General features: G+C 67.3%; 102 protein-coding genes and 3 pseudogenes (1 of these 105 running past the window's edge). 69 read left to right on the top strand and 36 right to left on the bottom strand.

All coding sequences use genetic code 11. The annotated features are described in order from the left end of the window. Positions 1 to 445 carry the 3' portion of a MarR family winged helix-turn-helix transcriptional regulator gene (locus MELE44368_RS06950; protein WP_128107827.1) on the top strand. 68 nt of this gene lie to the left of the window's left edge, so the window shows 445 of its 513 coding nt (coding positions 69–513); its start codon lies off the left edge, out of view; its stop codon occupies positions 443 to 445. A 68-nt stretch (positions 446 to 513) separates the two neighbouring features. On the opposite strand, the gene MELE44368_RS06945 is transcribed toward MELE44368_RS06950, so the two are convergent. Further along, on the bottom strand, positions 514 to 1758 hold the full coding sequence (locus tag MELE44368_RS06945; protein ID WP_128107826.1) for a GAF domain-containing sensor histidine kinase: 1245 nt from the start codon (positions 1756 to 1758) through the stop codon (positions 514 to 516). Next, positions 1755 to 2420: a response regulator gene (locus MELE44368_RS06940; RefSeq protein ID WP_046750986.1), complete on the bottom strand. Its 666-nt coding sequence runs from the start codon at positions 2418 to 2420 to the stop codon at positions 1755 to 1757. The genes MELE44368_RS06945 and MELE44368_RS06940 overlap by 4 nt, the downstream gene beginning before the upstream one ends. A 104-nt stretch (positions 2421 to 2524) precedes the next feature. On the opposite strand from MELE44368_RS06940, the gene MELE44368_RS06935 reads away from it, so the two are divergent. Together MELE44368_RS06935 and MELE44368_RS06930 are read left to right on the top strand one after the other, a co-directional pair. After that, positions 2525 to 3328 carry an HAD-IA family hydrolase gene (locus tag MELE44368_RS06935; RefSeq protein WP_064890858.1) on the top strand — a complete coding sequence of 268 codons (804 nt, stop codon included), beginning with the start codon at positions 2525 to 2527 and terminating at the stop codon, positions 3326 to 3328. A 48-nt stretch (positions 3329 to 3376) separates the two neighbouring features. After that, complete coding sequence (locus MELE44368_RS06930) at positions 3377 to 4078, top strand: nitroreductase family protein (RefSeq protein ID WP_128107825.1); 702 nt, start codon at positions 3377 to 3379, stop codon at positions 4076 to 4078. A 2-nt stretch (positions 4079 to 4080) separates the two neighbouring features. Here MELE44368_RS06930 and mmsB read toward each other — a convergent pair whose 3' ends face one another. From mmsB to MELE44368_RS06895, 8 genes and pseudogenes are all read right to left on the bottom strand, one after another. Continuing rightward, entirely contained in the window at positions 4081 to 5055 is a 975-nt protein-coding gene (gene mmsB / locus MELE44368_RS06925) for a 3-hydroxyisobutyrate dehydrogenase (RefSeq protein ID WP_241566509.1), read from the bottom strand. After that, on the bottom strand, positions 4973 to 6139 hold the full coding sequence (locus tag MELE44368_RS06920) for an acyl-CoA dehydrogenase family protein (RefSeq protein ID WP_128107823.1): 1167 nt from the start codon (positions 6137 to 6139) through the stop codon (positions 4973 to 4975). Before MELE44368_RS06920 ends, mmsB begins: the two co-directional genes overlap by 83 nt. Before the next feature lie 7 nt (positions 6140 to 6146). After that, the gene (locus MELE44368_RS06915; RefSeq protein WP_128107822.1) at positions 6147 to 7667 is read right to left on the bottom strand and encodes a CoA-acylating methylmalonate-semialdehyde dehydrogenase; all 1521 of its coding nucleotides are present in this window, start codon (positions 7665 to 7667) and stop codon (positions 6147 to 6149) included. A gap of 140 nt (positions 7668 to 7807) precedes the next feature. After that, on the bottom strand, positions 7808 to 9442 hold the full coding sequence (locus MELE44368_RS06910; protein ID WP_241566508.1) for an AMP-binding protein: 1635 nt from the start codon (positions 9440 to 9442) through the stop codon (positions 7808 to 7810). 27 nt (positions 9443 to 9469) lie between these two features. Next, positions 9470 to 9724 (bottom strand): annotated as a pseudogene (locus MELE44368_RS26570) (AMP-binding enzyme); the annotation flags it as partial. Between the two features lie 265 nt (positions 9725 to 9989). Then, positions 9990 to 11084 carry an acyl-CoA dehydrogenase family protein gene (locus tag MELE44368_RS06905; RefSeq protein ID WP_128107820.1) on the bottom strand — a complete coding sequence of 365 codons (1095 nt, stop codon included), beginning with the start codon at positions 11082 to 11084 and terminating at the stop codon, positions 9990 to 9992. Between the two features lies 1 nt (position 11085). Then, positions 11086 to 12297 carry an acyl-CoA dehydrogenase gene (locus tag MELE44368_RS06900; RefSeq protein WP_128107819.1) on the bottom strand — a complete coding sequence of 404 codons (1212 nt, stop codon included), beginning with the start codon at positions 12295 to 12297 and terminating at the stop codon, positions 11086 to 11088. Then, entirely contained in the window at positions 12297 to 13250 is a 954-nt protein-coding gene (locus tag MELE44368_RS06895; protein ID WP_276050781.1) for an enoyl-CoA hydratase, read from the bottom strand. Before MELE44368_RS06895 ends, MELE44368_RS06900 begins: the two co-directional genes overlap by 1 nt. 174 nt (positions 13251 to 13424) lie before the next feature. Between MELE44368_RS06895 and MELE44368_RS06890 the strand changes: the two genes are divergently transcribed. From MELE44368_RS06890 to MELE44368_RS06865, 6 genes are read left to right on the top strand one after another with little or no spacing between them, the layout of a single operon-like run. Next, positions 13425 to 14534: an LLM class flavin-dependent oxidoreductase gene (locus MELE44368_RS06890; RefSeq protein ID WP_128107817.1), complete on the top strand. Its 1110-nt coding sequence runs from the start codon at positions 13425 to 13427 to the stop codon at positions 14532 to 14534. 22 nt (positions 14535 to 14556) lie between these two features. Then, positions 14557 to 17091, top strand: coding sequence for an FAD-binding oxidoreductase (locus MELE44368_RS06885; protein WP_128107816.1), 2535 nt, complete (start codon positions 14557 to 14559; stop codon positions 17089 to 17091). Positions 17092 to 17131: 40 nt separating this feature from the next. Beyond that, entirely contained in the window at positions 17132 to 18190 is a 1059-nt protein-coding gene (locus MELE44368_RS06880; RefSeq protein ID WP_064890908.1) for an alpha/beta fold hydrolase, read from the top strand. Continuing rightward, positions 18187 to 18699, top strand: coding sequence for a flavin reductase family protein (locus MELE44368_RS06875; protein WP_128107815.1), 513 nt, complete (start codon positions 18187 to 18189; stop codon positions 18697 to 18699). The genes MELE44368_RS06880 and MELE44368_RS06875 overlap by 4 nt, the downstream gene beginning before the upstream one ends. Further along, entirely contained in the window at positions 18696 to 19778 is a 1083-nt protein-coding gene (locus tag MELE44368_RS06870; protein ID WP_128107814.1) for a 3,4-dihydroxy-2-butanone-4-phosphate synthase, read from the top strand. Before MELE44368_RS06875 ends, MELE44368_RS06870 begins: the two co-directional genes overlap by 4 nt. 27 nt (positions 19779 to 19805) lie before the next feature. After that, positions 19806 to 20576, top strand: coding sequence for an SDR family oxidoreductase (locus MELE44368_RS06865; protein ID WP_128107813.1), 771 nt, complete (start codon positions 19806 to 19808; stop codon positions 20574 to 20576). Between the two features lie 6 nt (positions 20577 to 20582). Here MELE44368_RS06865 and MELE44368_RS06860 read toward each other — a convergent pair whose 3' ends face one another. From MELE44368_RS06860 to MELE44368_RS06850, 3 genes are all read right to left on the bottom strand, one after another. Then, complete coding sequence (locus MELE44368_RS06860) at positions 20583 to 21767, bottom strand: TetR/AcrR family transcriptional regulator (RefSeq protein ID WP_128107812.1); 1185 nt, start codon at positions 21765 to 21767, stop codon at positions 20583 to 20585. A gap of 85 nt (positions 21768 to 21852) precedes the next feature. Continuing rightward, on the bottom strand, positions 21853 to 22245 hold the full coding sequence (locus tag MELE44368_RS06855) for an SgcJ/EcaC family oxidoreductase (RefSeq protein WP_128107811.1): 393 nt from the start codon (positions 22243 to 22245) through the stop codon (positions 21853 to 21855). 173 nt (positions 22246 to 22418) lie between these two features. Then, the gene (locus MELE44368_RS06850) at positions 22419 to 23594 is read right to left on the bottom strand and encodes a LuxR C-terminal-related transcriptional regulator (protein ID WP_128107810.1); all 1176 of its coding nucleotides are present in this window, start codon (positions 23592 to 23594) and stop codon (positions 22419 to 22421) included. A gap of 125 nt (positions 23595 to 23719) precedes the next feature. On the opposite strand from MELE44368_RS06850, the gene MELE44368_RS06845 reads away from it, so the two are divergent. The 10 genes from MELE44368_RS06845 (at position 23720) to MELE44368_RS06800 (ending at position 34894) form a co-directional block, all read left to right on the top strand. After that, positions 23720 to 24955, top strand: coding sequence for a cytochrome P450 (locus tag MELE44368_RS06845; protein ID WP_128107809.1), 1236 nt, complete (start codon positions 23720 to 23722; stop codon positions 24953 to 24955). Then, positions 24952 to 25365, top strand: coding sequence for a nuclear transport factor 2 family protein (locus MELE44368_RS06840; protein ID WP_179962020.1), 414 nt, complete (start codon positions 24952 to 24954; stop codon positions 25363 to 25365). The genes MELE44368_RS06845 and MELE44368_RS06840 overlap by 4 nt, the downstream gene beginning before the upstream one ends. A 456-nt stretch (positions 25366 to 25821) precedes the next feature. Next, positions 25822 to 26595 carry an MlaE family ABC transporter permease gene (locus MELE44368_RS06835; RefSeq protein WP_046751003.1) on the top strand — a complete coding sequence of 258 codons (774 nt, stop codon included), beginning with the start codon at positions 25822 to 25824 and terminating at the stop codon, positions 26593 to 26595. A gap of 7 nt (positions 26596 to 26602) precedes the next feature. After that, positions 26603 to 27457, top strand: a complete 855-nt coding sequence (locus tag MELE44368_RS06830; RefSeq protein WP_046751004.1) for an ABC transporter permease — start codon at positions 26603 to 26605, stop codon at positions 27455 to 27457. A gap of 4 nt (positions 27458 to 27461) precedes the next feature. After that, complete coding sequence (locus MELE44368_RS06825; RefSeq protein WP_046751005.1) at positions 27462 to 28823, top strand: MCE family protein; 1362 nt, start codon at positions 27462 to 27464, stop codon at positions 28821 to 28823. Positions 28824 to 28851: 28 nt separating this feature from the next. Continuing rightward, positions 28852 to 29877 (top strand): virulence factor Mce family protein, encoded by a 1026-nt coding sequence (locus MELE44368_RS06820; protein ID WP_128107808.1) that lies wholly within the window; start codon positions 28852 to 28854, stop codon positions 29875 to 29877. After that, a complete protein-coding gene (locus MELE44368_RS06815; RefSeq protein ID WP_128107807.1) occupies positions 29874 to 31106 on the top strand; it encodes an MCE family protein in 1233 nt (410 codons plus the stop codon). Before MELE44368_RS06820 ends, MELE44368_RS06815 begins: the two co-directional genes overlap by 4 nt. After that, on the top strand, positions 31103 to 32365 hold the full coding sequence (locus MELE44368_RS06810) for a virulence factor Mce family protein (RefSeq protein WP_264032268.1): 1263 nt from the start codon (positions 31103 to 31105) through the stop codon (positions 32363 to 32365). The genes MELE44368_RS06815 and MELE44368_RS06810 overlap by 4 nt, the downstream gene beginning before the upstream one ends. After that, positions 32362 to 33519, top strand: coding sequence for a virulence factor Mce family protein (locus tag MELE44368_RS06805; RefSeq protein ID WP_064890835.1), 1158 nt, complete (start codon positions 32362 to 32364; stop codon positions 33517 to 33519). Before MELE44368_RS06810 ends, MELE44368_RS06805 begins: the two co-directional genes overlap by 4 nt. A gap of 1 nt (position 33520) precedes the next feature. After that, on the top strand, positions 33521 to 34894 hold the full coding sequence (locus MELE44368_RS06800) for an MCE family protein (RefSeq protein ID WP_128107806.1): 1374 nt from the start codon (positions 33521 to 33523) through the stop codon (positions 34892 to 34894). A gap of 15 nt (positions 34895 to 34909) precedes the next feature. On the opposite strand, the gene rfbC is transcribed toward MELE44368_RS06800, so the two are convergent. Genes rfbC through MELE44368_RS06785 form a run of 3 tightly spaced genes read right to left on the bottom strand, consistent with a single transcriptional unit; the run spans position 34910 to position 37366 of the window. After that, positions 34910 to 35515, bottom strand: a complete 606-nt coding sequence (rfbC, locus tag MELE44368_RS06795) for a dTDP-4-dehydrorhamnose 3,5-epimerase (RefSeq protein ID WP_128107805.1) — start codon at positions 35513 to 35515, stop codon at positions 34910 to 34912. Then, positions 35512 to 36507 carry a dTDP-glucose 4,6-dehydratase gene (rfbB, locus tag MELE44368_RS06790; protein ID WP_128107804.1) on the bottom strand — a complete coding sequence of 332 codons (996 nt, stop codon included), beginning with the start codon at positions 36505 to 36507 and terminating at the stop codon, positions 35512 to 35514. Before rfbB ends, rfbC begins: the two co-directional genes overlap by 4 nt. A gap of 49 nt (positions 36508 to 36556) precedes the next feature. After that, positions 36557 to 37366 carry a class I SAM-dependent methyltransferase gene (locus tag MELE44368_RS06785; protein WP_128107803.1) on the bottom strand — a complete coding sequence of 270 codons (810 nt, stop codon included), beginning with the start codon at positions 37364 to 37366 and terminating at the stop codon, positions 36557 to 36559. Between the two features lie 107 nt (positions 37367 to 37473). Between MELE44368_RS06785 and MELE44368_RS26875 the strand changes: the two genes are divergently transcribed. Then, positions 37474 to 38049 (top strand): hypothetical protein, encoded by a 576-nt coding sequence (locus MELE44368_RS26875; RefSeq protein WP_206613708.1) that lies wholly within the window; start codon positions 37474 to 37476, stop codon positions 38047 to 38049. Positions 38050 to 38118: 69 nt separating this feature from the next. Here the strand turns inward: MELE44368_RS26875 and MELE44368_RS06770 are convergent, their stop codons facing one another. From MELE44368_RS06770 to MELE44368_RS06755, 4 genes are read right to left on the bottom strand one after another with little or no spacing between them, the layout of a single operon-like run. Then, entirely contained in the window at positions 38119 to 38961 is an 843-nt protein-coding gene (locus MELE44368_RS06770) for an LLM class F420-dependent oxidoreductase (RefSeq protein ID WP_046751014.1), read from the bottom strand. A gap of 15 nt (positions 38962 to 38976) precedes the next feature. Beyond that, positions 38977 to 39825: an LLM class F420-dependent oxidoreductase gene (locus MELE44368_RS06765; RefSeq protein WP_128107801.1), complete on the bottom strand. Its 849-nt coding sequence runs from the start codon at positions 39823 to 39825 to the stop codon at positions 38977 to 38979. Between the two features lie 29 nt (positions 39826 to 39854). Then, a complete protein-coding gene (locus MELE44368_RS06760) occupies positions 39855 to 41315 on the bottom strand; it encodes an ATP-binding protein (protein WP_046751053.1) in 1461 nt (486 codons plus the stop codon). A gap of 15 nt (positions 41316 to 41330) precedes the next feature. Continuing rightward, positions 41331 to 43025, bottom strand: a complete 1695-nt coding sequence (locus MELE44368_RS06755) for an NAD(P)/FAD-dependent oxidoreductase (RefSeq protein WP_128107800.1) — start codon at positions 43023 to 43025, stop codon at positions 41331 to 41333. A gap of 276 nt (positions 43026 to 43301) precedes the next feature. Here MELE44368_RS06755 and infA point away from each other — a divergent pair, with 276 nt between their 5' ends. The 8 genes from infA to truA all read left to right on the top strand — a co-directional run bounded on the left by infA (position 43302) and on the right by truA (position 47912). Then, positions 43302 to 43523, top strand: coding sequence for a translation initiation factor IF-1 (infA, locus tag MELE44368_RS06750; protein WP_003418601.1), 222 nt, complete (start codon positions 43302 to 43304; stop codon positions 43521 to 43523). A gap of 35 nt (positions 43524 to 43558) precedes the next feature. Next, positions 43559 to 43672, top strand: coding sequence for a 50S ribosomal protein L36 (gene rpmJ, locus MELE44368_RS06745; protein WP_003879483.1), 114 nt, complete (start codon positions 43559 to 43561; stop codon positions 43670 to 43672). A 187-nt stretch (positions 43673 to 43859) separates the two neighbouring features. Next, positions 43860 to 44234: a 30S ribosomal protein S13 gene (gene rpsM / locus MELE44368_RS06740; protein WP_046751017.1), complete on the top strand. Its 375-nt coding sequence runs from the start codon at positions 43860 to 43862 to the stop codon at positions 44232 to 44234. 4 nt (positions 44235 to 44238) lie between these two features. Further along, complete coding sequence (gene rpsK / locus MELE44368_RS06735; protein WP_128107799.1) at positions 44239 to 44646, top strand: 30S ribosomal protein S11; 408 nt, start codon at positions 44239 to 44241, stop codon at positions 44644 to 44646. 14 nt (positions 44647 to 44660) lie between these two features. Further along, positions 44661 to 45266 (top strand): 30S ribosomal protein S4, encoded by a 606-nt coding sequence (gene rpsD / locus MELE44368_RS06730; protein ID WP_128107798.1) that lies wholly within the window; start codon positions 44661 to 44663, stop codon positions 45264 to 45266. A gap of 82 nt (positions 45267 to 45348) precedes the next feature. Beyond that, entirely contained in the window at positions 45349 to 46401 is a 1053-nt protein-coding gene (locus tag MELE44368_RS06725) for a DNA-directed RNA polymerase subunit alpha (protein ID WP_128107797.1), read from the top strand. Between the two features lie 28 nt (positions 46402 to 46429). Then, a complete protein-coding gene (rplQ, locus tag MELE44368_RS06720; protein WP_128107796.1) occupies positions 46430 to 47035 on the top strand; it encodes a 50S ribosomal protein L17 in 606 nt (201 codons plus the stop codon). Beyond that, positions 47019 to 47912 (top strand): tRNA pseudouridine(38-40) synthase TruA, encoded by an 894-nt coding sequence (gene truA, locus MELE44368_RS06715; protein WP_128107795.1) that lies wholly within the window; start codon positions 47019 to 47021, stop codon positions 47910 to 47912. The genes rplQ and truA overlap by 17 nt, the downstream gene beginning before the upstream one ends. 3 nt (positions 47913 to 47915) lie before the next feature. On the opposite strand, the gene MELE44368_RS06710 is transcribed toward truA, so the two are convergent. The 4 genes and pseudogenes from MELE44368_RS06710 to MELE44368_RS06695 all read right to left on the bottom strand — a co-directional run bounded on the left by MELE44368_RS06710 (position 47916) and on the right by MELE44368_RS06695 (position 51167). Next, positions 47916 to 48620, bottom strand: a complete 705-nt coding sequence (locus tag MELE44368_RS06710; protein WP_164890047.1) for a cutinase family protein — start codon at positions 48618 to 48620, stop codon at positions 47916 to 47918. Between the two features lie 58 nt (positions 48621 to 48678). Beyond that, positions 48679 to 49279, bottom strand: a pseudogene (locus tag MELE44368_RS06705) (cutinase family protein). An 84-nt stretch (positions 49280 to 49363) separates the two neighbouring features. After that, positions 49364 to 50113 (bottom strand): cutinase family protein, encoded by a 750-nt coding sequence (locus tag MELE44368_RS06700; protein WP_241566507.1) that lies wholly within the window; start codon positions 50111 to 50113, stop codon positions 49364 to 49366. Positions 50114 to 50129: 16 nt separating this feature from the next. Beyond that, positions 50130 to 51167, bottom strand: coding sequence for an EamA family transporter (locus MELE44368_RS06695; protein WP_128107793.1), 1038 nt, complete (start codon positions 51165 to 51167; stop codon positions 50130 to 50132). 74 nt (positions 51168 to 51241) lie between these two features. Between MELE44368_RS06695 and MELE44368_RS06690 the strand changes: the two genes are divergently transcribed. Next, on the top strand, positions 51242 to 51808 hold the full coding sequence (locus tag MELE44368_RS06690) for a CGNR zinc finger domain-containing protein (RefSeq protein ID WP_128107860.1): 567 nt from the start codon (positions 51242 to 51244) through the stop codon (positions 51806 to 51808). A 25-nt stretch (positions 51809 to 51833) separates the two neighbouring features. Beyond that, positions 51834 to 52289, top strand: a complete 456-nt coding sequence (locus MELE44368_RS06685) for a DUF3237 domain-containing protein (protein WP_128107792.1) — start codon at positions 51834 to 51836, stop codon at positions 52287 to 52289. Here MELE44368_RS06685 and MELE44368_RS06680 read toward each other — a convergent pair. From MELE44368_RS06680 to MELE44368_RS06665, 4 genes are read right to left on the bottom strand one after another with little or no spacing between them, the layout of a single operon-like run. After that, positions 52286 to 55489 (bottom strand): ATP-binding protein, encoded by a 3204-nt coding sequence (locus MELE44368_RS06680; RefSeq protein WP_128107791.1) that lies wholly within the window; start codon positions 55487 to 55489, stop codon positions 52286 to 52288. The two genes, MELE44368_RS06685 and MELE44368_RS06680, sit on opposite strands and share 4 nt — an antisense overlap. Positions 55490 to 55507: 18 nt before the next feature. After that, positions 55508 to 57571, bottom strand: coding sequence for an FAD-dependent oxidoreductase (locus MELE44368_RS06675; RefSeq protein ID WP_128107790.1), 2064 nt, complete (start codon positions 57569 to 57571; stop codon positions 55508 to 55510). 13 nt (positions 57572 to 57584) lie between these two features. Beyond that, positions 57585 to 58346: a hypothetical protein gene (locus tag MELE44368_RS06670; RefSeq protein ID WP_128107789.1), complete on the bottom strand. Its 762-nt coding sequence runs from the start codon at positions 58344 to 58346 to the stop codon at positions 57585 to 57587. A gap of 18 nt (positions 58347 to 58364) precedes the next feature. Further along, positions 58365 to 59753 carry a hypothetical protein gene (locus tag MELE44368_RS06665; protein WP_128107788.1) on the bottom strand — a complete coding sequence of 463 codons (1389 nt, stop codon included), beginning with the start codon at positions 59751 to 59753 and terminating at the stop codon, positions 58365 to 58367. A gap of 79 nt (positions 59754 to 59832) precedes the next feature. Between MELE44368_RS06665 and MELE44368_RS06660 the strand changes: the two genes are divergently transcribed. The 3 genes from MELE44368_RS06660 to eccB all read left to right on the top strand — a co-directional run bounded on the left by MELE44368_RS06660 (position 59833) and on the right by eccB (position 63097). After that, complete coding sequence (locus MELE44368_RS06660) at positions 59833 to 60507, top strand: hypothetical protein (protein ID WP_241566503.1); 675 nt, start codon at positions 59833 to 59835, stop codon at positions 60505 to 60507. Further along, positions 60504 to 61556 (top strand): polyprenyl synthetase family protein, encoded by a 1053-nt coding sequence (locus MELE44368_RS06655; RefSeq protein ID WP_128107787.1) that lies wholly within the window; start codon positions 60504 to 60506, stop codon positions 61554 to 61556. Before MELE44368_RS06660 ends, MELE44368_RS06655 begins: the two co-directional genes overlap by 4 nt. Before the next feature lie 146 nt (positions 61557 to 61702). Beyond that, the gene (gene eccB / locus MELE44368_RS06650; protein ID WP_128107786.1) at positions 61703 to 63097 is read left to right on the top strand and encodes a type VII secretion protein EccB; all 1395 of its coding nucleotides are present in this window, start codon (positions 61703 to 61705) and stop codon (positions 63095 to 63097) included. Here eccB and mycP read toward each other — a convergent pair. Together mycP and eccD are read right to left on the bottom strand one after the other, a co-directional pair. Beyond that, positions 63062 to 64402, bottom strand: a complete 1341-nt coding sequence (mycP, locus tag MELE44368_RS06645) for a type VII secretion-associated serine protease mycosin (protein ID WP_128107785.1) — start codon at positions 64400 to 64402, stop codon at positions 63062 to 63064. The genes eccB and mycP overlap by 36 nt on opposite strands. After that, positions 64399 to 65760 (bottom strand): type VII secretion integral membrane protein EccD, encoded by a 1362-nt coding sequence (eccD, locus tag MELE44368_RS06640; RefSeq protein ID WP_128107784.1) that lies wholly within the window; start codon positions 65758 to 65760, stop codon positions 64399 to 64401. The genes mycP and eccD overlap by 4 nt, the downstream gene beginning before the upstream one ends. Positions 65761 to 65886: 126 nt before the next feature. Here eccD and eccCa point away from each other — a divergent pair, with 126 nt between their 5' ends. The 12 genes from eccCa (at position 65887) to MELE44368_RS06580 (ending at position 77993) form a co-directional block, all read left to right on the top strand. Next, positions 65887 to 69570: a type VII secretion protein EccCa gene (gene eccCa, locus MELE44368_RS06635; protein ID WP_164890046.1), complete on the top strand. Its 3684-nt coding sequence runs from the start codon at positions 65887 to 65889 to the stop codon at positions 69568 to 69570. Beyond that, on the top strand, positions 69567 to 70736 hold the full coding sequence (locus tag MELE44368_RS06630; RefSeq protein ID WP_128107782.1) for a type VII secretion-associated protein: 1170 nt from the start codon (positions 69567 to 69569) through the stop codon (positions 70734 to 70736). Before eccCa ends, MELE44368_RS06630 begins: the two co-directional genes overlap by 4 nt. A gap of 75 nt (positions 70737 to 70811) precedes the next feature. Then, positions 70812 to 71135 carry a WXG100 family type VII secretion target gene (locus MELE44368_RS06625; protein WP_128107781.1) on the top strand — a complete coding sequence of 108 codons (324 nt, stop codon included), beginning with the start codon at positions 70812 to 70814 and terminating at the stop codon, positions 71133 to 71135. A gap of 10 nt (positions 71136 to 71145) precedes the next feature. Further along, complete coding sequence (locus tag MELE44368_RS06620; RefSeq protein ID WP_128107780.1) at positions 71146 to 71442, top strand: WXG100 family type VII secretion target; 297 nt, start codon at positions 71146 to 71148, stop codon at positions 71440 to 71442. A gap of 217 nt (positions 71443 to 71659) precedes the next feature. Continuing rightward, positions 71660 to 72103, top strand: a complete 444-nt coding sequence (gene rplM / locus MELE44368_RS06615) for a 50S ribosomal protein L13 (protein ID WP_046751038.1) — start codon at positions 71660 to 71662, stop codon at positions 72101 to 72103. After that, a complete protein-coding gene (rpsI, locus tag MELE44368_RS06610) occupies positions 72100 to 72579 on the top strand; it encodes a 30S ribosomal protein S9 (RefSeq protein WP_164890045.1) in 480 nt (159 codons plus the stop codon). Before rplM ends, rpsI begins: the two co-directional genes overlap by 4 nt. Before the next feature lie 367 nt (positions 72580 to 72946). Then, positions 72947 to 73345 (top strand): hypothetical protein, encoded by a 399-nt coding sequence (locus MELE44368_RS06605; protein ID WP_128107779.1) that lies wholly within the window; start codon positions 72947 to 72949, stop codon positions 73343 to 73345. 235 nt (positions 73346 to 73580) lie between these two features. Further along, positions 73581 to 74024, top strand: a complete 444-nt coding sequence (locus MELE44368_RS06600) for a hypothetical protein (protein WP_128107778.1) — start codon at positions 73581 to 73583, stop codon at positions 74022 to 74024. Between the two features lie 147 nt (positions 74025 to 74171). Beyond that, positions 74172 to 75509, top strand: a complete 1338-nt coding sequence (glmM, locus tag MELE44368_RS06595; RefSeq protein ID WP_128107777.1) for a phosphoglucosamine mutase — start codon at positions 74172 to 74174, stop codon at positions 75507 to 75509. A gap of 39 nt (positions 75510 to 75548) precedes the next feature. Continuing rightward, positions 75549 to 75854 (top strand): DUF7162 family protein, encoded by a 306-nt coding sequence (locus MELE44368_RS06590; RefSeq protein ID WP_128107776.1) that lies wholly within the window; start codon positions 75549 to 75551, stop codon positions 75852 to 75854. 3 nt (positions 75855 to 75857) lie between these two features. After that, on the top strand, positions 75858 to 77276 hold the full coding sequence (locus MELE44368_RS06585; protein WP_128107775.1) for a hypothetical protein: 1419 nt from the start codon (positions 75858 to 75860) through the stop codon (positions 77274 to 77276). Positions 77277 to 77390: 114 nt separating this feature from the next. Then, positions 77391 to 77993, top strand: coding sequence for a diacylglycerol-binding protein (locus MELE44368_RS06580; RefSeq protein ID WP_128107774.1), 603 nt, complete (start codon positions 77391 to 77393; stop codon positions 77991 to 77993). On the opposite strand, the gene MELE44368_RS27300 is transcribed toward MELE44368_RS06580, so the two are convergent. The 4 genes from MELE44368_RS27300 to MELE44368_RS06560 form a co-directional block, all read right to left on the bottom strand. Continuing rightward, positions 77962 to 79740 (bottom strand): HNH endonuclease signature motif containing protein, encoded by a 1779-nt coding sequence (locus MELE44368_RS27300; RefSeq protein ID WP_128107773.1) that lies wholly within the window; start codon positions 79738 to 79740, stop codon positions 77962 to 77964. The genes MELE44368_RS06580 and MELE44368_RS27300 overlap by 32 nt on opposite strands. An 81-nt stretch (positions 79741 to 79821) precedes the next feature. Next, a complete protein-coding gene (locus MELE44368_RS06570; protein ID WP_164890044.1) occupies positions 79822 to 81093 on the bottom strand; it encodes a DEAD/DEAH box helicase in 1272 nt (423 codons plus the stop codon). Between the two features lie 176 nt (positions 81094 to 81269). After that, complete coding sequence (locus tag MELE44368_RS06565; protein WP_128107771.1) at positions 81270 to 82310, bottom strand: LLM class F420-dependent oxidoreductase; 1041 nt, start codon at positions 82308 to 82310, stop codon at positions 81270 to 81272. A gap of 13 nt (positions 82311 to 82323) precedes the next feature. Next, a complete protein-coding gene (locus MELE44368_RS06560; RefSeq protein ID WP_128107770.1) occupies positions 82324 to 83178 on the bottom strand; it encodes a dienelactone hydrolase family protein in 855 nt (284 codons plus the stop codon). 55 nt (positions 83179 to 83233) lie between these two features. On the opposite strand from MELE44368_RS06560, the gene glmS reads away from it, so the two are divergent. Genes glmS through MELE44368_RS06540 form a run of 4 tightly spaced genes read left to right on the top strand, consistent with a single transcriptional unit; the run spans position 83234 to position 88869 of the window. Beyond that, on the top strand, positions 83234 to 85102 hold the full coding sequence (gene glmS / locus MELE44368_RS06555; protein ID WP_128107769.1) for a glutamine--fructose-6-phosphate transaminase (isomerizing): 1869 nt from the start codon (positions 83234 to 83236) through the stop codon (positions 85100 to 85102). Beyond that, entirely contained in the window at positions 85102 to 85995 is an 894-nt protein-coding gene (locus tag MELE44368_RS06550; protein ID WP_164890043.1) for an alpha/beta fold hydrolase, read from the top strand. The genes glmS and MELE44368_RS06550 overlap by 1 nt, the downstream gene beginning before the upstream one ends. A gap of 54 nt (positions 85996 to 86049) precedes the next feature. Further along, positions 86050 to 87471 carry an NAD(P)H-hydrate dehydratase gene (locus MELE44368_RS06545; protein ID WP_128107768.1) on the top strand — a complete coding sequence of 474 codons (1422 nt, stop codon included), beginning with the start codon at positions 86050 to 86052 and terminating at the stop codon, positions 87469 to 87471. 15 nt (positions 87472 to 87486) lie between these two features. Continuing rightward, positions 87487 to 88869 carry a glutamate decarboxylase gene (locus tag MELE44368_RS06540; protein ID WP_128107767.1) on the top strand — a complete coding sequence of 461 codons (1383 nt, stop codon included), beginning with the start codon at positions 87487 to 87489 and terminating at the stop codon, positions 88867 to 88869. 4 nt (positions 88870 to 88873) lie between these two features. On the opposite strand, the gene MELE44368_RS06535 is transcribed toward MELE44368_RS06540, so the two are convergent. Further along, positions 88874 to 89911: a helix-turn-helix domain-containing protein gene (locus MELE44368_RS06535; RefSeq protein ID WP_128107766.1), complete on the bottom strand. Its 1038-nt coding sequence runs from the start codon at positions 89909 to 89911 to the stop codon at positions 88874 to 88876. 96 nt (positions 89912 to 90007) lie between these two features. Between MELE44368_RS06535 and MELE44368_RS06530 the strand changes: the two genes are divergently transcribed. The 11 genes from MELE44368_RS06530 (at position 90008) to groL (ending at position 98888) form a co-directional block, all read left to right on the top strand. Continuing rightward, positions 90008 to 90904, top strand: coding sequence for an alpha/beta hydrolase (locus MELE44368_RS06530; RefSeq protein ID WP_064890165.1), 897 nt, complete (start codon positions 90008 to 90010; stop codon positions 90902 to 90904). 28 nt (positions 90905 to 90932) lie between these two features. Next, the gene (locus MELE44368_RS06525; protein ID WP_128107765.1) at positions 90933 to 91319 is read left to right on the top strand and encodes a cupin domain-containing protein; all 387 of its coding nucleotides are present in this window, start codon (positions 90933 to 90935) and stop codon (positions 91317 to 91319) included. 56 nt (positions 91320 to 91375) lie between these two features. Further along, on the top strand, positions 91376 to 92545 hold the full coding sequence (alr, locus tag MELE44368_RS06520) for an alanine racemase (RefSeq protein WP_128107856.1): 1170 nt from the start codon (positions 91376 to 91378) through the stop codon (positions 92543 to 92545). Next, on the top strand, positions 92542 to 93660 hold the full coding sequence (locus tag MELE44368_RS06515) for an alpha/beta fold hydrolase (RefSeq protein ID WP_241566502.1): 1119 nt from the start codon (positions 92542 to 92544) through the stop codon (positions 93658 to 93660). Before alr ends, MELE44368_RS06515 begins: the two co-directional genes overlap by 4 nt. Next, positions 93653 to 94120 (top strand): tRNA (adenosine(37)-N6)-threonylcarbamoyltransferase complex ATPase subunit type 1 TsaE, encoded by a 468-nt coding sequence (gene tsaE, locus MELE44368_RS06510; RefSeq protein ID WP_128107764.1) that lies wholly within the window; start codon positions 93653 to 93655, stop codon positions 94118 to 94120. Before MELE44368_RS06515 ends, tsaE begins: the two co-directional genes overlap by 8 nt. Then, positions 94117 to 94761: a tRNA (adenosine(37)-N6)-threonylcarbamoyltransferase complex dimerization subunit type 1 TsaB gene (gene tsaB / locus MELE44368_RS06505; protein WP_128107763.1), complete on the top strand. Its 645-nt coding sequence runs from the start codon at positions 94117 to 94119 to the stop codon at positions 94759 to 94761. The genes tsaE and tsaB overlap by 4 nt, the downstream gene beginning before the upstream one ends. After that, on the top strand, positions 94758 to 95210 hold the full coding sequence (rimI, locus tag MELE44368_RS06500; protein WP_128107762.1) for a ribosomal protein S18-alanine N-acetyltransferase: 453 nt from the start codon (positions 94758 to 94760) through the stop codon (positions 95208 to 95210). The genes tsaB and rimI overlap by 4 nt, the downstream gene beginning before the upstream one ends. Continuing rightward, a complete protein-coding gene (gene tsaD / locus MELE44368_RS06495) occupies positions 95207 to 96232 on the top strand; it encodes a tRNA (adenosine(37)-N6)-threonylcarbamoyltransferase complex transferase subunit TsaD (protein WP_128107761.1) in 1026 nt (341 codons plus the stop codon). Before rimI ends, tsaD begins: the two co-directional genes overlap by 4 nt. Beyond that, entirely contained in the window at positions 96233 to 96685 is a 453-nt protein-coding gene (locus tag MELE44368_RS06490) for a nuclear transport factor 2 family protein (protein ID WP_046754121.1), read from the top strand. A 192-nt stretch (positions 96686 to 96877) separates the two neighbouring features. Beyond that, positions 96878 to 97180: a co-chaperone GroES gene (groES, locus tag MELE44368_RS06485; protein ID WP_046754122.1), complete on the top strand. Its 303-nt coding sequence runs from the start codon at positions 96878 to 96880 to the stop codon at positions 97178 to 97180. Positions 97181 to 97259: 79 nt separating this feature from the next. After that, positions 97260 to 98888 carry a chaperonin GroEL gene (gene groL, locus MELE44368_RS06480; protein ID WP_128107760.1) on the top strand — a complete coding sequence of 543 codons (1629 nt, stop codon included), beginning with the start codon at positions 97260 to 97262 and terminating at the stop codon, positions 98886 to 98888. Between the two features lie 153 nt (positions 98889 to 99041). On the opposite strand, the gene MELE44368_RS06475 is transcribed toward groL, so the two are convergent. Next, the gene (locus MELE44368_RS06475; RefSeq protein ID WP_128107759.1) at positions 99042 to 100145 is read right to left on the bottom strand and encodes a HEPN domain-containing protein; all 1104 of its coding nucleotides are present in this window, start codon (positions 100143 to 100145) and stop codon (positions 99042 to 99044) included. 431 nt (positions 100146 to 100576) lie between these two features. Between MELE44368_RS06475 and MELE44368_RS06470 the strand changes: the two genes are divergently transcribed. From MELE44368_RS06470 to MELE44368_RS26870, 9 genes and pseudogenes are all read left to right on the top strand, one after another. Next, on the top strand, positions 100577 to 101011 hold the full coding sequence (locus MELE44368_RS06470; RefSeq protein WP_164890042.1) for a PIN domain-containing protein: 435 nt from the start codon (positions 100577 to 100579) through the stop codon (positions 101009 to 101011). 20 nt (positions 101012 to 101031) lie between these two features. Further along, positions 101032 to 103035, top strand: a complete 2004-nt coding sequence (locus tag MELE44368_RS06465; RefSeq protein ID WP_164890041.1) for an N-6 DNA methylase — start codon at positions 101032 to 101034, stop codon at positions 103033 to 103035. A 229-nt stretch (positions 103036 to 103264) separates the two neighbouring features. Then, on the top strand, positions 103265 to 105655 hold the full coding sequence (locus MELE44368_RS06460; protein WP_128107756.1) for a DISARM anti-phage system protein DrmE domain-containing protein: 2391 nt from the start codon (positions 103265 to 103267) through the stop codon (positions 105653 to 105655). Between the two features lie 166 nt (positions 105656 to 105821). Then, complete coding sequence (locus MELE44368_RS06455) at positions 105822 to 109304, top strand: DEAD/DEAH box helicase (protein ID WP_164890040.1); 3483 nt, start codon at positions 105822 to 105824, stop codon at positions 109302 to 109304. Positions 109305 to 109329: 25 nt separating this feature from the next. Beyond that, complete coding sequence (locus tag MELE44368_RS06450; protein ID WP_128107754.1) at positions 109330 to 111141, top strand: hypothetical protein; 1812 nt, start codon at positions 109330 to 109332, stop codon at positions 111139 to 111141. Further along, complete coding sequence (locus MELE44368_RS06445) at positions 111138 to 111926, top strand: phospholipase D-like domain-containing protein (protein ID WP_164890039.1); 789 nt, start codon at positions 111138 to 111140, stop codon at positions 111924 to 111926. The genes MELE44368_RS06450 and MELE44368_RS06445 overlap by 4 nt, the downstream gene beginning before the upstream one ends. A gap of 40 nt (positions 111927 to 111966) precedes the next feature. Further along, complete coding sequence (locus MELE44368_RS06440) at positions 111967 to 113916, top strand: hypothetical protein (protein WP_128107752.1); 1950 nt, start codon at positions 111967 to 111969, stop codon at positions 113914 to 113916. A gap of 528 nt (positions 113917 to 114444) precedes the next feature. After that, complete coding sequence (locus MELE44368_RS06435; protein WP_128107751.1) at positions 114445 to 114873, top strand: hypothetical protein; 429 nt, start codon at positions 114445 to 114447, stop codon at positions 114871 to 114873. A gap of 141 nt (positions 114874 to 115014) precedes the next feature. Beyond that, positions 115015 to 115343, top strand: a pseudogene (locus MELE44368_RS26870) (hypothetical protein); the annotation flags it as partial.

The following is a 115343-nucleotide window of genomic DNA, read 5'->3' as shown; positions in this document are numbered from 1 at the left end:
CGCGGGATGGGGTGACGTCGCCGACGGCATGGTCGCGGTGACCTCGGTGATGCGCGCGCACCAGATCCTGCTGGCCCGGGTGGAGACCGCGCTGCGCCCGTACGACCTGAGCTTTTCCCGGTTCGAGCTGCTGCGGCTGCTGGCGTTCAGCCGCAACGGGGAACTGCCGATCACCAAGGCCTCCGACCGGCTGCAGGTGCACGTCACCAGCGTCACCCACGCGATCCGGCGCCTGGAGGCCGACGGCCTGGTGGAGCGGACGCCCCATCCGACCGACGGCCGCACCACGCTGGTGCGGATCACCGATCTCGGCCGCTCGATCGTGGAGGACGCGACGGTGACCCTCAACAAGGAGGTGTTCGCCGACATCGGGATGTCCGAAGCCGAATCACGCGCGCTGGCCGATTCCATCGAGACGCTGCGCCGAAACTCCGGCGACTTCTGACGGCCCCGCGAAATAGCATTCCGGGTCGTCGCCGGGGCGAATTTCCAGCCTGGAATGCTATTTCGGCGCTAAGGGGTGGTGACCGCCGAGGGCAGCGGGATGGTCGCGGTGACCGCGGTCCCTGCGCCGGGTCGGGACCGGATGTTGAGCCGGCCGCCGACGATCTCGGCGCGTTCGGCCATCGACAACAGCCCGTAGCCGCCCATCTCGTCGCTGCCCAGCGGATGTTCGAAGGTGTCGAAACCGACGCCATCGTCGACGATCTCGAGGCGCGCCACCGAAGTGGACTCGGCCGCGTCGACGGCGAACGTGAGCCGGGCGCTGGTGGCTTTGGCGTGCTTGACGACGTTCTGCAGGCATTCCTGCGCGATCCGGTACAGCGCGAGCTCGATGTGGTCGGGCAGCCGCGTCTCCTCGAGGTCCACGTCGATGTTCACCTGCGGAATCGATCGGGCCAGGCTGGCCAGTCCGCCGGCGAGGCCGAGGTCGTCGAGCACCGGCGGACGCAGCCCGCTGATCGCCGCGCGCGCCTCCTCCAGCGTCAGCTTCACCAGTTCGCGGGCCATCCCGAGCTGTTCGGCGGCGATGGCCGGATCGTCGGCGCGGGTGGCGGCGTCGAGCCGGTAGGACAGCGTGACGAGCCGCTGCGAGATGCCGTCGTGGATGTCGCCGGCCAACCGGCGACGTTCGAGTTCCTGTGCCTCGATCACCTGCTCGACGAACACCTCGTGCGCGCGTTCGCGGGCGACCAGTTGGCGGTGCAGCCGGGCCTGGTGCATGGCCCCGGCGATCAGGCGGCCGATCACCAACAGCAGCTCGACGTCGCGGTCGGTGAAGTCGCGCCGCTCGACGGTGTGCACGTTGAGCACGCCGACCAGACCGCCGGGATCGGTCTCCATCGGCACCGACACCATCGACGTGAAGTCCGAGCCGCGCAGCGACTGAAACGGCATGTACCGCGGATCGGACTCCTTGTCCTCGGTGATCACCACGGGCTCGCGGTGGCTGGCCACCCATCCCGAGATCCCTTGCCCCAGCGGCAGTCTGATCTTGCCGACCTCCGCGTCGAACGGCGGCGTCGCACCCGCGAGGGTCAGCGAGCGGTCGGTGTCGTCGAGCACGTGCACGAAGCACACGTCGCTGGCGGTCGCCGCGGTGATCATCCGCGCTGCCGCCGCGGCCAACGGCTCGACCCCCGGTCCTTTGGACGCGGCCTGGATCAGTTCGCGCAGCAGCGCCAGCTCGCGGTCGGCGGCCAGCGCGTAGTCGCTGAGGTCGCGGACCGCGTCGCCGGGTCGTGGGCCCGAGGTCATCGGTAGATCCCTTCGCGTAGCGCCGTGGCCACCGCGCCGGTGCGGTCGCTGACCCCCAGCTTGCGGTAGATCGAGCTCAGGTGGCTCTTGACGGTTTCCTCGCCGATCACCAGTTTGGTGGCGATCGCCCGGTTGGACAGCCCGTTGACGACGAACGACAGGATCTCGCTCTCGCGTTGGGTCAGGCCTTGGCGCGCGCCGGGCCAGAACTCGTCGCGCTGCAGCCTCGCGGCGGTGTCGGCGGCCCTGGCGGCCATGCCGGGATCGATCGCGGTCTCGCCGCGATGCACGAACTCGAGCTGGCGCACCAACTCGTCGCTGCTGATGCTCTTCAGCAGGTATCCGGATGCGCCGACCCGCAAGGCCTGGAAGAGGTACTGCTCGTCGTCGTAGACCGACAGCATCACGACCTTGCGGTCGGGGTGGCGCTCGCGCAGCTCCAGGCACAGGTCCAGACCGGACGAGCCCTCCATCCGCACGTCGCACAGCACGATGTCGGGATCGAGCTCGTCGATCACGCTGAGCGCACGCTCAGCGCCGACGGCCTGGCCGACGACCACGACGCGTTCGGCGAACGCCGCCAGCATCGCCTTGAGCCCCTCGATCACCATCTCATGGTCGTCTACCAGCACTATTCGTACCGGCTCGGCCGTCGCGGTCATGACAACACCTTATTGCGGGTGCGGGCGGCGGCTGCGGAAGTTGACCTTGGTTATCCCCCCTGCGGGGGAGGCGCAGCGGCTGTGACTTGAGACACCCTTGAGCCATGCCGACATCGCAGGAGAAGACCTGGCGCGCCGGACGCTTCTGGTGGGACAACGCAGTGCCGGCCGCGGCCGTCAGCCAGCTACGCGCGGTCATCTTTGACCTCGATGCGCTCACCGACATCGAGTGCGACGGCCACCGCGTGGCCTACAACGCCGCCTTCGCCGCGCACGGCCTGAACTTCGAGTGGTCGGTGCCGCGCTACCGCCAGCTGCTCGCACTGACCGACGAGCGGCAGCGGGTGGCGGCCGAGTTGCGCAAGCGCTGCGTGGCCACCGAGTCCGACGTGCTGACCGCACTACTGGCCGACGACATCTATACGACCAAGACAATGATGTTCGACGAGCTGGTCCTCGAGCGCGATCTCCCGCCGCGGCCCGGGCTGGTGGACCTGTTGGTCGAGGCGTTCGCCGCGGGCGTTCAGGTGGCTGTGGTGACCAGCGGGCAGCGCAGCTGGGCCGAGCCGCTGGTGCGGCAGCTCGCCGGTGAGGGGCTCGTCGAGGTCGTGGTGACCGCCGACGACGTGAAGAAGACGATGCCGGATCCCGACGCGCATCGGCACGCCCTGTGGGAGCTGGGGCTGTCCGCCGAGGACGCGCTGGCCGTCAGCGGCTCGGCATCCGGGCTGCGCGCCGCCAACGCCGCGGGCCTGGCCACCGTCGTCATCACCGGCGAAGGCACCCCCGAGATTCCCACGGCGGTGGCCGTGCGGCCGGACTTCGACGGCGGCGATCCGTTGCGTATCGCCGAATGTCAACGGCTGCACGCGAACTGGTGGAAGTCTCACAAGCCCTCGGCGGCGTAACGGCGTAACCGCCACACCGGCCGGCGATCGGCGCGGTAGTTTCATGGGATGACCGACATCCCCACCGCTGAGGAAGCGCTCGCCCGTCTCGACATGCCGCTGATCGAGGCGATGATGACCCAGCGGGCCGTGCGCCGCGTCCTTCCCGACCCCGTCGACGACGCCGTCGTGCGCAAGTGCATCGAGTTGGCGCTGCGGGCGCCCACCGGATCCAACGGGCAGAACTGGGAATTCATCGTGGTGAAGGACCGGCGCGTCAAGGAGCGACTCGGCAAACGGTATCGCCAAGCGTGGTCGCTGTACGGCGCGGTCGGCCGCCGCGTCACCGCCGGCGACGAATCGATGCAGAAGATCCTGCGGGCCGTGCAATGGCAGGTCGACCATTTCACCGAGATCCCGGTCCTTGTGGTGCCGTGCCTGCGCGGCGGTATGCGGTTGCCGTACATGCCGTCGCCGTTCGTGGGGGAGTCGTCGTTCTTCGGTTCGATCTACCCCAGCGTGCAGAACCTGCTGCTCGCGGCCCGCGCGATGGGCCTGGGCGCGTCGCTGATCACGCTGCCGCTGTGGAGCGTGACGTCGGCGCGTCGGGCCCTGGGCCTGCCGCTGACCGTGACCCCCGTGTGCGTCGTGCCCCTCGGTTGGCCGCGTGGGCGATACGGACCCACCACCCGCAAGCCGGTCGAGGAGGTCGTCCACCTCGACGGGTACGGCCACCGCGCCTGGCTCGACGCGTCGTCGAGCAACCGCTGAGATCAGCCGCGCAGCAGTTCGATCACCGCGCTGAAGTCCTTGTCGGCGTGCTCGGCGTTGAACTCGGCGTAGATCTGGGCGGCGTGGCTGCCCAGTGGCGCTTTGGCATTCGTCGACTTGACCGCGTCCATCGCCAGCCCGAGGTCCTTGTTCATCAACGCGGTGGCGAAGCCGGGCTTGAAGTCGTTGTTGGCGGGTGAGGTCGGCACCGGGCCCGGCACCGGGCAATTGGTGTGCACGGCCCAGCAGTTGCCGGTCGCACCCGTGATGACGTCGAACAGGGACTGCGCGGGCAGGCCGAGCTTCTCGGCCAGTACGAACGCCTCGCCGATGGCGATCTGCTGAACCGCGAGCACCATGTTGTTGCACAGCTTGGCGGCCTGACCCGTGCCGGAGGCGCCGCAGTGGATGATCTTGCCCGCCAACGGTTCCAGCACCGGCCGGGCCCGCTCCACGGCGTCCTCCTCGCCGCCGACCATGAACGCCAGCGTGCCCGCGGTCGCGCCCTTCACCCCGCCGGACACCGGCGCGTCGAGCTGGGCGAGCCCGCGGTCGACGGCCTGCCGGTGCACCGAGCGGGCGTCGTCGACCGAGATCGTCGAGGTGTCGATGAGCAACGCGCCGTCCTTGGCCGCCGGCAGCACCTCGGCATAGCACGATTTGACGATGTCCCCGTTGGGAAGTGAGGTGATGACGACATCGGCGTCACCGACGGCCGCGGCGCCGCTGTCGAAGGGCTGGACACCCTTGTCGGCGGCCGCGTCCCGCAGGTCCGGCACCGGGTCGAACCCGTGCACGGTGTGGCCCGCGGCGACGAGGTTCGCCGCCATCGGCCCGCCCATGTGGCCCAACCCCAGAAACGCGACCGTGCTCATGGTAAATCTCCTATGTCGTCTATGTCGCTGCGCGGGCCTTGGCCGCTTCTGCTCTGCCGATGACCACGCGCATGATCTCGTTGGTTCCCTCCAGGATCCGATGCACCCGCAGATCGCGGACGATCTTCTCCAGCCCGTACTCACGCAGATATCCATAGCCGCCGTGCAGTTGCAGTGCCTGATCGGCGACCTCGAAGCAGGAGTCGGTGACGTAGCGTTTGGCCATCGCGCACAACTCCACCTTCTGCGGGTGGTTCTCGTCGAGCGCGGTGGCCGCGCGCCACAACAGCACGCGCGAGGTCTGCAACGCGGTGGCCATGTCGGCGAGCGTGAACCGGATGGTCGGCTCGTCGAGCAGCGCACCGCCGAACGCCTGGCGGTCGGCGAGATACCGCGCGGCCTTGTCGTGGGCGGCCTGCGCGCCGCCCAGCGAACACGCGGCGATGTTGATCCGGCCGCCGTTGAGGCCCTGCATCGCGATGCCGAAGCCCGTGCCTTCACCGTCGGCGCCGCCGAGCATCGCGTCGGCGGGCACCCGGACGCCTTCGAAGACCACCTGCGCGGTCGGCTGGGCGTTCCAGCCCATCTTCAGCTCGTCGGCGCCGAAACTCAGCCCGGGCGAGTCCTTTTCGACGAGGAAGGTCGAGATGCCGCGAGGTCCGTCCTCGCCGGTGCGGGCCATCACCACGTAAACGTCGGACGACCCGGCGCCGGAGATGAACTGTTTGACGCCGTCGAGCACATAGTCACCGCCGGCGCGGACGGCCTTCGTGCGCAACGCGCTGGCGTCGGATCCCGCGCCCGGTTCGGTCAGGCAGTAGCTGGCGATGGCCTCCATCGACGCCAGCCTCGGCACCCACGACTTGCGTTGTTCGTGGGTGCCGAAGGTGTCGACCATCCAGGCGCACATGTTGTGGATCGACAGGAACGCCGCGACGGTGGGATCGGCCTTGGCGAGTTCCTCGAAGATCCGCACCGCGTCGATCCGGCGCAGCTCGCTGCCGCCGACGTCGTCGCGGCAGTAGATCGCCGCCATGCCGAGCTCGGCCGCCTCGCGCAACACGTCGGTGGGGAAGTGCTTGGTGGCATCCCACTCCAAAGCGTGTGGCGCGAGGCGCTTCTCGGCGAACGAGGCCGCCGTCTCGGCGATCACCCGCTCGTCGTCGTCGAGCCCGAAGTAATCCACGAAACCCCTACTTCATGGTCGGCAGCACGAACTCCGCGCCATCCTTGATGCCGGACGGCCACCGCTGGGTGACGGTCTTGGTCTTGGTGTAGAACAAGATCGAATGCGGGCCGTGCTGGTTGAGGTCGCCGAAGCCGGAGCGTTTCCAGCCGCCGAAGGTGTGGTAGGCCACCGGCACCGGGATCGGCACGTTGACGCCGACCATGCCGACCTGCACGCGGGACACGAAGTCGCGGGCCGCGTCGCCGTCGCGGGTGAAGATCGCGACGCCGTTGCCGTATTCGTGCTCGGAGGGCAGCCGCAGCGCCTCGTCATAGTCGTGCGCGCGCACGATGCACAACACCGGCCCGAAGATCTCGTCGGTGTAGATCGACATGTCGGTGGTGACGTGGTCGAACAGGGTGGGCCCGATGAAGAAGCCGTCCTCGAGGCTGTCGTCACCGAATTGCATTTCGTCGCTGGCGCGTTCGCGGCCGTCGACCACGATCTCGGCGCCGGCCTCCACGCCCTGGGCGATGTAGTCGCGCACCCGCTGCAGGGCGGCCTCGGTGACCAGGGGGCCGTAGTCGGCCTTGGGGTCCAGGCTGTGGCCCACCCGCAGATTGTTGATGCGCTCGACCAGCCTGGCGCGCAGGCGATCGGCGGTTTCTTCACCGACCGGGACCGCCACGCTGATCGCCATGCAACGTTCCCCGGCGCTGCCGTAGCCGGCGCCGATCAGGGCGTCGACCGCCTGATCGAGGTCCGCGTCCGGCATGACGATCATGTGGTTCTTGGCGCCGCCGAAGCACTGCGAGCGTTTCCCGTTGGCCGCTGCGCCCGCGTAGATGTACTGCGCGATGTCGGAGCTGCCGACGAACCCGACGGCGGCGATGGTGGGGTGCTCGAGGATCGCGTCGACGGCTTCCTTGTCGCCCTGCACCACCTGGAACACACCGGGGGGCAGGCCGGCCTCGATGAAGAGTTCGCCCAGCCGCAGCGGCACCGAAGGGTCACGCTCGGATGGTTTGAGGATGAACGCGTTTCCGCATGCCAGCGCCGGGCCGGCCTTCCACAGCGGGATCATCGCCGGGAAGTTGAACGGGGTGATGCCCGCGACCACGCCGAGCGGCTGGCGCATCGAGTACACGTCGATGCCCGGGCCCGCGCCCTCGGTGTACTCGCCCTTCATCAGGTGCGGGATGCCGATCGAGAACTCGATGACCTCGATGCCGCGCTGGACGTCTCCGCGTGAGTCGGCCAGCGTCTTACCGTGCTCGAGGGAAAGCAGTTCGGCGAGCTCGTCGATGTTCTGGTTGACCAGGTCGATGAACTTCATCATGCCCCGGGCCCGCCGCTGCGGGTTCCACGCCGCCCACTCCTTCTGCGCCTCGACGGCGCCGGCGACCGCGGCGTCGACGTCGGCGGCCGAGGCCATCGACACCTTGGCCTGCACCTTGCCGGTGCTCGGGTTCAACACGTCGGCGGTGCGCTTGGACTCGCCGGCGGTGCGCTTGCCGTTGATGAAATGTGGAATCTGCTTGGTCATGGCCCTGCCCCTCGCTACTAGATAGTTGGATATCCTAGTAATGCGTGAGAGGCGTCCGCAAGGGGGGTGCGCGACGAGACTGCGGGAGATCGCGATCGCGGCCGAAATCGCGATCTGTGCGCAGTTTCGATGCGGTGGGGTCAGAGGTTGAGCATCCGGATCGTCTCCGCGCGCATGTCCACCTTGCGGACCTTGCCGGTGACGGTCATCGGGAACTCGTCGACGACGTGGACATAGCGCGGGATCTTGTAGTGCGCGAGCTTTCCGGTGGCGTACTCGCGCACCGCGGCGGCGTCCAACGGCGCGCAGCCCGACAGCATCTTGATCCAGGCGCAGATCTCCTCGCCGTAGACGTCGTCGGGAACGCCGATCACCTGGACGTCCTCGATGTCGGGGTGGGAGTGCAGGAAGTCCTCGATCTCACGCGGGTATACGTTCTCGCCGCCGCGGATCACCATGTCCTTGATGCGCCCGACGATCTGGCAGTAGCCGTCGTCGCGCATCACGGCGAGATCGCCGGTGTGCATCCAGCCGTCCTCGTCGATGGCCTCGCGGGTCTTCGCCTCGTCATTCCAGTAGCCGGTCATCACCGAATAGCCGCGGGTGCAGAACTCGCCCGGCATGCCGCGCCGCACGGTGGCTCCGGTGTCGGGATCGACGACCTTGATCTCGACGTGCGGGTGCACGCGCCCGACGGTGGCGGTGCGCCGGTCCAGGTCGTCGTCGATGCGGGTCTGACACGACACCGGGGAGGTCTCGGTCATGCCGTAGGCGATCGCCACCTCCGACATGTTCAGCTCGTTGATGCAGCGCTTCATCAGCTCCATCGGGCAGGTGGCGCCCGCCATGATTCCCGTTCGCAGCGACGACACGTCGCGGTTGGCGAGATCCGGGTGGGCGAGCATCGCCACGAACATGGTCGGCACCCCGTAAACGGCGGTGCAGCGTTCGTTCTCGATGGCGGCCAATGTCGCCGCGGGATCGAAGCCGGGCGCCGGAATCACCATCGTGGCACCGTGCGTGGTGACCCCGAGATTGCCCATCACCATGCCGAAGCAGTGGTAGAAGGGCACCGGGATGCACAACCGATCGGGTGGTTGCAGGTTGATCAGCTCGGTGACGAAGAACCCGTTGTTGAGGATGTTGCGGTGGGACAGCACCGCTCCCTTCGGGGCACCCGTTGTGCCCGAAGTGTATTGGATGTTGATGGCGTCCGACGGCGTCAATGCGCCCATCCGCGACCGCAGTTCGTCGACCGAGACGCCGTCGGCCCGTTGCCGCAGCCGCTGCCAGTCGTCGGTGCCGATGAACACCACCTCGGTCAGGTCCGGCGCCTGCGGGCGCACCTCTTCGACCATCTCCCGGTAGCTCGACGTCTTGAACTCCGTTGCCGCCACCAACATCCGGATGCCCGAGTGCCCCAGCACGTACGACAGCTCGTGGGTGCGGTAGGCGGGGTTGACCGTCACCAGGATCGCGCCGATCTTCGCGGTGGCGTACTGCAGGATCGTCCATTCCGCGCAGTTGGGCGCCCAGATCCCGACCCGGTCGCCCGCCCCGATGCCGCTGGCCATCAGACCCCTTGCGACGACGTCGATTTCGGTGTTGAGCTCGGCATAGGTCCAGCGCCGGCCGGAGCTGACGTCGACGAGCGCCCCGACGCCGGGATGTGCCGAGGCCGTGCGTTCGAAGTTGGCCCCGATGGTCTCCTCGAGCAGGGGCACCTCGGTCGGTCCCGCCGCGTAGGACGGCGCCGCGGCGTAGGTGTCGCGCAGCACGTTTTTCAAGACCTTGCCCGCCGCGTTGCGAGGCAGTTCCTCGACGACGGCGATGCGCCGGGGCCGTTTGTACGCGGCCAGGTGTGCCCGGCAGTGCGACTCGATGTCGGCCTCGGTCGGCGGGTCGGCGGGATCGCGCGGCACGATCACCGCCATCGGTGTCTCGCCCCAATCCGGATCGGGCACGCCGATGACCGCCACCTCGGCGACTTTCGGTTCGGCCGCCAGGACGTTCTCCACCTCGGCGCTGTAGATGTTCTCTCCGCCCGAGATGATCATGTCCTTCTTCCGGTCGACCACATAAATGTAGCCGTCCTGGTCCTGCCGAACCAGGTCGCCGGAGTGAAACCACCCGCCCCGGAAGGCTTCGGCCGCCCATCGAGTTCGGCGAAGGTGCATCGCCGCCGGGAGTCGACGAACGCGACGTGGTCCGGTCGCACGAGTGCGTGCCGGGTGAGGACATCGCTGAGCGAGATTCCCGTCGACGGTGACAGACGCGCCGCAGGAGGGGAGATGGTCATCGTCGGCTCCTTCCGGACGTGGGCTACAACCCGGCCCGGTCGGCGAGCAGCGCCCGGTGGTGAGTGCTGCTGCCGAACAGTGCCTGGGTGGTCTTGGCGCGGCGAAAGTACATGTGGATGTCGTGCTCCCAGGTGAACGCGATGCCGCCGTGCACCTGCATCGCTGAACCCGCGCACATGACGAAGGTGTCGGCGGCCTGTGCCTTGACCAAAGGCGCGGTGAGCGCGAGTTCCTCGGGGTCCGTGGCAGTCATGGCGGCGAACATGACGGCGACCCGGGTGGCGTCGATCTCGATCATCATCTCGGCGCAGGCGTGCTTGACCGCCTGAAACGATCCGATCGGTCGTCCGAACTGCCGTCTGCTGCAGGCATAGTCGACCGACAGCGCGAGGCACGCCTCGGCGCCGCCGAGCATCTCGGCGGCCAACAGCACACGGGCCACGTCGAGCACCCGCTGCCAGCCCTCGCACAACGCCAGCGCTTCGGCGGGCGCCTGCCGCAACGTGACCCGGGCGACCGGCCGGGTGGTGTCGAACGACGACAGCGGCGCGACCGTGACCCCGGGGGCATCGGCGGTCACCAGATACCACCCGAGCGAGCCGTCGCGCTGGGCGGCCGGCACCACGAACACGTCCGCGATGCGGCCGTGCGGCACCGGCGAGCACTCGCCGGACAGGTTGACGCGGCCGTTGGCGCCGACGGCCCGCACCGTGGTCGTCGAGGGGTCGGTGGCGTCCGGCGCTGTCGCCGCGAATGCTCCGATCGACTCGCCGGTCAGCAACCCCGGGAGCAGACGGCGCCGCTGTTCGTCATCACCCATCCGCAGCACGGCCTCGATCGTGAAGACGGTGCCCGCCAACGGAACCGGGGTCAGCGCACGGCCGAGCTCTTCGAAGACGATGGCGGCCTCCACCAGGGTGCCGCCGGCTCCGCCGTACTCGGGCGGCACGTGCAACGCCGGCAGCTCGGCCTCGCTGCAGAGCCGCTGCCACAGCCGTTCGTCAAGACCTCGGGCCGCGGCCACCTCGCGCACGCGGGCCGGGGGAGCCGCCTCAGAAAGCAGGCCGCGCAGCGACTCTCGAAAGTCGAGCTGTTCGGTGCTGTAGCGGAAGTCCATCTCAGCGTGGCTCCTTGGGAAGCCCCAACAGCTGCTCGCCGATGACGTTGCGTTGGATCTGCGAACTGCCGGCGTAGATCGTCGCCGCCCGGGCATACAGGAGCTGGTCCATCCAGCAGCCGGCCGAGTTCGGCGTACCGGCCGGCGGAACAATCAGGGCCGCACCGTTTCCCGGGCCCTGCGGGCTGATTGTGTCGGGCCCCAGAATCTCGGCGGCGAGTTCGGTGTAGCGCTGGAAGTACTCGCTCCAGATGACCTTGTGGATCGCGGCGTCGGCGCCGGGAATCTCCCCACGCAGCAGCGCCGTCAACCCTCGGTACCCCTGATACCGCAGGATCTCCACGCGCGAGTAGCACCACGCCAGCTCGTCGCGCACCTGAGGATCGGTGTGCCGTCCGCGCTGCCGGGCCAGCTCCACCAGCCGCTTGAAGTCGCGGCCGAATTCCGCTGCCGCGGTGGTGATCTGCGATCCCCGTTCGAAGCCGAGCAGCGTCATCGCGGTACGCCACCCGCCGCCGACACCGCCGAGCACATCGGCGGCACGGGCGCGGGCGTCGGTGAAGAACACCTCGCTGAACGAGGCGTGCCCCGCGGCGTTGACGATCGGGCGCACCTCCACGCCGGGCTGGTCGATCGGCGCCAGCAGCATCGACAGGCCCTTGTGCTTGGGCGCCGGATCGGTGCGGGCAAGCAGGAATATCCAGTTCGCCGTCGGCCCGGCCGACGTCCAGATCTTCTGGCCGTTGATCACCCAGTCGTCGCCGTCGAGCATCGCCCTGGTCCGCACGGACGCCAGGTCCGAGCCCGCCTCGGGTTCGGAGAACCCCTGGCACCAGCGGTCCTCGCCGGAGAGGATGCGGGGCAGGAAATGTCGCTTCTGCTCCTCGGAGCCCAGCGCGATCATCGTGTTGCCCAACAGGTCGATGCCCGCCAAGTCGTTCTCCGAGCGGTCGGGTGCACCGGCGAGGGCGAACTCCTCGGCCAACACCAGTTGCTCGATCACCGAGAGCCCGCCGCCGCCGTACTCCGTGGGCCACGACACCGCGATCAGTCCCCGATCGGCGAGAACCTTGCGCCACCGCGCCCTGAGCTGCTCGCGCTCCTCGGGCGGCAGCGCGCCGGCGCCGCTCCATTCGCTGGGCAGATGCTCGGCCAGAAACGCCCGGATCTGATCCCGAAAGGCGATGGCCTCGGGTGGATAGTCGACGTCCATCAGGGCCGCCGTTTGGCCGCGGGCAGAATCTCCGGCGCCTGCCGCCAGTCCTCGAGGCCGTGCTCGACCGAGCCGATGCCCAGCGGGTTGCCGGTGATGTCGGCCCAATGGGCGTGGTTGAGCTGATGCAGGGAGAAGCAGGCGTCGAGGGCGGCGCCGAACCCCATGGCGTCGACGGTCTGATTCACCGACTCCTTGATCATCAGCGCGGTCAGTGTCGGTAGCTTGGCGATCCGGCGAGCGAATTCGACTGTGCAGTCGAACAGTTCGTCGTTGGAGAAGACCTTGCTGACCATGCCGAGCGCGTGCGCGTCGTCCGCGGTCAGGGCGTCTCCGGTGAGCAGCAGTTCCTTGGCCTTACGGGGGCCGAACTCCCACGGGTGGCCGAAGTACTCGACCCCGCACATCCCCAGCCGGGTGCCCACCACGTCGGCGAAGACCGTGTCCTCGGCGGCGACGATCAGATCGCAGCACCATGCCAGCATCAGGCCCGCCGACAGGACCAGCCCGTGCACCTCGGCGATGGTGATCTTGCGCAGGTTGCGCCACCGCTTGGTGTTCTGGAAGAAGTAGTGCCACTCCTGGCGATGGCGCGTCTCCACCCCGCCCAGCGTCCCGCCGTTGCAGTGATACGTCGGGTGCTGGCCCGGCCCCGACGATCGCTCGCGGATGTCGTCGGCGGAACCCAAATCATGGCCCGCGGAGAAGCACGGCCCGGCGCCCCGCAGGATCACCACCCGCACGGTGTCGTCCTCTTCGGCCAGTTCGAATGCCGCTCCGAGCTCGACAAGCAGCCCGCGGTTCTGCGCATTGCGCTGTTTCGGGCGGTCGAGCGTGATCACGGCAATTCGGCCGTCATCGAGCAGTTCGTAATCGATGTAGTCGAAATGCTGCACGAAGTGCTCCCTTCGGGTCGTCACCGCTGTGCGCGCAGTGACGCTGCTGAGCTGCAGGTTACGCGACGCCAAACCAACATGTCCATAGCCAGTACGTCGATCATAAAACTTTTGTTCAAGTAAATCAGCAAGATACTCGCCTACTTGCGCTCAATAAAGTATCTTGCTAGTACTGTGGTGCACATCGCAGCGAGCCGTCGGGCGAGCGGACCACTACCGAGAGGGTTGAAGATGGAACTGGGGCTTTTCCTGATGCCGGCGCATCCGCCGGAGCGCAACCTGTACGACGCGACCCAGTGGGATCTCGAATTGATCCAGCTCGCCGATGAGCTGGGTTACGTCGAGGCGTGGGTGGGTGAGCACTTCACCGTGCCGTGGGAGCCGATCTGCGCACCCGACCTGCTGTTGGCCCAGGCGCTACTGCGGACCAAGTCGATCAAGCTGGCTCCCGGCGCTCACCTGCTTCCGTACCACCACCCGGTCGAATTGGCCCACCGGGTCGCCTATTTCGACCACCTGGCCCAGGGCCGGTTCATGCTCGGGGTGGGCGCCAGCGGGATTCCCGGCGACTGGGCGCTGTTCGACGTCGACGGCCAGAACGGTGAGCACCGCGAGATGACCCGCGAGGCGCTCGAGATCATGCTCAAGGTCTGGACCGAGAACGAGCCGTGGGAGTTCCGCGGAAAGTACTGGAACGCCAACGGCATCGCGCCGATGTTCGAGGGGCTGATGAAAAGGCACATCAAGCCCTTTCAGGCGCCGCACCCGCCCATCGGGGTGACCGGGTTCAGCGCCGGATCCGAGACGCTGAAGCTGGCAGGCGAGCGCGGCTACCTGCCGATGAGCCTGGACCTCAACACCGAATACGTCGCGACACACTGGGACGCGGTATTGGAGGGCGCCGCCCGCAGCGGCCGCGTGCCCGACCGGCAGGACTGGCGGCTGGTGCGCGAGGTGGTCGTCGCCGAAACCGACGAGCAGGCGTTCCGGTACGCCGTCGACGGCATGATCGGGCGGAACATGCGCGAGTACGTGTTGCCGACCTTCCGCATGTTCGGCATGACCAAGTTCTACAAGCACAACCCGACGGTGCCCGACGGCGACGTCACACCGGAATACCTGGCGGAGAACACGTTTGTGGTGGGCTCGGTCGAGACCGTCGTCGACAAGCTGGAAGCGACCTACGATCAGGTCGGCGGGTTCGGCCACCTGCTGATCCTGGGCTTCGACTACAGCGACAACCCCGGGCCGTGGAAGGACTCCATGCGCCTGCTGGCCGAAGAGGTCATGCCGAGGCTCAACGCGCGCATCGCCAAGAAGCCCTCAATCGCCATCGCCTAGCGCTCATTCGAAGGGTATCCCGATGGAGGCGCAGAAGATCACCGTCCGCTACTCGGACGGAACGTGCAAGACGATGACCGCCAGGGCCGACCAGACCATCCTGGAGGCGGCCGAGGAGAATGGCATCGCGATCGTCAACGAGTGCCAGAGCGGGATCTGCGGCACGTGTGTGGCCACCTGCAGGTCGGGCGATTACGAGATGGGCCGGACCGAAGGGCTTTCCGACGTGGAACGCGATGCCTGGAAGGTACTGACCTGCCAGACGTTCGCCAACTCCGAATGCCTGATCGAACTGCAGTATCCGATGGACAACAACGCCGCCAGCCTGGTGACCGGGCATGCCACGGTGACCGAGGTGCAGTTGGTCTCGTCCACCACAGCCATTCTGCGGCTGGATGTTTCGAATATGCCTTTACTGAAGTTCAAGGCAGGCCAGTTCGCACAGCTGCAGGTGCCCGGCAGCGGGGTGTGGCGCAACTACTCGTACGCGCATCCGGCCGACGGGCGCGATGAGCTCGAGTTCATCATCCGGCTGCTGCCCAGCGGGGTGATGTCGGACTATCTGCGCGACCGGGCGAAGCCGGGCGACCGAATCGCGTTACGGGGCAGTAAGGGCACGTTCTATCTGCGTCCGGTGCAGCGGCCGGTGGTGCTGGTGGCCGGTGGCACCGGGCTGTCGGCGATCCTGGCGATGGCCCAGAGCATGGTGCCCGACGCCGGCCGGCCCGTCCACCTGCTCTACGGGGTGACCGACGTCGCGGATCTGTGCAAGCTCGACGAACTCGAGCGGCTGCGGCAGCGGATTCCGGATCTGCAGGTGCACACCATCGTGGCCCATCCCGACCCCGGCTGGTCGGGACCGGTGGGGCTGGTGACCGACCTTCTGGACGAGGACATGTTCGGCGACGGCAACGCAGACGTCTACCTGTGCGGGCCCGCGGGAATGGTCGAGTCGGTCCGGAACTGGTTGGACAACCGCGACATTCACCGCATCGGCCTCTACTACGAGAAGTTCGTGCCGAGCGGGGCCGCGCGGCGGCGCACCCCGCTGCGGCTGGACTACACCGACATCGACATGGCCGACGTACGACACCGCGCCCGCGGCACCGCGGTGGTGATCGGCGGCAGCATCGCAGGCATCACCACCGCCAAGATGCTCACCGAGTTCTTCGAGCGGGTGATCGTCCTGGAGAAGGACGACCCCCATCGGCGCCGCGAGGGTCGGCCCGGCGCGGCGCAGGGCTGGCATCTGCACCACCTGCTCACCGCCGGCCGCATCGAGCTGGAGCGGATCTTCCCCGGCATCATCGACGACATGGTGCGCGAAGGCGCCTTCGACGTCGACATGGCCGCGCAGTACCGCATCCGCCTCGGCGGCGCCTGGAAGAAGCCGGGCACCGGCGACATCCAGATCGTGTGCGCCGGGCGTCCCCTGCTCGAGTGGTGCGTCCGCCGCCGCCTCGACGACGACCCCCGCATCGCGTTCCGCTACGAGTCCGAGGTCAGCGATCTGATCTACGACAGCGACACCAACACGGTGCTCGGTGTCGCGGTGGACAACGAGGGGCATCCGGAGGTCATCCCGGCCGAATTCGTGGTGGACGCCTCGGGCAAGAACACCCCGGTTCCGGAGATTCTCGAGCGGATCGGGATCGGGGCGCCAGAGGTCGAGCAGGACATCATCAACTGTTTCTACTCGACCATGTTCCATCACGTGCCGCCCGAACGGCAGTGGCACGACAGGGTGATGATGATCTGCTACGCGTACCGACCGTATGAGGACACTTACGCGGCGCAGTACTACACCGACAGCTCGCGCACGATCCTGTCCACCACATTGGTTGCCTACAACTGCTATTCGCCGCCGCGAACCCCCGAGGAGTTCCGCCGATTCGCCGACCTGATGCCCTCCCCGGTGGTCGGTGAGAACATCGACGGCCTGGAGCCAGCGTCGCCGATCTACAACTTCCGCTATCCCAACATGCTGAGGCTGCGCTACGAGAGGAAGCGCAACCTGCCACGCGGACTGCTCGCGGTGGGCGATGCCTACACCAGCGCCGACCCGGTGTCGGGGCTCGGGATGTCGATCGCGCTCAAGGAAGTTCACGAGATGCAGACGCTGCTGGCCAAGCGCGGTCCCGGCGATCCCGACCTGCCGCGGCGCTACTACCGGCGGATCGCGAAGCTGGCCGACACGGCCTGGTTCGTGATCAGGGAGCAGAACCTCCGGTTCGACTGGATGAAGGATGTCGACAAGAAGCGGCCGTTCTATTTCAGGGCGCTGACCTGGTACATGGACCGAATGATCGAGCTGATTCACGACGACCTCGACGCCTACCGCGAATTCCTGGCCGTCGTGCATCTGGTCAAGCCGCCCGCGGCGTTGATGTCACCGAGGGTCGCCGCCAAAGTCCTCGGCAAGTGGGCGCGCACCAGGCTGTCGGGCCAGCAGACGCTGATCACCCGCAACTACCAGAACCGCACCGTGCCGCCGCCCGACCATCTGGAGATATCCGAGGAACCGAAGGCCGATTTCGCCGCAAGCCACACCCGCTAGAGAAGGGGCTTACATGTCGCAGATGTCGCAGATGTCGCAGATGTCGCCAACCCATCGGTTGCTCGACTGCCGAGGAACCCGCATCCACGCCGTCGAGCAGGGCGAGGGACCGCTGGTGGTCCTGGTGCACGGCTTTCCGGAGTCCTGGTACTCGTGGCGCCACCAGATTCCCGCGCTGGCCGGCGCCGGCTACCGGGTGGTGGCCATCGACCAGCGCGGGTACGGGCGCTCGTCGAAGTACCGGGTGCAAAAGGCCTACCGCATCAAGGAATTGGTGGGCGACATCGTGGGAGTTCTCGATGCCTACGGTGAGAAGCAGGCGGTCGTGGTCGGTCACGACTGGGGCGCGCCGGTGGCGTGGACGTTCGCCTGGCTGCATCCGGACCGCTGCCGCGGCGTCGTGGGTATCAGCGTTCCGTTCGCCGGCCGCGGGGTGATCGGCCTGCCCGGCAGCCCGTTCGGCGAGCGCAGGCCCAAGGACTACCATCTCGAGCTGGCCGGCCCCGGAAAGATCTGGTACCAGGACTATTTCGGCGAACAAGACGCGATCATCGCCGAGATCGAAGAGGACCTCCGGGGCTGGCTGCTCGGCCTGACCTACACCGTGTCTGGCCAGGGGATGATCGCGGCCACCCAGGCGGCGGTGGCGGCCGGTGTCGATTTGGCGTCGATGGACCCCATCGAGGTCATCCGCTCCGGACCGCTGTGCCTACCGGAGGGGGCGCGCCTGAAGGACGCGTTCATCTACCCCGAGACCATGCCGGAGTGGTTCACCGACGCCGACCTCGACTTCTATACGAAAGAATTCGAACGGTCCGGATTCGGTGGGCCGCTGAGCTTCTACCACAACATCGACAACGACTGGTGCGACCTCGCCGAGCAGGAAGGCACCCCGCTCACACCGCCGGCGTTGTTCATCGGGGGCCAGTACGACGTCGGCACGACCTGGGGCGCCGAGGCCGTGGAACGCGCGCACGAGGTGATGCCCAACTACTGCGGCACCCACATGATCGATGACGTCGGGCACTGGATCCAACAAGAGGAGCCCAAGGAGACCAACCGGTTGCTGCTCGAATTCCTGACAGGACTGCACTGGTGAAACTTCGGCCTCTGCCCATCGACAGCCGCGAACTGCGGCGGGTGTACGGCTGCCACCCCTCTGGGGTGACCGCGGTGTGCGCGATGGTCGACGGTGAGCCGGTGGGGATGGCAGCGAGTTCGTTCACATCGGTGTCGGTGGACCCGCCACTCGTGTCGATCTGCGTGCAGACCGACTCCAGAACATGGCCGCGGTTGAAAGCGGCTGCGCGGCTGGGCCTGAGCGTGCTGGCCGAACACCACAGCGATGCGTGCCGCACTCTCTCACGCAAAGAAGGTGACCGGTTCGCTGGGGTACCTTGGACCAGGCTGGCATCCGGAGCGGTGATCGTGCCGGAGGCCAGCGCCTGGTTGGAATGCCTGCTGCGCAGCGAGGTGGCCGCGGGTGATCACATGATCGCCGTTCTCGAGGTGTGCGCCCTGGACGCCAACGTCGGCATGCCGCCACTTGTGTTCCACGGCAGTCGGTTTCACCGGCTCACCGGCGCGGACGTGCTGGAGCGGACATGAAGACGACGGACACCAGGGTGCGTCGCGCGATCACAGCGGTGGGCGGCGGTCGGCCGGTCGTCATCACGACGGGACCGGAGAACGACAACGAGGGATATCTCGCGTTCGCCGCCGAGGCGGCCACGCCCACATTGCTGGCCTTCACGATTCGGCACTCGTCCGGCTATGTCAGGATCGCGCTGCCCGCCGCCGAGTGTGAGCGGTTGAACCTCCCGCCGATTTGCCATCGCGGCGAGAACCGCTCCGACGCGGCCGCTCACCGGGTGACGGTCGACTGGCGGGGGACCGGCACGGGGATCTCGGCGACCGACCGGGCGGCCACCATCGCGGCGCTGGCGGCGAAAAGCTCTGATTCATCGGACTTTCGTCGGCCCGGGCATGTGGTTCCGGTCGAGGTGGCCACGGCAGGCGTGCTGGGCCGCCCCGGTCCGGCCGAGGCGGCGCTCGACCTCACCCGCCTCGCCGGCCGACGCCACGCCGCGGGACTGTGCGAGATCGTGTCCCGCCACCGGCCCAGCGCGATGGCGCGAGGCGGCGAGCTGCTCGAGTTCGCGCTCGAGCACGCGTTGCCGGTCGTCTCCGTCGCTGAGCTCGTCAACTATCGGCGGCGGGTGGAGCCACAGGTCGAGCGAATGGCCGAGACGGTGTTGCCCAATTGCGGGGAGGGCTTCCGCGCCATCGGGTTCCGTGACGTGCACGGCGGCGGTGAGCACCTGGCCCTGATCGTCGGTGACGTCGGGCCCGGGGTTCCGGTTCCGCTGCACGTCCACGTCGAGTGTGTGACGTCAGACGTGTTCGGGTCGACCGCCTGCCGGTGCGGCACCGATCTGCGGACCGCGTTGAGCGACATGCGGACGGGGGACGGCGGGGTCGTCATCTACCTGCGTCCGCCCGGCCCGATGCGCGCCTGCGGTCTGACGGACGCCGATGAGCTCGATTCCGAAGAGCTGACTGCGACCGTGGCGTGGATTATGCGCGATCTCGGTGTCTACACCGTCAGATTGGCCGATGATGCACCCGGGTTCGGTCTGGTTATCTTCGGGGCCATCCGCGAGCGCGGGCTCCGGGTCGCGGGCTGAGACGAGGAGCGACAGCAAGGTGGTTCGATGACATATCCAGACCTCGCGGGCAAGGCCGCGATCGTCACAGGAGCGGGCGCGGGCATCGGCCTCGCGATCGCGGAACGTCTTGCCGCCGAGGGTTGCCGGGTGCTGTGCGCGGACATCGACGGCGGGGCTGCCGAAGCCGCGGCGACCAAGATCGGCGGTGGCGCCGTCGCGCATCGCGTCGACATCAGCGACGAGCAGCAGGTGATCGGCATGGTCGACGCCTGCACGGCGGCGTTCGGCGGCGTCGACAAGCTGGTCGCCAACGCCGGCGTGGTCCATTTCGCTTCGGTACTCGACACCACGGTCGAGGATTTCGATCGGGTGGTCCGCGTGAACCTGCGCGGCGCCTGGCTGTGCACCAAGCACGCGGCGCCGAAGATGATCGAACGGGGTGGTGGCGCCATCGTCAACATGTCGTCGTTGGCCGGGGTGGTGGCCGCGGCGGGCACCGCCGCATACGGCATGACGAAGGCCGGACTCATCCATCTGAGCCGCATCACCGCGGCCGAATTGCGGTCGGCCGGCGTGCGATCCAACGCGGTGCTGCCGGCGTTCGTCGACACCCCGATGCAGCGGACCGCGATGACGACCTTCGACGAGGCACTCGGTGAAGGCGGGGCCGACACCATGATCAGCCGGCTACAGGGCCGGATGGCCGGACCCGAGGAGATGGCGGGCGTCGTCGCGTTCCTGCTGTCCGACGACGCGTCGATGGTCAACGGCACCGCACAGTACGCTGACGGCGGCACCGCCGCCGCGCTGTGGTGAAACGGGTCAGCGCCGACTGGTCAGGATGGCAATCGCCAGCGCGGTGATCTCTTCGGCCACACCGGAATTGCGCGTGAGGTGCCAGGTGCGGGCGACGTCGTCGACGAAGCTGTCGGCCGCGGCCACCAACAGCCGCGCCTGCGCGGTGGTGGTGTCGGGCACGAGCTTGCGGACAAGCTCGGTCCACACCGCCTCGCGATCCGCCTGGCTCCGCAGGAAGCCGTCGCGCACCTCTTCGGAGGCGTGGGCGAGTTCGGTGATCGACACCGACACCAGGTCCGGATCGTCCAGGCACACCCGGACCCGTCCGGCGACCAGCCGACGCAGCGTCGCGGCCTCGTCACCGTCGGCCCGCAACGCGCGCACGCATTCCAGGGTCCACCAGTCGTCGAGCCGGCGGATCAGGGTGTCCAGGATCGCCTGTTTCGACGAGAACGACCGGTACAGTCCCGGGCCCGCGATGCCGACAGACTTGCCGATCTCGCTCGTGCTGACCGCCGGATACCCCTGCGCGCGGAAGAGCCGCGCACCGGCCGCCAGCAGTGTCTCGTGCCGGGAGAACAATGCGCGTTCGGGATGAGACGGCACGTCGGCCGGTGTCAGGTCGCTGACGGGGGGCGTTTGGGCGGCCGCCATACAGGCTTGGTAGAGAAGGTCTTTGAGCTCATCGCGCGGCAGCGTCAGGGAGTGGCGGCCGAGACTGGTCAGGGTGCTCGACACCGCCCAGGCGCGGAGTTCGGAATGCCGGTCGCTCAACTCGGGCACTTCCAGCCGGACACCGGCCTGCATGCCCGCGACGATGGTGTTGATCCGGTTGCGCACCTGGGCCCGGTCGTCGTCGTTGAGGTAGCGCGCCTCGCGCTGCCACAACACCGTCAGCGCGCGGGTGGCGATGGCGGCGGCGATGAGGTCGGGCAGTTCGTCACTCAACGGTTGACGCGTCGACCCCGCATCGCGGCCGCGGACGCTCTGGTACTCCTCCTGCGCGGTGATGATGGCCGCGGCGAGCAGCGCTTGTTTGTTCTCGTAGTGCCGGTACAGGGCGCGCGCCGTGACCCCGGCCGCCTCGGCGATGTCCTCCAGCTTGACCGAGTGAAAGCCGCGTTCGGTGAACAGCCGGACCGCCTGCTGCAGGATCTGCTTCTTGCGATCCTTCGGTCTGCGCTTGACCGTGCCGACGACGGGTTCCATGTCCGCCAGGCCCCCTTCCGCGTTCTCGAAACCGGCGCTACGCGAGCGGCTTCAATCCTGCCAGAAGTCGCTGAGCGTCAACTTCCTACAGTTTGAACCCGCTCTGACGTTCGAAATCCGCGAGGTCGAAGTAGTCGCTGAAGCGCTTGATCTTGCCGTTCTCGACCTCGAACACCCCCGTCACCGGCAGTTCGACCTTGCCGCCGCCGGTGAGCGTGAAGTAGTCCACCCGCTCGGCGAGCGCCAGGCCGGGTTTGGCGGCCAGCGTGACCACGTCGAGCTTGGCCTCGGTGAACGCGTTCAGGAACGCTTGAAAGATCTCCCGGATCGCGGTGATCCCGACGACCGGGTCCACGGGCACATTGTGGCACACCGCGTCATCGGCGAACGCCGAGCAGATCGCGTCGAGATCCCTTGTTTGCCAAGCATCGAAGAAGTCGCGGACAAGCGTCTCGGTGGCCTCTGCGGTGTCGGTCATCGAGCCTCCTGTGAGAGATCTACGCAGCCAGGCATGCAGCCATAGTACTCACCAGAGACATAAATATTCACGAGATGGGCAATTTCAAGCCATTTCGCTGGAGAACCTACAGGTATTGAAGCTATAGCCGATAGACATAATGCTCAGGGTCGCCAAGCTGGCGGTGACCCGGTTCAGGCGCGGTCGGGTACGCTGGCCAGCCGCACGTAGGCCGACGCCGCCTCGGCGCGGTTGGTGGCGTGAAGCTTTCGCAGCACCCGCTTCACGTGCGACTTGACCGTGCCTGCCGAGATCACCAGCTCGTCGGCGATCTGCTGGTTGGTGCGGCCGGCCGCCATCAACCGCAGCACCTCGACCTCGCGGCGGGTGAGCATCGTCATCACCCTGGTGTGAACTTCGGCCAGCGACCGCGCCGCGGGACTGTGCTCCAGCGGTTCGATCTTGCGCAAGTCCAGATCGGCGTCCTGCAGCGCCCGGGCCGCCTCGTCCGCGGAGGCCAGCGCGTTGCGCACCTCGGCCTGTAGCCGGCGCATCCTCTCCAGCAGCACGGTGCGCTCGTAGGCATACCCGAATCCCTCCGCGAACGCCCACACCGTGTCGCGATCGATCTCGTCGACCAGACGGCCCGAGTACAGCCGGTCGGCATGTAGGAAGCCGATCACCTTGCCCGTCGGCATCACCGGTGCCGCCACGTAGGAATGGGTCATCGAGAAGTCGACGATCGGCCTGTTCACGCGGGGGTCGTTGCGGGCGTCACGCACGATCGCCGGCGCGTGACGGCGGATCATCTGCGTCTCCAACAACATGTGATCCAGCGGCGGGGCCACGGATTGGGCGAACGCGACCATCTTCTCGGCGCCCTCGCGGTCCTCGCCGAAGTACGCCGACTCCATGAACATCTTGCCCTCGTGCACGCGGAACAGCACCGCGCGGTCAAATCCGCACGACTCCACCAACTCTCGCGGCGCCCGGTCGACGATCGTTGCGACGTCATCGACCACCCGCAGCTTGCTCAAGGCCTCCTGGACCTGCAACAGCGCGAAGGTGCGTCGTTGTGCGCCGTCCTCGATCAGCTCCCGCTCGAGCGAACAGAAATCGAGCACCGACTCCAGCGCCGCGATCGCTTCGTCGTCGCCGCACGCCTCCAACGCGTTGCGCACCTCGTTGGCTTTGGTGTCGATGGCCTCCGACACCACGGCCATCGGATCGTCTGTGGGGTCGACACTCCAATCCGCAAACGTCTCTCGGTAGCGGCGGGCGGCATCGCTCTCCCTGGCCGGACGCGACGCCCAGCCCGGATGGCCGGCCAACGTCTCGTCGGGATCGGGCGTGCCGTCGGCGATCTCCATGGCGTCTACTCTCTCCCGACCACGGCGGTGTTGCGGGCAGAACCGCAAATTGCCCTCCTACGGGGGCAGGAGTGTGCCCCAACGGGGGATCGCTTTGCTGTCCGGGTTGTCCGAGGCTGATGGGCATGTCATCTTCCACCGCTTCGGCGATCGAAGTGCTCACCACGCCGCAGGGCATCGCCGACCCTTATCCCTTGTACGACCAGCTGCGCTCCTCCTCTCCGGTCGCGGGTTACCGTGACTGGCCGCCGGGAACCGTGCCGGGTGCCGACGAACCCGTCACCGCGTGGGCCCTCTTCCGCTACGACCAGGTCTGGGAAGCCGCGCGCGACAGCGACACGTTCTCGTCGCGCGACCCGCTGCAAGAGGCCTCTTCTGCGCCCAGCCTGATGCTGGTCAACACCGATCCACCAAAGCACGAGGTGGAGCGAAAGTTGGTCTCGCAGGCGTTTTCTCCGCGCCGTGTCCGTCGGCTGGAACCCTGGCTCACCGATCTGGTTCCGCATTTGCTCGACGATCTCGGCGAGGGTGAAGTGGACGTGATGTCGTTCGCCGCCGAGATTCCCACCAGGGCCATGGTCCGGTTGCTGGGTCTGCCGGAAGGCGACCACGTCCGTTTCAAGAACTGGGCCAACGCGTTCATGCTGAGTTCGGCGCTGACGCCAGAAGAGCGGATGGCGAGCAACCAAGAGATGGTCGGGGCCTTTGCCGCCCGGCTCGCCGAGCACTCCTCGATCATCGCCGCGCAGGGGGCGAGCGAGGATGTCGAGGATGCCGAGGACCTCATATCAGCGCTGTTGCGCGCGGAAGTCGACGGTGAACGCCTGACGCCGGAGGAGATCGTCCGGTTCTGTGTCACGTTGGTGGTCGCAGGCAGCGAGACCACGACCTTTCTGATCGGCAACCTGTTGCACGCCTTGGCGAGCGAGCCCGAGATCGCTGCGCGGATACGTGCAGACCGGTCGATGCTTCCGGCCTTCGTCGAGGAGACCATGCGGCGCGACGGCCCACCACAGCGCCTGTTCCGCATCGCCACCCGCGACGTGGAAGTGGGGGGCAAGCTGATTCGGGAGGGGGAGTGGGTGGCGCTGTTCTTCGGCTCGGCCAACCGCGATCCCGCGGTGTTCCCCAACCCGGCGCGCCTCGACATCGACCGGCCGAATCTCCGAAGGCAGCTCTCGTTCGGCCACGGGTTGCATTTCTGCCTCGGTTCCTCGCTGGCGCGCTTGGAGGTCACCGCGATGCTCAACGCGGTACTCGACCGCTATCAGCGGATCGAGCTCAGCGATGATCCCGGGACGAAGCAGACCGCCAGTCTGCTCACACACGCGTATGTCCGTCTACCCCTTCGCCTGTCATGACCGCCATCAGCGAACAGGCCCGCAACATCGAGGCGACGAAGGCCATCTATGCCGCCGTGCCCGCGGGCGACCTGGACACCGCGCTTCGGCATCTCGACCCGGAGGTGCGTATCACCTATTACGGCACCGAGAAGATCCCGTACGCCGGTGACTACCACGGCATCACCGAGGCGATGACGTTCTTCGCCAGGGTCGGCCAGAACATCGAGATCGTCGAGATGGAACCGTGGAAGTTCATCGCACAGGGTGACGACCTCGCCGTCTGGGGTCGGCAGCGGTTCCGCAGGATCGAGACCGGGTACGAGTGGCAATCGGAGTTCGCGCACATCATCACCCTTCGTGAGGGCCGGTGGCTGCATTTCCGCGACTTCATGAACTCCGCCCTGACCCAGGAGGCGTTCAGCCGATGAGCACCGCCGCCGACCGTGATCTGCAGGACCGGGCAAATGCCGCGCCGGCTTGAGGTTGTCTCGAACGGGCGACGTTTATCTCCCTTGCTGGAGCAGTCCCCGGGCACCGAGCGCCGATAGCGTGATCGTGTGCCTCGCGCTGAAGAAACCCGTGGTGCACGGCGAATGCTGCCATCCGCGCACCGGTCGGCGCGCGGTTGGCGCCATCACCTTCGCCAACAGGCGCTTAGGTGCGGGTTCGACGGTATCAAGAAGATACTTGACTGAATAAAAAACGTCGATATCATCGCGATTTACAAATTGTGACGACCATGTGAGGCGTATTAGCTATGGACATCATGGCCTGGAGGCGCGTACGCTCTTCACCGTCACACGTCGAGTTCCAGCTGCCTGGAGGACCAGCGTGAGCAAAACCGCCCGACGGCAGAACCTCGATGTCATGGGGTGCGCAGAGCGATGGTGATCGACACCCAGGCGATGGCCAGGCCGGTGCGTGCGGTCGGTGGCTTCTTCGCGATGTCCATGGACACCTTTGTGATGATGTTCCGGGCACCGCTGGCATGGCGCGAGTACCTGATCCAGTGCTGGTTCGTGGCGCGGGTGTCGACCCTCCCGGGGCTGCTGATGACGATCCCGTGGGCTGTCATCTCGGGATTTCTGTTCAACGTCCTGTTGTCCGACATCGGTGCCGCCGATTTCTCCGGCACGGGTGCGGCGATTTTCACTGTGTCCCAAAGCGGTCCGATCGTGACGGTGTTGGTGGTCGCCGGTGCCGGCGCCACCGCGATGTGCGCCGATCTGGGCGCGCGCACGATCAGGGAGGAACTCGATGCGCTGCGGGTGATGGGAATCAATCCAATTCAAGCGCTGGTCGTTCCCCGGGTGCTCGCGGCGACCACGGTGTCGCTGGCGCTGAATTCGGTGCTGATCGTGACCGGCCTGGTGGGTGCGTTCGTGTGTTCGGTGTATCTGATGGACGTCTCGGCCGGTGCGTGGGTCGCGGGGTTGACGACGATGACGCATCTCGCGGACGTCATCATCTCGATGATCAAGGCGACACTGTTCGGATTGGCGGCGGGCCTGATCGCCTGCTATCAGGGAGTTTCAGTGGGCGGCGGCCCGGCAGGTGTGGGTCGGGCGGTGAACGAAACGGTGGTGTTCGCATTCATTGTCCTGTTCCTGACCAACATCATCGTCACCGCCATCGGCGTCCCGTTCATGGTGAGGTGAGTGGCCCATGACAGTCGGTGTTCCGAGCACGCTTCATCCGCGGCTGCGACGACTGGGCAACAGCGCAGTCGGCGAATGGCACCGCATCGGTGCCCAAACCCGGTTCTACGCCACCACATTGGCCGGAATCCCCGACGCCGTAGTCAACTACCGCAGCGAACTGCTGCGGGTGATCGCACAGATGGGCCTCGGCAGCGGCGCGCTCGCGGTGATCGGCGGCACGGTGGTGATTGTGGCGTTCCTGACGATCACCACCGGTGCGATCGTCGCGGTGCAGGGCTACAACCAACTGGCATCCGTGGGGGTGGAGGCCCTCACGGGCTTCGCATCCGCCTTCTTCAACACGCGCGAAATCCAGCCGGGCACGGTGATGGTCGCGTTGGCGGCCACCGTCGGCGCCGGCAGCACCGCGCAATTGGGGGCCATGCGGATCAACGAGGAGATCGACGCCCTGGAGGCGATCGGCATCCGCAGCGTCAGCTACCTCGCATCGACCCGGGTGCTGGCCGGCGTGATCGTGGCGGTGCCGCTCTTCTGTGTCGGCCTGATGACGGCGTACCTCGCCGCCCGCGTCGGCACCACCGCCATCTACGGACAGGGGTCCGGCGTCTACGACCACTACTTCTACACCTATCTCCACCCCACCGACGTGCTGTGGTCGATCGGGGAAGTCGCCGCGGTGGCACTGATGATCATGCTGATGTGCACCTACTACGGCTACACGGCGAGCGGCGGGCCCTCAGGGGTGGGGGAGGCGGTCGGCCGGGCGGTGCGGGCGTCGATGGTCGTCGCGTCGCTGCTGATTGTGGTTATGACGCTGGCGATTTACGGCCAGTCCGGCAACTTCCACCTGGCGGCATAGGGACATGAACCGCAGGGCAGGAACACACCGCGTCTCCACCGGGTGGTGGACGTTGATCCTGCTTGCGGTGATCGCGGTGTTCCTGTTCGGGTCCACGGCGGCCTTCCGGGGCACGTTCCGGTCCTACGTGGGAGTCACGCTCACCTCAGAACGCGCGGGGCTGGTGATGGAGACCGACGCCGACGTGATGCTGCGCGGGGTGCGGGTCGGCCGTGTCAGCAGGTTGAGCAACGACGAGAACCGGACGAGCCTGAAGCTGGAACTCGACCCCGACCAGGTCCGCTACATCCCGGCGAACGTCACGGCCCAGATCAGCGCGACCACCGCGTTCGGAACGAAATTCGTTGAGCTGGTGTATCCGTCGGATCCGAGCCCCGAACGGCTGACCGCAGGTGCGGTGTTGCATGCGGACCGGGTCAGCACGGAGGTCAACACCGTGTTCGAGAACGTCGTCGACCTACTCGACATGATCGATCCGCTGAAGCTGAACGCGGTGCTGACCGCCGTGGCCGACGGGGTCCGTGGACAGGGTGAACGGATGGGGCAGTCCATCACCGATCTCAACCAGGTGCTGCTGGCCCTCAACGAACGCAGCGAGACCATCGGCGCCAACTGGCGCTCGTTGAAGAACTTCACCGACACCTACGACGACGCCGCCGAAGACATCGTCGCCATCCTGGATGCCGTCAGCACGACGAGCACCACCGTCACCGAGCACGAAAGCGCACTGGATGCGTTGCTGCTCAACGTGGTCGGCTTCACCGAAGCCGGCACCAACCTGCTCGTCACGAGCAAGGACGACTTCGTCGACGCCGTCAACACCCTGCAGCCCACCACGGGTCTGCTGCTCCACCACAACCCCGTGTACACCTGCTTCCTGCAGGGAGCGACATGGTATCTGGAGAACGGGGGCTACGCGGCGTGGGGCGGCGACGGCCGCACCCTGCAACTGGATGTCGCCCTGTTGCTGGGGAACGACGCCTACACCTATCCGGAACATCTGCCGATCGTCGCGGCCAAGGGCGGACCCGGCGGGCAACCCGGATGCGGTTCGCTTCCGGATGCGACCAAGAACTTCCCGGTGCGCCAGCTCATCACCAATACCGGTTGGGGCACAGGCCTGGACATCCGGCCCAATCCCGGTATCGGACATCCCTGTTGGGCGAACTACCTGCCGGTGACCCGTGCGGTGCCGGAACCCCCCAGCATCCGGCAATGCATCCCGGGTCCGGCGATCGGCCCGATCACCGCTCCCGGGGCGCCGCCATACGGCGCGCCGTGGTACGGACCCGACGGGACGCCTCTGTGGCCGGGAGTGCCACCGCCGGAACCGAATCCCACACCAATGGGCGCTAACCCGCCATAGACCAACCTGAAATCGCAAGGGAGAGAACGTGAGTAGCCTAAAGGGCGTGATCTGGCGGTTTGCCGTCTGGCTGACCGCCTGCTCGCTCGTCGGGTTCCTACTGCTGGTGACCTTCGGAGAGTTCCGCTTCGGCTCGGGCGACGGCTACTACGCCGAGTTCACCAACGTCTCGAATCTGCGGAAAGGGACGACCGTACGGATCGCCGGGGTGGAGGTGGGCAAGGTCAATGACATCTCGATCAACCCCGATGCGACGGTGCGGGTGGGATTCTCGGTAGACAAGTCGGTGGTTCTCACCGAAGGCTCACGTGCGGTGATCCGGTACGACAACCTGATTGGTGACCGCTACCTCGCGTTGACGGAGGGGGCCGGTGGCACCAAGGCGCTACAGCCCGGGCAGACCATCCCGCCGACCCGCACCGAACCGGCGCTGGACCTGGACGCGGTGATCGGCGGGTTCAAACCGCTGTTTCGAGCCCTCGATCCGGAGCAGGTCAACAGCCTCAGCGAGGAGTTGATCGCGGCATTTCAAGGACAGGGGCCGGCCATCGGGTCGTTTCTCGACCAAGCAGCGGTGCTGACCAACGCGTTGGCCGATCGCGATGTGTTGATCGGGCAGGTCATCGACAACCTCAACGTCGTGCTGGGATCCCTTGGTGGGCAGAGCGATCGACTCGACACGGCGGTGGCTTCGCTCTCTGAGCTGATCAATCGGCTGGCGGAGCGCCGAACCCACGTCTCCAACGCGGTGGCCCACACCAACGCCGCTGCAGGCTCGCTCGCCGACCTGTTGGCCAAGTCGCGGGCGCCGTTCCGGAAGGTGGTGCAGGAGACCGACCGCGTGGCCGAGATCGCGATGGCGGACCGCGACTACCTCGACAACCTGATCAACACCCTGCCGGACAAGTACCGGGCGCTGGTCCGGCAGGGGATGTACGGCGACTACTTCAGCTTCTACCTGTGCGACGTGGTGCTGAAACTCAACGGCAAAGGGGGACAGCCTGTGTACGTGAAGGTGGTTGGTCAGAGCACCGGGAGGTGCGCGCCCAAGTGAAGTCGTTCGCGGAACGCAATCCGATACTGATCGGCGGCATCGGTGTGCTCGCCGTGTCCGCGGTCGTGGTGGCGGCGCTTCAATACCAACGGCTGCCCTTTCTCAGCACCGGGGAGGTCTACTCGGCCTATTTCGCCGACGCCAGCGGGCTGAGAAACGGTGCCGTGGTCGAAGTCTCCGGTTATCCGGTGGGCAACGTGCTGAGCATCGACCTGGAGCCGGCCGGCGTACTGGTCACCTTCAAGATCGGTGAGGACGTCCGGATGGGGTCGCGCACCGAGGCCGCGATCAAGACCAAGAGCCTGCTGGGCGCCAAGATCGTCGATGTGACGCCGCGCGGGGACGGCCGGCTCGAGGGTGCCATTCCGCTCGATCGGACGACGTCGCCGTATCAGTTGCCGGACGCCCTGGGTGATCTGGCGACCACGATCAGCGGGGTGAACACCAACCAGTTGTCGGACTCGTTGGCGACGTTGGCGCAGACCTTCTCTGACACACCGCCTGCCCTGCGGGAGGCGGTGGCCGGGGTGTCTCGCCTCGCGAAGACGCTCGACTCCCGCGACGCGCAGCTGCGCAGCCTGCTCAAGAACGCCGCCGCGGCGACGTCGGTGCTCGCCAATCGCGCGGACCAGATCGCGGGCCTGGTGCGCGACACCAATGCGCTGCTGGCGCAACTGCGCACGCAGAGCGCGGCACTGGATCAGATATGGGGAAACATCTCGGCGGTGTCAAAACAGCTGAAGGCGTTCATCTCCGAGAACCGAGCGCAGCTGAAGCCGGCGCTGGACAAGCTCAACGGGGTACTCGAGATCGTCGACGACCGCAAGGAGCGGCTGCAGCAGGCCATCAAGCTGATCAACACCTACGTGATGTCGCTCGGTGAATCACTGTCCTCCGGGCCGTTTTTCAAGGCATATGTGGCCAACCTGCTTCCGGGTCAGTTCGTCCAGCCGTTCGTTGATGCCGCCTTCTCCGACCTCGGACTGGACCCGGCCACGTTGTTGCCCTCCGAGTTGACCGATCCGCAGATCGGCCAGCCCGGGACCCCGGCGCTGCCGATGCCGTATCCGCGGACCGGTCAGGGCGGCGAGCCGAGGCTGACGTTGCCCGATGCGATCACCGGCAAGCCCGGCGATCCGCGATACCCCTATCGCGAACCGCCGCCGCCACCACCTCCCGGCGGTCCGCCACCGGGGCCGCCGGCGCCACAGCCGGGAGCACAGCCGTGACGCGCCAATGGCGGAGCCCGTTGGCGCTCGCCCTTGTGCTCATGCTCGGTGCGGGTCTCTTCACGGCCGCGCGGTTGCCCGATCGGAACGCGCGAATGACGGTGGTCGCCTACTTCGAAACCACCACCGGGCTGTTCGCCGGTGACCATGTGTGGATCCGGGGCGTGTCGGTCGGCAAGGTCGAGAAGATCGAGCCGCAGCCCGAGCAGGCCAAGGTCTCCTTCTCGATCGACAGCAAGTACCGGGTTCCCGCCGACGCCAAGGCGGTGATCCTGTCACCCCAGCTGGTGACGGGTCGGGCCATCCAGCTGGTACCGCCCTATCGCGGGGGACCCACGCTCGGCGACGGCGCGGTGATCCCGCTCGACCGCACCGCGGTGCCGGTCGAGTGGGACGACCTGCGCACGCAACTCGAGCGGGTGACGGAACTGTTGAAACCCACTGAGCCTGGCGGCGTGAGCACGCTCGGAGCCCTCATCAACACCGCCGCGGACAACGTGCGCGGACAAGGGCCCACCATCCGCGACGCCATCGTCAAACTGTCGCGCACGGTGACGACCCTCGCCGATCAGAGCGACGACGTCTTCGCCACGACCAAGAACCTCGCCACGTTGGTCTCCGCGCTGCGCGACAGTGCCGATCTGCTCGAACAGCTCAACCACAACCTCGCCGCCGTGTCGGCGGTGCTCGCCGACGACCCGGACAAGGTGGGCCGCGCCGCCGAGGAACTGAACGCCGTGGTCGTTGACGTGCGCGACTTCGCCGCCGAACACACCGAGGTGATCGGCACCGCGTCGGACAGGTTGACGTCGATCACCGGTGCACTCGTCGACAGCATCGACGACATCAAGCAGACACTGCACATCGCCCCGACCGTCTTGCAGAACTTCAACAACATGTACGAGCCCGCCAACGGGTCGATGACCGGTGCGCTCGCCGTCAACAACTTCGCCAACCCGGTGTCTTTCCTATGTGGCGCAATCCAATCCGCGTCCCGGCTGGGGGGCGAGCAATCGGCGAAGCTGTGCGCGCAGTATCTGGCGCCCATCGTGAAGAACCGCCAGTACAACTTCCCTCCGTTGGGGCTGAATCCGTTCGTCGGCGCGCAGGCGCGGCCGAACGAGGTCACCTACAGCGAGGACTGGATGCGACCCGACCACGTTCCGACACCGGTGTCTGAGCCGCCCGCCGAGACGGTCGCCGCCGACCCAGCTGACGGCCTGCAGGGGATGATGGTGCCTCATGGCGGTGGGTCATGACACCGCGGCGCACACACCGCACGGCAGCGATCGTGCTCACGGTCCTGACATTGCTGGCCGCGACCGGCTGCGGCTGGCAGGGGCTCAACTCGCTGCCGCTGCCGGGCGTGCAGGGCAAGGGGCCCAACTCGTTCGAGGTCCAGGCCCAACTGCCCGACGTCAATAATCTGCAACCGAATTCCCGGGTCCGCGTGGCGGATGTCCCCGTCGGGCATGTCTCGAGAATCGAACGCCAGGATTGGCACGCCCTGGTGACCATGAGGCTCAACGGCGACGTCGAGCTGCCCGCCAATGCCACCGCCAAGATCGGCGCCACCAGCCTGCTCGGTTCGCTGCACATCGAACTCGCGCCGCCGACCGACGAACCGCCGACGGGCAGGTTGCACGACGGCTCGCTGATTCCGCTGTCGCGCGGCGGCAGCTATCCGAGCACCGAGCAGACGTTGGCGGCGTTGTCGATGGTGCTCAACGGCGGCGGCGTCGGCCAGGTGCACGACATCGCCGAAGCGCTCTCGACCGCGTTTCGGGACCGTGAGCAGGATGTGCGAAGCGTGATCGAGCAGTTGAACGTATTCACCGGCCACCTCAACCACCAAATGGACGACATCATCGCCGCCACCGACAGCCTGAACCGTCTGGTCGGACGGTTCGCCGCACAGCAGCCGGTGCTGGACCGGGCTCTGGCCACCGTTCCGGATGCGCTCGAGGTGCTCAACGCCGAGCGGGACAACCTGGTGGCAGCGGCCGACGGTCTCGCCAAATTCAGTGCGCTGACGGTTGATTCGGTCAACCAGACGAAGGAGAACCTGGTCCGGGAGCTACACGACGTCGGCCCCGTCCTGGAGTCGCTGGCCAACGCCGGCACCAGCCTCACGCGGTCCCTCAGCCTGTTGGCGACCTTCCCCTTTCCGAACGAGACCTTCGAGAACTTCCAACGCGGCGACTACGCCAACCTGACCGCGATCGTCGACCTCACGCTGAGCCGGATCGATCAGGGGTTGTTCACCGGCACCCGGTGGGAGTGTGACCTGACCGAACTGGAGTTGCAGTGGGGCCGAACCATCGGGCAGTTCCCCAGCCCCTGCATGGCGGGCGGACCCCACCACCAAGGCAACCCGCTCGCCATCCCCTATCGGTGGGATCAGGGGCCGTGACATGCGAGTGAATCGACGGGTTCAAATACAGTTGGCCATCTTCGCGGTGGTCGCGGTCGGCGCGGTCGCGTTGATGACGCTGCACTTCATGAGACTGCCCGCCACCATGTTCGGTGTCGGCCAGTACACGGTGACGCTCGAACTACCGAAATCCGGTGGGCTCTACGAAACCGCCAACGTCACCTATCGGGGCACGAAAGTCGGCCAGGTGCGGTCGGTGCGGCTGTCCGACAGCGGCGTTGAGGCGGTGTTGTCGCTGAACTCGGGGATCGACATACCGTCGGACCTCGAAGCGCAGGTGCACAGCCAGTCGGCGGTCGGCGAGTCCTACGTACTCCTGTTGCCGCGCAACGGCTCCGCGCCGCCACTGAAGAACGGCGACGTGATTCCGCTCGCCGACACGTCCGTTCCACCCGATATCAACACACTGCTCGCCGCCGCAAACGAAGGCCTGCACGCGATACCTCGGGACAACCTCCAGACCGTCATCGATGAGTCGTACACCGCCGTCGGCGGGCTCGGTCCCGAACTGTCCCGCATCGTGAAGGGAACGACCACGCTTGCGAGCGACGCCCGCGAGAACCTGGACGCGCTGACGACGCTGATCGATCAAGCCCGGCCGGTGCTGGACTCGCAGTCCGACTCCTCCGGCGCGATCACGGCGTGGGCGGCCCGATTGGCCGCGGTGACCGACCAACTGCGTGACCACGACCAGGCGGTCGCGGGCGTGATAGACGAGGGCGGACCGGCGGCCGCGCAGGGACGCCAACTGGTGGACCGGCTGTCGCCCACGCTGCCGATCCTGATGGCCAACCTCGTCACGGTGGGGCAGGTCGCGCTCGCCTACCAGAACGACATCGAGCAATTGCTCGTGGTGTTCCCGCAAGCCATCCAAGCCGATCAAGCAGGCGTCCTCGGCAACCTCAACACCAAGCAGGACTACAAAGGCCAGTACCTGAGCTTCAACCTGAACCTCAACCTGCCGCCGCCGTGCACCACCGGTTTCCTGCCCGCCCAACAGCGGCGGGTTCCCGCGCAGGAGGATTACCCGGAGCGGCCTGCCGGTGACCTCTACTGCCGGGTGCCGCAGGATTCGCAGTTCAATGTGCGTGGCGCGCGCAACATTCCGTGTGAGACGGTGCCCGGCAAGCGCGCGGCCACGGTCGCGTTCTGCGAGAGCGACGAAGAGTACGTGCCGCTCAACGAGGGGTTCAACTGGAAGGGCGACCCGAACGCCACGCTGTCGGGCCAACCCGTGCCGCAGCTGCCGCCGGCGCCCAAGAGTCCGCCACCGCCGGTGGCCGCCGTCGAATACGACCCGGCGGCGCAAGCGCCCGCGGACAAGTCGTGGCAGGACATGCTGCTGCCGCCCTGATATCGGCGCGACGGATCAGTGCCCGCGCAGGCTTTCGACGAACGCCTTGGTCTCGGCCCACGTGGGCAGCAGCCCGGCCGCCTCGGCCTCGGCGAGGGTGGGCGCCTGGCGGTCGCGGTCGGACAGGATCGGCTCGCCGTCGATCGCCGGCCATTCGATGCCCAAGGCCGGGTCCAGCGGGGTGACGGTGTGTTCGCGCTGCGGGTCGTACTGTGCCGAGCACAGATACATCACCGTCGAATCATCTTCGAGGGCAAGGAAAGCATGCCCGAGGCCCTCGGAGATGTAGATCGTGCGGCGGTCACGGTCGTCGAGCCGCACCGCATCCCAGCGCCCGAATGTCGGTGAGCCGACCCGGATGTCGACCACGACGTCGAAGACGCTGCCGCGCACGCAGGTGACGTATTTGGCCTGGCTCGGCGGAACCCGGGCGAAGTGCAGCCCGCGCAACACGCGTGCAGACGAGACGGAACAGTTGGCCTGGCGCAGGTCGAGTCGATGCCCGCTGAACTCCCGGAATCCGGAGTCGGTGAACCATTCGTAGAACGCGCCGCGGGCGTCGGTGTGTATCTGCGGGGTGATCTCCCAGGCGCCTGCAACGTCGAGTTCACGCGCCTTCACTGGCCACGACCCTCGTACTTGGACTCGGTGGCGTCTTTCAGCGGCCCCCACCACGATTCGTTGTTCCGGTACCAGTCGATGGTGGCGCGCAACCCGTCTTCGAAGTCGGTGTGTTTGGGCGCCCAGCCGAGCTCGTCGTAGAGCACCGACGGGTCGATCGCGTAGCGCAGGTCGTGACCGGCGCGATCGGTCACGTGGTCGAAGTCGTCGGGATCGCGATCCATCAACCGCAGGATCGCCCGCATCACCGACAGGTTGTCCCGCTCCTCCTCGGCGCCTATGAGATAGGTGCGCCCGATCTGGCCGTCGGCCAGGATGCGCCGCACGGCGCTGTTGTGGTCCTCGACGTGGATCCAGTCCCGCACGTTGGCGCCCGAGCCGTACAGCTTGGGCCGACGCCCGGTCAGCACGTTGGTGATCTGGCGCGGGATGAACTTCTCCACGTGCTGATAGGGCCCGTAGTTGTTGGAGCAGTTCGAGATCGTCGCGCGCACACCGTAGGAGCGCACCCAGGCGCGCACCAGCATGTCGGAGGCCGCCTTGGTGGAGGAGTAGGGGCTGGACGGGTTGTACGGCGTCGACTCGGTGAAGCGCCGGGCGTTCTCGAGCTCCAGGTCGCCGTACACCTCGTCGGTCGACACGTGATGCAGCCGCACCCCGTGCGCACGCACCGCCTCCAGCACCGTGAACGTGCCGATGACGTTGGCATGCAGAAACGGCTCGGGGTCGGCCAGCGCGTTGTCCACGTGGGTCTCGGCGGCGAAGTGCACGACGGCGTCGCTCTCGGCGACCAGCTTGCTCACCAGCTCGGCGTCGGTGATGTCGCCCTGCACCAGCCGGATGTCGTCCTCGACGGCCGCCAGCGACTCGCGGCTGCCGGCATAGGTCATCGCGTCCAGCACCGTCAGCGAGTCCTCGGGACGATCGCGCACGCTGCTGTGCACGAAGTTGGCGCCGATGAACCCCGCGCCGCCTGTGATCAGCAACCGCATGGCCAAAACCCTAGCGGGCGGTCAGGCGGTGTTCGACAAGTGCCTCTGGCTACATCGGCTCGGCGGCGATCACGTAGTCACGACCATGGCGGAGACCGTTATAACGAGATTGCAATGCCAGCGCTCGCGCACGCAGGTCCTCCACGTATCGTCGCATCGACGTGGCGAGGTCGTCGCAGGCGAAGCGGGTGAGGCGATCCAGGCACATATCGAGCTGGCTATTGATGAACTGCTCGCCGAAGCGAATCGGAAAGTGACGGATAGCGGCTACGCGGTAGCCGGCCTGGCCGAGGCGCTGCAGGACCCAGTCGGCCGGATACTCGCGGTAGGGGCGCTCGCCCGCGAGTAGCAAGCAGGCGTCGCGCGCGCGGCCGATTTCCCATATCACCGTGCCGCTTTCTGTCCCGGGCTTGAACGGCACATAAGGCTCCAGGCCGATGATGTACAGGCGGCCGTCGGGTCTCAGCAGCGGGCGTAAGCGCTCGAGCAGCCTGCCCTGCCAGTACGGCGAGAAGCCCTCGATGGCTCCTATCAGGTAGTCGACCAGCACGGTATCGAAGGTTTCGCCGGTCAAGAGGCTGTTGTTGATCCAATTGCCCACCAGCAGGCGGTCTTGTGGGCGCACTGGGATACCGGGCTCGTCACGGATCTTGTCCGCCATGAGGTGAGACGCGGTGATCGCCGTCCAACTCTCGGTCGCAAGGGTCGTTATCCATTCCAGGGATTTCACGCCGGTCCCCGCGTCCAGCACCTGACCCCAACGACGCTCCAGGTGCAGGGTCTCGATGTAGCGGAACAGCGATGAGATCCGGGTCTTTTGACTCGGATCCGCATTCCCAGGGTTCGACGGGTCAGCCACTCACACACCTCGCTTTTGTACGCCCATCGCCTTCGCGGCGGCAGCGGTTGATAATGATAATCGTTTTCATTACAGTCACCGCATCGGACCACAGAGAGGTAGGCGAAATGCGCGAACCGCTGCGAGCGATGCGGACATTCACCCCCACGGCAATCTTGGTGGGGGCATGTTGCGTCATCGGTGTCTCGGTCGCCCAAGTCGACGACCAAGAACGTGAAAATTTCTCGCACGCAACGGGTTCGGCCACTGGCTTAATCGCCGTGTCTCCGGTGAACGCTCATCGTCCGCTGGTTCAGAGCCGTCCGATCGACGAAAAGCAACACAGTGAGGAAGGACGAGAGGGGGATGACGACCACGGTGGCGATGGGCATGAACACGACCACGACCACGACCACGATGGCGAGGACGAGGACGGCGGCGATGGGCATGACCACGACCACGACCACGATGGCGAGGACGAGCACGACCACGATGACGGACTAGGCCACGGCCATTCTCATTTCCATTCGCATTCGCATTCGCATTCGCATTCGCATGGGCATGAAGACGGTGGTGAGTGCGGCGATGACGCTGGACACGGGCACGACCACGGTGCACAGTGCTCGGACGCCGGCGATGACCACGACGACAGTCACGATCATGACGACCACAACCACAGCCATGACCACGGCCACAGCCATTGATGCGGCGCCGAGAGTACGGAAGACAACGGAAATCGGCCGATACGCGTCAGTAGCCGTACGCTCGGCGTGTCAGGACGTCAGGCCCAGCGGGCCGGCCAGTTCGGTCAGCGTCGGCAGCAGGTTGTCCCAGCCGCCTAGCACCTGGATCGCGACGTGGTCGGCGCCGGCGTCCAGATGCTCGGTCAGTCGCCTGGCGATGTCGTCGGGTGTGCCGTGGGCGACCACCGCGTCTATGAACCGGTCGCTGCCCGGCTTGGCCAGGTCGTCGTCGGTGAAGCCGAGCCGCTTCCAGTTGTTCAGGTAGTTGGACAGGTTCAGGTAGAAGTCGACGGCCTCGCGACCGATCTTGCGCGACGCCTCGGCGTCCCTGGCCAGCACCACCTTGTGCTCAGGCGCCAGGAACACCGTCGGGCCCAACAGGTTTCGTGCCTCGCCGGTGTGCTGCGGCGTCGTCAGGTAGGGGTGGGCGCCCGCGCTGCGCTGCGCCGACAGCTTGAGCACCCGCGGACCCAGTGCCGCGATGACGCGCCGGCTGGTCGGAACCTTGGCCGCGTCGAGCCGGTCGAGGTACTCCACCAGCACGTCGTAGGGCTTGCGGTACTCCTCGGTGTGCTCGGGATGCCCGACGCCGATGCCCAGCAGGAACCGCCCCGGATAGGCGTCCTCGACGCGGTGGTAGGCCTCGGCGACCTGGTCGGCGGGCGCCGTCCAGACGTTGATGATGCCGGTGGCCACCTGGAGGTTCTCGGTGCGCTCGAGGATGGGCTCGACATACTCGAGGTCCCCGGCCGGGGATCCGCCGATCCACACGGCGCCGTATCCGAGCTTCTCGATCTCCACGGCCTGCTCGGGTTTGACCACCCCGAAGGTCCAGACGCCGAAACGGCCGAGTTCGGGCTTGAGCTCAGTCATGTGATCCCTTCGAGGTCACCGCAGACCCAGCGGGCCTGCGAGTTCGGTGAGCGCGTCCACCAGCTTGTCCGGTCCGGTCGTGAGCACCTGCACGGGCACATGGTCGGCGCCCGCGTCGCGGTGCTCCTGAAGCCGTGCGGCGATGGCGTCGACGGTGCCATACGCCACCATCGCGTCGACAAGGCGGTCGCCGCCCGGCTTGGCGATGTCCTCTTCAGTGAACCCGAGCCGCTGCCAGTTGTTGCGGTAGTTCGCCAGGTTCAGATAGATGTCCAGCGCCTTGCGGCCCACTGCCCGGGCCTTGTCGGCATCGGTGGTCAACACGACCTTGTGCTCGGGGGCGATGAACGCGTCCGGTCCGACCAGTGCGCGCGCCTGCGCGGTGTGCTCTGGCGTCGTCAGATACGGATGCGGACCGGCCGCGCGCTGCGCCGAGAGCTTCAGCACCCGCGGCCCCAGCGCGGCGACGACCCGGCGATCCTTCGGGACGCCGTATTCGTCGAGCTTGTCGAGATAGTCGTTCAGCGCGGCATACGGCTTCTGGTATTCGGTGTGTGCCTCGGGATGGCCCACGCCGATGCCGAGCAGGAACCGACCGGGATAGGCCTTGTCGATGCGGTGAAACGACTCGCTGACCGGTCCGGCCTCGGCGGTCCAGATGTTGACGATGCCCGTCGCCACCTTGAGGTCGGTGGTGGGCTCCAGCAGCGGCTCGACCCACGACAGGTCCGCCGGTGGCGAGCCGCCGGCCCAGATCGCGCCGTAGCCGAGGGCCTCGATCGTCCGCAGTTGCTCCGGGCTGAGCTGCTGGAATGCCCGGTAGAGACCGAACACGCCGTAGGGGCCGAGCTGAGGTTTCGTCATGGCTGCTCCAACTTCGGTGTCTCGGGCCGCTATTCCCGCGGGGCGGGCGCCACCAGCGGCAGCAGGATGACGAACCGGGTGTCGCCGGGCGCGGACTCCACCCGGATGTCGCCGTGGTGCTTCTCGACGACGACGCGGCGCGCCAGATCCAGGCCGAGCCCGGTGCCCTCACCGAAGGCCTTGGTGGTGAAGAACGGGGTGAAGATCCTGTCGATGTGCTCTTCGGGGATGCCGCGGCCGTCGTCGCAGATCTCGACGCGCACCATGTCGTCGTTGTTCCGCGCGGTGCGGATCGTCAGGGTGCCCTCGCCGCCCATCGCCTGAATGGCGTTGTCGATGAGGTTGGTCCACATTTCGTTGAGATCGCCTGGATAGCAATGTAATTCGGGCAGCGTGGTGTCCTTCTCCCACACCAGCTTGACCGGCTTGTCCTTGCCGACCTTGTCGCCGAAGATCGTCTTGATCGTGCTGTGGATCAGCTCGTGGACGTTGGCGGTCTGGTACTCGCTGCGGTCCATCTGCGAGTACTGCTTGGCGCCGGCCAGCAGCGCCGAGATCCGCTTGCTGGCGTCGGCGATCTCGTTCATCCGCAGCTCGGCGTCGATGGTGTATTTCAGCCAGCCGAACGCGCCCTGCAACGTCGCCGAACAGTCCACGTCGTCGATCGAGGCCTCGACCCGGCCCAGCCAGTCGATGTCGAGCCCGGCTTCGACGAATGTCGGCGCGTAGTCCCAGGCGGCGGCGATGCCGCGGGCCTCGAGCCAGTCGCCGACCTGCTCCTCGCGGTCGGAGAGTTCCAGCGCGGTGAGCTCCTGGGCCTTCGACTTGGCGACCTGCTCGGCCACCTCCTCCTGGATGCTCACCAGCACCCGCAACGCCTCCGGGGTGAACTTGCCGTCGGCCAGCATCGCCAACTTGTGGCGCATCTTCCCGACGCCTTCGCGCAGATCGGCGACCGCGCGTGCGGCCGCCGCGGCCGGGTTGTTGAGTTGATGCGTCAGGCCGGCGGTGATCGTGCCCAGCGCCAACAGCTTCTCGCGCTGCCCGACGATCTCGCGCTGCCGCCGCCCGCCGACCCGGTGGCCTTCGAGCAGGTGTACCGCCATCGGGAACTCGGTCTGCATGAACCTGGCGAACGCGTCGGCGTCGAGCACGAAGAACCGGGACGGCTTGGTGACCCGCACGGACGCCTCATAGACGTGCTCCTCGCCGGGCACGTAGGCCGACCAGGCGCCGCAGTACACCCCGCGCTGGGAGGTGCGGTTGGTTTCGATGTCGACGCCCCCGGAGCGCTTGGACATCACGAGTTCGCCGTCGAGCAGAACGTAGAAGCAGGTGGCCGGGTCACCCTCGGTGCAGATCGGTCCCGGCTCGAACGTGGTGATGTGACCGTTGTCGCACAGCACCTGCAGCTGCCGGTCGTCGAGGGCCTCGAACAGGAACAAGGTCCGCAGTTCGTCGGGCATGCATCGGTTTTCGGCGTCGCCCATGGCCATCTCCTACTCCTACGCTTCCGCCAGATAGCGGTGCACCAACATCACGGCCATCGATCCCTCGCCGACGGCGGCTGCCACCCGTTTGGCCGATTCCGAGCGCACGTCTCCTGCAACAAACACCCCGGGCACGCTTGTTTCCAGGTGGTGCGGCGGGCGGTCCAGCGTCCACCCGGCGACCTTGCTGACGTCGGGGCCGGACAGGATGAATCCGTGGTCGTCCTTGGCGACGATGTCCAGCCAGTCGGTGCGCGGTTCGGCGCCGATGAAGCAGCACATGCGGTCGCAGTTGACCGTCTCCCGCTCGCCGGAGGGCCGGTGCAGCAGCACCAGGCCGGTGAGGTGGCTGTCCTCGCCGACGCTGTCGACGACCTCGGTGCAGGTGCGCACGGTGATCTTCGGGTTGTTCTCGATCCGCTCGACCAGATAATGCGACATCGAGTCCGCCAGCGACGGGCCGCGCACCAGCATCGTCACCGACTTCGCTTCCCCCGACATGAAGATCGCCGCCTGTCCGGCCGAGTTGGCGCCGCCCACGATGTAGACGTCCTCGCCTTGGCACTCGGTGGCCTCCGACACCGAGGCGCCGTAGTAGACGCCGCGCCCGACGTAGTTGCAGGCGTCGCCGGCGGGATCGTCCCAGCAGCCGCGCACACCGCGCAGCTGGCGGTATTCGACGCCGGTGGCGACGATGATCGCGCGGGCCGCGATGGTCTCGCCGCCGTCGAGTTCGATGGTCTTGGCCGAGCCGGTGTCGTCGGCGTGCAGCCGGGCCGCCCTGCGGGTGGTGATGACCTCGGCGCCGAAGCGTTCGGCCTGCAGCCGCGCCGACATGGTGAGCTCGGCGCCGGAGACCCCGGTCGGAAAGCCCAGGTAGTTCTCGATGCGTGAGCTGCGCCCGGCCTGCCCGCCCGTCGTCGCCGCCTCGATCAGCACCGTCTTGAGTCCCTCCGACGCCCCGTACACCGCGGCGGCCAGACCGGCCGGGCCGCCGCCGATCACCGCGAGGTCGTACAGGTCGAGGGTGGGGTTCGTCGATAGCCCGAGCATCGCCGCCAGCTCCGCGTCGCGCGGCTGGACCAGCGTCTCGCCCTGCTCGGTGACGACCACCGGCAGCTGGAACTCGTCGAGACCGGCGGCGTCGAGCAGCTGGCGGCCCTTGGGCTCGTCGGCCATGAACGAGCGGAACGGATGCTGGTTGCGCGCCAGGAACTGCCGCACCTCCCAGGAGCGCTCGTTGTAGCGGTGCCCGATCACCTTGGTGTGCGGGATCGCGCGGTCCCCGGTCTCGCGCCAGGCCTCGATGAGCGCGTCGATCACCGGGTAGAGCTTCTCGGCGGGCGGGTCCCACGGTTTGAGCAGGTAGTGGTCCAGGTCGACGACGTTGATGGCGTCGATCGCGGCGGTGGTGTCGGCGTAGGCGGTGAGCAGCACCCGGCGGGCCATCGGGAAGATGTCCATCGCCTCTTCGAGGAACTCGATGCCGCTCATCTGGGGCATCCGGTAGTCGGCGACGAACACCGCGACGGTCTCACCGCGCAGTTTGAGCTCGTTGAGCGTCTCGAGGGCGTCGTGCGCCGATTCGGCGCGGACGATGCGGAAGGCCTCGCCGTAGTGGCGACGCAGATCGCGCGCGACAGCGCGGGACACAGCTGGATCGTCGTCGACGGTGAGGATTACGGGCTTGCGGGGCGTGGGGCCTGTCATCGAGGTCAAGTATGCGCCGTCGGGCCAGCGGATATCCTGTTGAAATCCGCCGCGCAGGGATCGTCGTCCGACGATTTTGGGGCGGGCGCTCGAGCAGGTAATATGGATCGGCGGTGCGGCTCCCGCGCCGGCTCTTGCGTGCCCCTGTTCTGGAATTTCTGGCTGCTGGCTCACGTTTTGTAGTCGGAAGCGTCAGCCGCGCCGAGCAGGGTGTCGCCGTTCGCGGTGGCACGGGCGCCGCACTACGAGAAGGACACGGAGGATCTCCGAAACATAATGGCCAAGAAAGACGGTGCCATCGAGGTTGAGGGTCGCGTGGTCGAACCTCTGCCCAATGCGATGTTCCGCATTGAGCTGGAGAACGGTCACAAGGTCCTTGCCCACATCAGCGGCAAGATGCGGCAGCACTACATCCGCATCCTGCCCGAGGACCGCGTCGTGGTGGAATTGTCCCCCTACGACCTGTCCCGGGGCCGCATCGTTTACCGGTACAAGTAAGTCAAGAACGAGAAAGAACAGGATCGAACACTGCCGTGAAGGTGAACCCGAGCGTCAAGCCCATTTGCGACAAGTGCAGGGTGATCCGCCGGCATGGGCGGGTCATGGTGATCTGCTCCGATCCGCGTCACAAGCAACGCCAAGGCTGAGGCGCCGATGAGCGCTTGCGCGAAGAGCAATCAGGTTGAGCTTCCGCTTCCGCTCGCACACAACTCAATGACGAAATCCCAGCACCACCGAGCGGGTAGGCCGCTCGTCACGTCCGGTACGGAGGCCGGACCCCAACGGGGAGCGGGCTGGGACCAGACCTCCGCATAGAAGAAGGAACACTGCCTGATGGCACGTCTCGTGGGCGTAGATCTCCCGCGCGATAAGCGCATGGAGGTCGCCCTGACCTACATCTACGGCATCGGCCGTACCCGTTCCAACGAGATTCTCGCGGCGACGGGCATCTCCAAGGACCTCCGCACCAAAGACCTCACCGACGACCAGCTGACCCAGCTGCGCGACTACATCGAGGGCAACCTCAAGGTGGAGGGCGATCTGCGCCGTGAGGTGCAGGCCGACATCCGCCGCAAGATCGAGATCGGCTGCTACCAGGGCCTGCGGCACCGCCGCGGCCTGCCGGTGCGCGGCCAGCGGACCAAGACCAACGCGCGTACCCGTAAGGGCCCCAAGCGCACCATCGCCGGCAAGAAGAAGGCCAGGTAAGCACATGCCACCAGCAAAGAAGGCAGCCGCGAAGGGCAAGTCCACCCGTCGCCGGGAGAAGAAGAACGTCCCGCACGGCGCCGCGCACATCAAGAGCACGTTCAACAACACGATCGTGACGATCACCGACCCGCAGGGCAACGTCATCGCCTGGGCGTCGTCCGGTCACGTCGGCTTCAAGGGCTCGCGTAAGTCGACGCCGTTCGCCGCACAGTTGGCCGCCGAGAACGCCGCCCGCAAGGCGCAGGAACACGGCGTGCGCAAGGTCGACGTGTTCGTGAAGGGCCCGGGCTCGGGCCGGGAGACCGCCATCCGGTCGTTGCAGGCCGCCGGCCTCGAGGTCGGCGCGATCGCCGATGTCACGCCGCAGCCGCACAACGGCTGCCGTCCGCCGAAGCGGCGCCGGGTCTAGGAGGAGATTCAGAGATGGCTCGTTACACCGGACCCGCGACCCGCAAGTCGCGCCGCCTCGGCGTCGACCTGGTCGGCGGCGATCAGTCGTTCGAGAAGCGTCCCTACCCGCCCGGCCAGCACGGCCGCTCGCGGGTCAAGGAGAGCGAATACCGCCTGCAGCTGCAGGAGAAGCAGAAGGCCCGCTTCACCTACGGCGTGATGGAGAAGCAGTTCCGCCGCTACTACGAGGAGGCGGTGCGGCGCTCGGCCGTCACCGGCGACGAGCTGCTGCGCATCCTGGAGAGCCGGCTCGACAACGTGGTCTACCGCGCCGGGCTGGCGCGCACCCGCCGTCAGGCCCGCCAGCTGGTCAGCCACGGCCACTTCCTGGTCAACGGCGTCAAGGTGGACATCCCCAGCTACCGGGTGTCGCAGTACGACATCATCGACGTCAAGGACAAGTCGCTGAACACGCTGCCGTTCCAGATCGCCAGGGAAACCATGGGCGAGCGGCCGGTTCCGTCGTGGCTGCAGGTGGTCGGCGAGCGTCCGCGCATCCTGGTGCACCAACTGCCCACCCGCGAGCAGATCGACGTGCCGCTCTCCGAGCAGCTCATCGTCGAGTTCTACTCGAAGTAAAGACCCCTCGGGGAGCGCCGCCCCCCGAGAACCCCCCGACGGCATCAAATAGCGGGTGTCGAGAAGGAGATAGAGAAACACCATGCTGATCTCTCAGCGACCCACATTGTCAGAAGAGGTAATCGCCGAGAACCGGTCGCGGTTCGTCATCGAGCCGTTGGAGCCCGGTTTCGGCTACACCCTCGGCAATTCGCTTCGGCGAACCCTGCTGTCGTCGATCCCCGGCGCGGCAGTCACCAGCATCCGCATCGACGGCGTGCTGCACGAGTTCACCACCGTCGGTGGGGTGAAGGAAGACGTCACCGACATCATCCTCAACCTCAAGGGCCTGGTCGTCTCCTCCGAGGAGGACGAGCCGGTCACCATGTACCTGCGCAAGCAGGGCCCGGGTGAGGTCACCGCGGGCGACATCGTGCCCCCGGCCGGCGTGACCGTGCACAACCCCGACATGCACATCGCCACCCTCAACGACAAGGGCAAGCTCGAGGTCGAGCTTGTCGTCGAGCGCGGCCGCGGCTACGTCCCCGCCGTGCAGAACAAGGCCTCGGGCGCCGAGATCGGCCGCATCCCGGTCGATTCCATCTACAGCCCGGTGCTCAAGGTCACCTACAAGGTGGAGGCCACCCGCGTCGAGCAGCGCACCGACTTCGACAAGCTGATCCTCGACGTCGAGACCAAGAACTCGATCAGCCCCCGCGACGCGCTGGCGTCGGCGGGTAAGACCCTGGTCGAACTGTTCGGTCTGGCACGGGAACTCAACGTCGAGGCCGAGGGCATCGAGATCGGGCCGTCGCCTGCCGAGGCCGATCACATCGCCAGCTTCGCGCTGCCGATCGACGACCTGGACCTCACGGTGCGGTCGTACAACTGCCTCAAGCGCGAGGGCGTGCACACGGTGGGCGAGCTGGTCGCCCGCACGGAGTCCGATCTGCTGGACATCCGCAACTTCGGCCAGAAGTCCATCGACGAGGTGAAGATCAAGCTGCACCAGCTGGGCCTGTCGCTCAAGGACAGCCCGGCCTCGTTCGATCCGTCCGAGGTCGCCGGCTACGACGCCGCCACCGGTACCTGGAACACCGACGCCGGCTACGACCTGGACGACAACCAGGACTACGCCGAAACCGAACAGCTCTAGTACGTCACATCCCTCATAGGAGTTCGCAATGCCCAAGCCCACCAAGGGTCCTCGCCTCGGCGGGTCGTCCTCACACCAGAAGGCGCTCCTGGCCAACCTGGCCACATCGCTCTTCGAGCACGGCCGGATCAAGACGACCGAGCCCAAGGCGCGGGCGTTGCGGCCCTATGCGGAGAAGCTCATCACCCACGCCAAGAAGGGCACCCTGCACAACCGGCGCGAGGTGATGAAGAAGATCCGCGACAAGGACGTGGTGCACACGCTGTTCGCCGAGATCGGTCCGTTCTACGCCGACCGCAACGGCGGCTACACCCGCATCATCAAGGTCGAGGCACGCAAGGGCGACAACGCGCCCATGGCGGTCATCGAGCTGGTGCGGGAGAAGACGGTGACCTCGGAGGCCGAGCGGGCCCGCCGGTCGGCGGCGTCGCAGGCGAAGCGGGCCGAGAAGTCCGAGCAGAAGGTCGCCGCGGCGTCCGCGCCGCAGGCCGCGGTCGAGCCGGAGGCCGCCGAGGGGCCCACCGAGGACCAGTCGGTCGAGGACGCCAAGGCGGAGTCGACCGAGGTCGCCGCCGACGAGGCCGAGGCGCAGGCCGACGACGCTGAAGCCGAAAAGGATGACGACAAGTCCTGACGACTCTGTGAACATGCCCGCCATCGACTCCGGTGGCGGGCATGTTCGTCTTCGCCTCGACATCGCCTACGACGGAACCGATTTCGCCGGGTGGGCGGTGCAGGCGGGCCAGCGCACCGTAGCAGGCGTTCTCGACGAGGCGTTGTCGACGGTGTTTCGCACCCCGGTGCAGCTGCGCGCGGCCGGACGCACCGACGCCGGCGTGCACGCCAGCGGTCAGGTCGCCCACGTCGACGTGCCCGCCGACGCGCTGTCACACGCCTACCCGCGCACGCCGCGACCGGGGGACAGCGAGTTCCTCCCGCTGGCGCGACGGCTCGGCCGGTTCCTGCCTGCCGATGTGCGTGTTCGCCATATCGCCCGCGCCCCAGCGGGTTTCGATGCGCGGTTCTCAGCGCTGCGACGCCATTACCTCTACCGGCTGTCCACTGCGCCGTATGGGGTGGACCCGCAGGACGCCCGCTATGTGACGGCGTGGCCCCGCCCGCTGGACGTCGACGCCATGGCCGCCGCATCCCGACACCTGTTGGGGCTGCACGACTTCGCCGCCTTCTGCCGTCACCGTGAAGGCGCCACCACGATCCGCGACCTGCAGCGGCTGGACTGGTCGCGCGACGGCGACCGCGTCACCGCCCACGTCACCGCCGACGCGTTCTGCTGGTCGATGGTCCGCTCACTGGTGGGTGCGCTGCTTGCGGTCGGCGAGGGTCGCCGCGAACCGGACTGGTGCGCAACGCTGTTGACGGCCGAGCGACGCTCCAGCGAGTTCGCGGCGGCGCCGCCGCAGGGCCTGACCCTCGTCGGCGTGGACTACCCGCCCGACGACCAGCTGGAGGCCAGGACCAAGGTGACCCGGGACCTGCGGGTCGTCGACTAGGGACTAGATGCGGGCCACGATGAAGTCGGCGGCCTGGTTGACCATGCCGGCGTTGATGTAGGCCCGCGCGGCGTGGTCGGGCCAGTTGCCCTCCCAGGTCTTCGGGTCGGCCGGGCTGCAGATCGGATCCGCACCGTGGCACAGCTCGATGGTGCGTTCGCTGTAGAGCGGGCTCAGGTTCGTGATCGGCCCGACCCAGGCGATGCCGTTGCCAAACAGCGCGATGGCCGCGATGTGTCGGTCCATGCCCGCCGGCAACGGGTTCTTGAAGCCGAGCGCCGCGATGGGAGCGGCCAGCACCACGTCGGTCACCGCGGCGCCCAGCGAATAGCCGCCCAGCACCAGTCGGGTGTCGGGGCAGCGGGCCGCCATGTCCTGGATGCGCGCGCTCATGTCGTTGGCGCCGATGTCCACCTCGTAGTCGGCGGGATAGCTCACCGAGTAGAGATTGATGCTCTTGTCGGTCTTGCTGCGTATCGCGCTGATGAGCGCGTTGCCGATCACCCCGGCGCCGGGAGCCTCGGTGCGGCCACGGGCGAAGATCAGCTCTGCCTGCGGGCAGGACTGTGCGGCCGCGACGGGCACAAACCCCGCGAATCCTTGGTAGCCGGGCGCTGCCGGAACGATCAGACCGGCCGCCGCAAGCACCACCGCCGCGACAAACAGCAACCCCCGACGCCCGCAACGACTTCCAAGATCGTTTTTCACCCAGCCGATGATAACGGATTTCGTCGACGTCGTCGTCGACGGATTTGGAGGCGACGACCTAGACCAGGCTTGCCACGAAGTTCGCCGCGTGGTGCGCCAGCCCGGCGCCGACGTAGTTGCTGTGGGCGAACGGGTTCCGGCCGGGCGAGCAGATCGGGTCGCCGTCGGTGCACAGATCGATCGCGCCCGCCGAAGACGGAACTGGTGATCGGGTTACCGAACTTCGTCGCCGGATTGCCGAACACCGCGACGGCGGCGACGTTGGACACGGCGGTCGGGGGCAGCATCGGGCCTACCGCGCCGAGGCGGTTGCCCAGCGGCGGCACCCCGGCGAGCATGTCGACCACGGCCGCCCCCTGAGAGAACCCACCGAGCACGATCCGGGTCGTCGGGCAGGTCGCCACGATGTTCGACACATATGTCGACGCGTCGGCGGCGCCGTCCGCGGCGAGGACGAAGTCATAGCTTGCCGGGTAGTTCACCCCGTAGCTGGACAGCGTCCGGTCGCCGAGTTGGGGGCGCAACGCGTCGACGAAGGCCTGGCCGACCCGGCCGATGCCGGGCGGTTCGCCGGTGCCCCGCGCGAACACCACCGTCACATCCGAGCAGGGTTGGGCGGACGCGGTCGCCGGGACGAGGATCGCCGACGCGGTCAGCATCGCAGAGGTAGCGCCGAGCAGCCGTCGGCGAAGACGATGGAAATCCACGGGTCCAGATGATATCGGCAGGTTACGACGTAGAGGTCAGACCAGGCCGGCGGCGAAGTCCGCGCCCTGCTGAATCAGTCCGGCGCTCACATAGTCGTTGTGCGCGAACGGATTGCGTCCACCGGAGCAGATCGGGTCGCCGTCCTTGCACAGGTCGATCGCCCTGCCGGCGAAAACCGAACTGGTGATGGGGTTGTCGAACTTGGCCGCCGGGTTGCCGAACACCACGACCGCGGCGATGTTCCGGTGCAGGCTGCCCGGCAGCGGAGGCGCTGACCCGATGGAGCCGATCTTGTTGCCCAGCGGCGGCACCCCGGCCAGCATGTCCATCACCGCCGCGCCCTGCGAGTAGCCACCGAGCACGATGCGTGTCGACGGGCACTGCTGTGACATGAGCGCGACCCGGTTGGTGGCGTCCGCCGCCCCGTCCGCGGCGGCCAGGAAGTCGTAGGAGGCCGGATAGTCGACCGCGTACGCGGTGACGTTGCGCCCGCCGGTCTGCGCGCGCAGCGCGTTGACGAACGCCGTGCCGGGCGTGCCAAGGCCCGGGGTGTCGTCGGTGCCGCGGGCGAAGATCACCTCGATGTCGGGGCACTGTGACGTCGGTGTGACCACCGGGGGCCTCGCCACGGACGTGGGCGGCCCCGGTATCTGGCCGATCCCGTAACCGGGATCCGGCGGCCCCGGTGGCGGGCCGGGCTGGGTCGCGGCCAGCGGCATCGGGCCGATGACGAGCGCGGCGACGGCGGCCACCACGGCCGCCGGCAGGCGCATCGCGCGCAGCAAAGTCACGCCGACATACTCACACATCACGTGGTCGACGGTCTAACGGTCGGCGGACGGTCGGCATCTTTCCGACCGGCCCGTCCGGCCACGTCGCATCGGCGACCTGCTCGGAGCGGTCGCCGACCCGGGCCAGCGCCAGCCCGCACAGCACGATCGCCCCGCCGATGGCCTGCGTCACCGTGACCGACTCACCCACCAGCACCCAGGCGGCCAGCACGGCGAACATCACCTCGGAGAGCCCGACCAGGGACGCGAACCGTGGCCGCAACAGCGCGATGCCCAGGATGCCCAGCGTGTAGGCGACCGCGGTGGCCAGCACGCCCAGCGCCAGCACCGGCACCAGCCACGACGTCGTCCAGCCCGCGACGACGGCGTCGTTGGCCGTGAAGGTCAGCGGCATCACGCCGGTCGCGCCGAGCAGTGTGACGGTCAGGGCGCCGATGACGAGTCCGCCCGCGGCCAAGGTGACGGGGTGCACGGCCTCGTCGCCGTCCTTGTTGACGTTGGCGGACATCACGAAGTAGCAGGCCGCACACACGGCGGCGGCCAACCCCCAGCCGACACCGACCAAGCTGACGTGTGCGCCCGCGAAGACGTTGAGCACCAACATCATTCCCATGAAGGCCAATGCGACGCCTGCCAAGGTGAGGTGGGTCGGCCTGCGTCTGGTGGTGGCCCAGACCCACGCGACGACGAGGATGGGCGCGGTGTACTCGAGCAGCAGCGCGACGCCCACGGACAGGTGCGCGACCGCGTTGTAATAGAACAGCTGCGCCCCGGCGATCGGGATCACGCCGTAGGCCAGCACCGCCCCGCGGTGCGTGGCCGCCTCCCGGATCCAGCCCGGCCGCACCAAGGTCGCGAAGACCGCCATGACCAGCGCGCCGCCGGCCAGCCGGGCGACCACCGCGGCCGTCGGCGTCCAGCCGGCGTCCATCAGCGATCTGGCGAACGGCCCCGAGCAACCGAACGCGAACGCCGAGGTCAGCGCGAGAAACAGGCCGAGGCGGAAGTGGTCGGCGGCCGGACCCGCGGGCAGCTGGTCTGCGGCCATGAGTACCCCCGGAAGCGTAATGAGTAAAATGGGCTTTGGTCCTGACATTAGCGACGAAGGGGGTCATGGGGCAAATGCTCTTCAGTCATGACACCGACCTCACGTTGCGCGCGATCTGTGTGCTGGTCAACAGCGACCGGGTGGACGGCGACCAGCTCGCGGACATCGCCGCGCTGAACCGCTACCTGGACAGGTTCGGCTGGACGGGCCGCCGCGATCACGACGACGAGGAACTGCGGGCCGTGCAGCGGCTACGGGAGCGGCTCGGCAAGATCTGGGCGGCCGCCGGCGACGAAGAGCGAGTCGTCAGCGAGGTGAACGCGCTGCTGGGCGACACCCGTGCTGCGCCGTGGCTGACGCGGCATACGGAGATGCCGGAGTGGCATCTGCATCTGGCGTCGGTGTCCGACCCGCTGTGGCAGCGGATGGGAGCCGAGATGGCGATGGCGCTCGCCGACCTGATCCGGACCGGCGAGCTGCGCAGGCTCAAGACGTGCGCCGCACCGGACTGTGAGGCCGTGCTGGTCGACCTCTCGCGCAACCGGTCGGGCAAGTTCTGCGACACCGGCAACTGCGGTAACCGCCAACACGTGGCGGCCTATCGACAACGCCGCGCACACGTCGGCGACGGCGTAACGTGAGGTCCCTCGGTGCGAAGGGGTCGACATGGGTCTTGAGCTCAAGCACGAATTCTCGATGTGGGCGTCGCTCAAACCGCCGATCGACTTCGGCGCCGGACCGCTGGGCCAGAGGATCTTCGCCGAAGTGATCGAGGGCGCGGCGACCGGCGACCGGTTCAACGCCCAGGCCGTCGGCGGCGGCGACTGGCTGCTATTCGCACCGGATGGCTACGGGCGCATAGATGTTCGGCTGCAGTTCGCCACCGAGGACGGGGCCAACATCTACATGCAGTATGTCGGGCTGCTCGAGATGAACGAAACCGTCGCGTCCGCGCTGGCATCGGGCAGCGCCACTTCATTTGAGGATCAGTACTTTTGGACCACACCACGGGTCGAGACGGGCGACCCGCGCTATGCCTGGATGATCCAGAGCGTGTTCGTCGCCCGCGGCAAGCTGCGCGAAGGTTTCGGGGTGGAGTACGAGGTCTTTCGGGCCGGTTAGGAATCGGTGAGCACCGCGCGGGCCCGCGACAGGTCCGGCCACGAACTGTCGGGTGCGAACATCGCGACCGCATCGGCCAACACCTGCCGCGCCGCATCACCGCGGATGGCGTGGTCGTCGAGTGCGGCGCGCAGCGCGAAAACCGGTGCGCCCTGCCTTCGAGCCGTTTCGAGCGCGGTCCGCAGATCCTCGCGTTGGGCAGCAGGATCGGCGCGGGTCGCCGCCCGCACGCGCAGCAGCTCGGCGTCGTAGTAGTGCATCAGCGTCTCGTCGGCGAGCTGCAGACCGGCGTCGAGCCGTGCCCGCGCGGCGTCGAGTTGACCGGTCGCGACCAGCAATCGGGCCGCGTGTGCGTCGAACGACGGCACGAAAACCGTCGCGCCGAGGTGCCGGCACACCTGCGCCCAACCGGTCAAAGTCGCGATCGCCTGCGGTATTTCGGGGGCGTCGCGGTGTCCGTCGGTCAGCTGCGTCGCGGCCGGCACATAGCCGGCGAACGTGGCGCCGAGGGCGGCCCACTGGTCGAAGCCGTGGTCGGTGGCCCGTTCGACCATGTCGGCGGCCAACTCGCCGGCCCGCTCCAGCATCCCGGTTTCGAGGCAGATCCAGATCTGGACGTACCGCAGATAGCACATGCTGTACGGACCCTGCGGAAACTTCAGGTCATCGGCGCGACTCTCGCTGCGGGCCAACGCATCTTCGGCTCCGTCGAGGTCACCATGCACCCACCGGGCCAGCGCAAGGCTGCACAGCCCCAGCACCACCGGGTCGTGCGGCATGAACCACTCGGCCTCGACGTCCCTGCTACCGCGGGCGGCCATCAGGCGGTCGGCCTGCTCCTGCATGGCGAGCGCCTCGCCGAACTCACCGCGAAACCACGCCAGCGTCGCCGCCCCGCCGAGGTTCTCGGCGCGCCACCACTCGCGTCCGGCGTCGACGCCGATTCGCAGCGAATCGACGATCCGTTGTGCCCGTGTGAAATCGGCCCGGGTCACGTAGTACGTGAACAGCGCCATCAAGGTCGCGAACAACCCGTCGGCGTGCGGGTCGGTGCCGCACAGTTGAAGGCACCGTTCGAAATCGGCCACGGTCTGTGAGCTGCCCGGCCCCTCCGCGGCGGCGGCGAGAAATCCGCGTCGCAGCCGCAGGTCCATCTCCATGTTGTCGCGTTCGGTGTCGTGAGCAAGCCCGTCGAGCAGATCCAACGCGCGGGCGAGGTATCTGCGGGCTTCGTCGAGGGCGCCCCGTTGCCGGGCCACGGCTGAGGCCTGTTCGTATGCCATCACCGCGTCGTGGTGGCGGTGGGCCGCTTCGAAGTGCGCTGCGATGACGGGCCAGTCCTGCGAGGAGGCGGCGATCAGCGCGTCGGCGACCCGGCCGTGGAGCCGCTGGCGAATGCTGGGCGGCGGCAGCTCCGCCGCGACCTCGCGCAGGAGTTCGTGACGGAACCGCCACGCGTTGGGACCCGCAGGCTCGAGCACCGTGGCGTCGCGAAGTTCGGCGAGTACCCGGTCGAGCTCCTCGTCGGCCATGGCGACCACCGCGCGCAGCAGGGTGCGGTCGAACAGCGAGCCGATCGTCGCGGCCGCCTCGACCACCTGGAGCGCCGAGTCGCTGGAGCGCAGCCGAGCGAACAGCGCCTCGTACAACGTGTCGGGAACCTGTTGGGAGTCCGCGGCATCGACCGGCTGCTCCTTCAGCTTGGCGACCACCTCCTCGATGTAGAGCGGTACGCCGTCGCAGCGCCGCCGAACGGTGCTGCGCGCTGCCGGCGGCAGTTCGTGGTGCAGCGTGGAGATGAGCGCATCGGTCTCGGCGTCGCTGAGCGGGTTGAGTTCGAGCACTCGGTAGTTGGTGGAGTCGGGAAGCGACGAACGATCCCGCGACGTCATCACCACCAGCACGTGGCCGGGGTCGGCCTCCAGAAGCCTGCGGACCACCTCGGTGGTCGAGGTGTCGAACCAGTGCATGTCCTCGACGACCAGCAGGGCGCGCCCGGCACACATGCACGCGGTCAGGTAGTCGCCGACGGCGTCGGTGATCTGCTCGTGCAGTTTGTACCCCTCCGCGGGCGCCGGGTCGTACCCGGTGGCCGGTGAGATGCCGAGCACCGGAGCGAGTTTGGAGATCACGGCGTCGACGTCCATGCCCTGCGCATCCAGTTCGTTGCGCAACAGGGCGAGCCGCTCCTCAGCCGACGAGCCGCGGGCGATCGCGCACCTGCGCTCCAACAGCTTTCGGACCGGATGCAGACCGACATCCGCGTGAAGGGGTGACCCGAACAGGTGCAGCACCACGTCGTCGGGCCCGTCGGTCATCGCAACCGCTGCAGCGGCAAGCCTGCTCTTTCCGATACCGGGTTCTCCGCAGAAGGCGATTCCCGGCGGGCTCAGTGCGCCCGCGGCCGCCTGCTCCGACGCCGTTCGCAGACAAGCTGTCTCGTGCGCCCTGCCGACCAACGGGCCGGATGACACGCCGATGCTCTCACGTTCACCGATGGGCCGGTACGGGATGAGCTCCGCGTCGATGCCCTTGACCCTGTGAGGTTCACCCGCCTCGAGTTCGAACGTGTCGCGCACCAACCGTTCGACCGCATCGGAGACCGCGACTGTTCCGGGTGCGGCGATGCTGCACATCCTGGCCGCCAGGTTGGCGGCGAAGCCGTACACGTCGTCCTGCGCCGTGTCGAGATAGACCAGGCCGCGATGGATGCCGACGCGCACGTCGATGCCGAAGCCGAAGCGCCGTCGCACCCGCTCGGACAGCTGCGAGACGGCTTTGGTGAGGTCGAGCCCGGCCTGCACGGCCCGGCGGACGTCGTCCTCGTGCGCGTGCGGATGGCCGAACACCGCGAGCAACCCGTCACCCTTGGTGTTGCCGATGTGACCCTCGTACCGGTTGACGATGCGCAGCACCTCGTCGCGGTAGCCGCCCACCACCGTGCGATAGGTCTCCGGCTCGATGCGGGTGGACAGGGCGGTGGAGTCGACCAGATCGGCGAACATGATCGTCAGGCGCCGTAGTTCGCCGTGGTCGGCGGGCGCCGCGAGCAGCTCCTCGGCGTCGACGTTGGCGTGATCGACGGCCAGCACCTGGCCGGCGAGGGCGTCGGCGGTCGCCCGGTCGCCCCTGTTGATGGCGCTCACCGCGCGATCGAGCAGCTCGTCGATCGTCGACCGGTGGCTTCCAGGGTCGTTCACTGTTCAATTGTGACTGCCCTACGGCAGATAGAGACCCCGAATGCGGTGGAACCTGCCGTGGCCCAGGATCACGTTGGCCGCCTGCAGCCCCGACAGAACGGCCGACTCGATGCATCCGGAGTTCAGGCCGGAGTCGGTCCAGTCGCCGGCCAGGACCAGATTGTCGTATCCGGCTTCGTCGGGGCGCAGCCGATAGTCGTCGGTGCCTGGCAATGACAGTACGTAGCGGTCGGACGGGTCGATGTTCACGCTGAGGTGCTGAGTGGCCAGCGCCTCAGCGCCGCGGCGACCGTCCGCGCCCGCGAGGAGATGCCAGGCGAAGCCGTCGTCGGTGACCGCACCGGGCAGGTGTACGCCGACCAGGTTGTCGAGGAAATTCAGCGCCTCGGTCTCGGCGATCTGCCTGCAGCGCTGGGCGTAGGCGTCCTGATCGATGGCGGGGGACCACTCGACGTCCAGCGCGCCGCAGAAGTAGGCGACGGTCTGCGGCCGGTCGTGGGCGGGCCAGTCCTCGGCCCACAGTGTCTGCGGCATCGACGAAAACGTGTCGATCGGGGGGATGTAGCCGCTGGTCGTGATGGCGGGTGCGGCCAACCCGAGTTCGGTGTGGCCGGGCCGCAGCCAGATCTGCAGGCCCTGGGTGGCGATCGTGCGTACCCGCGTTGTCATCTCGCGCCACTCGGGGCGGTCGGCGATCAGTTCCTGCGCCACCACCTCGAGCATGCCCAGCGAGACGGCGAGCACCACCCAGTCGAAGTCGACACCGCGGCGCAGCACCCGGGTCTCGGCGTCGTCGCGCGGGCCGAAATGCGATTCGAGGTGACGCGTATCGGCTTTGGGCTTGATCTGTTCGGCGAGTGGGGTGTCCGGGAAGACGGGAAGCTCACGCACCCGGGTCAGCGGCTCGTAGTGGGACACGCCGTCGGCGAGCCAGACCTGGCGCCCCATCGTGATCGCGTCCACGTACTGGCGGCGGGGATCGAGGTGCAGCGCGTCGACCCGATGAAAGAACTCGAACTCGACTCCGCGCCTTCGCAACACCTCGTAGAGCGGTGCCATCACGACGTCGCCCATACCGGCGGTCATCTTCCAGAAGATCGCGCCCTTGTAGGTGAAGAACATCAACCCGACGAGCAGCATCCCGACCCCCGCCGAGACGGTGGGCCGCTCGAGCTGACCCTTCTCGTATCCGAACACCATGTTGTACATGGCCCGTAACACGGGAAACTCCAACACCTCCGGGTGTGCACCGTGCCGGAGCACCCAGCCGCCGTAGTCCTCGTCGTTGACCGACCGCAGGCCGCGAGGATCGGTGACCAGGCCGTCGGCCAGGACTCCCCGCACGGTCGCGGTCAGCAGTGACAGCAGCGTCCAGGACAAGCGGTGGTCCGCGCGACGTTCGTAGTCGAGGATGTCGCGGATCGCGTCGAGCGCTTGGGTCAGCACACCGGCGGCGCCGTCGCCGGCCGGTTGAGGGTCGGCCAGCGCGATCAACGCCGCCAGCGCGGCACGCTGCACGGTATTCAATGTTCGCTTCGACGTGGGCTTTTCGGGTGATGCCGACATGGTGAGGCCGGCGTCGCCCATCGTGCGCAGGGACTCGGAGAAGTCGAGTATCAGTTGCAGGGCGCGTTCCACGAAGTGCGTCACGGTCAGCTCGCCTGCCGCGGCGTCGGGTTCGCCGGGCAGTTCCTCGTTGCCGGTGAACCGGCCCAGCCACAGCCGCCATTCGCCCTGCCACCGGTCCGTCGCCCCGACGTCGTTGGCGGGAACGAAGGCCTGGTCCCAGGTTCGGATGGGCACCGACGGATCGGTGTGCGCGCGGTCCAACTCGGCATAGCATTGCCGGATCAACGCGAACGCGTTCTCATACGAGCCGATCCACACGTGCAACCCGTGCTCTTCGATGCGGCCGTTCTCGCCGCGGCTGGATGCGCCCTTGCCGCCGAGGCGCCAGCCGCGTTGGTAGACGGTGATCGACTCGAAGCGGTCGCGCCATCCCGGTTCGCTCAACCGCCACGCGGCGGTCAGGCCCGCCATGCCCCCGCCGAGGATGGCGATGCGTTCCTTCTTGCGGGTCACCCGAATTGTATTGTCACAGTGGAACTTCCACGACCACCGTCTGGACGACCGCGCCGGTGTCGTCGAGCACCTCGACGGCGCCGACGTACATCCCGCTGATCATCCCGGCCGGATGCGCCGCGACGTAGAACTCGGTCTCGCCGGGCTCCAGTACCCCGCCCGGTGCTTCCTTTCCGGTCTCGTCGTCGATCGGGACGAAGAACTTCAGATGGCTGGCCGGAATCGGGTCCACCGTGCCAGGCCGAATGAGGCCGGGGGCGCGGATCCTGAGCGTGCGCCGTCCGGCACCGCCGACGGTGTACCTGTCGGAGTTGATCGCGTTCTTCTCGAACGGTGCGGGACCGATCAGCGCCGTCTCGGCCAACTCGGTGCCTCCGAGCAGCGCGATGTCGGCCAACTGGACCATCGCCTGGGCCCAGATGGTCGGGCTGTTCGGGTTCTTGTCCAACTTGTCGGCGGTGTCCTGCGCCACCTTGCTCGTCTGCCGCAGCATCCGGCGGCTGATCGACTCCATCGCGTCGGCGACGAGCCTGCGTCCCTCGGCGGCGTCCTGGTCCGGCGGGGCGCTCGGCGCGTCCACGCCCAACACGTCTTTGGTGGCCTGCAGCCCGCCGGTCAACGCCAGGTCCACCATCTTCATATACGAGCCGACCAGCTTGGCCGCGGTGAAGTTGTCGAGGTCCGCGATCGTGTCCTTGGCGATGACCCTCGCCTGATCGACAACGTCTTTGGCGGTCGCGGTCAGCCGTTTGGCGACGACGTTGGGGTCTTCCATCGTCCTGTTCTCCTCGCCTCAGGGGGTGGTGGGCGCCTTGGGGCGGAAGTTCTCGACCGCCGTGTCGAACGCTTCCTTTGTTGCGGTTTCGATGCCGGTGACCACCATCTCGTTCAGCTTGTCGATGTCGACGAGATCGATGCCGTCCTGCCAGCGGACGGCGTACTCCTCGGCGAACCGGCCGGCGTCGTCCAGGCGCCTCTTGATGAGCTCTGTTGTGTCGGCGCAGTATTCGTCGCGCAGGTCAGGGGGGAGCTCGGGCACGACGACGCGCCATGTCGTCGACGTGTCGGGCTGCGGCTTGCCGATGAGGTTCGAGTTGGCGAACGGCGCCGCCGACCCCGTGTACTCGGCGGCGTGAAGGAACATGTCGGTGGCGTTGGTGGCCCAGCCGAGGGATTCGGCGAGTTTGGTCATCGCGGTCGCGCTCAGGCCGCTGATCAGCAGTTGCTTGCTGGTGCGCACTTTGACGCCCTTGTCCGGCTGCCCGGCGACCGCGGGTTTGATCCAGATGTAGCCGTTGTCGACCAGCACCAACTTGTCACGCTCGGGGTCGGCGTTCTCGTAGTCCATGTCGTAATTGAGGAACAGCCCATCCGGGTGCTCCTGCTTCCAGAACTTCAGCGGGGTCTCCAGGCTGTAGCGGGTGCAATCGCCGCTCACCGACTCGAGGATGCGCGACCACCCACAGGCGTCGGGCGTGCTGTCCAGTCGCATCTCACAGAAGAAGTCCGGCCAGAAGCTGCTCCAATTGACCGGCTCGATAACGGATTTCAACGTCTGGTAGGTGATGTCGGGCCATTCGGCCGTGGTGGTGACCACGCTGCAGTACTCGCGTTTGACCTTCCGCAGCCGCGAGGTGCTCTTGATGGATGCCACCGAGGGGGCGAGCGTTCCCGACATCAGCCGCAGCTGATCCCAGAACGCGGGCAGCTGATTCACCCTGGTCTCGAGCAGCGAGCCGGCGAGTTCGTTGGCGGCTTGCCGCCCAACCCTTTCGGAGTTCACCGACGGCGCGGAGGCGATGGTGCGCTCCAGCAGGTTGACCTCCTGCCTGCGACCCACCCCGGCCAGCGTCAGCCGATCCAACACGTACGCGGCCGCGATGGCACGGTATGCCCAGGTCGGCGGCAGCGGCCCGCCGTCGTCGTCGTCGAAATCCGCGAGCGCCTCCTCGAGGCTGGTCGGGGTGACCCGCTCGGCACCGGTGCGGTGAGCGTCGAAGTAGCGGATGAGTTCCCCGTACCAACCGCGCTCGCCCGCGCTGCCGGTGAGCCCGACGAGGTCGGTCGTCATGGCGCGCAGAGATGCGCGGCTCTCGGTGGGGTTGATCTCGGGATCATTGAGGGTGGCGAGGTCCTCGGTGATCGCACCGTAGAGGGCCAAGACCGACTGTCGTATAGCCATTGCCCCGCCTCTCGCTAACGAACGCCTTAGCATACCGTTGTGCGGCCCTGGTGCCGGGCCGAATGCGGGGAGGATCCGAGTGGTCAGCGACCAGATTCGAGACGACGGAAGCATCGCTGACCTGCCGTGGGCCGCGGCGTTCGATCCGGCCGCCAACGCCAGGGTGCTGAGCTCGGTACAGGCCCGCGGGTTTCGGGCCGCCACGGAGGTCGTCAACCGGTTCGTCCGCATGGCCGAGGAGGGGTTGAACGGCGGCGACGCGGCGTCCGGGGGCTCGGCCGTGACGGCAGGCCGCGACGTGGATCGGGTGGTGTCGGCGTGGCAGAAGGTCGCCGATCAGCTCATGCGGTCGCTCACCGGGACCGCGCCGGCAACTGGGCCGGCATCTACCGACGAAGCCAGGCTCGACCTGGCCAACGCCAGTTCCAGTGGGCAGCTTGTCCTTGTCGCCGAGCAACCCGGCGCGGTCGCGACGGAGGTGTGGCTGCACAACGGTGGCGCGGCCGACATGGGCAAGGTGCGGCTGCGCTGTAGCGATCTGCTGTCGCACGACGGCACGGTCATCCCCTCGGCGGTGGTGCGTTTCGAACCCGATGTGGTGCCGATGTTCGCCCGCTCCAGCCGCGGCGTGACGGTGGAGGTCGACGTCGGCGACGACGTCGCACCCGGCTGTTACCGCGGCACGCTCCTGGCCGACGGACACGCCGACGTCTGGCTGCCGATAGCGCTGACCGTGCGCTTCAGCGACGCATGACGGACGCCGCCGAACGGCAGGACCTCATCACCGAAGTCGAGACCCGTCTTCGCCGGGTGGCCCGCACGGTGCGACGCTCGATGCTGGACGCCATGCCCGACGGTGAGCCCGTCCAATGGCTGTACGGCCCGATGCGGGAATACCCGTCGCGCCCCGGCAAGGCGCTTCGGCCCGCACTGTGTCTCTCCGCAGGCCGGGCATTCGGCGGCGACGCCAACGACCTGCTGGGCATCGCGGTCGCGATCGAACTGCTGCACAACGCTTTTCTGGTGCACGACGACATCGCCGACGGCAGCGAGATGCGCCGCGGTCGACCGACGCTGGCGGCGACCCACGGCATGGCCGCGGCGCTGAACGCGGGCGACGGGCTGGCCATCGTCGCGAGCCAGGTGCTGCGGCGCGCGACCCGACGGCTGGACCGCGATCTGGCCGACCTGGTGTGGGGTGAGTTCGACACCATGGCGCTGCGCACGTTGGAGGGGCAGGCGACGGAGGTGGGTTGGCAACTCGACAATGTCGAGAACGTCACCCCCGAGGACTATCTCAACCTCATCATGCACAAAACCTGTTGGTACACGACGATTCACCCGCTGCGGGTGGGCGCCATCGTCGGCTCCCGCGGCACCGCGGAGCTGACCGGGCTGGTCCGGTTCGGCTTCCACTTCGGCGCGGCGTTTCAGATCCGCGACGATCTGCTGAACCTGCTCGGCGACGAGAAGACCTACGGCAAGGAGATCCTCGGCGACCTCTTCGAGGGCAAGCGCACGCTGCCGCTCGTGCACCTGCTGTCGACCGCCACCACCGCCGATCGCGCGCTCGTGCTCGATCATCTGCGCCGGACGCGGGCCGAACGCCGTATCGAGACCGTCCGCACCATCCGCGCCTTGATGGACGACTACGGCAGCATCTCGTTCACCAGCGAGTACGCCGAGGGCATCCTGCTGGTCGCCGAGGAGTACTTCGAGCAGGCGTTCGCCGACGCCCAGCCCGGACCCGATCTCGACTTCCTGCGCGCCCTGGTGCCCTACGTGTGGGCCCGCTGGCGCTGACCTCTTTTTGCGCCGAGTGTGGGGTCGACGCACGCCAACCGGCACATTCGCGTGCGGGTAACCCACGTTCGGCGGCGAAGAAGGCGAAGAAATCGGTGACAACCGGGCTCCCGTCCCGCCGTTAGGCTGAGTCGCGGGGGAGGGGAATGGCTCGGGACCCGACGACCAGACTGCAGCTCAGCGGCTACCGCTTCCTGGTGCGGCGGATGACGCACGCCCTGGTCCGCGGTGACGTCCGGATGCTCGACGATCCGCTACGCGCACAGTCGCTTTCCCTGGTCACCGGCTGCGTGCTGGCGGCCGTCGCCGTCGCCGTCTGCGCGATCCTGGCGTTCCTGGGACCCAAGAGCGCGCTGGGCACTGCGCCGATCGTCATGGTGCGTGAGTCCGGCGCGCTGTACGTGCGGATCGGCGACACCACGCATCCCGCGCTCAACCTCGCCTCCGCCCGGCTCGTCGCCGGGACGGCAGCCACACCGGAACTGGTCAGCGCAGCCGCCGTCGACGCCGCGAAAAAGGGCGCGCTGGTGGGCATTCCCGGCGCCCCGGACACGTTGGCACCGCCGCTCGATGCGACGGAATCCGACTGGACCGTGTGCCAGGACACCGCGTCGACCACCACGGTGCTCGTCGGGGCCGACGTCGAACACCTGGATGCCTCTCGCAGTGCCCTCGTCGTGGCAGGCGGGGAGGGCGCGGCAGCGACATATCTGCTCTACGACGGGGTGCGCGCACGGGTGGACCTGCGCAACCCCGCCGTGGTGCGTGCGTTCGAACTCGACGGGGTGAAGCCCCGCGTCGTCTCCCCGGCGTTGCTCGACGCGGTGCCTGAGGTCCCCGAACTCGCGGTTCCCGTCATCGCGAACGCCGGAAGAGCAGGACCGTCCACCTTGCACGGGCTCGCCGTGGGCACCGTGGTGCGACTGCCGCAGGCGGACTCGACCGAGTACTACGTCGTGCTCGGCGACGGCGTGCAGCGCATCGGTGCGGCCGCCGCCGACCTCATCCGGTTCAGCTACTCCGCGGGCCTGCGCGATATCGCCGATGTCGAGCCGGGCGTCATCGGGTCCGTGCCGGTGGTCGACGACCTTGCAGTCGGCCGGTTCCCCGACCGCGGGGGAGTGTCCGACGAACCCGTGCTGTGCGTGCGGTGGAAGTGGTCGCCCTCGACCCGATCCGTGGAACATGCGGTGCTGGTGGGTGATTCGCTCCCCGTCGGCGATATCGAGGCGGTCTCGTCGCTGGCGCAGGCCGACGACGCGGGTGCGGGAATCGACCGCAGCTACCTGCCACGAGGTCGCTCGGCCTACGTGAGGGCCTCCGGCGTGACGGGCGAAGGCGCGGACACCGGGGCGCTGTACTACGTCGACGGCTCCGGCGTGGTGTTCGGGGTGCATGACGCCGACGCCGCGGAGCGCCTCGGGCTGCCCGATGCGCCGGTGCCCGCGCCGTGGCCTGTGCTCGCCGGGCTGCCACGCGGACCGGAACTCAGCGTCGCGGCCGCCTCAGTCGTGCGCGACAGCCTGGGGCCGCCGTCGTAACCGTGTCACCGCGATCAGGGCCGCCGACATCGCCACACAGATCGCCGCACCGCGCAGCGCGATCCGTCCGGGCCGCGCGTCCGGCGGGTCGGCGGCCGGGACCGACACCCGACGTGGCGGCGGGATATCCGGGTTGGGTCGCGGTGCGGGGTTTCCGGTCACGGCGGCGACCGGGTCGACGATTCCATGCCCGACAACAGGATTCCAGCCGCCGGCGGGTTTGCGCGCGGTGTCTTCGATGCGCTGCATGACCTGTCGCGCCGTCAGCTGAGGTGAGCGCGACCGCAGCAGCGCGGCGACTCCCGTCACCACCGGAGCGGCATAGCTCGTGCCCGCGATCGGGGTTGCGCCGCCGGCCGTGGGCATTTCGTCGACGAGCCCCTCCCCATCGGGATCCAGCGACACGATCGCTTCACCGGGAGCGGCGACATCGACCCAGGGGCCTGCCAAGCTGAACTCCGACGGAGCACCGTCGGGGCCCACCGACCCCACCGTCAACACGTAGTCGTCGTACCACGCCGGGCTGACCACCACCCGCACGTCGGCCCAATCGGGACGGCCCGCCCACGCGGGGTCCACCGGGTTCTGCTGCGGGCATTGTCCTGGGCCGCCGACGTTTCCGGCCGCGGCGACGACGACGGCGTTCTTCACGTCGACGGCGTAGGCCAGCGCCGCGCCCAGAGCGCGGTCGTCCAGCGCGTCCTCGGCGGGCAGGCACGCGACCGAGGACACGTTGATCACCGTGGCGCCCATGTCGGCGGCGGTGCGGACCGCCTTGGCGAGGGTGTCGACGTCGCCGAACCCCGAGCCGGTGGTGTCGTCGGCGGCACGGAACTTGGTGCTGGACTGGCGGATACCGATGATCGTGGCGTCGGGTGCGACACCCTGAAACGCGCCGTCTCCTGCGGCGCCGACGATGCCGGCCACGACCGTGCCGTGACCGTCGCAGTCCTCGGTGCCGTCGCCGCTTGACACATAGTCCCCGCCGGGGACGAGGTGGGGCAGCAGCCGGTGTCGTGACACCCCGGTGTCGATCACCGCGACCGTCTGCCCGCCGCCGCGGGTCAGCTGCCACACCGACGGCAAGCCAAGGTCTTTGAGCTGTGCTGTCTCGGTCGGCTCGGTTGTGTGCGCCGGCGACACGCAGGGCTCATGTTGCCGGGTGGGCTGCGGCGGCGCGGGTGAGGCCGCGCGGGGGAGCAGCGAGTCGTCGACCGCGGGCGGGTTCACCGCCGCCGCAGGTGCTGCCGTGCACACCGGCAGCACGACCAACCACACCGTGAGCAGCAGCCGCGTGGCTCTCATGCCAGACCCATGGCGCGCACCCCGCCGTAGACGCCGGCGACCCAGCAGGCCAGCGGTACGACGGCGGCGACAGCGACGTACTCGGCGACCTCGACCGCACGGCGCAGCAGGGGGCCGGGGGTCAGCCCGATCGACCGGCCCAACCCCGCTGCGCCCGCCGCGGCGGCCAGCAGGCTGAGCCAGTGTGACTGCGCGGGCATCGCGGCGGCGGCGATCGCGAAACAACACGCTGCCAGAACGATTCCCCCGACTCCGAGCGCGGTGCGCCTCGTTGGATCGACGTGTGTGCGCGTCCGCAGCAGCAACACGACGGCCATGACGGCGACGAACAGTGCGGAGTTGAGCTTCGCCGTGTGGCCGGCCAGCGCTTCGAACGTGAGCAGCGCGCAGCCGAGTGTCGCAGTCGCCGTGGTGCCGACGACCATCCCCGTCAACGCCCGGTGCGCCTGCGACACCCGATCCCCGTCGATGACCTGCTCTTCGTCGCCCGGCGGCGCGGGGCCGACTCCGGTCACCAACATCGAGATTCGTGGCGCCAGTGCCATCGCCGCGAGCGATACGGCGGCGAGCGAGGCGCCGATCGTGGACGGCGGAAGACGCCACCCGGCCGCGGCTCCCGTCACCGCGGCGGTCAACGCGGCGGTCGTGGCGATCGTCGTCAACCACACCGTCGCGCATCGGGTCAGGCGCAGCAGCACCGTCGACATCGACAGCGCTGCCGCCGAGGACAGCAGAACATGCGCGGCGGCCGGGCCGGCAGGTACCGCGACGTATCCGGTTGCGGCGGCGAACATCACCGCTGTCACGCTCAACGCCGACGCCACCGCGCCGCCGGTGTGCGCCCGGTCGGTCACGACCGCAGCCACCGCCGCGACGACCGCCACCCCTGCCGCCGTGACCAAACGGGAAGTCGTCGACGTGCCCGGCCACCCCAGCGCGGCGGCGGACAGCGTTGCCGCGGCGAGAGCACCCGTCACGGGGAGCAGCGTCGAGGGCTCGCCGGATTCGGTGAGCTGGGCGGCGAGCAGGCCGACATCGCCCGGTGACCATACCGGCGCCGGTGGCGCGGCGGTCGTTAGCAGCAGCATCGCGCCGTCGTCGATGTCGTTCTGTTCCAGCGTCATCGACTCGTCCAGCGGAGCGCCGTCGATTCGCACGAGCCGCCACCGGATACCGGTCTCGGCCGCGATCGCACCGTGTGCCAGGTCCACGATCGACGGCATCAGTTGACACAGCCGGATGCCGCATGGCAGCGCGAGGTCCACCTCGTGAAAGCCGTCATCCCGATCGTGCTGAACGGTCAGTCGGCACAGTCCATTTCGCATCGCGTCCCCCCGCAGTTCGCCGCGCACGGTCACCGTAACCCCGCCGACGGACTCGCACGCGCGCCAATTTCTTGGGGCTGGGGATGGAACCGAACCGGCGTTCACGGCGTCCAATGTGCGATGGAGTTTGTTCGCGAAGGGCGACTTCCGGTGCCGCCGATGGCATCCGGTGACCTGGTCGTCGAGGCCCCGCCGCAGGTGCCCAAGGCGGCGCCGGTGAACCCGCTTGCTCGCCTGATGCCGCTAGCCCTGCTGGTGGCAGCCGTCGGCATGATGGTCTTCTATTTCAGGTCCGGCGTCGGCGGGCGCAATCCGATGTTCTTGTTCTTTCCGGTGATGATGCTGGTTTCCGTGCTCGGCACTGTGGCCTACGGTGCGCGTGGCGCGAACCGCTCCGCCGAGCTCATCCGGGATCGGCAGAGCTATCTGCGATACCTCGACACGCTGGAGACCGCGATCGCACAGGCCGCCGCAGGCCAGCACCGGTCGCTGTGGTGGCACCACCCGGACCCCGACACACTGTGGACGCTCGCCGGCGGCCCGCGGATGTGGGAGCGCAGAGGCGAGGACGCCGACTTCGGCCATGTCCGGATCGGGATCGGCGAGCAGCCCCTGTGCACCGCGCTGGTGACGCCCGCGCCGGCCGCCACGGAAGAGCGCGATCCCGTCACCGTCGATGCGGTGCGCCGGATGATCTCTCGGCGCGCGACCGTCACCGATGTACCGCTTGTGGTGAGGCTGTGCGAGCACCGGGTGGTGAGCGTCGACGGTGATGCCGAAACCGCCCGTGCGCTGATCCGGGCCATGCTCTGCCAGCTTGTCGTCGCCCATGCACCCGGCGACCTTGCCGTAACCGCGGCGGTCGGCCCCGGCACCCGCGACGAGTGGGACTGGCTCAAGTGGCTGCCGCACTACAAGCATCACCCGTGCCCTTCGTGGTCCGTGGTGGTCTTCGACGGCGGCGCGACAACGGCTTCCGACAACGCAGAGCTCGACGGCGAGGTCACCGTCATCGAGGTAGGCGCCGGGCCGGCCGGGAACGCGGACGGGCTGCGCCTGCATGTCGACGACCTCGCACGTCCCGATTCGCTGTCGCGGAGCCAGGCGGTCGTGTGCGCGCGACGCCTGGCGCGTCATCGCCTCGCCATGGCATCCGACCGTGCGCCCCACTCCGATCCGGTCCGAGGCTGGTTGGATCTGATGGGCATCGACGATCCCCGTCGCATCGACCCCGAGCGGCAATGGGCGTCGACTCGCGGCAGGCGCATCAAGCCGATTCCCATCGGCGTCGCCGAGGACGGATCTCCGGTGTACCTCGACATCAACGAGGCCGCGCAGAACGGCATGGGCCCACACGGGCTGTGCGTGGGCGCGACCGGTTCGGGTAAGTCGGAGTTCCTCCGCACGCTGGTGCTGGGAATGGCCGCGGCCCACCCACCCGAGGCGCTGAACTTCGCGCTCGTCGACTTCAAGGGTGGCGCAACCTTTCTCGGGATGCATCGGGTACGGCACGTCGCCGCGATCATCACCAACCTCGCGGAGGAGGAACACCTCGTCAGCCGGATGAGCGATGCGCTCGCCGGAGAGATGCACCGTCGCCAGGAAGTGCTGCGGGCGGCAGGTGGATTCGCGAACGTCGCCGACTACGACCGTGCCCGCGCGCACGGTGCGCCGCTTCCGCCGTTGCCCGCCTTGTTCGTCGTCGTCGACGAGTTCTCCGAGCTGCTGAGCCAACATCCCGACTTCGCCGAGCTGTTCGTGGCGATCGGCCGGCTCGGCCGCTCGCTGGGCATGCACCTGCTGTTGGCCAGTCAGCGCCTCGACGAGGGCAGGTTGCGCGGCCTGGAAACCCACCTCTCGTACCGGATCTGCCTCAAGACGTTCTCCGCCGCCGAATCCCGCATCGTGCTCGGCGTGCCCGACGCCTACCACCTGCCGAGCAGGCCGGGCGCGGCCTACCTCAAGACGACCTCGGGCGACCTGACCCGGTTCCAGACGGCGTTCGTCTCCGGCGCCGCCGATCGAGCGGCGGCCGACGACGACGGGGAACCGCTTCTGCCGCGGGTGTTCACCGCCGACCCGACGCCCCGCGCCGCTGTCGCTGTAGCTGTCGCCGAGAACACCGAGAGGCAGGCCCAAGGACGCACGGTGCTCGATACGGTGTTGGACCGGTTGGCCGGGCGCGGAACCGCGGCACATCAAGTGTGGTTGCCACCGTTGGTGGACTCGCCGACGCTCGACATGCTGCTCGGCGGCATGGGCGGGCTGCGGGCACCGCTCGGTCTGGTGGACAAGCCTTTTGAGCAACGTCACGACGTGCTGACCGTCGACCTGTCCGGCGCCGCGGGCAATGTGGCGATCGTCGGCGCCCCACGGTCCGGCAAGTCGACGGCGCTGCGCACGATGATGCTGGCACTGGCGGAGTCGAACGACCCGGCCGAGGCCGGGTTCTACTGCCTGGATTTCGGCGGCGGAGCCCTGTCGTCGCTGCGCGATCTGCCGCATGTGGGCACGGTGGCGGGCCGACGGGACGTCGCGCTGTGCCGTCGCACGGTCGCCGTCATGGAGTCGGTCATCCGCGCCCGAGAGGAACGGTTCACCCGGCTGGGCATCGACTCGGTGGCCGACTACCGCGCGCGACACGCCGCCTGCGACCCGGCCCTTCGGGAGGACTTGTTCGGCGACGTGTTCCTGGTCGTCGACGGGTGGGCCACCCTGCGTCAGGAGTTCGACGCTCTCGAAGGCCCGATCACCGCCCTTGCCGCACACGGTCTTTCCTACGGCGTCCACGTCGTCGTCACGGCTTCCCGGTGGGCGGAGCTGCGGCCCGCGTTGAAGGATCAGATCGCGACGCGCATCGAGTTGCGGCTCGGGGAACCGGCCGAGTCGGAGATGGACCGCAAGCGGGCGCGCCTACTCGGCACGGCGGGGCCAGGGCGCGGTGTCACCGCAGACGGCCGCGAGATGCTGATCGCATTGCCGCGGTTCGACGGTCGCGCGACGGTGGACGGCCTCGGCGAGGCGGTCGCGGCCGGTGTCGCGCGGCTGCGGGACCGGTACGGCAGTCGGTGCGCACCTGCGGTCGAACTGCTGCCCGACCGTATCGGGCTGTCCGACGCCGTCGCGCCCACCAGTGAGCCGCCGGCCGTCCCGCGCCTTCTCCTCGGTATCGGTGAGCGCGAACTGAGGCCCGTGACAGTCGATTTCGCCGCGCAGCCGCATCTGCTGGTGCTCGGCGAGGTGGAGTCGGGTAAGACGTCGGTGCTGCGGCTGCTCTGCCATCAGATCATCTGCGGTGCGAGCCCCGAGCAGGCACAGATCGAGATCGTCGACTTCCGCCGTTCGCTGCTCGGCGTCGTGGAATCCGAACACCTCGCCGGCTACGCCGCGTCGCCGGCCGCGCTGACGTCGCGTCTGCGGTCGCTGCTGGCTCGTCTGGAGGCCCGGATGCCGGGGGAGAACGTCACGCAGCAGCAGTTGCGTAACAGGTCGTGGTGGACGGGTCCACACCTCTACGTCGTCGTCGACGACTACGACCTGGTGGCCACATCGACGGGAAACCCCTTGACCCCGCTCGCCGACTTCCTGCCGTACGCCAAGGATCTCGGCCTGCATGTGATCGTGGCGCGTCGGTCCAGCGGTGCTGCGCGGGCGATGTTCGACCCGGTGCTGGCCCGGCTGCGTGAGCCGGGCTGCAGCGGTTTGATGCTGAGCGCCGACCCGGAGGAGGGTGTGCTGCTGGGTGCCGTCCGGCCGGCACCGCTGCCGCCCGGCAGGGGAACGCTGATCACCCGCGGCGACGGCCACCAGCTGATCCAGGTCGCCTGGGTGGACCCGCCGTGACCGAGTCGGTCATCGAAGTGGGTCCGGCCGGCATCGGCGGCGTCAACGACGCGCCGCCCGAATGGGTCTCGACCGCACTGGAGTCCATCGACGACACCTTCGCGCTGCTGGACGAGCGGCTCGTGTCAGTACCGGAGCTGTGGCAGGACGTGATGCGCGCCGTCGCCGGAGGCGGATGTGAGACGTTGATCGCGGTCTGCCCGACGTGGTGGCCGCCGTCGCGCACCCACCGGGTGCATGAGGCCGCGCAGACGGTGGCGGCCACCGTCGTGCTCCGGCAACGCACCGCGGTGCTCCGCCGAAGCGCTGCGGTGCGGCGAGCGGCTGTCGTCGAGTTGGCAGACGACGTCGTCGTCGTCACACCGCCCGACGTGCGCGCGACCGTCATCGCCCGACAAGGCGGCGCGACGATGGTCGCAGACGCGGTGGCCTCGGCGGTCGGCATCTCACCCGTGGCGCTCATCGATGCGCCGGCCGGTGTCGCGGACGCCGAGCGCACGGCCGCGTTGATCGCTGATCGGCTGCGCGGCAACGAAATACAGATTCTGTTCGCCGATGAGGACGCCGTGCGGTGTGCGGCGTCGCGATCACAGCGGACTGTCGAGGCCACCCCGGGTGTCGGGATCCGGCGACGAAACCCCCGCGCGGCGGCGGCTGTCGTCGGTGTGGCATCGGCGGCCGCGGTAGCGCTCGGCGGGATCGCCGTGCACAGCGGAACGAACGGCTATTCCCGCACGACAACGGTTTTGGTCGAGGGTCGGGTCGGCATCGTGGTGCCCGCCGACTGGCCGCTGCGACACATCACGTCTGGGCCGGGATCCGCCCGGCTACAGCTCACGTCCCCGTCGCACGAGGGCCTCGCCCTGCACCTCACGCAGTCGACCGCCGATCCCCACGACGGCCTGACGGGGGCCGCGAGTTCACTGCGGGCAGCGCTCGACACCGAAAATGACCGCGCTTTCGTCGATTTCGATGCCGCCGGTCACCGTGCGGGCCGCGACGCGGTGACATATCGAGAGGTCCGGCCACCCCACGCGGTCGCATGGGCGGTGCTGGTCGACGGTGCGGTCCGGATCGCCATCGGCTGCCAGAGCCCCGTCGGAGGTGAACACCTGGTGCGTGAGGTCTGCGACCAGGCGATCCGCTCCGCGCAAGCGGTGCGGTGAAAAACTGCGTCGGCGATGGAACCGAACGGCCGGTGCTTGCGTCGAACCAGATAACGGCACGACGAAAGGAAGCCCATGACGACACCCGCAGGCGGTTCGCTCAACACCGACTTCGACCTCATGGCCGCCGTCGCCGACAAGACCGATGCGCGCAACGACGAGATCAGGGCGTTTCTGCAGTCGTTCATCGGGCGGATGAGCAGCGTGCCGCCGTCGGTGTGGGGAGGCGTCGCCGCCGCCCGGTTCCGGGAGGTGGTGGACCGGTGGAACTCGGAATCGCTGAAGCTGCACACCGCGCTCGCGCGGATCGCCGAGACCATCCGGCAGAACCGGCAGACGCTGCTGGAGGCCGGTGAAAGCCACTCGCAGCGGCTCGGCGCTGTCGGCACGGAACTCTGAGGCGCCCGGCATGGACAACGCACTTTCGTACAACTTCGGCGAGATCGAGTACACCGTCCGCCAGGAGATCCATGCCACGTCGGCGCGGCTCAACGCCGCGCTCGACGATCTGCGCACACAGATCGCGCCGCTTCAGGAGGTCTGGACACGCGAGGCGGCCCAGGCCTACCGCGTCGAGCAGGCCCGCTGGGAGCAGGCGGCGGGGGCGCTCAACGACATCCTGTATCGCCTGGGCAACGCGGTTCGCGACGGCGCCGACGACGTCGCGGCCACCGACCGCGGTGCCGCGGCCGCCTGGGGTTCCTGAGCCCTGCGAGACTCTGTGCGGCCCCGCATCGGTGGGGAGACGATCGGGGCCGCACAGTTCACCCTGGAGGGCGTTTTGACCTGCGACGACGCTCGCGGGTAAGCTGCCTCGTTGGCGTGCGGAACGCCGGGCCTCGGGTCAATGTCGGTCGCCGAGGGTTCACCGCCCGCAACCGCCCTGACCGGCACCAGGAAACCCGAGAAGAGAGGTATGCGCTGTGCCTACGTACACGCCGAAGGCGGGTGACACCACGCGGCAGTGGTACGTCATCGACGCCACCGACGTGGTGCTCGGCCGGCTCGCCGTCGCGGCAGCGAATCTGCTGCGGGGCAAGCACAAGCCGACATTCACGCCGAATGTCGACGGTGGCGACTTCGTCATCGTCATCAACGCCGAGAAGGTCGCGATCAGCGGCAACAAGGCAGACCGCACGTTTTTCTACCGCCACTCGGGTTATCCCGGTGGTCTGCGTAAGCGGTCGCTCGGTGACGAGATGCAAAAGCACGCCGATCGCGTCGTCGAGAAGGCGATCCTCGGCATGATTCCCCACACCAAGCTGGGCCGCCAGGTGAAGAAGAAGCTGCGCGTCTACGTCGGGCCGGATCATCCGCACGCCGCCCAGCAGCCGATTCCGTACGAGATCAAGCAGGTGGCCCAGTGACCCAGCCAGTTGAGACGACCCCCGACACCGACACCACCACCGCCCCTGCCGAGGCCGAGGCCGAGGCCCCGCGTGAGCCAGTGGTGTTCGACCGCCCCGTCCAAACCGTTGGCCGCCGCAAGGAGGCCGTGGTGCGCGTGCGCCTGGTGCCCGGCACCGGGCAGTTCAACCTCGACGGGCGCAGCCTCGAGGACTACTTCCCGAACCGGGTGCACCAGCAGCTCATCAAGGCTCCGCTGGTGACCGTGGATCGGCTGGAGAGCTTCGATATCTACGCCCACCTCGACGGCGGTGGCCCGTCCGGTCAGGCCGGCGCGCTGCGGCTCGCGATCGCGCGTGCGCTGATCCTGGTGCAGCCCGAGGACCGGCCGGCACTGAAGAAGGCCGGCTTCCTGACCCGTGATCCGCGGGAGATCGAACGCAAGAAGTACGGCCTCAAGAAGGCCCGCAAGGCGCCTCAGTACAGCAAGCGCTGAGCGACTGTCAGCAAAACCGCCGGGTTTCGCATGGGGGCCCGGCGGTTTTGCTTTTCGGGGGTGCCGATCGCGCGGTCGCAAAATGCCTTGCGATTCCCAGTAACGTTCACGGCGGTACAGAACGATTCCTGAAAGAGGGCCTCAGCTGCGGTCGATCCGCAGGCCTTTACCTTTCAGTTAATTAGAGCAGCGCATTATACGCGCGATATGCGTTCGCATTCTTAAATTTTGGTTTGACTTCACCATGATCGTGTAACCCGTTTGTTCGGAAGCAGAGGGCCTTCCGCCGGGCAGGCAAACCTGTCACCGTCGGCGGAGCGCACGTCGGGGGCCGTCACCGTTGCTTCCCCAACGAAGGGAATAACCCATGCGGAACATTGTGAAGAGAGCGTCGACAGGCGCTGTAATCGGCGGTTCGCTGCTTTTCACCGCTGGGCTGGGCCTGGCCAGCGCGCAGCCGCTCAACCTGCAGGACGGTCTCGTCAACGTCGGTGTCGGTGACGTCACGATCCTCGAGGACGTGAATGTCGGGGTGGCGGCGACCGTGGCCGCAGCCGTTTGCGACGTGGCCGACATCGGCAGCATCAATGTGCTGGCTGAAGCGGTCGACAGCGGAACATCGCCTTCCGAGACCGTTTGCGACGTGCCGGGTGGCGAGATCACCCTGACGCAGAACGCCGGAACTCCCGGCCAGTCAGGCCAGGCGCCTGGTGGATGTCCGGCACAGGCTCCGGGCAACCCGACGCCGGGCGGTCCGAACCGCTAAGTGATGGCCAACCTCACCGCCCGCATCCATCTCGGGTGCGGGCGGTGAGTCGTGTCGGTCGCCGTGAATCCGAATTTCTTGTGAATGTCTGGTTTGGCCCGATGGGTGGTGCGGGAAATCCCCTCCGGGCGGCATGGGCGCGCGCGGCGCGCCGGCGGGCCATTCCTGCCATTCGGCGGCCGCATGAACTTTCGGCAAGCCGGATCACTGCTGCTCATCGACGAAGGAGTATCGAATGAGGAAAGTCGTGAAGAACGCTGCTGCTGGCGCCCTGATGGGCGGATCGCTTCTGTTCACTGCCGGGTTGGGCGTCGCCACCGCGCAGCCGGATGCCACCCAGACCGACCGGGTCAACGTGGCGATCGGAACCGCCGGTGTCCTCGAGGACGTCAGCGTGACCGACGCGGCGCAGATCGCTGCGGCGCTCTGCGACGTCGAGGTCTCGCAGGTGAACTCGGTTGTCGAGTCGGTGGTGACCAACGGCGATGAGCAGGTCGTCTGCACGAACAACCTCGGCTCGGTCAACATCCAGCGCGGCGGTCCGGGACAGTCCGAGAGCCCGGGCCAGGCTGAGTCCGCCCCGGGCGCCGCAGAGGTCCCCGCGGCGGAGGTCCCCGCGGCGGAGGTCCCCGCGGCGGAGGCCCCCGCGGCTGAGCAGCCCGCTGAGGGCCAGAACTAACTGAACAGCGTCCACCGCCCGTGTCCGTTGCTCGGACACGGGCGGTGCGTCGTCCAGGGGTCGCGGTTCGATACCGATTCGGCGGCGGCGCGGGCGGCACGCTCGCCGGTTTCTTTTTCGGGCGGCATCTGTGAGAAGTTTGTCGGCATGGCTCGACTGTTCGGCACCGACGGCGTTCGCGGGGTGGCCAACCAGGCTCTGACCGCGGAACTGGCGCTGGCGCTGAGCTCGGCGGCAGCTCGCCGGCTGGGTAGCGTCGGCGGTCATGCCCGCCGGGTCGCCGTCGTGGGCCGTGACCCGCGGGCCAGCGGCGAGATGCTGGAAGCGGCCGTGATCGCGGGGCTGACCAGCGAAGGCGTCGACGCGTTGCGGGTGGGTGTGCTGCCGACGCCGGCTGTGGCGTGTCTCACCGGCGCATACGACGCCGACTTCGGCGTGATGATCAGCGCGTCGCACAACCCGATGCCCGACAACGGCATCAAGATCTTCGGACCCGGCGGCCACAAGCTCGACGACGCCACCGAGGACCGGATCGAAGAACTGGTCCATCAAGGACCCGGGGACCGGCCGGCCGGCGCGGGCATCGGCCGCGTCGTCGACGCCGAAGATGCCCTCGACCGCTATCTGCGCCACGCCGGCAAGGCGGTCACCACCCGCCTCGACGGTCTGACCGTCGTGGTCGACTGCGCGCACGGTGCCGCCTCGCTGGCCGCGCCCCAGGCCTACCGGGCCGCGGGCGCCAACGTCGTCGCGATCAACGCCGCACCCGACGGCCTCAACATCAACGACCGCTGCGGCTCGACACACATGGAGGCCCTGCAGGCTGCGGTGGTTTCCCACGGCGCCGACCTGGGGATCGCCCACGACGGCGACGCCGACCGGTGCCTGGCCGTCGACGCGAGCGGGCGCATCGTCGACGGCGACGCGATCATGGTGATCCTGGCGCTCGCGATGCAGGAAGCCGGTGAGCTGGCGTCCAACACCCTGGTGACGACGGTGATGAGCAATCTCGGGCTGCATCTGGCCATGCGCGCGGCGAGTATCACGGTCCGCACCACCAGCGTCGGCGACCGCTATGTGCTCGAGGAACTGCGCGCGGGCGAGTTCTCGCTCGGCGGCGAGCAGTCGGGCCACATCGTCATGCCGTCGTTGGGCACCACGGGCGACGGGATCGTCACGGCGTTGCGGTTGATGTCGCGAATGGCGCAGACCCGCAAGCCGCTCGCGGAGCTGGCCGAGCCGATGCAGTCACTGCCCCAGGTGCTGATCAACGTGGCGGTGGCGGACAAGACGACGGTCGCCGAGGCGCCGTCGGTGCGTACCGCCGTGGCCGAGGCCGAAGCCGTGCTGGGTGACACGGGTCGAATCCTGTTGCGGCCCTCGGGAACTGAGCAGGTTGTCCGAGTGATGGTGGAGGCGGCCGACGAGGACACCGCACGGCAGTTGGCTGTGCGGGTGGCCGAGCAGGTCAGCGCTGTTCGCTGAGGATGGAACCGAACGGCCGCCGCCCGCGTCCAAACCTGTATGGGAGAACCTGACGTCGCGCACGTCGACGTTGCGGCGTTGCGCAGCGTCGCCGACGAATACCAGACGGTGGCCGAGGTCCTCGACGGCGCCGTGCGCACGCACCTGAGCGGGCTGACGTTCGACGGCGCGACCGCCGGCCGGGCCTATGTCGCGCGAGGAGACGCTGTGCGCGACAACGTGGAACACGTGGCGCATCAAGTTCGGCAGTGGTCGCGCGCGTGCGATGAGATCGCCGCGGTACTGCGGGCATCTGCGAACCGCTACGCCGATGCCGATGCCCGCGCCGGCTCACGAATAGGCTGAGCGATGGCCGAGAAGTTCGACGCTGCAACGCGATTGGCCGAGGGTATGCCGTCCGTCGAGGCCGTGCAGAACTACGTCTGGGCATCCCGCATGCTCGGTTATGAGCACCCCGATCTGACGGCGTCCGCGGCACAAGTGCGCGAGCACTACGCCAGCGAGGAGGGGCTGAACCTCGCAGCGCTGGAAGAGGATTGCTCGGCGTTGCAGGCGGCGGCGACGGCGGCCGCAGAAGCACTCGCCCGTCAGGACGCTCAACGGGTTGCGCTGATCGCGGCGTGGCACGGGCGTGGTGCAGAGGCGTCGCGGGAGTTCTTGCGTCGCCACGGTGAAGCGTCGGCGCTGGCGGCGACCGCCCTGCGTGCCGCTGCGCACAGCCTGGCCGAGCTGCGCGACAAGTTGTGGCAGAGCGTGGACGGGAAAGTCGCGACGGTAATGGCCATCGATGGGCGCGTGGGCGGGCAGCGCGCTGACTGGTTGGCTGCCGCGCAGACCGTGACCACGGGCGCGGGTGATCGCGCGGCGGCCAGCGAACTGGTCGACCAGGAGGTAAAACCGTTTGTCGCCAACGTGATCGGCGGCGAATGGATGACGGCGATGCGCGCTGCGGTCGACGCGATCGGGGCGGCATACGATGCGGCGACGGCTGAGCTCGCGTCGGAGGCTGATGCGACGTTCGACGTGCCGGGTGATCTGGGGCCGGCGTGGACGCCTGCGGCTACCGGCGTAACGGCAACACCGAACGCTACGTCGGTAACGCCTGCCGCGCCTGTTGCTCCGGCCGCGTTGGGCGCACCTGTTGCTCCGGCCGCGCCTGTCGCTCCTGTTGCTCCGGCCGCGCCTGTTGCTCCGGGCGCGTGGGGCGCACCTGGCCCGCCTGCGACTGCACCTGCTGATTTGCCCCCACCAGCGGCAGCGCCAGCGGCGGCCGACCCGGCGGCGGCACCCGCTATGGCTCCGCCGTCGATGCCGTCGCTGGGCGGTGGGTTGCCTGGTATGGGCAGCGGGCTATCGGGTTTCGCGCAGCAACTCGGTGAGACGTTGGGTGGCTTGTTGGGAGGTGCCGAAGAAGTACTCGCCGAACCGGAAGAGATCGAACCGCCTGCGATGGATGAGGGCGAAGACCTTGAGCAGGATGAGCCCGAAGATGAGGAGGCGGACGAGCTTGAGGACGAAGCCGTAGCGGTCGACCCCGATACCGCGTGTGAGGCGCCGTCAGATGACCCTGTGCCGCAGGAGGATCAACTGCTGGCGGATGAGGAGCCGGTGGCCCCCGCTCCCTCGGAGGCATTGCCACCGCCGATTGTCGAGCCGCCGGTCGAATCGGCCGAATCGGCTGAGTCACCGCCGCCGGACCCGGCCGCCGAGGCGTCGGGTACGCCTTGTGAGATCGCCGCGGACGAACTGCCGCAGGTAGGCGAGTGATCCTGCGCTACTGATCGGGTCTCGATTTCTACACCAGGGTTGTGACGGCTGCGTAATCACCGCCCTGGTGCACATTTCGCGAACCATAGAACGGCGGCGCGGTACGGTCCGATCGTGAAATTACGTGTGCGCGAGTTGGCATTCTTCTTCCTGCTGGGCGCGGCGGCATCGCTCGTCGGCGACCACAGCCATGTCGTCACCCGAACGACCGAATACTTCACCGACGCGGTGCCGTTCGTGTGGAGCAGCCCGATTTGGTTTCCAATTCTGGTCGGTGCGGCCACCGCCTCACTCGCCGAGATTCGCCTTCATCTACCGAATCCGCGGACTGACGTAACCGTTCGACAGGGGATCGCTGGTGTCGCCGCGGTGATCGGGACCTATGTCACGACGGCATTGGTGCACGGTGCGCCGACGGTACCGAGCACGACGCTGATCATCGCGATGGCGGTAATCATCTGGTGCGCATGGGGAGACGCGCCGTCGGTGGTGTGCGGTGCACTCGCCGCCGTCGTAGGTCCCGCGGTCGAGATCGCGCTCGCCAAAGCAGGCTTGTTCGCCTATCACGATGACTCCGATGGATTGTTCGGCGTGGGGCCGTGGCTGCCGCCGCTGTATTTCGCATTCGGTGTCGTCGTGGCGATGCTTGGTGAGATCGCGGCCAGGAGAAGGGCATCCGTGGAATTCAGCGGTACGACGGTGGAGTCGCGGCGTTGAGTTTGCGTTCGGTGTTGATGCGTGTGGTGGTGTCGGCGGCGCGGGTGCGTCGTCGGCGGGGCATCTTCAGGTGGCGTTGGGCTGAAGGTGGTGGGGGTGGGTGTGTGGGTGGGGGCAGGTCGGCGGTGGTGGTGTCCCAGTGTGGGAACAGCATGCGGCTGAGCGGGTGGGTGGTGTAGGTGTGTCCGCTGGGGGAGGTCCATTCGATGCTGCCGTCGGGGTATTGGTGGTCTTGCCAGCCGCAGAAGGTTTTGAGTAAGTGATGCAGGCGGCATAAGCATTTGGTGTTGGAGGGGTGGGTGCGCCCGGCCGGATAGGGGATGGTGTGGTCGATGTCGCAGTGTTGGGCGGGGCGGTCACAGCCGGGGAAGCGACAGGTCAGATCGCGCATGCGGATGAAGCGTTGGCAGGCCCGCGGCGGCCGGTAGCCCGCGTCGGCGATGTCCTCGGGGCGATACACGTTGCGCACGGTGGCGCCGTTGGCGATCAGTTCGGCCAACAAGGCTGGGGGGATCACCCCGCCACCGCCGAGGATGATCGCCGCCGCAGCGCCCGGTTGCGGCTGCGGCTCATAGACCGACCCGACGGCAGGTTTATTTGGTGTCGCCGACGCATCCGCGGTGGCCTCGTCATCGACCGGTGGTGGTGGCTCATCGTCGACCGGTGGTGGTGGCTCGTCGTCGAGCGGCGGTGGCGGCGGCTCATCGTCCACGGGTGGCGGCTCATCGTCGACCGGCGGGGTGGGTTCGTCGGTGGGGGTGGGCGGATCGGGTCTGCGTGATTCGGGCTTGGTCGTGGTGTTCTCAGACCCACCGACGTCAGCGGTGTCGGTATTGGTAGCGGTAGTCGTCTCGCTGTCGTCGGGCACCACCACGGAGTCGGCGTCTTCGGGGATGAGGTTGGCACCAGGGGAGCATCCGGCGGTGGTCTTGCTCGCAGTGGTGGGGGTGGTGGTGATGGCGTGGATGACGATGGCGGTGGCGCGCGGGTCGGGGGCCCCGGCGCGTGGGCACTGTGGGCTGTTGCAGTGACAGGCCAGCTGCTCGGCTCCGGCGGCGATCGCACCCAGGGCGGCGGCGCGGCGTTGACCGGCGCTGCGCGGATCCGCATCGCACACGCTGGTGCTCAGCTCGAGGATGCGTTGGTGTAGCAGCGCGGCATCGGGGGCGGTGAGTCGGCCATAGACCGAGGCGGTGCCGGTGGCGTCATCGGGTTTGCCGATCTGCACATCGCAGTGGCGCGCGGCTTCATGAAAGCGCCGCCGCGCATCGGGGTCGTGGGTTTCCACGATCGCGTCGATGGCCAACTGCAGGCGCTGTTGTGACAGGGCTCCCCACCCGCGGGCGTGCTCGGCGATCGCGGTATCGATACGGGCGGCCAACTCGGCGCTGATGACCAGGTGGGTGCGCCAGGTGATGGTGGACACCAACGTCGCGCTGATCGCCCCGGTGCTGAACAGGGCGGCGACCTTGGGTAGCCGCTCGCGCAAAGCGAGCCCGATGGCCAGTTGTTGTTTGGCGCGGTGGTCGCTGATGCCCATCGCCGCCGACACCTCAGCACCCGCACAGGCCCACAGATCCACCAGCCACTGTTGGCGGTCGTCGTCGTCGGGTTCGGTCGCGCGCGCCGCCAACTCGCCGATCGCGGCCAGCCGCCGCGCCGCGGCCTGGGCTTCGACACGGGTGCAGGCCTGGATCTCGGCCACCAGATCGGCCTCCTCGACCGACCGAAACTCAAACCCGAACATACGTTCGATACTGCCAAAGGGGTCTGACAAAACAGACCCCGCAGGTCAGCGGCTTATCGGAGGTTCAGGGGTCGCGGGCTTCTAGCCGGCTGCGGCTCCAGCCGGACGTCTCCGCCGAGACGGCCGGCGTCGACGCGGGCGCTGCGGCGCGGTGGGCTCCGGCCGGTTGGCCACAAAGGCCTTCGAGAACGTCCGTTCGCCCGGCGCAATCTCGTGCAAAACCGGGTGTGACGCACCGTTGAACCGCGTGATCGTCGGTTTCACGCCCGCTTTGCGGACCAGCCGGCGCACGTCGTGCACCTGGTCGTCGAGCATCAGCGTCACCACCGTGCCGTCGGCCCCCGCGCGTGCGGTCCGGCCGGATCGATGCAGGTACGCCTTGTGCTCCACCGGCGGATCGGCGTGTACGACGAGGTTCACGTTGTCGACATGGATTCCCCGTGCAGCGATGTCCGTCGCCACCATCACGGTCGCCGAACCGTCCGAGAACGCCGCGAGGTTGCGTGTGCGAGCATTCTGAGACAGGTTGCCGTGCAACTCGACTGCGGGAATACCGCGCGAATTCAACTGCCGGGTAAGAGCTTTGGCTCCGTGCTTGGTGCGAGCGAAGACGATGGTGCGACCGGGTGATGCGGCAAGGTCGGTCAGCACGTTGATGCGCGCCGCCTTGTCGACATGCAGCACATGATGTTCCATCGCCGTGACCGGTGCCTCCACCGAATCCACGCTGTGCACCACAGGGTTGTTCAGGTACCGCTTGACCAACACGTCCACGCCGCCATCCAATGTGGCGGAGAACAGCATTCGCTGCCCATCGCGCGGAGTCTTGTCCAGCAACCGTTTCACCGGCGGCAAGAACCCCAGATCGGCCATGTGGTCGGCCTCGTCGAGGATCGAGATCTCGACGGCGGACAAGTCGGCATGGCCCGACCGCACATGGTCTTCCAGGCGACCGGGGCATGCGATCACGACGTCGACGCCGGCACGCAGCTTCTGAATCTGCGGTTGGGGACCGACGCCGCCGAAGATCGTCACCGTGCGAAGGTCGGTCGCGGCGGCCAGCGGCGCCAGCGATGCGGCGATCTGCGACACGAGTTCGCGTGTGGGCGCGAGGATGACCGCCCGCGGCCGGCCGGACACCCGCTTGGCGCGGTGTGCAGTGAGCCTCGTCACCATCGGCAACAGAAACGCGTAAGTCTTACCGGATCCGGTGCGACCCCGGCCGAGCACGTCACGGCCCGCCAGCGAGTCGGGCAGCGTCGCCGCCTGGATCGGGAACGGGGTCTCGGCGCCGTTGGCGGCGAGGACGGCGACGACGGCCTCAGGAAGGCCGAGGTCAGCGAAGGTGGGCACGCTTGTGCCACAAGTGTTTTGAACAGACAAGAAAAAACTCCGAAAGTCAGATGGTCGTCCTGCCCGGCGCGGATCGTTCCGCGGCGCTCGGTATGACGATCGAGAAGCGGCAAAAGGCAGAACAGAAGATGCCGCTGCACCCACTCTACAGGTACGCCGCCGATTCGGTTAATCGGCTACGGCAGCAGCGACTGCAGCTCCTCGACAAAGCGCACCGATTCGCGCCGATCGCCGGCGAGCGGATGCACCAGCATCGTCGTGACGCCGGCCTCCGCGAACGCCGCCAGCCGTTCCTTCACGAATCCCCGTGGCCCGACAAGGGAGACCTGACGGACCAACTCGTCGGGCACCGCGTTGATCGCTTCGACCTTCTTACCCGCGAGGTAGAGGTCCTGGATGTGATCGGCCACTGCGCCGTACCCGTATCGGGTCGCGAGGTTGTGGTAGAAGTTGCGCCCCCGCGCTCCCATGCCGCCGATGTACAACGCCAATTGTGGCTTCGCCCAAGACAACCGATCCTCGACGTCATCACCGATCGCCAACGTCGCGCTGACCATCACATCCAACGGCCCCAGTGAGATATCCCGCTTCGCGAACCCCGCCCGCAGCGATGACCCCCACACCTCGTCGGCCTTCTCCGGGTAGAAGAACACCGGCTGCCAGCCCTCGGCGATCTCCGCGGTCAGCTCCACGTTCTTGGGGCCAAGCGCGGCGATGGTCACCGGAATGCGGTCGCGCACAGGGTGGTTGATCAGGTGCAGCGGTTTGCCCAGGCCGGTGCCCCGGTCCGCCGGCAACGGAATCTGGTAGTGCTTGCCGTCGTACTGCACGTTCTCGCGACGCCAGACCTGCCTGCAGATCTCCACCACCTCGCGGGTGCGGCCCAACGGCGCGTCGAACGGCACACCGTGGAAACCCTCCATCACCTGCGGCCCCGAGGTGCCGATGCCGAGCCGGAACCGGCCGCCGGAGACGTAGTCGAGGCCCGCGGCCGTCATCGCAAGCAAGGTCGGCGTGCGGATGTAGATCGGAACGACGCCGGTGCCCAACTCGATCCGCGACGTCCTGGCCGCCAGGAAGCCCAGCTGGCTGATCGCGTCGAAGGAGTAGGCCTCGGCCACCAGCGCGATGTCGACGCCGACTTTCTCCAGCTCGACGACCTCCTCGACGGCGTCGAGGAAGCCGCCGGCGTAGCTCAGGAAGATTCCGGTGCGCACAGCGGTACGGCTCCTAGGGTTTCAGCAGGGCGACGACCTTGTCCTGCAGGTCCACCGGATCGTCGGAGAACGGGTCGACCGCGGGCGCCTTGGGCAGCGCGGCCTCCGGGTCGGCGAAGTCGCGGTAGGTCTTGTCGCCGGTGAGCAGGTGCAGCAGGTAGCCCGTGATCAGCGCCCGCACCGCCTTCTGAGTGCTGCGATCGGCGCCGGGCAGCCCCACCGCACGGGCCAGCCTGCGGCCTTCGATCAGCCCGCCAGCCTTGGCCTTGTTCATCGTGCGCAGCGTGGCCGTCTTCCAGGCGCGGCTCAGCTCCACCGCATTGGACCGCAATGTCATCGGGTCACCCGGGGCGGTCAGCACCAGGCCGGGCACGGCAAGCGTCGCCGCCGGTTCCTCTGCCGCCGGCCTGGTGACGCTGGGAAACGCCGCGACGACGGCTTTCGGGGCGTGCGGCCCGGCCGGAATCCCAGCCGCCGTGAACACCGCCGCCGAACCGCCGAAACCGTGACCGACGACGCCCAGCTTGGTCGGGTGCACGCTGATCTTGCCGGGCCCCAGCCGCACGCCGGTGATGATGTCCAGCGCGGTGCCCAGGTCAAAGGCGAAATTGATGACCGAGGGGGCCAATCCCGTCTCGGTGTCGGGCGCCGCCGCGACGATGCCCCACGACGCCAGATGCTCCAGCGTGCCGTGATAGCGGTCGGCTTTTGCCACCCAATCGTGACCGAAGGCCACCCCCGGGAGGTTCATCCCCGACTCCGGGGTGAACACGACGCCGGGAAGACCGGCAAATGCCAGGTCACCACGCAAAACGCGGTGCGGTCCGCGCCGGGTCAACGCAGTGAAGAGCTTCTTCGTGCTGGCCACCTCCGAACCGTAGCGCAGCGGGTGTGACGCAGCTCTTGCACTACCCTTTATGGCTATGTGCGGAATCGTCGGCTACGTGGGGCAACGCCCTGCTTGCGACATCGTCGTCGACTCGCTACGCCGGATGGAGTACCGCGGATACGACTCGTCGGGGGTCGCCCTGCTCGACGGCCACGGCGGCCTGACCGTGCGTCGGCGCGCCGGCCGGCTGGCCAACCTGGAAGCCGAGCTCAGCGCCACCGGAGCGGCGAGCCTGGCAGGCACCACCGGGCTCGGCCACACCCGCTGGGCCACCCACGGCAGACCCACCGACCGCAACGCCCATCCGCACCGCGACGGCACCGGCAAGTTCGCCGTCGTCCACAACGGCATCATCGAGAACTACGCCGCGCTGCGCGCCGAGCTCGAGAAGACCGGGGTGGAGTTCGCCAGCGACACCGACACCGAGGTCGCGGTGCACCTGGTGTCCTGGCAGTACCGGCACGGCCCCACGGCCGGCGACTTCGCGGCCTCCGCGCTGGCCGTGCTTCGCCGGCTCGAGGGCCACTTCACGCTGGTGTTCGCCAACGCCGACGATCCGGGCACGATCGTCGCCGCGCGGCGCTCGACTCCGCTGGTCCTCGGCGTCGGTGACGGTGAGATGTTCGTCGGCTCGGATGTGGCGGCATTCATCGAACACACCCGCGACGCCGTCGAACTGGGCCAGGACCAGGCGGTGGTGGTCACCGCGGACGGATATCGCATCACCGACTTCGACGGCGCCGACGACGGCGCAAGCGCCCGGTCGTTTCATATCGACTGGGACATCTCGGCCGCCGAAAAGGGTGGCTACGAGTACTTCATGCTCAAGGAGATCGCGGAGCAACCCGCCGCCGTCTCCGACACCTTGCTCGGTCATTTCGCCGACGGCCGGATCGTGCTCGACGAGCAACGGCTCTCCGATCAGGAGCTGCGCGAGATCGACAAGGTCTTCGTGGTGGCCTGCGGCACCGCCTTCCACTCCGGGCTGCTCGCCAAGTACGCGATCGAGCACTGGACTCGACTGCCCGTGGAGGCCGAGCTGGCCAGCGAATTCCGGTACCGGGACCCGGTTTTGGACCGGCACACCCTCGTCGTGGCGATCTCGCAGTCCGGTGAGACCGCCGACACGCTCGAGGCGGTGCGGCACGCCAAGGAGCAGAAGGCCAAGGTGCTGGCCATCTGTAACACCAACGGAAGCCAGATCCCGCGAGAATGCGACGCGGTGCTCTACACCCGCGCCGGGCCGGAGATCGGCGTCGCGTCCACCAAGACGTTCCTCGCGCAGATCGCCGCCAATTACCTTGTCGGCCTGGCACTTGCGCAGGCCCGCGGCACCAAGTATCCCGACGAGGTGGAACGCGAGTACCGCGAGCTGGAGGCCATGCCCGACCTGGTGTCCAGGGTGCTGGACGTCATGGAGCCGGTGCGTGAACTCGCGCACAAATTCGCGCAGTCGCACACCGTGCTGTTCCTCGGCCGCCACGTCGGCTATCCCGTGGCCCTCGAAGGCGCGCTGAAGCTCAAGGAACTCGCGTATATGCACGCCGAGGGTTTCGCCGCCGGTGAGCTCAAGCACGGCCCCATCGCGCTGATCGAAGACGACCTGCCGGTCATCGTGGTGATGCCCTCGCCGAAGAACGCGCCGATGCTGCACGCCAAGCTGCTGTCCAACATCCGCGAGATCCAGGCGCGCGGCGCGGTCACCATCGTGATCGCCGAGGAGGGCGACGACACGGTCCAGCCGTACGCCGACCACCTGATCGAGATACCGACGGTGTCGACGCTGTTCCAGCCGCTGCTGTCGACCATCCCGCTGCAGGTCTTCGCCGCAGGCGTCGCGCAGGCCCGCGGCTACGACGTCGACAAGCCCCGCAACCTGGCCAAGTCGGTCACCGTCGAATAGTGCCGAGCCGGGTCGGGGACTTCAAGAACGACCGGGCCCGCGCACACTTTCTCGACGTCTATCAGAAGGCGATGACCGGATTGCCGCCGGTCAGCCAAACCCGTGACGTGCCAACACGGTTCGGAACCGTGCGGACGTACCGGTTCGACGGGGCCACCGACGGAACGCCGGTCTTGGTGCTACCGGGGCGCAACGCGTCGACGCCGATGTGGCGGGCCAACATCCCGGCGCTGCTGGAACACCGCCCCGTGCTCGGGGTCGACCTGCTGGGTGAGGCCGGAATGTCCGTGCAGCGCAAGCCGATCACCGGACCCGACGACGAGGCCCAGTGGCTCGACGACGCGCTCGATGCGCTGAGCTTGGACCGCGTGCACCTCATGGGCGTGTCGATCGGCGGCTGGACCGTGGTCAACTATGCGGTACGCCGGCCGGGACGGGCGGCCTCACTGGTGGTGCTCGATCCGGTGTTCACGTTCGCTCCGATCGCCGTCAAGGCGGTGCTGGCCTCGCCGACGCTGTTTCTACCCGGGGTCCCGGACCGCCTGCGCAGGCGAGTGCTCAGCTGGATCTCCGGCGGCGGCGAGGTCGACGCCTCGCTGCCCGAGGCCGCACTGATCTCCGCCGGTTCCACCGATTACGTGATACGCAAGGCGATGCCCAAGCTCATCACCGACGAGCAGTTGAGGTCGCTCGACATCCCGGTGTTGGCGCTCATCGGGGGCCGCAGCGTGATGCACGACGCCGGCCGCGCCGCGGCACGGGCGCGAAAGCTGTTGCCGCGCGGACAGGTCGAACTGTGGCCGGACGCCTCCCACGCCATCAACGGCGAATACGCGACCGAGATCGCCGATCGTGCGGGTGCGTTCTGGGATCACGTCGATCTCCGGAACTGAACTTGTGCAGCAAACGTCAGCCTCGGCGACCGGGACCGACGTAGGGTAACGGGGATGCGGTACTACTACTCGGCTGATGTGATTCGCGCGGCCGAAGCTCCGCTATTGGCGTCCCTGCTCGACGGTGCCCTGATGCGCCGCGCCGCCTACGGGCTGACCGCCGCGATCGCCCGCGAACTCGTCCAGCTCACGGGTGGTGTCGCCGGCCGCAGTGTCTGCGCGGTCGTCGGCTCCGGCGACAACGGCGGCGACGCGCTGTGGGCCGCGACCTTCCTGAAAAGGCGCGGCGCGACGGTGTCGGCGGTGCTGATGAACCCGGAACGCACCCATGCCAAGGCGCTGGCCGCGTTCACCGGCGCCGGGGGCCGCATCGTGCAAAGCGTGCCGGTGACAACCGATCTGGTGATCGACGGCATCGTCGGCATCTCGGGGTCCGGACCCCTGCGCCCCAACGCCGCGGAGGTGTTCGCCGCCGTCGACGCCGCAGGCATCCCGGTTGCCGCCGTCGACATCCCCAGCGGCGTCGACGTCCACACCGGAGCCACCGACGGCGCGCACGTCACCGCCAAGCTGACCGTCACCTTCGGCGGCCTCAAACCCGTTCACGCGTTGGCCGATTGCGGCCGCGTCGAACTGGTCGATATCGGTCTGGACCTACCGCCCTCGGACATGTTCGAGATGGAGGCCGCAGACGTCAAGGCGCGTTGGCCGGTGCCCCGGCCCACCGACGACAAGTACACCCAGGGCGTCACCGGGGTGCTGGCCGGCTCGGCGACCTATCCCGGTGCCGCGGTGCTCTGCACCGGGGCCGCGGTGGCGGCGACGTCGGGCATGGTGCGTTACGCCGGTAGTGCTGCGCAACAGGTACTTTCGCACTGGCCGGAGGTGATCGCCGCGCCCAGCGCGGGCGCGTCCGGCCGGGTACAGGCGTGGGTGGTCGGTCCCGGGCTGGGCACCGACGAGGCAGGCGCCTCCGCCGTGTGGTTCGCCCTGCAGACCGACCTGCCGGTGATCGTCGACGCCGACGCGCTGACCATCCTCGCCGCGCATCCCGACCTCGTCGCCGAGCGCGCCGCACCCACCGTGTTGACCCCGCACGCAGGCGAATTCGCGCGGTTGGCCGGTGCGCCGCCGGGCCAGGACCGCGTCGGCGCCACCCGTAAACTGGCCGACCGGTTCGGCGCCACGGTGCTGCTCAAGGGCCACGTCACCGTCATCGCCGAACCCGGCGGCCGGGTCTGCCTCAGCCCGGCGCGCCAATCATGGGCTGCCACAGCGGGATCCGGTGATGTGCTGTCGGGCATGATCGGGGCGCTGCTGGCGTCGGGCCTGCCCGCCGGGGAAGCGGCCGCCGCTGCGGCGTTCGTCCACAGCCGCGCGGCGAACTTCTCCGCGCTCGACCCGGGGCCGCAGGCCGCCCCCACCTCCGCGTCGCGCATCCTCGCGCACATCCGCAGTGCCATCGCCAGTTTGTAGACGAAAGGGTATGTCATGTCGCGAAAGCGCACGTCCGCACCGGTTGTCGCTCCCGCCTATACGGGACGGCTGGAGATGGCGCCGGTTCCGTCACTTCGCATGCCCGACGAATCGATGCACCCGGACGCGGCGTACCGGTTCATCCACGACGAGCTGATGCTCGACGGCAGTTCCCGGCTGAACCTGGCGACGTTCGTCACGACGTGGATGGATCCGCAGGCCGGGCAGTTGATGGCCGAGACGTTCGACAAGAACATGATCGACAAAGACGAGTATCCGGCGACCGCGGCGATCGAGCAGCGCTGTGTGTGCATGGTGGCCGACCTCTTCCACGCCGAAGACCTGCGCGACGACGACCCGTCCAGCGCGATCGGCGTGTCGACCATCGGCTCCAGCGAGGCCGTCATGCTCGCCGGGCTCGCGATGAAATGGCGGTGGCGGGAACGGGTCGGCAAGGATTGGAAAGGGCGCACGCCGAACCTGGTGATGGGCTCCAACGTGCAGGTGGTGTGGGAGAAGTTCTGCCGATACTTCGACGTCGAACCGCGGTATCTGCCGATGGAGAAGGACCGCTACGTCATCACCCCAGAGCAGGTGCTCGACAACGTCGACGAGGACACCATCGGCGTGATCGCGATCCTGGGCACCACCTACACCGGTGAACTCGAGCCGGTCGGCGAGATCTGCGCCGCCCTGGACAAGCTGGCGGCCGACGGCGGAGTGGACGTGCCCGTGCACGTGGACGCGGCCAGCGGCGGGTTCGTGGTGCCGTTCCTGCATCCCGACCTGGAGTGGGACTTCCGGCTGCCGCGGGTGGTGTCGATCAACGTCAGCGGCCACAAGTACGGCCTGACGTATCCGGGCATCGGGTTCGTGGTGTGGCGCAGCGCCGAGCACCTGCCCGAGGACCTGGTGTTCCGGGTCAACTACCTCGGCGGCGACATGCCGACGTTCACGCTGAACTTCTCCCGGCCCGGCAACCAGGTGGTCGGTCAGTACTACAACTTCCTGCGTCTCGGCCGCGCGGGATACGGCCAGGTCATGCACAGCTTGTCGCAGACTGCGCGCTGGCTCGGCGACCAGCTACGCGACAGCGAGCACTTCGAGGTGATCACCGACGGTTCGGCGATCCCGGTCGTTGCCTTCAAGCTGGCGGGTGATTTCGGCTACACCGAGTTCGACGTCTCACACACCCTGCGCGCCTACGGCTGGCAGGTGCCTGCCTACACCATGCCGGAGAACGCGAACGACGTCGCCGTGCTGCGCATCGTGGTCCGGGAGGGCTTTTCGGCTGACATGGCCCGCGCGCTGCGCGACGATCTGACCACGGTGCTGAGCAGCCTCGACGAGCTCAAACCGGGCGGACACTTCAACAACATGCAGCCCTTCGCGCACTGAGGTTTCAGCTGTCACACAGCAGCCGCCACATCGTCAACGCGACGCTGGCGCGCAACAGCCCGTCCGGATCGGTGAGGCTGAAACCCAGTGCCTTGCCGAGCTGCTCGAGTCGGCGCGCCACGCTGCTGTGATGCAGGTGCAACACATCGGCAGCACGACGCAACGAACCGGTCGTGCAATAGGCGTCGAGGGTGTCGAGATCTTCAGGGGCGACCGCCAATCGGGCAATGGCAGCCACATCGGCGTTGTCCCGGGCCACACCGGCGGGCACCTGCGCCAGTAATGCCAGGGCACCCAGCGCGTCATAGCGCACCACGGGCTGTCGGCCGGTGGTGAAGCGCAAGGCGGTTCGCGCTTCGTGCCACGACCGGGCGGCATGCTCGGCGACGCCGACGCCTGCGCGCACACCCGCGGGAAAGGCCGCGTCGTCCACCTCGCAGGCCATGAGCACCCCGACATCGGCGAGTTGCGCCGCTTTGACCGGTCGGGCTGTGCACACGGCGGTACCGACCCGGTCCAACGGAATCGACGAACGCACTGCGGCGACCCGAATCGGTGCACCGGGCGCGAAACCCAGCAGCCGCAACGCGCGGTTTCGGCTCGCGTCGTCGGCGTCGCTGCTGATCACCAGTTCGACGAGAGCGGGATCGGCCATCGTGGTCTGCGCCGGCCCGTACCGTTCGACGACCGCAGCGACCGCGATCGCAAGGCGCTCCAACAGCAGTTCGTCAAGGGACCGGCCGGGCCCGTGACGCTCCAGCCAAACGGCGCCGATGTCCTCCTCGTCGAGGATGACGGTGGCTTCAGACGAGACCATCGGCACCGGATCGGTCACCTCGGTGCCGGCGGACGACATTCGGATCGAGCGACCGGTGGCGTGCAGACGGATGCCGGCCGTGCATTCAGCCAGGCCCGCCGCCGCCCGCGCCAGCGCAGGCAGGTCCACCCGCCTGCGCATCAGGGTGTCGAAAAACGTGACCACGCGCAGCGCGCCTTCGGCGTCGGAGTCCAGTCGCGACAGCCGCGCCACCAACGCTTCCATGCATGCAGAATATGCGCCGACCGTCGGATGATCACGTGTCGATTTCCGACGAATGGCGGATGCAGCGGGACGGACGCGCGCCGAGCATAGACAACCATGGATCCCGAACTCGAAGCGTTTGTCGCATTGTTTCCGCGCGCGGAACTGTCCGATCCCATCGAAGAACGGAAGAACTTCGCCGCGCTGGCCGCCGCAATACCGGTGCCCGACGTGCCCGGCGTGTCGGTCGAGGACCGCACGGTGCCCGCCGAACCGCAGGTGCCGATCCGCGTCTACCGGCCCGCGGACGCGAACGCCGCGATCATCTGGCTGCACGGCGGCGGGTTCGTGATGGGCGACTTGGCAACCGAGCACCCGTGGGCGACCAGGCTCGCCGCCGAGTCCGGGGTGACGGTGGTGTCCGTCGGTTACCGGCTGGCCCCGGAGAACCCGTTTCCGGCCGCGGTCGACGACGCCTACGCGGTGCTGCGGTGGACCGCTGAGCACGCGGTGGAGTTGGGCGTGCACCCCGAACTGATCGCGGTCGGCGGCCACAGCGCCGGCGCCGCGCTCGCCGCCGCGATCGCGCTGCGCGCCCGCGACGAGGGTGGCCCGGCAATCCGCTTCCAACTGCTCAACCAGCCGGGCCTCGACGACCGACAGGAGACCTGGTCGGCGCGCAATTTCACCGAGACCCCGTGGATGAATCGGGACAAGGTGACCGCGATCTGGAAGCACTACCTCGGCGGTGCGCCCGCCTGCCCATACGCCGCGCCTGCCCGAGCCACGGATTTGTCCGGCCTGCCCCCGGCCTACATCGCGACCGCGGAGTTCTGTCCGAACCGTGACGAAGGGCTCGTCTACGCGATGCGGCTGATGGCGGCGGGTGTCCCGGTTGAGGCACACCAATGGGCGGGTACGTTCCACGGCTCGCAGGCGATCCTGTCAGCCGAGGTGTCGCAGCGGCAGATCGCCGAACTCGCAGGAGTGCTGCGCCGGGCGCTGGCGAACTGAAAACACCATCACAAGAAGGGAATTCGATATGACTGTGAGCCCCATCGATCTGTACTCGGCGGCGATCCGCCTCACCGGGGAGCGTCAGGCTCAGCACACCGAACGCCGGTTCGACGCCGTGCGCGACGGATGGCACATCATGGCGTTCCGTACCGAGACGAACGATGACTCGCACGCCGATCACTGGGAGATGCATCCCGGGGCCGACGAAGTCGTGTCCTGCCTGACCGGCGCGATCCGCATGTACTTCCGCACCGAGGGCGCCGGCGACGACGAAGAGATACCGTTGGCCGCGGGCGCTGCGGTGATCGTGCCGAAGGGGCGCTGGCACCGCATCGAGGTCGACGTCCCCAGCGACATCCTGGCGGTCACTGTGCTCGAAAACACTCAGCTCCAGCCGCGGGGGAGCGCGTAGGGCGGTCGCGTGCGGCGACCGGCGCCGTCCGTCTGGGACAATCGGCCGTAGTGACCATTCACACGACCGAGTCGACGACCTCCACCGTGGCGCCCGCCGAGGCGGTGGTGGACCTCGACGCCATCGCCCATAACGTGCGGCTGCTGCGCGAGCGTGCCGGATCCGCGCAGGTAATGGCCATCGTCAAGGCCGACGGTTACGGTCACGGCGCCACCGAGGTCGCTGGGGCCGCCCTGGCCGCGGGGGCCACCGAACTGGGGGTCGCCACCGTGGGGGAGGCGGTGGCGCTGCGCAGGGATGGGGTCACCGCGCCCGTGCTGGCCTGGCTGCATCCCCCTGGCACCGACTTCGCGCCCGCGCTGAGCGCCGGTGTCGAGATTGGGTTGTCATCGGTGCGCCAGCTCGACGAGTTGCTCGACGCGGTCGGCCGTACCGGCGTCACCGCGACCGTCACCGTCAAGGTCGACACCGGCCTGAGCCGCAACGGCAGCAGCGCGCGCGATTATCCGGCGCTGCTGGCCGCGTTGAAGCGCGCACAGGTCGACGGCGCCGTGCGGGTGCGAGGCCTGATGTCGCATCTGGTGCACGGCGACGATCCGGATCATCCCCTCAACACCCGGCAGGGCGAGCGGCTGCGGGAGATGCTGCGTCACTCGCGCGAGCAGGGGGTGCCGTTCGAGATCGCCCACCTGAGCAATTCGCCGGCTGCGCTGACGCGCCCCGACCTGGCCTTCGACTTCGTCCGGCCGGGGATCGCGGTGTACGGCCAGACCCCGATCCCCGAACGCGGCGACATGGGCCTGCGTCCGGCGATGACACTGAAATGCCCTGTGGCCATGGTTCGTTCGATCAAAGCCGGCGATGGAGTGTCCTATGGCCACACCTGGGTCGCCGAGCACGACACCACGCTGGGGCTGCTGCCGATCGGATACGCCGACGGCGTCTTCCGGGTGTTGAGCGGCCGCATCGACGTGCTGATCAACGGCCGGTTGCGGCGCAACGTCGGCCGGATCTGCATGGACCAGTTCGTGGTGGACCTCGGCCCCGACGGCGACGTGTCCGAAGGCGACGAGGCGATACTGTTCGGGCCGGGCACCCACGGCGAGCCCACCGCGCAGAATTGGGCTGACCTTCTGGGCACCATCAACTACGAGGTGGTCACCAGCCCACGTGGACGGGTGGTCAGGAGCTACCGCGGTCGTCGACAGACAGGCAAGAATCGTTGACGGACAACGAAATCGAGCCACCGCGTGACCGTGGCGCGGCCGCCCGCTGGCTGGCCGGCGGGGCGGGCCTGGCCACGGTAGGCAGCGCTGCCGGCTTTTCGGTCGCCCGGTCGCTGCGCCGCAGGCTCAGCGCCGACGATCCGCATGCGTACGAGGACTTCACGCTGCTCGACGCCGATCGCAGCTACGTGGTGACCACGCCCGACGGGGTGTCGCTGGCCGTGCGCGAGGTCGGACCCAAAGACGCGTTTCTGACCGTCGTCTTCGCGCACGGATTCTGTCTACGCATGGGCGCCTTCCACTTTCAGCGCGCCCGGCTCACCCAGCAGTGGGGCGACCAGGTGCGCATGGTGTTCTACGACCAACGCGGCCACGGCCTGTCCGAAGAGTCTCCACCGGAGGACTACACGGTCGCTCAACTGGGCAGGGACCTGGAGGCCGTGCTGGCGGTGATGGCGCGCCGCGGTCCCGTGGTGCTGGTCGGGCATTCGATGGGCGGCATGACCGTGTTGTCCCACGCCCGCCAGTTTCCGCAGCGGTACCCGACGCGCATCGTCGGTGTCGCGCTGATCTCCTCTGCCGCGGAAGGGGTCTCGCGCTCGCCACTCGGCGAGATCCTCAAGAATCCGGCGCTGGAGGCGGTGCGCTTCGCCGTGCGATACGCCCCGGGAGCCGTGCACCGCACCCGCGGCCTCGCCAAGTCGGTGGTCGGGCCGATCCTGCGGGCGGGCTCTTACGGTGACGAGGAGATCAGCCCGAGCGTCGTCGCGTTCTCCGAGGAGATGATGCACAACACCCCGATCGCGACGGTGGTGGAGTTCTTGCACGCACTCGAGGTTCACGACGAGACCGCGGGATTGGCCACGCTTGCCAAGATTCCCGCTCTGGTCGCCTGCGGTGACCGAGATCTCCTCACCCCCAAGGAGTACTCCCAACACATGGCGGACGCGCTGCAGAAGTCCGAACTGGTCATCGTGCCCGGCGCGGGGCATCTGGTGCAGCTCGAACGACCGGACGTCATCGACGACGCGCTGGTGCGGCTGGTCGAGCGGGCGACGCCGTCCAAGCTGGTCGCGCTCGGCCGGCGGGTGCGTGAACGGGTCCGAAATGACTGAACGGACCTCGGGCACAGCGCAGTTGCCCACCGCGGAAGACACCGTCGCGCTGGGAGCCCGGCTGGGCGCACAGCTGCGTGCGGGAGACGTGGTGGTGTTGTCGGGACCGCTGGGCGCCGGGAAGACGGTGCTGGCCAAGGGAATCGCGCAGGCGATGGACGTCGAGGGTCCGGTCATCTCGCCGACGTTCGTGCTCGCCAGGGTGCACCGTGCGCGAAAGCCGGGAGCCCCGGCGATGATTCACGTCGACCTGTACCGGCTGCTGGATCAGCCGTCGGTGGACCTGCTCGCCGAACTGGACTCGCTGGACCTCGACACCGACCTCGAGGACGCCGTCGTGGTGGTCGAATGGGGTGAAGGGGTGGCCGAACGGCTCTCCGACAGCCATCTCGACGTGCGGCTGGAACGCGGCTGTCAGGGCGAGACGCGAACGGCGGTGTGGGAGTGGAGCGCACCGTGAGCTTGCTGGTTCTGGCCATCGACACCGCGACCCCGGCGGTCACCGCCGGCGTGCTGCGCGTCGAGCAGCCGCGAAATAGCATTCCAGGTCGTCGAAACGACGAATCAGCAACCCGGAATGCTATTTCGGCCCGGATATTGGGCCAGCGGGTGACCGTCGATGCGCGCGCACACGCCGAGCGGCTGACCCCCAACGTCGTCGATGCGCTGGCCGACGCGCAGGTCAGGATCGACGAGCTGGACGCGATCGTGGTGGGTTGCGGGCCGGGACCGTTCACGGGGCTGCGGGTCGGAATGGCGACCGCGGCGGCGTTCGGTCATGCGCTGGGCGTGCCGGTGCACGGCGTGTGCAGCCTGGACGCGATCGGCGTCGAGACCACCGGCCAGGTGCTGGTCGTCACCGACGCCCGCCGGCGCGAGGTGTACTGGGCGCGCTACCGCGACGGCGTGCGGGTGGCTGGCCCCGCCGTCAACGCTCCCGCCGACGTGCCCGGGGCAGCCGAGGTCCTGGCCGGCCCTCCGACCTATCCGACCCCGACGGGCCTGGTGCGGGCGGTGGCGGACTGGTCGGCCGAGCCCGCGCCGCTGGTCCCGCTCTACCTGCGACGCCCCGACGCCAAACCGCCTGCGGGCGCCCGATGAACGTCGAATACGGCAAGCTGACGCCGCATGACGCGGCGCGGTGCGCCGAGCTGGAGGCGCAGCTGTTCGACGGCGACGATCCGTGGCCTGCGCGAGCGTTTCTGGCCGAACTGGCCGCCAAGCACATCCATTACGTGGCGGCGCGCACCGATGACAAACTCGTCGGCTACGCCGGCATCGCGCGCCTCGGCCGAAAACGGCCCTACGAGTACGAGATCCACACCGTCGGCGTCGACCCGGCATACCAAGGCCAGGGCATCGGCAGGCAGCTGGTCACGAGGCTGCTCGAAATCGCTTCGGGGGCAACGGTCTTTCTTGAGGTTCGCACCGACAACGAAGCTGCGATCAAGCTGTACGAGAGCTTGGGGTTCGTCATCCTCGGGGTGCGCAAGCGCTACTACCGTGTCAGCGGCGCCGACGCCTATACGATGAGACGAGATCCATCATGACCGTCATCCTGGCCATCGAGAGTTCCTGCGACGAGACCGGCGTCGGCATCGCCCGACTCGATCCCGACGGCACGGTGACGTTGCTCGCCGACGAGGTGGCCTCCAGTGTCGACGAGCATGCCCGGTTCGGTGGCGTCGTCCCCGAGATCGCCTCGCGGGCGCATCTGGAGGCGCTCGGCCCGACGATGCGGCGCGCGCTGCACGCGGCCAACGTCCCCAAGCCCGACGTCGTCGCGGCCACCATCGGCCCCGGGCTGGCGGGGGCGCTGCTGGTGGGAGTCGCTGCGGCCAAGGCGTATTCGGCGGCCTGGCAGGTGCCGTTCTACGCCGTCAACCACCTGGGCGGGCACCTGGCCGCCGACGTCTACGACCACGGCCCGCTGCCGGAGTGCGTGGGGCTGCTGGTCTCTGGCGGGCACACCAACCTGCTGCACGTGCGGTCGCTGGGCGAGCCGATCATCGAACTCGGCAGCACGGTCGACGACGCGGCCGGGGAAGCCTACGACAAGGTGGCGCGGCTGCTCGGCCTCGGCTATCCGGGCGGCAAGGTGCTCGATGACCTGGCCCGCACCGGTGACCGCGACGCGATCGTCTTCCCCCGCGGCATGACCGGGCCGCGTGACGACCCCTACGGGTTCAGCTTCTCCGGGCTCAAGACCGCGGTCGCCCGCTACGTCGAGAGCCACCCCGATGCCGCGCAGGCCGACGTGGCGGCGGGTTTCCAGGAGGCCGTCGCCGATGTGCTGACCCTCAAAGCCGTCCGCGCCGCCACCGACCTCGGGGTCAAGACGCTGCTGATCGCCGGTGGGGTGGCGGCCAACTCGCGGCTGCGTGAGCTGGCCGCACAACGCTGCGCGGCCGCCGGGCTGACGTTGCGCATCCCGCGGCCGCGGCTGTGCACGGACAACGGCGCGATGATCGCGTCGTTCGCGGCTCACCTGATCGCCGCGGGCGCGACGCCGTCGGCGCTGGATGTCGCCAGCGACCCGGGCCTGCCGGTGGTGCAAGGACAGGTGGCCTGAGTGACCGCGGACAAGCTTGCCGTCACCGAGCTGCTGTACCGCTACGCCGAGCTCATCGACGCCGGCGACTTCGACGGGGTCGGGCGGCTGCTGGCGCGGGCTACCTTCGGCGGGTCCGGCCCGCAGGGCGTGTCCGGGGCGGAAAACATCGCCAAGCTGTTCGCGTCGACCACGCGCCGCTATCCGGAGCACGGCAATACCCCGCGCACCCGGCACCTGGTGCTCAACCCGATCGTGGAGGTGGACGGCGACACCGCGCAGGCACGTTCGACGTTCTGCGTCGTGCAGAACACCGAGACGGTTCCGCTGCAGCCGATCGTGGTCGGGCGCTATTTCGACCGCTTCACCTGCGACGATGCCGGCTGGCACTTCACCGAGCGCAGGGTCGACGTGGAGATGGTGGGCGACGTGTCGGCCCATCTGAGCATCGATCCGACGGCCTTCGGGAATTAGGCAGTGGGGTGACCTTGAGTGCTAGCACTCTCATGTATAGAGTGCTAGGTGGCAGGCGGCCAACCCACGTGCCGGCACCCGCGACGACGGCGCTTGGGCACGGACGCTATGCCGAACACCTGGTAACACTGGAATCTCTAGGTCCGGGGCCTGGCCCCGGATCTACTACCCGAACCACTGGAGGGCTCCATCGTGGCGAGCGTGAACATCAAGCCACTCGAGGACAAGATCCTCGTACAGGCCAACGAGGCCGAGACCACGACCGCTTCCGGTCTGGTCATTCCGGACACCGCCAAGGAGAAGCCGCAGGAAGGCACCGTCGTCGCAGTCGGCCCCGGCCGCTGGGACGAGGACGGCGAGAAGCGGATCCCGCTGGACGTGTCCGAGGGCGACACCGTCATCTACAGCAAGTACGGCGGCACCGAGATCAAGTACAACGGCGAGGAGTACCTGATCCTGTCGGCCCGCGACGTGCTGGCTGTCGTCAACAAGTAAGCGCCCGTGTTCCGCCCCGGAAATCCCCGTCTGTACGGGTGATCTCCGGGGCGGCATGCGTAACTAGGGAAAGACATCCATGAGCAAGCTGATTGAGTACGACGAAACCGCACGTCGCGCACTGGAAGCGGGCGTAGACAAGCTCGCCGACGCGGTGCGCGTGACGCTGGGGCCGCGGGGCAGGCACGTGGTGCTCGCCAAGGCGTTCGGCGGGCCGCAGGTCACCAACGACGGCGTGACGATCGCCCGTGAAATCGACCTCGAGGATCCGTTCGAAAACCTCGGCGCGCAGCTGCTGAAGTCGGTGGCCACCAAGACCAACGACGTGACCGGCGACGGCACCACCACCGCGACGGTGCTGGCGCAGGCGCTCGTCAAGGGCGGACTGCGCAACGTCGCCGCGGGCGCCAACCCGATGGCGCTCGGCGTCGGCATCTCCAAGGCCGCCGACGCGGTGTCCGAGGCACTGCTGGCATCGGCGACGCCGGTCACCGACAAGCAGGGCATCGCCCAGGTCGCCACCGTCTCGTCACGCGACGAGGAGATCGGTGAGATGGTCGGCGAGGCGATGACCAAGGTGGGCCACGACGGCGTCGTCACCGTCGAAGAGTCCTCGACGCTGAACACCGAGCTTGAGATCACGGAGGGCGTCGGCTTCGACAAGGGCTTCATCTCGGCCTACTTCATCACCGACTTCGACGCGCAGCAGGCGGTCCTCGAGGACGCGTTGGTGCTGCTGCACCGCGAGAAGATCAGCTCGCTGCCTGATCTGCTGCCGCTGCTGGAGAAGGTCGCCGAGGCCGGCAAGCCGCTGCTGATCGTCGCCGAAGACGTTGAGGGCGAGGCGCTGTCGACGTTGGTGGTCAACGCCATCCGCAAGACGCTGAAGGCCGTGGCGGTCAAGGCGCCGTTCTTCGGTGACCGCCGCAAGGCGTTCCTCGAGGATCTCGCGATCGTCACCGGCGGGCAGGTGGTCAACCCCGACGTCGGCCTGGTGCTGCGTGAGGTCGGCCTCGAGGTGCTGGGCACCGCGCGGCGCGTCGTCGTCGACAAGGACAGCACGGTGATCGTCGACGGCGGCGGGACCAAGGAGGCCATCGAGGCGCGCGCCCAGCAGCTGAAGGCCGAGATCGAGACCAGCGACTCGGACTGGGACCGCGAGAAGCTCGAGGAGCGACTGGCCAAGCTGGCCGGCGGCGTCGCGGTGATCAAGGTCGGTGCGGCCACCGAGACCGCGCTCAAGGAGCGCAAGGAAAGCGTCGAGGACGCGGTCGCCGCGGCCAAGGCGGCGGTCGAGGAAGGCATCATCGCCGGCGGCGGCTCGGCGCTGGTGCGTGCTCGTGCGGCCACCGACAAGCTGCGGGACAGCCTGGAGGGCGACGAGCGGCTCGGGGTCGAGCTGTTCGCGTCGGCGTTGTCGGCGCCGCTGCAGTGGATCGCCACCAACGCCGGGCTCGACGGTTCGGTCGTGGTGAGCAAGGTCCTGGAACTTCCTGAGGGACAGGGCTTCAACGCCGCGACGCTGACCTACGGCGACCTCGCGGCCGACGGCATCGTGGATCCGGTCAAGGTGACCCGCTCGGCGCTGATGAACGCGGCCTCGGTCGCTCGGATGGTGCTCACCACCGAGACGGCGGTTGTGGAGAAAGTAAGCCAGGAAGAGGATGACCACGGTGGCCACGGCCACCACCATGGTCACGCTCACTAAATAAATCTGCGGTCAGGGCACCCTCGGCCACGCCCGGCCGAGGGTGCCTTTCATCTATGGCGGCGATTGATTCAGCGCAAGGTGGCACCGTGCCCTCGGCGAGGTGGTCGATGGAGTATTGATTGTCGAGGATTCCAACCCGCCTATCCGACCTTAGCCAGAGATCTCGATTCTCACGCCTGTGGGCGGATTGCTACGAGGTATGGCATTGCCAAGCAGCATCTCGACCAACTTTCGCGCTTCGGTCTCCAGGTCACGGAGTTGAACAGGTGGCAGGTATCCGTCGTGGACTAGCGTGCTTCGCGCGTTGTAGACATCCTTGGCTCTGCGCTGCAGAGATTTTCGTTCGTCTTCGCTGGCGTCTGCAAGATTGGCGAACAGGTCGGCAATCTGCGCGCCGATCGAGTTATCCTTGAGCCGATTGACTTGTCCGCTAAGTGAATTAAGCGCTTTGTGGTCGTCTGAGCCTTTGTCGTACTTGGCCATCTCGCTCTTCAGTTGGTCGTTCCACTGGCTGACGAGATTTAACGCAACCTGCTCTTTTGGGGACGCCTCGGCCAAAGCTTCCATCGTGATTATCAAGAGGAGAAACCGGACGCGTGCTTGTCGTTCGTTGAAATGGGCTGCATAGAGCTCCAACGCAGTTCGATACTTCTCGCCCTTTGAGGGATCAATCAGGAATCGCACGATGTCGTGGAGTGAATGCGCTAGTTCGTGGGCGTCCAGGTCCTGACGGTCTTGAATCCATATCGAACGCACAAAGGTTGCGGTGGCTGTGTCGCCATCGCCCAACTGCCTGATCTGGAAGGGCAACGCCGGAATCAAGAAATCGCGAAAACGTAGATTGAGCAGCCCCATGATCTGGAAGGCGGTGTCCTGAAGCGCTCCCTTCAACTCCGCCCGAAGGACACCTTCGAACTCGAAGTCGAGAATGATGTCCAGCTCGCCGCGCCTCGCATGCCGAGGCGGCGCAGTCAAAAGCGGTACTTGCTCGGTCGGCGTCTTCAAGAAGAACTCACCCACCTGGTACAGATCTCGGAGTCGGTCATCGGGAAGTTCAGGGCCCCGGTCGGTCTGCTCGGGGACGAACTTCGAAGGATCGGATCTCGGCACGTACGCGCTTAGGACCACGTTCACCGTTAAGGGTGAGTCGGCACCGTAATTGATCGGCACACCGGCAAGCTCGGCCGAGAGGTTTTCGGGCCACGAGTGCCACGTCTGGCACCGAAGGATCGCGTCCCACTTGGTAACTGTCACGAAAGCAACCTATTACGCCGAGCAGCAGAACAAGCTGAGCGGTCGATCCTGGCCTGCAGGATGACAAAGCCAACTACCTGCGACCATCCGGCATGTCCAGCGATCGTACGACTGTCCGACAGTGGCAATGATTGGCAGCTGCCCGCCTGTGCCCCGGCGCCATGTGACTGACTGACCACCTTTGAGCCGAGCCCATAGGGGAAGGAGCAGCGCACCCAGCCGTTCGCGGACCGAAGTCTCGTGTTCACCGGCGCTATCTCAGGTCTGCGTGAGCCACAAATGCTCGGCGAATCAGCGGTTGGCAGATGGAGCATTGACAACCGGTTTTCACTTCGATACAACTGAAACTATGAAAAGCGACGGCCATCTAGTGGCAACAGAAAGTCATGCAAGTGCGTAGCAAGGGGCTCAAGCAGCGAAAAGTTCACCTTGTGGACCTCGAGAATGTGGTCGGGAGCGGCCACGTGACGGAATTGAGCGCTCGTCAAGCCCGTGCTGGTTACCTGGCTTCTGGCTTGGTGGCGCCTGGCGATCTCGTTGTGGTCGGTGTCAGCCATCACAACGTGCTCGCGGCGGGCTTCGGCTGGGCCGATGCCCGCCGTGTCGCTCGATCCGGCTCCGACGGCGCCGATCTTGCGTTGCAGGAGGTAATGGCGACCGAGAACCTTTTCCAACGCTTCAGTTCCGCCATCATCGTGACCGGCGACGGCGGGTTCGCCTCTCCGGTCGCCAGGTTAATCGGTCGTGGCCTGACGGTAGGTGTGGTCGCACCGCGGGGCCGCTTGTCTGCCGCGCTCAAGCTGGCCGCCTCGGTCAGCTGTGAGATCGATTTCTCCCGCAGCATCCACACCCCGTGGAGTGCGTGATGGGAACGCCTACTACCCGCATGACCGTCAGTGATATCGCGGAGCTTGCCGGCGTCCAACGTGCCACCGTCAGCAACTGGCAGCGGCGCCATGAGGAGTTTCCCAAACCGCTCCCGGATTCGGCGCCTGGACGACCGCAATTTGATGCGACGGCTGTCCGCGCGTGGCTCACGAACCGGTATCCGGAGAAGGTGGCTAGTACCAGTCGGACCGCCGACCTCATGCGGAATTGGCGGTACACGGTCAACCACGTGCAGTGTGACGACGCGACAGATCCCATCACGCTGCTCATCGCGGCCGTCGAGGGTGAACACATCACCTACTGGGAAGGTAACGATGAGCGCTACCCGGTTGGTATCAGCGTGCGCGACCTCGATACGACGATCTTTGCAACTAGGTCGCAAGCAGATGCCATACGGCATTTTCTAGAGGTTGAGCTCAATGGCGTTGAGAGAGCGGAGCTTATCGAAGTCGCGGCGCAGGAGTTCGATGACCTGGGTCGGTGGCGGCGCAATCCGGACGCCATTGCCGCGGAGCAGAATCTACACAACCTTCTAGCCGGGCTCGTCCATGAGGAATCGAAAACCGTTCTCGACTTCGCGTGTGGTACTGGGGCACTGCTGGCGGCGACCACCAAACACGTGCCGAAGGCCAATTTGCATGGGATGGAGCCAGATCTCATCGCGTCGTTCATCGCTGACGCCCGGACCGTCGCCGACATAGAAGAAGTCGACATCCTCGAAGTGGATGCGCTCGCTGGGCGCACCTTCGACGCGGTGGTCAGCATTCCGCCGTTCGGCCGCCGGGTCGACACGATCAAAAACGAACGGATGCACCGGCTTCCATTCGGCCCTGTCCGGGGCTCAGCGGATGCGGCCTGGCCGCAGCTCGCAGTGCAGGCTTTGACACCCGAGGGTGAGGCGTTCCTTGTGCTACCGCACTCCGTCTCCATCGACGACCGTGTCGACCACGTCCGCCGTGAACTCATCCGCCAGGGCGTGCTTGCAGCAGTGGTGACGTTGCCCGCAAACGCGCACCCGTCGAGCAAGGTGTTATCAGACCTCTGGGTCCTCACTCGCCGACGCGAACGCGGTGCCGCCGTTCTGATGGTCGATTACTCATTGGTGGACCCAGCCGACGCGACCGCCTTCGTGACACTCAGGCGCGAGTTGAGCGACTGGCTTGATGGCGGGCCGTCGCCAACTTCAGACGATGGTGAATTTCACTTCTACATGGTTGATGCCAGCTATGTGGACGTCGTCCCCATAGAGCTGCTTGGGCCAACAGTGATCCTTGATCCGCAGTACTGGTGCGCTCGCGCCGGGACGCCAACCTCGGCGGACGAACTCATCTCGGTCGTCTATGAAAAAACGGCAGCGCTCGCCGATTCTTCCGTCGCTATCATCGGAGCTGAGGCGCCGGACCCTAACCTTTCACCCGACCGGCTACCGATGATCACCGTTCGTGATGCACGCGACCGAGAATTGCTCGAGATCGTGCGCCGTACAGCAGCATCCAAGGAACTTCCCACACTGAAAGTTGCAGATGCGGAGGCGATGCGACGCGGCGATTATGCGGAAACGGATGCATCCGAACGCGACCACGGTGGTCAGCTGCCGGCGAGCGCGGTGCGCGAAGGCGACGTACTCGTGTGGGCGTCAAGCGACCGTCAGATTCGCGCTGTTAAGAGCACCACGGGCGGTGTCGTTCCGTCGAGCATGATCACCGTTCTGCGCTGTGGCCCTGAACTGGACCCGGATTACGTCGCGCTTGCGATAGCTGCCGGAGTCAATGCTGTGCACGCTACGGGCTCAACAATCCCAACACTGCGTTCGTTAGACCTGACGCTGCCCTTGGTGTCGACTCATCGACAGCGCGAGATTGCTGATCTGGTGCGAACTGCTCGCGAACTCGCGCAGGCCGCCCGCCGCATCGTTAACGCGGCCGATGCATTTGAGCAAGCACTCGCGGATGCGGTCGGATCCGGCGCAGTCGCAATCGACATGGACACGGGCGATCAGTGAGGGTGCTCTCTGCGATCGGCACGCACGACCGGCGTATCCCGATGACCATCCCGCAAACAACCCGTATTGTCGGACTCCCTGCCTACGCTAGTTGCATGGTGGTCTCGGCAACTGCAGCCTCAAAGGCTGAGTGTGACAGTCCCACAGCCACGATTGTGCAATGCGACGGCGGCATGACTCGGTCGATGACACGTTGCCTGGGCGATGTATTGCCGGGGGGAGTCCGCGCTTGACCCTGTCGGCTGCCAGCGATGCATCACTGATCGACGTCCTTCTGTGTCAGACGTGGGATTCAGGACTGGACGGGCTGGCCTCCAGCACGTTCACCGACGGCGGCGTGTCCGTGCCTGTCTCTCCGGTCGATCAACTGCTATTTGCATTCTGCCGTCGTGTCATTCGCGACTTCCCGGCCGGAAGCGTTGCCGTCATTCAGCTGCCACGCGCTCGCCACCGGGTGGCGCTCACGTTGACGATCTGCATGCACCTGCTGCGACTGAAAGAGCAGCTGCTTGACGGGCCCGTCGTCCTCGCCGCGCTGGACGTCGACATGACCGAGCAGCTGCGGACGCTGCGGATGCGTAACTACAGCAGCATCTCGTTGGCGCGGGACAACCCGCTGTCGGCGCAACGGCTCACCCGCAGCGGGGAGCTGGCTCCGGTGGTTGGCTCGACGACCGGGCTGACCAACAGCTCCCTCGTCTACTTCAACACCCGCGTTGGCAACCCAACGCTGCTGTCCAACAGGCCGCTCGTCATCATCGACGCGACCTCGATCGCCAACCCGAACAGCCGCGCACGCGCGCTGACTTGGGCCTCGGAACACTCGGCCATAGCAACGATTGTCGTCGGCGACATCGGCGACGAGTCCTTGGTGCAGACCGCGGCAGCAGCTGGCCATGCGCCGCTTGTATTTCCGGTAACCGAGGCCGAAGTGACCGCGCTGGTTCACGAGCTCAACCGCCAGGACCCTAGTGACAGTCCTCTCTCGAGCATGTGGATGCTTTGGCAGAGGGGTGCGCCGCCGCTGACCATCCAACGTGCCGGCGACGATGATGTTAATGGCGCGATCGCCCGCGCTTTCCAATGCTTGGCAGCGCGGCCTAGTGGGCCCATGCCGCTGGCGCTTGACTACCCGACGAAGTTGCTTAACGCCGGCACACGTTTGGCGGCGACGGTGCCTGACTATCGCAGGGCCTGCGCTTTGTCCACCCGGGCTGGGGAGGGCCCGGGGGGTCTGCGGCAGGTGCTCAAGCGTCTGGATTTCACCGGGCCCGGGCAGTGGCATTCCTGGGGTGTCGCCCGCTGGGGCGAGCTCAAGATGGCCGTTGACACCTTGTGGCGGCAGCTCGACGAGTGCAATCCGAAACTTTCCTTGCTGTGGGAGATGCTTGACCGGGCGGACCGTCGTGAGGTCGGCCAGATCTTGGTTCGATGTCATAGCAAGGCGGCAGCCGCGGCTACTAAGGACACGCTAACCGGCGAAGACCGAACCGACGCGCAGGTCGCGCTCTGGGAGAGGATCGGCGCCAGGGTCGACGTCACCACGTTCGCGACGCGGTACCCGCCAGCACACGCCGACCTCCAGATCCTTACCGGCAATCCACCGCCGTGGCATTTCTCGCTGCTGTTCAGCGGCGAGGCGGCCGCAACCTGGATGCTCGCATACGACGCTGAACACGCTGCCGTTCGCCGACAGTTGCGCCGCTGGGAAGGCGGCGTTGATGCGTGGCGCCGCAAAACGTTCCGAGCGCTCGGCGTCTCGGAGCCAGCGCCTGCAGTCAACCCGGCAGTTGACGTCGAGGCTATGGCTACAGTCGATGATCTACCTGGATTGCGCTTACCCGGATTGTCGATCGTCGATGTCCTCGACCGTGCCAGCGCCGCCATCGATGCGCCGTCGATAATCGGCGAGGCGCCCAGTGGATGGCAGGCCTCCGGCAGCTCTCGCAGCTGCGTTCCCGTCGAGCTCGACGACGGCCGCACGTGGTGGGCGCGCAACGAGGTGGACAATGATGGCGATCTCGCGACGCCTGTCCTGGTCATCACCGCTGGCGGCCAGAAGCACCTTCCCTTGCGCGAGGTCGCGCGCGGTGACGTAATCATCGTTCCGGCCGGCGACGGTACCGAATCAGTGCATGCACGCCTAGTCGCGGTCAGCCACACCAACGACGAAGTCGCAGCGCTCGATGCGATGCTGGAGCAGTTCCGGAGCGCCGCACGAAAGGTGCTGCACGCCAACGGCACGCAGCGGGCAGCGATCAACAGGGTCCGCGATGCCGGGGGGAGCGCCGCGCGTCAACTTAGCAAATGGGCTAGTGGCGAGACGATCGCACCGCGGTCGCCAGGTGACATTGCCGCCGTATTCCGTGCCGCGCAGCAACCCGTGCCCGATCTGCGGTTGCTGGACAGTGTCGCCGGGACCTTGCGTACCCTGCACCGCGATCTGGGCTACTTCGTTACTGCTCTGGCCTCGGGCCGTTCCGACGACGCCGTCGTACGGCTTCGGAGGCTGATCGGCGACAGCGCTGACGAGCTTCTCGATGAGTTCATTGCCGCGGAGGTCATCGATGTCGGCCGCCCAAGAAGCGTGCCCGCCAACCTTGCAGGCCGGCTGCGTTGATCGAAGGCGCCGGTACTTGTCAGGACGAAGGCGTAGCCTCAATTACGAGCCGCAGCAGTGCGGTGCACAACTCAATAGTCCTTCTCTACCCCTTGGGGTTGGGCCGGCCCGCCTGCGGCGTCGGTGTCCAACCGAATTTCCCTTCACTTCAAAGGACATCAAGAGTATGAACGCCACCGGTGGCTTCGGCAGCCCCATTCCTCCCGCTGGTAACCAGCAGCGCCCCGCGAACCGCGATGAACAGATTCTCGTCCACCACGTCCTTGATGGCTTGGTGGAAGCTCTGACCGACCGACTTGGCGGCGACCATCCTTTCCCTTGGTCTCCGGAACAGAAGGTCCGCGTCGGCGTGCTGGGCGTCACGATCGCCACGCCGCCGCCGGCGGCGCAGGCGGCGCCGCCCACTGGGAGCGGCTCGCCAGCCGGAAACGACGCCGGTGACGCACCGCCAGCCAGTCCGCCACCCGTAGAGAACCGCGGCGTGATCGGCTTGGACTTTGTTGTGGACGGCACGCCGGCATCCGTCGATCTCACCGTCGAGGTCGACTACGCCCTTTACCATCAGCTGCTGCCTAACTTCGCCGACGTGTCGGCGGAGGCCGCGCGACGGGCGGCGGCGACTGGGGCGAACCCGCGGCGTCGGCCCACGGTTCCTCTCAACCCGACTTGGCGGCGCGATCAGCGGCACGTGACTGTGTCCATGTCGGTGCCCGTGACCGGCGACGAGCGCACCGTCATGAGTAGCGATTTGGCGACCGGCTGCCCGCTGGCCACCGACGCGTCGAGAGCAGTCGACGATCACTATGCCGGCCCAACCGCCCTTCGAAAACTCACTAATAACCAAACGCTTCCGGTTGCCGCTGCGATGAGCACAGAAGCCGCATTCCACCAGGCCGTGGCAGCCCGTCGCGACGCGACATGGACACCGATGGCTCCCGTGCCACGGCTGACCGTCACGACGCTCCCAACCGTTGACGGGAACACCGCGGTATCGGTGTCGATCACCAACGCCCTAGTTCTTGCCGCGCGTGATCTTCAAGACCTGTCCCTGTACGACACCAAGATGGCGGTGACCGTCGACTCGCCTGCGCTGCGTCCACAAAAGCTCGGCTTCGCAGACGACGATTGCCGCTACGCCCGCATCGCTACGGTCGTGGGACGAGGACGTGGGTGTGTCGCTCGCGCGGGAGGCACGGCGAACACCTTGATCGCCGAGACTCTCCCGGTCCACATCCAGCGCGATGCCAATTCCGCCGCACCGGTTGACATTTCGTTCAGCAACCTCGCGGCAAACTGGGTCACCACGCTGCCAGCGCTGGGCGCGGAGATGCGAGCGTTTCACCGTGGATGGGACTTCGGCGCAGCCAAGAACGCCGACGACCGACGGCACATCGAAAGGCTACGCGACCAGTTCGAAGTCGAGGTGCAGCGTTTCGAGCTGGGCTTGGACCTGCTGCGAGCCGATCCGAACCTGGCGCGCGCATTCGAGCTCACCAATAATGCCTTCGCCGCATCGCGCGGTCCGGTCGCCCAATGGCGGCTCTTTCAGCTCGTTTTTATCGTCTCCGAGCTCGGCGCTCTGGCTGGCCGCGAGAACCCGACTCACCCGCGCCTTCGCGAGGAACTCGACGCCGTCGACGTGCTGTGGTTTCCGACCGGCGGCGGTAAAACTGAGGCCTACCTCGGCCTGATCGTGGTCGGCCTCTTCTACGACCGACTGCGTGCAAAGGAGCGGGGAATCAGCGCGTGGTTGCTGTTCCCGTTGCGAATGTTGTCCGTACAACAGCTGTCTCGTGTGAACGAGATCCTCCATCACGCCGAAGTGCTCCGCGAATCTGAGAATGTCGGAGGAGACCCCTTCACGCTCGGCTACTTCGTCGGCTCAGGCAACACACCTAACCGCCTCGCCTACCCCGACGCCAACGGCTGGTGGCCCGGCCTGACCGAGTTCGCACGCTGGTCCGAGGTCGACCGGGATGCCAAGCGCCTCGTCGGCGCTTGCCCAAATTGTGGCAATAACAACAGCATTGGCCTGGATTGCGACCTCACCGACCAACGGCTACACCACGTATGCCGCGCCTGCGCTCACAAGTTGGCCATCCATGCCAGCGACGACGAGGTGACGCGCTACCAATCCTCGGTCATCGTGTCGACGGTCGACAAGATCTGCGCGTTCGCTCGCAACGGCCAGCTCACTGCAATCAACCGCGGACCACGCGCAAGGTGTCCGCAGCACGGCTGGTACACGCATAAAGCCTGCATCGCCAAGGACTGCAATACCGATCCGGCAACGCACACCGCGCCCACCGGCTTCAAGGACCCCACCCCCGCGCTGTGGGTCCAGGACGAACTGCACCTGGTCCGAGAAGAGCTCGGAGTATTCGCCGCTCAGTATCACACCCTGCTGGCTGAGCTCGCCCGCGGCGCTGGAAACGAACCCCCCAAGGTTATTGCTGCCACCGCCACCATCGAACAGTTCGAAGACCAGCTCTCCCAGGTGTACGGCCGCCGCCCTCGAATGTTCCCTACCGGGGGCGGCACGCTGGAGCGATCCTTCTACACCATGGTCACCGACGACGTGCGCCGCATTTATCTCGGCGTGCTCCCCTCCGGAGGAGGCACGGTCAAAGTCGACCTCGCCGGGGCAGTGACAGCGCGGATCATCGAGCACGTCCACCGCCTCACCGATGACCCAACTCCGCTGCTGGCCGCGATGGCCGCTGCCGGGGTCACGCGCACGGCCGCCGAGGCAAGGTCGATGCTGTTCGACTACGAATTGTCCCTTGCCTACGTGAATTCCAAGGCTCACGGTGTCGCAATCCTCGACGACCTCAACCGCCTGTCGGAGAGATTCATCAACGGCGGCACCGACCGGGTGAAGGCCGAGTATGTCACCGGCGAGACGTCACTGGGCGAGCTCGCCGCGATCATCGCTGCTGTCCAGGACTGCGATACCGCGATCAGCCGAGCGGACCGCATCAGGGGCTTGGTTGGTACATCGGTCGTGTCGCACGGCGTGGACCTCGACCGGCTGAACTTCGAGATTCTCGCGGGTATGCCGCCGTCCTACGCTCAGTACATTCAAGCGACGGCACGGGCTGGCCGAAGTCACGTCGGGTTGGTCATCGACATTTTTGACCGGGCCAACCGCCGCGAGACTTCGATGTATCAAAGCTTTCTCACCACCCACTCTGCGCTGGAGCGCATGGTGGAGCCGGTCCCGGTGAACCGATTCGCCAGCCGCGCGATCGAGCGAACCCTGCCGGGCGTCGTCTGCGCGCTGCTGTGGGACGAGACACGCGACGCCCACTGGGGGACCGAAGAGGACATCAACACCACCCGCCGATTCCGCGAGTGGTGGAACGCCCGGGCCGCGCAATTTCGGCCACAGCTCACCGATCGGATCGCCCGTGCGTATCGGTGCCCAGTGCCCGACCCGGCCATGTCAGCAGACGAGCAGCGACTCGTAGACGACGCGCTACGTCGCTGGGATCAGATCGAACTGCCTCGCATCCAGCAATGGCAGTCTGACTGGCTTACCGGACTCTTCAGCAGCCCCGTCATGAACAGCCTGCGTGATGTCGACCCCCCAGCCGAGTTCCGGGGCGGCAGCCACGCCCAACAGGTCATCTCCCGCCTCTACCCCTGAGAGGACTCCAAACATGCAGCGCTCAATGACCCAGGTCCTGTACCGCTATCTTCCCGACGCCGTTTTCTCTCATGAAGACGGCTTCTACGCCCGTGTCCACCATGTCAGCGGGGGCCGCGTCAGCGACATCAACCGGATGGTTCTCTTGGACCAGCTCACAGAGGAGATCAACCGCTGGCGTCCCGACCAGGTTGGCATCCCGAATCCGCGAACGAACCCAGATGAATACGTGATCCTGAAGCCCGAGGAGGTCGTGTGGGACGTCTACCCACTGACCTTCGAGTGCACCAACTCCAATTGCGGTCGCATCACGCGGTGGTGGCGTCAGGACAGGCTGGTCAGTGACACCAACGCCAGCGGCAGGCTGCGCTGCCCGAACTGCTCCTCAAGGATGCGCCAGCTGCGATACCTGACCGCCCACAACTGCGGCGCGATGGAGCCGCTGCACACCCCGAGCTGCACGACCTGTGGAAACGCCGCGAACATGTACCTGGAAGACCTCGGCTCGTTTCGCGCATCATCGTGGCGCTGCCGTACCTGTGGTAGCGCGATTAGCACGCGCTTCACGCCCTGTAACTGCGGCGATTACGCACGCGGCGGTGGACAGCCCTACCGCCAGGGCTACACCGCCCGGGACCAGCGCCTGTGGTACCCGCAGACCCTCACTATTCTGAACATCTCTGCCAACCAGACCTATGACAACCTGCAACGACACAACGACCGCGGTGTCGCGGCATTGGCGTCGTGGCTCGGCGATCAGCAGAACCTCGCCGTTTCGCTTACCGAGCTCGACCGGCCTGCGACGAGCCCGCGCCAATCGCCAGAGCAGTGGGCCGAGACCGAAAAGCGCCTGAGGGCAAGCGGTCTGGACGAGGACACCATCGCCAATGTCCGCTCACTGCAGGGGCCGGCAACAGCCGGAACTGCGGCGATCACGGCAGGTGTCAGCCGAGATGTCATTGAGATGGCGCGCGAGCTGCCCATGGTGGAGCGCGCCGGGTTGTTCGACACCAACGTCATCGACGATCGCCGTAGCTTCGCCGACGTCGCCGCCAACGCCTCGGGTACCGGGGCGGTCGCCGGGGTATCGGCGGCCTCAATGACGATGGCGGCCTTGGGCATCGAGGACATCTCCGTAACTCAGCGCTTCCCGATCGTGGTCGCCAGCTACGGTTACACGCGCGCGGCGCGAGAACCGGGCCACGCACACCTACGCACGTACGCGACCGCGCGCCAGTACAACAACAGAACCCCCATCTTCGCCGTCCCTGCGAATACCGAGGCGCTGTTGATCACGTTCGACGCGCGGGTAATCCTCGGTTTCTTGCACCATCAGGCCCTGTGGGCGGGCATAGTCCCGGCCAGTGCCCGCGACGCCAGGATCGCGCTCGCCGAGATCTTGGCCGTCGACCTCGAAGTTGGTGGAGAAGGCGCTGCCGGGGTTGTCCGTCGCTTGGTGCACTCGGCGTCGCATGCGTTGCTTCGCGCCCTCGACGACGGTCAGAGCGGGTTCGGCGAGTCCAGCCTCGCGGAATGGATCGTGCCCAACGCGCTGACAACGGCTGTCTATGTGGCGTCCTACGCCGACTTCACCCTCGGAGCGTTCGATACCGTACAGCGCCGCCGCATCGGGCCCTGGCTTAACCGGGCTGCGGATGCGATCGACCACTGTGACAACGACCCGCTGTGCTCGCAAACCTCGCCGCTCCGACAACATGCCGCGTGTGATCGCTGCCTGCACCTGTCCTTCGGATGTCGGACCTGGAATGCCGACCTCGACCGTAAGCTGTTGCGCCGCTTCTGGTTATGGACTCGTCAGCAGGCCGCGACGCCGTGACCGGCCTGGTCGCTCTTGTACCCGTTGCAGAACTGCTCGCGGATGCCGTCGGCAGTCGCCAGGGTGCGGTCCGCGTTGCGACGCAGATCCTCGACGAGGGTACGGCGGCACTGCCGCGGAGGAACGACAACCTCGTCTACGCCGCCCGCAGGAACCTGGTGACGACCGGGGTCGTCACCAATAGCGGCGTGCCAGTGCTCCACCGAGCAGCCGAGTTGGTCATTGTCTGCGAAATCCTGGCCGCAAGTACCTTGCCCAACAGCGCTCCAGCGCCAGAGCCTCGGTTGGTGCTCTCTGCCCCACCCGGTACCGCGCCAGTTGCCGATCTGGAACGCCTCGATGGCCTTGTGCTTGACGTCATCCGGCAAGCGACCGGCACTCTGCACCTCGGCGGAGCCTTCTGGAACGAAGAAGGCTTCGAACGCCTCGACGAAGTGTTGCTCCCAGCGCTCAACGTACGTGCAGTGACCGCCGTGGTCTACGCAAACAGCCCGTCCGAGGAGTCCTACCGTAGATCCCTGAAGGAACGCCTCGATCCGCTTCTCGCGACCGGGCACGCCGGTGTGCGGTGGTTCAGCGGTCCTCGTCCGACCATGCTTCACGCCAAGTTCGTTATCGCCGACCGACGGCTTGGCTACCTAGGCACCGCAAACCTCACATCATGGGGTTTCCAGGGCCACATCGAAGCCGGCGTCCAGCTGACTGCGGGCCAAGCCGAACGGTTCGTTATATTCCTCGAGCACCTTGAGGCCGCCGGGGTGTTCGTGACGACGCCCCCGGCGTAGCCGAGCAGAACCGTCGGCCGTGTCGGGCATAGTAGAGGGAATGACCGATCCATCTGCCAGCCATCGCAGCGTGCTCCGTCACCTAAAAGTGAGCACTGTTAGTGCGGCGGCGGGTGCAGAAGCACGTTCCAGGCAAACGGCACTGCCGCCGATCACCACCTATCGGTGGTGGGCGCGTCGTACAGAAGCCGTGACCGGAGCGCTAATCGACGCTGCCAACATCGATATGCCGGGTCGGCTCGTAGTGGCCGACCCGTTCACCGGCGGGGGTGTTATCGCTCTGGCCGCGCTGCTCCGTGGTCACCGCGTATACGCCCAGGACATCAATCTCTGGGCAGCCCAAAGCCTTACAACGATGCTGTCGCTTCCGCAGGCTAGCCGTCTCGAGCCTGCTACCGACCGCCTCCGCGCACACGTGGCAGGCATGCTTGAGAACGCATACGCGACGACTTTCGAGGACGGGACCCCGGCGATGGTCGCGCACACCCTCCGGGTTGCGCTGGTTACCTGTCCGCGCTGCGCCGATCTCACGCGGCTCTTCCCATCGGCGCTCGTCAGCCTCACTGAACGCATCGACAGGGGCGGAAACTGGGGCTGGTTGGCCTGTCCCTCCGGGCACCTTCTGCAGGGCCGCGCGGATCGGCGTACGCGGTGCTGGACGTGCAATCGACTGACTGATCCCTCAGCGCGCTACACGACCGGGCGCCGGTTCGATTGTCGCTGCGGCTATTCCGGCCGTATCTGTGAAGCAGGAGCAATACGATGGGAACCTGTTCTCGTCGAACGCACCGTGGCTGGCCGCCGCGAAATCGGCCTGCCCTCGAAGCGAGAGCTCGCCGCGGCGGCGGATGCCTCGTGGCCGGGCCAACCGCGACTCCCAGCGATCTCCAGCGGCACGGAAACCAATGTGCTGCGCCGCTATGGCATGACGCGATGGGACCACGTCATGCCGCGTCGCCAGCATGCCGTGATTAATGAGCTCATCGCCGCGATCGACTCCGCATCTGCCGGCGACAGCGCCGTCGGCGCGGTCCTTCATGCGGCAGTACTCGGCTCCGTCGAAATGGCCGGCTACCTATCGCGGTGGGATCCGCGGTACCTCAAGTCTTACGAAGCGGTAGCCAACCACCGGTACAACATCACCACTCTGTCCGCCGAGCCCAACGTCTGGGGCGCGCAGCAATCTGGACGCGGCACCGTAGGCCGACGCCTTGACCATCTGGCCAAGGCGGGGAATTGGTATGCGGAACGCCTCGGGCGAACACCCAAAATCGTGGGGCCTCTACCCGCAACACAAAGACGCTCGAGCGGGCCCGGTGCTGCCGACGTTCGAGTGGTCGTGGGTTCGAGCACACGGATTCTCGCCGCCGATAACTCAATCGACCTGGTATGTACAGATCCGCCGTACCACGACGATGTGCAGTACGGTGAGCTCTCCGAGATTTTTCGAGCGTGGGCTGGCCTCGACTCCTCACGGCTCGAAGGCGAGGCGGTTGTTTGCAACGACCTCGTCAACACAGCCAACTATGAGGCGATTCTCGAACGGGCCTTTAGCGAAATGCGACGTGCCCTAAAACCGGACGGCCACCTCGTTCTGTCCTACGCGAACCGGGAATCGACGGCGTGGGCGGCGCTTTTCGGCGCCCTGCAAGCCGCAGGGTTCACAACTGTCGGCTACCAAGTGGTCCATGCCGAGAACGACACCAGCCACGCGAAGGTGAACCGACGCGCGTGCAATCTCGACGTGATCCTCGATCTCGTCGTCATGGACGGGCGCACGGTCAAGCGATTCGCCCCACGCACTGCGCCGAAGGGGCCTGAGGATGACTTCTGTCGGATGCTAGGCAGATTCGCACTGCGAATTGGTCGTCTGGACGGCGCCTGGCGAGAAGAGTTGCAGCGCTGTGTATCCGCACACCCTTTTGTGGAAAGGAACCTTCCGAATCGTGACGCCAGAAGGTCTGACTCGAATTCAGTACCTTCCTGGTGACGGCCAACATTGTGCTCAGGTAGTTCGTCGGCCCGAAGTCAGCTCGGTATCGGCGCAGCGATCTGACCGACTCTCGTCACAGGCGAGATCTACCGCGAGACAGTCCGAACCCGCCATCACGAGCTCGACCTGTATGCAGACAACGTTCTGATCAGCCTAGTGGCCCGCCCTTAAATATGATCGAATTAATCTGTGGCACTTAATAGTCCGCTTACTGATCGTCAGATCGACGTCCTTCGCTGGGTCAGCGAAGGGTGCCCAGACGGGCGTTGGACGAACTTCACATACAAGATGACCGCTGCCGCCCTGGAATGGCGTGGCCTCGTGACGTTGTCGAAACGTGGTGGCGTGTGGGCGGCGGTAATCACGCCCGCGGGAACGCATTATTTGGTGAATGGAAACTTCCCCGTAGGACACCGGCTCCACCGAACCCGCACGCCAGCAATAAGAGTCAACGAGTCCGGTCCAACCCCGCCTGTCGCTCGGCCATCTAAGATGCCCGCCAAACCGAAGCCGACGCATCGCTTGGTGTCGGACATCGTCGCGGCGGGCGGGGTACTGGAGCGGGACGTAACAGACGACGTGACGAATTATCGGCACCTGGTTGCGATTATCAACCGCCGGCGGATGGCACCGGACGACCAGCAGGTGATCCTGCATGAATGGCTAAAGCCGGGATCCGTGGTCTTAAGAGTGTCCGGGGTAAGTAGGGACTGGAGGAGTGGATCGCTGCCGCAGCGGGTTTCCAAGTGGCATCCGGTTGTGGAGCAGCTCAAGTCCGAAAAGCGTCTCGATGACCACATCAGTGCATCTCTTCGACCCCGGGCGCTGAGGCTTTTGCAGGCGCTTGTACTTGAAGCCACCGTGCGCGGCCATGCGGTGCGGTTGTCGAGGGCACCGAGCCAATACGACTACGGTGAGCAAACAGGCGGCATTGTCGGCTGCATCTTGTTCTAAGTGGGCGGCGTGCGTTGCGCCCTATCCATCGCGGAACCACATGATCGGGTTCCGCACACTTCGACTGAAAATGAACTCGCAAAGGCAAAGCGCGACAAGTGGTTTCGTATTCCATGTCATGATTACGTGAGGTCCGGCAGGTTGCAACTCACCGTGGCGACGGACAGTGGCTATAGCACGAAAGTCCGATGGGCAGATGCGGATGCGCTCAAGTTGGAGTCACGGATCTGCGATGTAATGCCGATGTACGAGCGATGGGCCGCCCTTGATGCGGAGCGCAAAGCGGCCGAGCGACAACGTCAAATTGCCGCGCAAGAGCGCCGGGCCCGCGAAGATGAACTGGCAGCCGCCGCGTACAAAGAACACGCGCTCAACGATCGCCTAGAAGCTGATTTGAACGACTGGGAGCTCGTCGGTCGCGGTCACGTCCCGTGGAGTGGTGTAAGAGCGGTCGCGTGTCCGCGTGTGGC

Origin of the sequence: Mycolicibacterium elephantis DSM 44368, from assembly GCF_004014805.1 — a bacterium.
Taxonomy (GTDB): domain Bacteria; phylum Actinomycetota; class Actinomycetes; order Mycobacteriales; family Mycobacteriaceae; genus Mycobacterium; species Mycobacterium elephantis.
Note: the sequence above shows the minus strand (reverse complement) of the source record. Positions and strands in the feature narration are given on the sequence as shown.

Coding starts and splice junctions, on each gene's coding strand:
- MELE44368_RS06945 (WP_128107826.1), bottom strand. CDS start 1,758: ATGACCTCGGGCCCACGACCCGGCGACGCGGTCCGCGACCTCAGCGAC.
- MELE44368_RS06940 (WP_046750986.1), bottom strand. CDS start 2,420: ATGACCGCGACGGCCGAGCCGGTACGAATAGTGCTGGTAGACGACCAT.
- MELE44368_RS06935 (WP_064890858.1), top strand. CDS start 2,525: ATGCCGACATCGCAGGAGAAGACCTGGCGCGCCGGACGCTTCTGGTGG.
- MELE44368_RS06930 (WP_128107825.1), top strand. CDS start 3,377: ATGACCGACATCCCCACCGCTGAGGAAGCGCTCGCCCGTCTCGACATG.
- MELE44368_RS06915 (WP_128107822.1), bottom strand. CDS start 7,667: ATGACCAAGCAGATTCCACATTTCATCAACGGCAAGCGCACCGCCGGC.
- MELE44368_RS06905 (WP_128107820.1), bottom strand. CDS start 11,084: ATGGACTTCCGCTACAGCACCGAACAGCTCGACTTTCGAGAGTCGCTG.
- MELE44368_RS06900 (WP_128107819.1), bottom strand. CDS start 12,297: ATGGACGTCGACTATCCACCCGAGGCCATCGCCTTTCGGGATCAGATC.
- MELE44368_RS06890 (WP_128107817.1), top strand. CDS start 13,425: ATGGAACTGGGGCTTTTCCTGATGCCGGCGCATCCGCCGGAGCGCAAC.
- MELE44368_RS06885 (WP_128107816.1), top strand. CDS start 14,557: ATGGAGGCGCAGAAGATCACCGTCCGCTACTCGGACGGAACGTGCAAG.
- MELE44368_RS06880 (WP_064890908.1), top strand. CDS start 17,132: ATGTCGCCAACCCATCGGTTGCTCGACTGCCGAGGAACCCGCATCCAC.
- MELE44368_RS06870 (WP_128107814.1), top strand. CDS start 18,696: ATGAAGACGACGGACACCAGGGTGCGTCGCGCGATCACAGCGGTGGGC.
- MELE44368_RS06865 (WP_128107813.1), top strand. CDS start 19,806: ATGACATATCCAGACCTCGCGGGCAAGGCCGCGATCGTCACAGGAGCG.
- MELE44368_RS06860 (WP_128107812.1), bottom strand. CDS start 21,767: ATGGAACCCGTCGTCGGCACGGTCAAGCGCAGACCGAAGGATCGCAAG.
- MELE44368_RS06855 (WP_128107811.1), bottom strand. CDS start 22,245: ATGACCGACACCGCAGAGGCCACCGAGACGCTTGTCCGCGACTTCTTC.
- MELE44368_RS06850 (WP_128107810.1), bottom strand. CDS start 23,594: ATGGAGATCGCCGACGGCACGCCCGATCCCGACGAGACGTTGGCCGGC.
- MELE44368_RS06845 (WP_128107809.1), top strand. CDS start 23,720: ATGTCATCTTCCACCGCTTCGGCGATCGAAGTGCTCACCACGCCGCAG.
- MELE44368_RS06840 (WP_179962020.1), top strand. CDS start 24,952: ATGACCGCCATCAGCGAACAGGCCCGCAACATCGAGGCGACGAAGGCC.
- MELE44368_RS06835 (WP_046751003.1), top strand. CDS start 25,822: ATGGTGATCGACACCCAGGCGATGGCCAGGCCGGTGCGTGCGGTCGGT.
- MELE44368_RS06830 (WP_046751004.1), top strand. CDS start 26,603: ATGACAGTCGGTGTTCCGAGCACGCTTCATCCGCGGCTGCGACGACTG.
- MELE44368_RS06825 (WP_046751005.1), top strand. CDS start 27,462: ATGAACCGCAGGGCAGGAACACACCGCGTCTCCACCGGGTGGTGGACG.
- MELE44368_RS06805 (WP_064890835.1), top strand. CDS start 32,362: ATGACACCGCGGCGCACACACCGCACGGCAGCGATCGTGCTCACGGTC.
- MELE44368_RS06800 (WP_128107806.1), top strand. CDS start 33,521: ATGCGAGTGAATCGACGGGTTCAAATACAGTTGGCCATCTTCGCGGTG.
- rfbB (WP_128107804.1), bottom strand. CDS start 36,507: ATGCGGTTGCTGATCACAGGCGGCGCGGGGTTCATCGGCGCCAACTTC.
- MELE44368_RS26875 (WP_206613708.1), top strand. CDS start 37,474: ATGCGCGAACCGCTGCGAGCGATGCGGACATTCACCCCCACGGCAATC.
- MELE44368_RS06770 (WP_046751014.1), bottom strand. CDS start 38,961: ATGACTGAGCTCAAGCCCGAACTCGGCCGTTTCGGCGTCTGGACCTTC.
- MELE44368_RS06765 (WP_128107801.1), bottom strand. CDS start 39,825: ATGACGAAACCTCAGCTCGGCCCCTACGGCGTGTTCGGTCTCTACCGG.
- MELE44368_RS06760 (WP_046751053.1), bottom strand. CDS start 41,315: ATGGGCGACGCCGAAAACCGATGCATGCCCGACGAACTGCGGACCTTG.
- MELE44368_RS06755 (WP_128107800.1), bottom strand. CDS start 43,025: ATGACAGGCCCCACGCCCCGCAAGCCCGTAATCCTCACCGTCGACGAC.
- infA (WP_003418601.1), top strand. CDS start 43,302: ATGGCCAAGAAAGACGGTGCCATCGAGGTTGAGGGTCGCGTGGTCGAA.
- rpsM (WP_046751017.1), top strand. CDS start 43,860: ATGGCACGTCTCGTGGGCGTAGATCTCCCGCGCGATAAGCGCATGGAG.
- rpsK (WP_128107799.1), top strand. CDS start 44,239: ATGCCACCAGCAAAGAAGGCAGCCGCGAAGGGCAAGTCCACCCGTCGC.
- rpsD (WP_128107798.1), top strand. CDS start 44,661: ATGGCTCGTTACACCGGACCCGCGACCCGCAAGTCGCGCCGCCTCGGC.
- MELE44368_RS06725 (WP_128107797.1), top strand. CDS start 45,349: ATGCTGATCTCTCAGCGACCCACATTGTCAGAAGAGGTAATCGCCGAG.
- rplQ (WP_128107796.1), top strand. CDS start 46,430: ATGCCCAAGCCCACCAAGGGTCCTCGCCTCGGCGGGTCGTCCTCACAC.
- truA (WP_128107795.1), top strand. CDS start 47,019: ATGACGACAAGTCCTGACGACTCTGTGAACATGCCCGCCATCGACTCC.
- MELE44368_RS06695 (WP_128107793.1), bottom strand. CDS start 51,167: ATGGCCGCAGACCAGCTGCCCGCGGGTCCGGCCGCCGACCACTTCCGC.
- MELE44368_RS06690 (WP_128107860.1), top strand. CDS start 51,242: ATGCTCTTCAGTCATGACACCGACCTCACGTTGCGCGCGATCTGTGTG.
- MELE44368_RS06685 (WP_128107792.1), top strand. CDS start 51,834: ATGGGTCTTGAGCTCAAGCACGAATTCTCGATGTGGGCGTCGCTCAAA.
- MELE44368_RS06670 (WP_128107789.1), bottom strand. CDS start 58,346: ATGGAAGACCCCAACGTCGTCGCCAAACGGCTGACCGCGACCGCCAAA.
- MELE44368_RS06665 (WP_128107788.1), bottom strand. CDS start 59,753: ATGGCTATACGACAGTCGGTCTTGGCCCTCTACGGTGCGATCACCGAG.
- MELE44368_RS06655 (WP_128107787.1), top strand. CDS start 60,504: ATGACGGACGCCGCCGAACGGCAGGACCTCATCACCGAAGTCGAGACC.
- eccB (WP_128107786.1), top strand. CDS start 61,703: ATGGCTCGGGACCCGACGACCAGACTGCAGCTCAGCGGCTACCGCTTC.
- mycP (WP_128107785.1), bottom strand. CDS start 64,402: ATGAGAGCCACGCGGCTGCTGCTCACGGTGTGGTTGGTCGTGCTGCCG.
- eccCa (WP_164890046.1), top strand. CDS start 65,887: ATGGCATCCGGTGACCTGGTCGTCGAGGCCCCGCCGCAGGTGCCCAAG.
- MELE44368_RS06625 (WP_128107781.1), top strand. CDS start 70,812: ATGACGACACCCGCAGGCGGTTCGCTCAACACCGACTTCGACCTCATG.
- MELE44368_RS06620 (WP_128107780.1), top strand. CDS start 71,146: ATGGACAACGCACTTTCGTACAACTTCGGCGAGATCGAGTACACCGTC.
- MELE44368_RS06605 (WP_128107779.1), top strand. CDS start 72,947: ATGCGGAACATTGTGAAGAGAGCGTCGACAGGCGCTGTAATCGGCGGT.
- MELE44368_RS06600 (WP_128107778.1), top strand. CDS start 73,581: ATGAGGAAAGTCGTGAAGAACGCTGCTGCTGGCGCCCTGATGGGCGGA.
- glmM (WP_128107777.1), top strand. CDS start 74,172: ATGGCTCGACTGTTCGGCACCGACGGCGTTCGCGGGGTGGCCAACCAG.
- MELE44368_RS06590 (WP_128107776.1), top strand. CDS start 75,549: ATGGGAGAACCTGACGTCGCGCACGTCGACGTTGCGGCGTTGCGCAGC.
- MELE44368_RS06585 (WP_128107775.1), top strand. CDS start 75,858: ATGGCCGAGAAGTTCGACGCTGCAACGCGATTGGCCGAGGGTATGCCG.
- MELE44368_RS27300 (WP_128107773.1), bottom strand. CDS start 79,740: ATGTTCGGGTTTGAGTTTCGGTCGGTCGAGGAGGCCGATCTGGTGGCC.
- glmS (WP_128107769.1), top strand. CDS start 83,234: ATGTGCGGAATCGTCGGCTACGTGGGGCAACGCCCTGCTTGCGACATC.
- MELE44368_RS06545 (WP_128107768.1), top strand. CDS start 86,050: ATGCGGTACTACTACTCGGCTGATGTGATTCGCGCGGCCGAAGCTCCG.
- MELE44368_RS06540 (WP_128107767.1), top strand. CDS start 87,487: ATGTCGCGAAAGCGCACGTCCGCACCGGTTGTCGCTCCCGCCTATACG.
- MELE44368_RS06535 (WP_128107766.1), bottom strand. CDS start 89,911: ATGGAAGCGTTGGTGGCGCGGCTGTCGCGACTGGACTCCGACGCCGAA.
- MELE44368_RS06530 (WP_064890165.1), top strand. CDS start 90,008: ATGGATCCCGAACTCGAAGCGTTTGTCGCATTGTTTCCGCGCGCGGAA.
- MELE44368_RS06525 (WP_128107765.1), top strand. CDS start 90,933: ATGACTGTGAGCCCCATCGATCTGTACTCGGCGGCGATCCGCCTCACC.
- tsaE (WP_128107764.1), top strand. CDS start 93,653: ATGACTGAACGGACCTCGGGCACAGCGCAGTTGCCCACCGCGGAAGAC.
- rimI (WP_128107762.1), top strand. CDS start 94,758: ATGAACGTCGAATACGGCAAGCTGACGCCGCATGACGCGGCGCGGTGC.
- tsaD (WP_128107761.1), top strand. CDS start 95,207: ATGACCGTCATCCTGGCCATCGAGAGTTCCTGCGACGAGACCGGCGTC.
- groL (WP_128107760.1), top strand. CDS start 97,260: ATGAGCAAGCTGATTGAGTACGACGAAACCGCACGTCGCGCACTGGAA.
- MELE44368_RS06465 (WP_164890041.1), top strand. CDS start 101,032: ATGACCGTCAGTGATATCGCGGAGCTTGCCGGCGTCCAACGTGCCACC.
- MELE44368_RS06455 (WP_164890040.1), top strand. CDS start 105,822: ATGAACGCCACCGGTGGCTTCGGCAGCCCCATTCCTCCCGCTGGTAAC.
- MELE44368_RS06450 (WP_128107754.1), top strand. CDS start 109,330: ATGACCCAGGTCCTGTACCGCTATCTTCCCGACGCCGTTTTCTCTCAT.
- MELE44368_RS06440 (WP_128107752.1), top strand. CDS start 111,967: ATGACCGATCCATCTGCCAGCCATCGCAGCGTGCTCCGTCACCTAAAA.